Source organism: Arthrobacter sp. FX8, assembly GCF_026723805.1.
Lineage (GTDB): Bacteria > Actinomycetota > Actinomycetes > Actinomycetales > Micrococcaceae > Arthrobacter.
This window is the reverse complement of the sequence record NZ_CP113505.1, coordinates 287,548-401,085: the sequence shown is the minus strand read 5'-3', so window position 1 is coordinate 401,085 and position 113,538 is coordinate 287,548. Positions and strand designations below refer to the sequence as shown.

The following is a 113,538-nucleotide window of genomic DNA, read 5'->3' as shown; positions in this document are numbered from 1 at the left end:
AGGATGAAAGTATCAGGCGTTGTGCCCAATGGCCAGACGTTCCAGGCCCAGCCGCGGCAGCTGTGGCTCGTGACGGATTCCCAGGCCACCATCCGGGATGAGGATGCCGGAGTTCCGGGCCCACTGCCGGTCCAGGACCACCTGGCGGACTTCTGGCTTCCACAGCGTGGACTGTTCGGAGCGCAGGTGGGCGTCAGGTTCCCGTCCACCGCACAATCCGCCGGACCAGGCCCCGTCCAGGCACGGACAGGGAAGAACCAGACGGCATAACAGCCGCACGCGTGGTCCCTACTGCCGTGGCTGGCGGCTTCCTAGAATGGCAGGTGTGATGCAGTCACCGGCTGCGCCCCGGCGCAGCGAAGTCCTGGCCGCGCTGTCGCTCGCCATTGACCTGGGGCTGGGGCAGCCGATGGAGCACATGCTGCGTGCGTCCCTGCTGGCGCTGCGGATCGCCGGGGCGGCGGGCGTTGACGCCGCCGGCCAGGGCAGGATCTACTACGCCAACCAGCTGGCCTGGATCGGCTGCCACGCGGATTCCTTTGAACTCGCCGCGCTGTTCACGGACGATATCGCCTTCCGCGCCGACTATTACCGCCGCGACCAGCACGGCCTGCCCATGTACGCCGGCATGTTCAGCCACGCCGGCGCCGGCCTCCCGCCGCTGGCCCGCGTTGCCCGCTGGACGCGTTTCGCGGCGACCGGCAGCGGGGCGGTGCGGACCATGATTGCCTCGCACTGCGTCTCGGCCGGGGTGTTGGCCAGCAGTGTAGGGCTCGACGACGGCGTGGCAGGACTGCTCACCCACACCTTTGAGCGGTGGGACGGCAAGGGCCTGCCGGAGGGGGTGGCTGGGGCGGACATTCCATTGGAGATGCGGATCATGCACCTGGCGGATACGGCCGAGGTCTTCCTGCGGAGGGAAGGAGTGGCCGGCGCGGTGGCCATGGTGCGGGCCCGCCGCGGCAGCCAGTTCGATCCCGCACTGGCCGGGCTGTTCATCGACCAGGCCCAGGCACTCACCGAAGGACTCCTCGATGTCGACTGCTGGCAGGCGGCCCTTGACCTGGCTCCCACTGACGCTCCCCTGTCGGGCAGCCAGCTGGATACAGTGCTGCGCGCCATCGGCGACTTTGCAGACCTCAAGTCCCCCTACACGGCCGGACACTCCCGCGCGGTGGCGGCCTTGGCAGCGGCCGCGGGCGAGGAGCATGGGCTGCCGGCGGACGACGTCACGGAGCTCCGCCGCGCAGGCTGGGTGCACGACCTGGGCCGCCTGGGGGTATCCAACCAGGTGTGGGACAAGAAGGAGCCCCTCTCCGGGCTGGAGCTGGAACGTATCCGCATGCATCCGTATCTGGGCGAACGGATCCTCAGCCGCGTTCCCGGGCTTAAGGGCGAGGCGGCCCTCACCGGCTCACACCACGAGCGGCTGGACGGGTCCGGCTATCCACGAGGGATCGGCGGAAACGAGCTGGGGATAAAGCAGCGGATCCTGGCGGCAGCGGACTCCTACCATGCCTCCGTGGAGCCACGCCCGCACCGGCCCGCGCTCACTCCGGCTGATGCCGCTGCGAGGCTGCGGCAGGAAGTTTCGGCCGGGAGGCTCGCCGCCGGAGCCGTGGAGGCCGTGCTGGTGGCGGCCGGCCAGCAGCCCCGCCGTCCGCATGCCGCCGCGGGTGGGCTCACCCCGCGGGAAGTGGAAATCCTCGGGATGCTGTGCCGCGGCATGACTCCGGCCGAGATCGCGGACAGTCTCTTCCTTTCCCGGAAGACCGTCCGCAACCACGTGGAGCACATCTACACCAAGATCGGTGCAACCAACCGGGTGGGGGCCACGTTGTTCGCGATCAGGAACGGCCTGACCGAGTAGCCGCCCGCGCCCAACTGGGGCAGGCCGCGCAGTGCCCGCCTCGTGGGGCACATCCCTTGGTGCTAGCGGCTGACAAGCCGCCACAATGATGTGACCTCGGCCGAGCGCGCCGCGAACAGGGGATCTTTGCGGTCGGAAGCTTTCGGATGCGTTGGCTTGGTGTCCAGCCGTTCCGCCACCTTCAGCCCGGCTGCTTCGATGGCGGCCAGCAGGTCCGCCCGCGACCGCAGGCCGAGGTGCTCGGCCAGGTCGGACAGGACCAGCCAGCCCTCACCGCCCGGCTCCAGATGGCCGGGGAGTTCGCTCAGGAAGCGGAACAGCATCCTGCTCCCGGGGTCGTAGACGGCGCTGTCCAGGCTGGAATGCGGTGTGGCCGGAATCCAGGGCGGGTTGCACACGATCAGCGGTGCCCGTCCGGGCGGGAACATGTCGGTCAGGACCGCCTCCGCGCGGTCCTGGACACCGAGGTTCCGGAAATTCTCAGTGGCGCAGGCGATGGCACGCGGCTCGTTGTCGGTGGCGATCACGCGGCGGACGCCGCGGCGGGCGAGGACGGCGGCGAGCACTCCGGTGCCGGTTCCGACGTCGAACGCCAGCGTATCGGAGGGCAGTGCGGCCGCCGCCACGAGATCCACGTACTCGCTGCGGGTGGGAAAGAACGTGCCGTAATGCGGGTGGATGCGGTCCTGCAGAGCATCGACGTAGACACCATTCCGCCGCCACTCGTGGGCGCCGACGGCCCCGACGAGCTCGTGCAGGGACACCACGGAAGATTCTCCAATGCCTCCGTACGCTTCCGCCGCGGCTTCCCGGATATCCGGTGCGCGGCGCAGCGGCACCACCGGGCCCGGATCGAGGGGAATCAGCAGCAGGCCCAGAATGCGTGCCCGGTGCGAGGCGGACTGCCGGTGCCGGTAGAACTGCTCGGCAGGGGTGCCTGCGGTCTTCTTTCCGGCGCCTATCCGGCGGTCCAGGGCGTTGAGGATCTGCCGCGCGTTGTGGAAGTCGCCGTGCCAGAGCATCGCGATCCCCTGTGACGCCATGCGGTACGCATCGTCGGCCGTGAGGGAGTCGTCCACCACTTCCACGCGCCCCGGTGCCGGCCTGCCGTTCGCCGAGCGCCACCGCGCGGCCATGCCGGCGCCGGCCTCAACCCAGGTCACGTATCCATCCACCGCAGCAGCGCGCGAAGGTTTGGGGTCAGCGGGTGGGATTCCCGCGGGAGCTGGGGTGTGAATAGGGATGAAGATCCATTCCAAGATATTGGGGGCAATCGGATGCTGACGATTGCAGCGGCGGTTCGATGACGTCCAAGGCGGCGGGCCAGGATTCCAGACCGACATCCGGCAGTAAACCGGGCTTGGTCGATGGGGCGCTGAAGCCCTTGAACCTACATGTCAGGATACAGGAGCGGCACGGGTTACCTCTGGACAGAAATAGTCTGTGCATAGATAATCTTTGCATAGACCATCTGCCGAGGAGACCACCATGTGGGAATACGAGAACAGCATCGAAACCAGTGCCACGCCTGAGTCCATCTGGCGGCTGTGGTCCGACGTCGAGAACTGGGGCGTCTGGAACGGGGAGATCGAGAAGATCGAGATCAACGGCCCGTTCGCCGCGGGCTCGCAGATCGTGATGACGCCCCCGGGTGACGATCCCATCCCGCTGGTCATCGCCGAAGCTGTTGAAAACGAACGGTTCGTGGACGAGGCCCGCTTCGGCGACCTTCTCCTAAGGACCACCCACCGCATCGACCCCATCGAACCCGACCGGAACCGGGTGGTGTACCGGATGGAGATCACCGGCGACGGCGCCAACGAAGCCGGCCCGCAGATCGGGCCCGGCATCACCGCCGACTGGCCCGAGACCATGGCCGCGCTGGTCAGGATGGCTGGCGGCTGATGCCCCTCAACCCCGGCGAAAGTCCCGGATTCCTGCTCTGGCACACCACGCTGCGCTGGCAGCGGGACATCGCGGCAGCACTCGCGCCGCTCGACCTCACCCACGTGCAGTTCGTGCTGCTCGCCTGCGCCTGGTGGCTCAATAACCAAGGTGAACACCCGAACCAGCTGGCCCTGGCACGGCAGGCCGGCACCGACGTCAAGATGGCCTCCCAGGTCCTGCGCGCACTGGAAGCCAAAGGACTCATCGAACGGGAAGTCGATCCGGCGGACACCCGTGCCAAACGGCTGCGCGTCACCGACGCCGGAGCCCAGCTGGCGCCACGCGCAATCGCCGCCGTCGAACTCGCCGACGCGCAGTTCTTCCAGCCAGTACCCGTCGACGATGCTGTCTCCCTGCTCCGCCGCCTGGCCCGTCCCGAGTTTGGAGCGCCCACGACGGCGGCCAAGGAAAGCCGTCCCAAGCACACTTGATGAAGCCGCGGTTACTTCCTCTTCGTCAGGGCAGATACACGGTCAGGTCCCGCTGCAAAAATCAGGCATGCCAGGCGATTGCGTTTTGAACAAAGGCGGCAATGCGTTGTACCGAAGCATCACCGGATGGATGGCCAGCTGAATAAGTAGCAGCCGCTTCCCGGACACAGCCGTCCAGTTCCGGCCAGGAGATCCAACAGAAAACCTCCGGTAGGCGGGCCATCAGCTCGGATTCAGACGGAAGGGATACGTCGGCGACACGTTCCAGCACGGGGCCGAGGAAGCGGCCTACGGCTTCGGCTAGCTCAAGTTGCCCAAGGCCTTTGACCCGAACCGGCGGGGCTGCACCCAAAAGAAAAAGCACAGGAGCAGCGGGCCCGGTTTTGGACATTAGGGTGATGTATTCGCGCGCCAATTGTTCAGGCTGAAAACTGCCGTACCTGATGCGTTTGGCTTCAACCAATGTGTACGTGCTTGGAGTCTCAAAGATTGCGTCCGGCTGGACTGTCGATTGGGCTTTGCCGCCACCCGCACCGAAAGGGCAAAGGTGCTACTCCCGGAACTCAATTCCGGGTTGGCTTTTGACGATCCATGGCACGGGCCTTGAATTTCCCGGAGGTACCACTCGTGAGAGGCTTGGAGAAACTCACATTGGGGGACACTGTGGATATTGCCTGGATGCTATTGAATGCGGCGGTCATGGTTGTGCCTGTGGCACTTGGCGCAACTCTTTTGTATTGGATCATCCGGCTGGGCGTGAAGCATGGCCTGAGGTCGTACTACGCGCAGAGCAACCAGAAGCCGGACGCTGTCAGCCCGGCGCATCAGCCGGAGGGCTTGGGCTAGTCCAGCGCCCACACCTCGGCGCCGTCAGCCCCGCTGACCTTCCGGCGGCGGCGCAGCACCACAACAAGCAAGACGGCGCCGCCCAGGAACAAGGCGCCCGCTCCGGCGGCGACTACCGGAAGTGCCACATCGAAGGATCCCTGGGCGATGTCGGCACCTTCCGACCCAGCACCATTTGACCCGGCACCATCTGATGCGCCGCCGTCGGCTGCTGCTGCTGGCTCTCCCCGCCCGTGGTGGGCGCCGCTCCGGTGGCCGGTCCGCCGTCGAGCACGGTCAGTGACCTGCCTTTCCTGTTGACCACCACCACGGACCCGTCGCTGCGCTGCACCATCCGGGCGGGATCGTCCCCGGTGGCGATGGTATGCGCGGCAGCCGCCGCCCCGGCGGGAATGACGGAGACAGTGTCGTCCAGGCTGTTGGTCACGTACACGGTCCCGTCGGCAGCGGCCAGCACCTCCTGCGGCGCAGTGCCCACAGGAATCCGCCGCGCCACCGTTGTGCCGCCGGGCTCGATCACCGCAACATCGTTGGTGAGGATGTTGGCCACATAGACGGTCCCGTCCGGCGCTGCGGCGATCCCGTGCGGCTCGGCCCTGGCACCCACATCAATCGTGTGCGACGGCCACGGCGCACCGCCCGGAACCACGGTGACGGTGCCGGCCAGCTGGTTGGTGGCATAGGCCGTCCCGTCCTTGGCCAGTGCGACCTTCACTGGATACGGCCCGGCCTGGATGATCCGCTGCACCCACGCATCGCCCGGCTTCACCACCGACACCGAGTTCTGCTCCGAATTGACCACGTAGAGCGATCCCTCCGGCCCCACGGCCAGCCACCGCGTGCCGGCAGGAAGCTTCATCACCAGCGAGACTTCGTCCGCGCCCGGTGCCACCACGCCGATTTCTGACTGCGCACCATCGGTCTGCGCCACGTACAGCGTCCCGTCCGGCGTTACGGCCAGCGAGGTGGGGAAGTGCCCCGTGGTGATGGTGCGGGACGGCACCGTCTCCCCGGCCTGTAGACGTTGACGCTGCCCGCCCAGTTGTAGTCGCTGACGTACAGCGTGCCGTCCGGGCCGGACGCAATACCCAGCGGCTGGCCGACGGCGCCAATCACCTTCGGATCGGCCGCGGACGCGGGAGCGGCTACGACGGCGGATCCCAGCATGAGCGCGGCGCTGGCCAGCAGTGCCGTCCCGGCAGAAAGGGCCGCGCCTGCGGCACGGCGGAGCGGCAGATGCATCACGGTGTTCCCCCAAACGTATTGCCGACCCCCGCGGCAATCCTCCGATCCTACCTGCGGTCCACACCGTGGGCGCTCCGCCGGTCGCAAAAGTCTTTGGCACCGCGGAATAGCCCCACCTGCCGTGGTGCGCGTACGCGCACGCTGCCAAAAGGGCGCATAGTTAGAAGATGACAGGTCCTTACACCCGGGGTGACTCCTACAGCAGCGAGGTTTCCCGGAAACACATCAGGCAGGCGCTCGAGAACTACGGGGCAACGGACATCATCTTCAGCCAGCGGGGAAGCCTGGGCGCCGTCGCCTTCAAGGGCGACGGCAGGCAGTTCCGGATCGTCATGCAGTTGCTGCAGTCAGAAGGTGCCCTGGCCATCCGCGGGGACATCGCGGACAGCCGGCTCCACGAAGCGAACGCCAAGGTCCTGGAACGCGTCAACCGCAAATCCTGGCATGCCCTGGCGCTGGCCATCGACGCCAAACTCGGGGCGGCGGCGGCCGGCATTGCCACGCTTGAATCGGAATTCCTGGCCCATGTGGTTCTCCCCGGAAACCACACCGTGCTCGACGAACTCGAGCCCATCATCGACTCCGCCTACCGCTCCGGTCAGCGTCCCTCCTTCGGCCATCCGGCCCTGCCCTAGGCCCCACCGCCGGGTGGAACGCCCAAGCCGGCGGGCCGCCGTCGTAAATTCCCCGACGCTGGCCCACTGCCAAAGTGCAAACCCGCCTATTGTCCCGGGGCCCGGTACGACGGCGTCTTCTTGGCGGCCTCGTCCAGGTCTTCCACGGTGAGGAGCGGCTTCAGGCGGACGTTGACGTTCCCGGTCGAATTGATCAGCAGCGACAGTGCCGCGGCACTTGCATCGTCCGGCGCCTCGAACACGCCAAGGACGTCGTAGTAGCCAAACGCGTAGTAGAAGCTCTCCAGCGAGCCGCCCACGGACTTCAAGGCCTCCGCCAGGGCATCACGCCGCTTGGTACCGCCTTCCTGCATCAGCCCCTTGATCCCCTGGCCCACGTACGTTGCTTCAAACAAATACTTCGGCATGGTCTTTCCTCCCTGGCATGTGCATGCGACGGCGCCACATTCCGCGGATTACGGATGTCCGGCCCCGACAAGGCCGAAAGTATGCCTCCGGCTACAGGCAGTCAATACGCGGAGATACCTAATGGCGGGCGCCGTGACAGCACCGCGATTAGGGGTATGCGGACGCTTCCGGAAGGCCGTTAGGCCCTAGCTGGGTCCCGGCGCCGCGGCACAGGCTGGAACATGTCAATTGCAGGAGGACGGCTCCCGGGACGCAGGCGGGTGTGCCGTCTGAAACGGCCGACGGCGATGCGCGGCAGGGGGACACAGTCATGACCTACGTCAAGGACTTGGGCGACGTTGGCCGGGACGACCTCGGCACAGCCGGCGGCAAGGCGGTGGGCCTCGGCGGCCTCATCCAGGCCGGCCTGCCGGTCCCGCCCGGGTTCGTCCTCACCACCGCCGCCTACTCGGAATTCGTCACCGGGAACAACCTCGATGCGGCCATCCGGGAACTGGCCTCCCTTCCACCCGACGCCTCGCCGGAGGACTACGAACACGCCTCCGGGCAGCTACGGGCCCTGTTCGGCAAAGGCACCATGCCACCGGCCATCAGAACCGAACTCGCGGGCGCCTACCAACGCCTGGGCAGCGGGACGTCCGTGTCGGTGCGTTCCTCCGCCACCGCCGAGGACCTCCCGTCGGCCAGTTTCGCCGGGCAGCAGGAAACCTACCTGAACGTCCGCGGCCAGGACGCCCTGACCCAAGCCGTGACCGACTGCTGGGCCTCCCTCTGGACGGCCCGCGCCATGGCCTACCGCGCCCGCGAAGGTGTGCAGCCCGGGCAGGTGCGGCTCGCCGTCGTCGTCCAGCAGATGGTGGAAGCCGGCGCCGCCGGCGTCATGTTCACCGCCAACCCCGCCAACGGCCGCCGCGACCAAACGGCGATCAGCGCCGCATGGGGCCTGGGCGAGGCCGTGGTCAGCGGAACGGTCACCACCGATGACCTGCTGGTTGAGTCCGCCACCGGCAGGATCATCTCGCGGCAGACAGCCGACAAGGAGGTCATGACGGTTCCCGTGGAGAACGGAACCCGGGAGCAGCCGGTGGCGGAAGCCCGCCGTCGTGCGCCTGTCCTGGATGACGCGGCAGCTGCGGAGCTGGCCCGCTACGGCCAGCGGATCACAGACCACTTCGGGTCTCCGCAGGACGTCGAATGGGCGCGGGCCGGCGGCCGGTTCTTCCTGCTGCAGTCCCGGCCCATCACCGCCCTTCCCGAACCCGCGGCCGACGTCCCCGAGACCTGGCCCGTGCCCTATCCCAACGGGCTCTACTTCCGGGCGAGCATCGTGGAGCAGATGCCGGACCCGCTCTCCCCGCTCTTCGCCGACCTCATTGACGGCTCGGTGTCCCGCTCGCTGTCCGCCCTGATGAACCAGGCGCTGGGCATCAACTCCCTGCGCGAGGGCGAGGTGCGGTTCCCCACCATCAACGGCTACGCCTATTACTACTACCGCAACTGGGCCATGCTGCGGATGACCGGCCGGACGGTGCCGGCGATGGGGGCGCTGTTCCGCGGCACGGCGCACATGGGCATCGCCGGGTGGCGCGACTATTCGCACCCGCGCTACGAACGGGTGATCAAGGACTGGTCCGTGAAACCCCCTCGGAGCTCACCGGCGGGCAGTTGCTGGAGGGGGTGCAGGCCCTTCTGGACGCCGGAACCGTGTACTACACGGCCGTGCAGTCCATCATCCCGCTCGCCGCCATGAGCGAGATCTCGTTCCGGACGTTCTATGACAAGGCCGTCCGGCGCCGCGGCGATCCTCCCGCCCAGGCGTTCCTGCTGGGCTTCGACAGCGAACCCATCCGGGCGGAAAAGTCCCTCTACGATCTGGCGGGCTGGGCGCGCAGCGATCCGGCGCTGGCAGCGGCTTTGCTGGAGCGGCCGACGGCGGAGCTCGCCGGGTGCCAGCGCACCGGTGCCGCACCGGAAGGGGTGGACGACGTCCTGTGGCAGGAATGGCGGCTTGCCTTCAAGGAGCACCTGGACCTGTACGGGCATGCCGTCTACAACCTGGACTTCGCCACCCCGGTGCCGGCCGAGGACCCGTCCGCCCAGCTGGAGACCGTGAAGTTCTACCTGCGCGGGCAGGGCACGGACCCGCACGAGAGGCAGCGGCAGCTCACCGAACGCCGGGAGGAGCTGACCCGGGAGATGGCCGCCCGGCTGGGGCCGCGGCGCCGGGCCCTGTTCCACCGGCTGCTGAAGTGGGCCCAGGAAACGGCACCCTCACGCGAAGACGCGCTGGCCGACGTCGGGCTGGCCTGGCCGCTGATGCGGCGCATGCTGCTGGAACTCGGCCGGCGCCTGGTGGACTCCCACGTGGTCGCGGCGCCGGATGACGTGTTCTGGCTCCGGCACCAGGAGCTGCGGAGCGCCGTCGAATTCGGTCTCGCCGAGCCCGGGGCTCCGGCCGCCGTGGTGATTGCGGGAGCTGCCCGTCCCGTCCGGGCCGCCGCCGTCGAGGATCGCCGGATGCTGTGGCGGGGCCAGGCGAAGGCGAATGCACCGCAGATGCTTCCCGAGAGCAAGTGGATGGAACGGTCTTTTGGGTCGTGGATGCCGGCAGGCTCCCAGCACCAGGCCGGCGACGTGATCAAGGGCGCCGGCGCCAGTTCCGGCAAGGTCACCGCACCGGCGCGCGTCCTGCGCGGACCCGGGGATTTCGGCCAGATGCGGCCCGGCGAGGTGCTGGTGGCCCGCATTACTACTCCCGCGTGGACTCCGCTGTTCGCCATGGCGTCCGCCGTGGTGACCGACGTGGGCGGCCCGCTGAGCCACAGCTCCATCGTGGCCCGCGAGTATGGCATCCCGGCGGTCCTGGGCACCGGGGTGGCGACGCAGCGGCTCAGCAGCGGGCAGCGGATCGCCGTGGATGGCGACGCCGGTACGGTCACCATGGAACGCCCCTGACCGGACGCCGGATGGCAGCCCTGGGGGAAGCCAGAAAATGCCACGGCTTCCCGCACGTTGGAGCCCGCTATTGGGCGTACACTCAACGTACCCGGGACACCCGTGACTGGACATCCTGTCTCCGACAGTACGTCCCTTTGGGTCCCTCCGCCGGGCAGCAGCCGACACTCTCTTCGACTCGCATCCGGCAACTGCCACGAAAGGCACACCATGACAGATCTGCGCATCCGCGACCAATGGAACCAGCTTCCCTCCGCTGTAACGCAGTGGCTGATGGAAAACCCGGGGTGCATGATCCTTCCGCGGACGCTCTCCGCGGAAATCAGTGCGGCCAATGGCGAAGCGGCCAACGACGACGTCCACGGCGAGACCACGCTGTCCCAGCAGGACATGGACTTCATCCGGATGAAATCACATGAGGCAGCGAACGGACAGCCGGACACCGGTTACACGTTCTTCGACTCCGTGCAGCCGTAACCACTTCCGGCCTGTACGCACGGGCGCAGTCCTGCGGCGAACGGTCACAGAGTGGCCAGGGCACCCTTGGCGCTTTCCACCAGGACATGCGTACCTGCCTGGATATGGACCACCTCGCCGTCGATCTGGCACGGCACAGCGTTCCGCGTGGAAAAGGCATAGCTGGTGACGCTGGGCTGCTCCCCCAGGCCCAGCGTCACGGCCCGGAGCGTCATCAGCGCCATCTTCATCAGCCCGGCGTGGGGCAGGGTCACTACCTCGAACCGGCCGTCGTCCGGATAGTGCGACTCACTGACCGTTCCGTACTTCGCCATACGGGAGATGTTGGCCAGGATCAGGCTGTCGAACTTTGCCGTGGCCCCGTCGTCCCGCACCAGCTCGAACGGCCTCAGGTTCCGGAGCGTGCGGGCAACGGACACCAGTTCCAGGACTTTTCCCTTGCCGCCCTTTTCGATGCCGATGGCCATCAAGGGCGTCAGCCCGAAACCCACGTAGGAATGCGCGTACAGGACCTCCTCCCGGCCGCCGCTGCGGAACGTGACGCGCAGCAGGTCGATGGGCCGGACCGCTTTCTCCCGGATTGCCTGGCTGAGGGTCCGGGCGGGCAGGCTCCGGTAATGGTCGTTGGCGTTGCCTGCAGGAATCACGGTGCACACCGCTTTGCTGCCGGGAACGTCCATCACGCCGTTGACCACCTCGTTGTACCCGCCGTCGCCGCTGACGGACACGATGAGTGGTGCACCCCGCCCAGCCTCGGTCCGCGCAAGCACGCGGGCGTGCCCCGCATACTCCGTGGGCAGCAGCTCAACCGGCAGGCCCGGCAGGTCTGCGGCCAGGTCCTGATGCAACGCCTCGATCCGCGCGTCCATCCCGGCCCTGCCCGGATTGAAGATCACAACGGCGCGGTCAAAGAGGGCCGCGGGTGCTCCGTCATCGGCCATGGCGTCCCGCTACTCCCCCATCCCGGGGTGGACGGGAACGTAGTCGACGCTGTTGCCGGAGTTGGTCCGGCCCGCGGTGGTCCGGGAGTAGCCGCGCGCATCCAGCCCGTTTTTGGCGCGGAATTCCGCGAGCGCGGCGTCGTAGGCGTTGTTCAGGGTGCGGCCGGAGAACTCACCGGTACTGCCGTCGGTGAAAGCGATCCGGATCCGGACGCTGGCCGGGTAGTGCCGGTTCATCCGGATGAAGCCGTCTGCATCCTGCTGGAGGGTAATCAATTGGGTCTGCTTTCGTTCGTGGGAGCAGTCTCAAGTTTGCCGCAGATTCCTTGAAAATCCCTTTACGGCCGATGCCATACTGGTCCATGGCGATGGGAATGACCAGGCGCGGGGCGTGGCTGCGGTACGGACTGGTCTCGGTCCTGCTGATTTTGATCCACATGGGCGCCCTGTGGTTCTTCTCCGACGGCGTCTACCACGGCAACGCAAACGTTCCTCTCTTCAAATTTCCGGAAGAAGTGGATGTCCTGTACATCCTGACGTTCACTCCCCTTTTCATCGGACTCAAGTACCAGGTCTACGACGCCGCGGTGCGGGCCGCCACCAGGAACTACAGGCCTCGCGCGGCGGTGGTCTGTTTCGTCGCCGGCTATGTGGTGGCCCTGGCGATGGACGTGGCATGCCTCGTCGCGGCGTCCAGGCCCATCGCGGATTCAGGGCTGTCCATCCTGGGCTCTGTCTTCCAGACGCCGCTGGTCCTCCTGGTTGCCGGCGCGCTCATTGCGGGGGCCGGTATGCAAAACGGCAGGCCACCGGAAACGGGGCCCGCTCCCTTCCCCGGGCGCTAAGCCCGCGGCTACCCTTCGCAGGCCACCCCGTCGCCGTCGCCGTCCAGCCCGGCCCGGTAGCCGGCAGTGCCGGCATACAGCGGCGCGGCTCCGGCAGCCACCGCCTCGGCGCAGTTCGCGTAGTACACAACAGTCGTAGCGGCGGCCGGCGCCACAGTCGCCGGTGCGGGCTGGCCGGGGCAGCTTCCCAGGACGCCGGCCATCGCGTCGTGCTCCGCCTGCGTCACCCACAGGCTGTACCGCGCCTTCACCGACACCTGCCGTGCCACATACTCACATCGGAAGGCCTTGGCCGGCGGCAACCAGGTGGCCGCGTCGCCGTCGCCCTTTTGCTGGTTGGTGGGGCCGTCCGTTGCCTGCAGGTTCAGCGGATCATTCGCGAACGCCGTCCGCTGCTCGGTGGTCAGCTGCCGCGCGCCCTTCTGCCAGGCGTCACTGAGCGCCACCACGTGGTCGATCTGCACGGCGCTGCTGGTGGTGGTGCCGCGGACGAAGTTGATGACCGTTCCGGTGTACGGGTCCGCCAGCACTCCGGTCTTGACCGTGCAGGGGACGCTGGTGGTGTAGGTGACCTCGGTCAGGTCCCGCCGCAGGATGTCGTTCCGGGTATCGCAGCCGTTCTGGTCCACGTCCGCCCACGTTGGCCCGAACAGCGACCGCTCGTACCCCGTCTTCGGCGCCCGGCCCTTGACCGGGAGGGTCTCCAGCACATCGGCTGCATTGACGGCGACCGTGCTGCCGTCGGCAGCAACCGCCGGCAGGCCTGGAGTGAAGAGCGCCAACAACGCGGAAAGGACGACGGCGGCCGTCCAGCGCGTGCCTGGCGCGGGCATTGGTTCGGGCAAGGACGTGAAGCTGCGGCTGCTCCCTCTTCCCGCGTTTCCCCGGCCGGCAAGGCTCCGGCGCATACTGGAACAGTCGCCCCTGCTGGGCACAATCCGCGTCCCGCCACCAGGACTGCCGAAAGGTATGCGCATGCCCGCCCGCTTCCTCCCCGCCCATCCGGCCAGGCTGCACCTGGTGCTCATGCTGGTCCTCACGTTTTCCACCGGGGTGCTCGACGCCGTCGGTTATCTGGGCCTGGACCGGGTGTTCACGGCGAACATGACCGGCAACGTGGTGATCCTGGGCATGGCGCTGCTGGGCGGGGACAACCTCCCGATCCTTGGCCCCATCGTGGCGCTCACGGGATTCATGACCGGCGCCGTCATCTCCGGCCGGGCGCTGCGGCCCACCACGTCAGGGTGGAACCGCCGCACCACCGGGCTGCTGGTGGGCGTCAGCGCTGTGATGGCTGTTGTGGCCACCCTCCTCCTCAGCGGCGTGCACCCCAGGCACAATGAAGCCCTGACCGTTGCCATCACCGGCACCCTGGCGGTGACCATGGGTGTGCAGGCCGCCACCGCGCGGCACCTCAATGTCAAGGATGTCCCCACCGTGGTGGTCACTTCCACCATCACGGGCCTGGCGGCCGACTCCCGCTTTGGCGCCGGCACGCACCCGTTCTGGGGACGGCGGCTCGCGGCGATCGGGCTCATCATGGCCGGCGCAGCGGTGGGCGCGGGGTTCGTGCAGCTCCACCTGGGGCTCGGGGTCCTGCTGACCGCACTCCTCACCCTCGGCGTCGCCCTGCTGGGCCGGACAGGCGTGCACAAGTACGGCGCAGACACGGCGACGGCGGCACCCGGGCCGGGTGCCGCCGTCGAAAGCCCTCCGGAGGCGGCTACGTAGGCTTCCGCTGCATCATCATTGGCTCCCGCTCACGGACCCGCCGGCCGCACCACGATGGCCGAGCCGCACTGGTTGATGAGCGTGCCCAGGCTTGAGGATGCCGTGGCGGCCTTCGTGCCGGTGGCGGACGTATCGGTCAGCGGAAGGGCGTTGACCTCAATGGCCGCGTTCGACTTGGCCGCGATATTGGAGGTGGCATCACCCAGCTCGGTGGTCCCTGCCGGTGGCGTGAAGGACGTTGTGGCCGAGTTGGTGCCGTTCCTGACGCCGTGGGCGGTCAACAACAGCGACCCCGGTGTTACCGGCGTGATGGACGGCGCCCGGACATCCGGGTAGGCCACCCCGCTGTTGGTGTCCGTGGTGGGCGTGACGTCCAGCGGCGTTGTGGTGTTTGCGCCCTGGACGGCAACAGTGGACCAGGCATACCGGGAGGCGGGCTCAGGCACGCTTGGCGCGGTGTCGCCGGCCTGCATCACCCGGTACCAGACTGCCTGGTGCGCCGAGGCGGAGCTGGCGCTGGTGAAATCGCCCACTGCCCGCGTCCACCCCGCCGGAGCGGTGGTGTTCGCGGACCCGGACACGGTTACCTGCGAGTACAGGAATACCGTGTCGCCAGGCTGCCAGCCTGCCGGCAGGGAGGGCGTATAGGACCCGGCCGCCGTCAGTTCACCCGATCCCGTGGCCGTCGACCGGACCGAGACGGCTGCCGCCGGGGGCGTCGTCGTCGTGGGCGTCGGCGTGGGCGTTGCCGTGTCAGTTGCGGTTGGTGTCGGGGTAGGCGTTGGCGTGGCCGTGGCAGTCGCTGTCGCAGTAGCTGTAGCTGTCGGCGTCGGGCTTGGTGAAGGGGCTGGCCGGGTGACCGAGAAATTGTCGGTGAACGTCCCGCCCGAGGCGCCGACGAATGACCCGCTCAGGGTGGTGCTGGTCACCGACACCTTCAGGAAGCCATACGTTGGATTGTTGTTGCTGCCCATGAACCGCTGGAAGTACGGAGCCGTCGTCGTGTTGCTCTCACTGTTGAGCGACCTGCCGCCCGAACCAACTGTGGCCAGGATGGTCCCGGTACCGGCGGCGAACTGCCCCGTCGGATCGGTGTCGGCCACACAGTCGGGATTGAAGCTGGTGACGGGGATGGACGTGCAGCTGCCCTTGAGCGCCAGCGGGTAGCTGCGAGCGTAGGCATGGTCGTGGGCCTGCAGGTACAGATCCACCTTCTTGGACACCAGCATGTTCATCAGGTCAGGACTGGCGGCACAGGGGTAGTTCACCATCGACAGGCAGTACATGTGCATGCCAACGATGATGAAGGGGATCCCGGCAGCACGGGCCGAGTCGATGGCCGACGTCACGAATTTGTAGCCCTGCGTCCCGGACTTGTAGGACCAGTCAAGGCCGCTACCGCTGTACGTCAGCTTCGGGGACACCATGATCAGCCGGACCAGGGGGCTGGTTGCCGGATAGTCCGTGTAGAACTGCTGGGCGTAATTCCCCACCGCGCCGAGCTTGTCCGGCAGGCACGAGGCGAAGTTGGACCAGACGCCGTCGGGCCCGTCGTCCTCGTGGTTCCCGGTGATGAACTCATAGGGCATGGTCCCGGCATGCTGCTTGACGAATGAACACCAGGCAGACTCCGGGGTGATCTGGGAGTAGGACAGGTCGCCGAGGTTGAACATGGCGGAGGTCCCGGCGTTGCGTGCCGCATCGATCACCTTGCCGGTGTTCGTGTTGCCGCCGGTGTCACCGGCGAACCCCAGGCTCACGGTGGTGGCCGCGGTGGCCTGCGGGTTCCACGATGTGGCAAGGAAGGAGACATTCGCAAGGACGAGGGCAGTGCCGAGAAGGACTGCCAGCGCCAAGCGCAGTGGGTGGCGCATGCGCCTGCGGGCGTTCACTTGCAGCTCCAAACAGTAGCGCGGCGCAGCCCGTTGGCTGCGGCGGAGTACCCGGTGATAACGGTGGGGCCGGCCTGCCGTGAGGCCGACGTGGCCGCCCCGGACACTCCGGTGAACTGGCCGTCAGAGCCTGGCGGCAGGATCCGTGCGCTCTTGCCGAGCCACATCACCGCTTGGGGGCGGTCCCCGCGGAAGGACGACGAACTGCCGGTTCCCACCGCGATGCCCGGAACGCCCGATGCCGCACTCGAGGAGGGGCCGGCTGCCGCGCCTGCATCGCTGACGGAGCCGGACTTGTCCCAGGTGGCAGCGTGGGTTCCCTCATTGACGGCGCTCTGGCCGATCGCCTGCCCGGCCGAGTCGATGGCAAGGACCACACCGCCGCGCCCGCTAAGGGTTGGAAGGGACGTCGGGGTACCGGCCGGCGACCACAGGACCGGCGTGCCGCCGCTGTCGAGGGCCACCCCGCCGATCGTGCCGTCCGGACCGATCGCGAAAGCATGCCCACCTTGTGCACCGGCGGGCAGGGTGAGCGCCCGGGGTGCCGTGGTCAGCGTGGACCAGACAGCGGGACGCTCGTCGTCATCCGCGCCCGGGCCGTCCGAGTGCTCCTCGTCGTTGATCAGCGCACCGACCACGACGCCGCTGTCCGAGACCATCGACGGGAGCGCGATGTCACCCGGGTTGACGGGAAGGGTGTGATAGACACCGTTCTGCCACCACCAGCCGACCAGGACCTCATTGGCCGTGTCGTATCCCGTGCCGACGACTACTCCGTCCTTGTTTACCGAGGTGGGGACTGCGGCATCGAGTGGAATCGCCAACTGGGTGGGCTGGCCATCGCGCCAGAGCACCGGCGCGGATCCTCCGGAGGCAGTATCGGCGAGGCCTACCACCAGGCCGTTGCTGCTCGACGCCACTGCGTTGCTGCCCTGGCCGCCGATGCCCGGGAGCAGGGTGGCCGAACAGTTTGTGGCAGCGGGCAATTGCGCGCCAGCGGCTGTCGCGGCAACCGGCACCATGACCATGCCGCCCTCGGCCGCAAGCAGGAGCGCCGTCAGCACCGCCCCGGGTTTCATGTCCTTCGGCCTGTTGAGCCAGGGAGGCCTGCCTCCGCTGCCCGGTAGACCCCTGTTGAAATTCCTATGCTTTGACAATGTCGCTCCCCGGAGTAGAACCCCACGTCCCCAGCAACGTGCAGCGCAAGAGGCCTCTGCATAACCGCACTGTCTTTCGAGACTACGTTGCCACCCGCCGCCGGGCACGGGTAAGGGGGTACTCGGATCGGAGGTTAGGGGCTACTTGCTTGGAGCGAACCGCCCTTCCAAGCCGCGACGGCGGCACCCAGCCCGGGTGCCGCCGTCGTACGTCCTGCCCAAAGCCCCTATTTGAGCTTGGGGACCAGCACGGGCGTGTTCTTCTTGTACTCCTCATAGTCCGCCTGGCCGCCCCACTTCTTGTCCGCCTTCTTCTCCAGGGGCGGCACGCCGCTGCCCTTGATCAGCAGCAGGGCCACGAAAACCGGGGAGATTAGGGCCGCCCACTGCCAGCCCTGCAGGACGGGCAGGGCGATGATGGCCACGCCCACCCAGAGCGTGATCTCGCCGAAGTAGTTGGGGTGGCGGGACCTGGACCACAGTCCGGTGCTGATGAAGCGGCCCTTGTTGGCGGGGTCGTCCTTGAAGCGGGTCTTCTGGAGGTCAGCCACGGTCTCGGTGGCGATCCCTGCGGCCCATACCAGCAGGCCCACCCAGAAGAACCCGTCCAGGCCCACCTTCTGGTCGGACGTGATGGCCACCCAGGCCAGCGCCGCGGTGAGTACCACCCACAGGCCCTGGATGGTCCAGGTGTTCAGGAAACGGAAGAAGTCCGGCTTGAGCTCATCGAAGCGGTCGTCCTTGCCGTGCTTGCTGATCCGCATAAACAGGAAACTGCCCAGCCGCGCGGCCCACAGCACCACCATGGCCGCCAGCACCATGCCCCGCGCGTCCAGGAAGGGGAGGCCAGGACCAGGAACACCGTGATGGAGATGTAGGTCAGGGCGCCGGTAAGGTCGTAGAACTTTTCCGTCTGCGCCCTGTAGGACGGGATGAACACCAGCCACTGGATCACGAACGCGATGGCAACCCCCAGCGCGAACACCGGGAACCCGCCAATCCGGGAGCCGCCCTGGCTGCCGGCCAGGGCAATGAGCACCGCCACCACCACGGCAATTACGGTGCTGATGAGTGCCTTGCGGCTCTTTTCATTCACGGACGCGTTCCTTTCCCCTGGCCCGCCGCGCTCTGCTGCACGGCCGGTCCCAACGATCATGCGGCCACCTTCATTCTCCACAACGCACGGCGCCTGCCACTTGGTCTTCGGAGCGGCGGGGGGCTTGTATGGGTGGCTCGCGCGTTTGACCAGTCCATCCCTTGCCACGGCGCCGAACAGCTTCTGCAACCGTCACCGACACAAGGAGTCAAAGCATGGGCCCCCGCACCAGAAACTGGCTGATCACGTACGTTGTCAGCGCACTGATATTCGCGGTGCTGGATGTGGTGTGGATCCTGCTGGTGGCCAACCCGCTGTACCAGAGCCAGATCGGCCACTTGCTGGCGCCCAGGGCCAATCTGCCCGGCGCTGTCCTCTTCTATGTCATCTTCGTGGCGGGGATGGTGCACTACGGCGTCCGGCCCAACACCCCCGGCATCAGCCTGCGGCAGCGGGTGGGCGGCGCTGCCCTCTTTGGGTTCTTCACCTACGCCACATGGGCGCTGACCGGGTTCGCTGTGCTGAAGGAATTCACGGCCCTGGTGGCCGTGACGGACATCCTGTGGGGAGCCGCAGCCTGCAGCGTGGTCACGTGGCTGACCGCAACGGTGCTGCGCAGCCGGCTCGCCAACCCTGCCACGGCCTGACGCCTGGCGTGATGCGCGCCCAGAGTGGCCCAGTTTTCATGATGAAACCCTGAGTATCGCGGGCGGCTGCCGTCGCTTACCGACCAAAACTGGGCCACTGTGACGCACGGCCCAACGCTGGCCCAGCCCGGGCGGCTACCCGAACAGCGCCGCCACCTGGGTCAGCGTTTGGAAGACCCCAAAGGCCAGCGGGATCCCCACCAAAACCCAAGCCAGTACCAGCCTGCCGGTGGACCGGCGGACCGGCTGGTGCGCGCCGTGGTTGTGTGCTGTGCTGCTCATTTCATGCCTCCAGGGAAGATTCGTGCCGCTCGGGGCGGCGTTCGTGGAACCGTGCATCGACGGGCTTGACCAGCAGGTTGGCCACGAACCCGATGACCAGCAGGGCCACCATGGTCAGCAGCGCGGGCTGGTAGGACGCGGCATTCAGCTGCCCGGGCTTGCCCTGTGCGTCCAGGATGCTGTTGACGATCAGCGGCCCGGCCACCCCGGCCGCGGACCAGGCGGTGAGCAGCCGGCCGTGGATGGCGCCTACCTGGTACGTCCCGAAGAGGTCCCGCAGGTACGCCGGGACGGTGGCAAACCCGCCGCCGTAGAAGGAGATGATGACGAAGGCAAGCACCACGTAAAGGGCGGTGGCGGTGGATCCGGCCAACGCCAGCACCGTATACAGCACGGCACCTACGCCCAGGTACACCATGTAGATGCGCTTGCGCCCCGTGACGTCGGAGGTGGCGGACCAGGCGAAGCGGCCCGACATGTTGCCGATGGACAGCAGCCCCACAAAGCCCGCAGCAACGCTCGCACTGACCAGGGACTTTCCGTCGGACTGCCGGAAGAAGTCCTGGATCATTGGCGCCGCCTGCTCCAGGATGCCGATGCCGGCCGTGACGTTGCAGAACAGCGCCACCCATACCAGCCAGAACTGCCGGGTCTTGATGGCGTTTTTCGCCGACACGTTCTCCGTGGTGACGAGCTTGGCCGCCTTGACCTTGGCGGGGTCGAACCCTGCGGGCCGCCACCCGTCGGCGGGCACCCGGACGGTGAAGGCGCCGAACAGCATGTAGGCAAGATAGACGACGGCGAGGGTCAGGAAGAGCTTGCCCACGGCATCGCCGCTGGCCACCCAGCCCTGGGCGCCGGAGTTCGGATCGTACGCCTTGAGCAGGGCCTGGGACACGGGGCTGGCGATCAGCGCGCCGCCGCCGAAGCCCATGATCGCCATGCCGGTGGCCAGGCCGGGGCGGTCCGGGAACCACTTGATCAGCGTGGACACCGGCGAGATGTAGCCGATGCCCAGGCCGATGCCGCCCACGAAGCCGTACCCCAGGTAGACGAGCCACAGCTGGTGGGTGAAGATACCCACCGAGCCGATCAGGAAGCCGCCGGCCCAGAACATCGCGGAGGTGAACATCGCCTTGCGCGGGCCGTTGGTGTCCACCCAGGTGCCCATGACAGCGGCGGAAAGGCCCAGCATCACGATGGCGATGGAGAAGATGACGCCGATCTCGGTCAGGCTGGCCCCGAAGTGCTTGACCAGCGCCGTCTTGTAGACGCTGGTGGCGTACGCCTGGCCGATGCACAGATGGACGGCGAGCGCCGCGGGCGGGACCAGCCAGCGGTTGAAGCCCGGCGGGGCGATGGAGTGGTCACGGTCCAGGAAGCCCATGGTTGATTCCCTTTGCTTGTCGATGACGTCGATGTCTGATCGATCCAGAGGCGAAAGGCCTTGTTGAACCCGGGCCCTTTGCCTTGGGCTATCATCATGCAAATCATCAGCAAACGTACTATTGGCGCGCCGAGCGGCAGGAATTGCGCGGCGAGCGGCTTGGTTGGCTGAGGCACTCCCCTGTCAGCCCTGCACAGCCCATCGGGCACGCACACGCAGCGCCTTGCTTTCCGCCCGCCGCGGCGGATGGCAGAGTGGGACGATGAGTGAGCAACCAGCCGCGCTGGTCCTGAACCTGGAGTGCACGGTCCCGTCCCCGCCGGAGACAACGTTCCTGCTGCTGACGGAACCTGCCCGGCTTGCCGAGTGGTGGGGCCCGCACGGCTTCAGTATCCCCGAAGTGGACATCAACCTGGTGGCGGGCGGGCGCTACCGGTTCCGCATGGCCCCGCCGGAGGGCGAACCGTTCCACCTCTCAGGAGAGTTCCTGGAGATCGATCCTCCCTGGCGCCTGGTCTACACCTTCGCCTGGGAGGAACCGGCGCCGGACGACACCGGGACCGTCGTGGACCTCTCCCTCGCCAGCACCGGAACCGGAACCCGGGTGGTGCTCTCGCAGGGACCGTTCCTCACGGAGGAGCGGCTGGAACTGCACCGGAACGGGTGGAGCGATTCGTTCGAAAAGCTGGCTCGTGCCGCCGGGAGCGCCGGCCGCTCCGGTGCCGCCGGCAGCCGGGACAACACCCGGTGACAGGCCTGGACGCGGACGTCATCATCATCGGCGGTGGCCTGGCCGGGCTGGTGGCCAGCAATGAGCTGGTCCGTGCGGGCAGGCGGGTGGCCATCGTGGACCAGGAAAACCCGGCCAACCTGGGCGGGCAGGCCTTCTGGTCCCTGGGCGGGCTCTTCCTGGTGGACACCCCGATGCAGCGGCGCCTGGGCGTGAAGGATTCCTTCGACCTGGCGTGGCAGGACTGGCAGGGTTCCGCCCGGTGGGACCGGCTTTCCGGCCCGCACCCCGAGGACGAGTGGGCGCAGCAGTGGGGCCGTGCCTATGTGGAGTTCGCCGCCGGTGAGAAGCGCGCGTGGCTGCAGGAACAGGGCATCCGGTTCACCCCGCTGGTGGGCTGGGCCGAGCGCGGCGACGGCAGGGCCGGCGGCCACGGCAATTCGGTCCCCCGCTTCCACGTCCCGTGGGGAACCGGCACTGGGGTTTCGGAGCCGTTCGCGGACAAGGCGCGGGCGGCCTCCGGGGCGGGCAGCGCCAGGTTCTTCTTCCGGCACCGGGTGGACGGTTTAACGTTCGACGGCGGCACGGTCACCGGGGTGCGGGGCGCGGTGCTGGCGCCTGATGATTCCCCGCGCGGGGTGTCCTCAAACCGGGATGTTGTTGCCGATTTCGAACTCCGGGCCCAGGCCGTGGTGATCGCGTCCGGCGGAATCGGCGGCAACCACGGGCAGGTTCGGCGCTGGTGGCCTGCGCGGCTGGCGACGCCGCCGCGGAAAATGGTCACAGGCGTACCGCAGCACGTCGACGGACGGATGCTGGACATCGCAGACGCGGCCGGGGTGCGGCTGGTGAACCGTGACCGGATGTGGCACTACACCGAAGGGATCCAGAACTGGAACCCCATCTGGCCGGACCATGCCATCCGGATCCTGCCCGGCCCGTCGTCCCTCTGGTTCGACGCCCTGGGCCGGCGACTTCCCTCCCCGGCCTGCCCGGCTACGACACCCTGGGCACCCTCCGCCTGCTCCGGACAACGCCGGAGCTCCAGCAGCACGACCATTCCTGGTTCATCCTCAACCAGCGCATCATCGAAAAGGAGTTCGCCCTGTCCGGCTCCGAGCAGAACCCGGACATCACCAACCGGGACCTCAAGCTACTGCTGAAGACCCGGCTGGGCCGCGGCGCGTCCGGTCCCATCGAGGCGTTCAAGGAGCACGGCGCGGGCTTTGTGGTGGCGGACAACCTGGCGGACCTGGTCCGCGGAATGAACGGGCTGACTGACCAGCCGCTGCTGGACCATGCGCTGATAAGGCGGCAGATCGAGGAGCGGGACGCCGAGATCAGGAACCCCTTCTCCAAGGATGTCCAGGTGGCAGGTATCCGCAACAGCCGCCGGTACCTGGGCGACCGGCTCTTCCGTACCGTCAAGCCGCACCGGATCCTGGACCCCGCCGCGGGCCCACTGATCGCCGTCCGGCTGCACGTTGTCACGCGGAAGACGCTGGGCGGGATCCAGACCAACCTTGACGGCCAGGCCCTCGGACAGGACGGCTCACGCATTCCCGGGCTGTACGCCGCCGGCGAGGCAGCGGGATTCGGCGGCGGCGGAGCCCACGGCTACAACGCGCTGGAAGGCACCTTCCTGGGCGGCTGTCTCTTCACCGGCCTGACCGCCGGCCGGGCGCTCGCCCGGGCGTTATGAACTGACTCCGCACTAAGGCCCCGCGCTGCACTCAGGCGGGCGCTGCACTCAGGCCACGGGCCGCCGTCGAACACTATTGGCTGCTGCGCCGGACCAACCGGAACTCCGGCAGCCCCTCCCACTCGGGTGGCAGCGTGTTGCGCCTGCCGTCCGGCCGGAACCCCTGCTTCAGGTAGAAGGCCAGGGCGCGGGGATTGTTCTCCACCACCCAGAGGTAGGCCGGGCCGGAGCCGACGGCGGCGCTCACCAGGGCTGCCCCAAGGCCCGTTCCGTAGGTCCGCCGGAGGGTGTAGATCGAGTAGAGCTCCACGGCTTCGGGGCCGTCGTCGTCCCGGCCCGGGCCGGCGTCTGCGAAGCCCACCAGTTGGTTGTCGCCGTCCAGCGCGAGGATCCGCGGCTCGTCAGTGGCCAGGAATGGCCGCCGGCGTTCCACCCGCTCGGGGATGCTGGCCCTGCGGCGGCGGAAGAATTCCGCAGAGAGCAGATGCGGGTAGCACTCCTCATGGGCCAGAGTCTGCATGAGCACCACCGCCTCGGCGTCCTCCGGTGTGGCCTGGCGAAGTCGAAAGTCCATGGCGCCAGCCTAACCAGTGGCCCCTCGCTCCCACGCCGTGTTCCGCCGTCGAACCTCTATGCCTTGTCCGGTCCCCGGTTGGGCAGCCCGCGCACTTAAGATGAGGCATGAACTTCGAGGACGCGCTCCTGACGGCGATTGGTGCCGCGCTGATTCTGCTGATGGTCGCCGACGTCTTCCATACCCTGCTGTACCCGCACGGCTCGGGCCCGGTGGGCCGGACCATCATGCGCGGATTCTGGCTGCTGTCCAGGAGACTCAGGGGCGGGGCGTCCTCCATCGCAGCCCCGCTGGCCATGGCGGCTGTCATCGCTGCGTGGGCGGCGCTGGCTGCCGTGGGCTGGGCCCTGCTGTACCTCCCCCATTTGTCGAACGGGTTCTCCTACTCGGCCAACGTGCCACGGCAGGCTGACTTTGCGGAGGCCCTGTACATCTCGCTGGTGGCCCTCTCCACCGCTGGATTCGGTGAGATCGTGGCCACGCACCCGCTGCTGCGGCTGGTGATGGCGTTCCAGGCCGTGGCCGGTTTCGGCCTGCTGACCGCCACGGTCTCGTGGATCCTGCAGACCTACCCGGCGCTGAGCCGCCGGCGCGCACTCGCCCACCAGTTGAACCTGTTCCGGGAAGCGGCGGGTCCGTCCGGCATCGCCTCACTTGATGCACGGCATGCAGCAGGACTGCTGGAATCCATGGCGGAGAACGTGGCGTCCGTGAGCATCGACCTCCTGTCCTTCCACGAGACCTATTACTTCCATGAGGTGGAGCAACGGGGCTCCCTTCCCGCCACCATCGCCTACGCCCACCACCTGGCCTCGGACGCCCAAGGCAGCGACAACCCCGAACTCCGGTTTGCCGGGCGCATGCTCTACGCGGCGCTGGACGACCTGGCCGAAGTGCTGCGCGGGAAGTTCGGCCACGTGGGAAGCACGTCCTCCGATGTGTTCGACCACTACGAGCTCCACCACAGGCACCGGCGGCCCCCGGAACCGCGGCCATAGCCGCAGGCGCTGCCAACCGTTTGCCGGCGGGTCACCCCCGCGGACCGGAGGACTCACGGACGATAAGGTCACAATCCACGATATGTACGCCCGGAAGGGGTATGCCGTCGAGCGCTGACAGCAGGGCCTCGCCCGCCCGCCTGCCAATAGTGGAGAGGTTCAGGTCAATGCTGGACAGATGCGGTCTGTACCCATCGGTGAACGGGGACCAGTTGTCCACGCCGATCAGTGCCACGTCGTCGGGGATCGACAAGCCATGCCGCTCAAGTTCGTAGGCGGCGCCACGTGCGATCTGGTCGCTGCCGCAGAAAATCGCATCGACGTCGGAGTGGCTGGCCAACAGCGCGCGGACCCCGTTGTGGCCCCATTCCTCCGTCCAACTGCCGTACCAGACATCCCCTACCGGCTCCAGTCCCTGGTCGGCCATTGCAGCGAGGAAACCGTCCGCCCGCAGGACCGCCGACGCGTGGTTTTCCAAGCCCGTGATATGGGCAATCCGGCGTCGCCCGGTCTTAACGAGGTGGTCAACGGCACGGCGGGCACCACCCCGCTCGTCCCCCGTGACGGAGCAGTCCCCCGGGTCCTTCGACGGCGCGAACGCATAGACTACCGGCACTGGCAGGTTTTCACCGAGCGGCGGCCGCGGATCCACTTTGCGGCCCACGACGATGATTCCGTCCACCTGCCGCGCCAGCAATGTACGCACGTAGTGCTGTTCCCGGATGGGATCGTCCCTGCTGTCACAAAGGAAGCAAAGCATCTCGCCCAGGCCCAGGGCGTCCTCGACGCCGCGCAGGATGGGGATGCTGAAGCGTCCATAACTGTCGGTGGTGATAACCCCCACGGTGTAGGTCCTGCCACTGCGGATGCTCCGGGCGGCACCGTTCGGCAGCCAGCCCACCTCCTCCGCGGCGGCGCGTACCCGCAGCCGGGTCGATTCCCGCAGTTGGCCCGTCCCGTTCAGCGCCTTTGACACCGTTCCGGTCGATACTCCCGCCCGCGCGGCTACAGCCGCGATGCCGGAAGAACGGAAACTATTTTCCGTCACAAGTCCCCCTTTCACCGCCGGACCAATTCCCCATAGAGCCGAAAAGTCGCTTTTCCGCCCGCATAAAGCCTAGCAGAAGCCGTTGACAGGTGAGACGCAGGTCACTTAGGGTTGGGCTTCGGAAGACGATTTCCTGATTTTCCGTTTCCGGCTTTTCCGGATTCTGTCCTGTCTCCCTCCGATTCACACTTTGGAAGAGGTCATTGATGACATCTGTTCACCACAGTCCAGCACCGTCCGCAGGGCAGGGTACCGGCGGCGGGACCGTAGCGGGGCCCGTCGGGGCGACGACGTCCAGACACTACGCGCTGCGCCCGCTGGCCTTCGATTCCGTGCAGCTGCGCCCAGAGGGACATCTGGGCAGCTGGCAGGAGCTCAACCGGACCTCCACCATTCCGCATTGCATCGACAATCTGGAATCCAGCGGCGCCCTCGACAACTTCCGGCGGCTGGTCGGCGAGAGCGACGCGGCGTTCCGCGGATTCTGGTTCCAGGACTCGGACCTGTACAAGACGCTGGAGGCTGTGGGCTGGGAGGCCGGCAGGCAGGCGGATCCGCGGTGGGAAGAGTATGTGGCGTCCATGGGCGAGCTGCTGGCCAAGGTGCAGGAGCCGGACGGCTACCTGAACACCTGGGTCCAGGGCGTTGAGCCCGGGAAGCGCTGGGACAAGCTGCAGTGGAGCCACGAGCTGTACACCGCCGGCCACCTGCTGCAGGCGGCAGTTGCCGTGGCCCGCACCACAGGCAACGGAGCCGTCGTCGAGGTGGCCCGCCGCGTCGCCGACTGCATCGTGGAGAACTTCGGCCCCGGCGGCGCCGAAAAGATCGACGGGCACCCGGAAGTGGAAACCGCATTGGTGGAGCTCTACCGCCTGACCGGAGACAAGCGCTACCTTGAAACGGCCGTCCGGCAGCTGGAACTGCGCGGGCACGGCATCCTCCCCGACGACAGGTTCGGCCGCCAGTATTTCCAGGACCACCTTCCCATCCGCAAGGCGGCCCACGAGGCAACAGGTCACGCAGTGCGCCAGGTCTACCTCTCCACCGGAGTGGCCGATGCCTACCTCGAAAACGGGGACGCATCCCTACTGGAGGCCGCGGAATCGCTGTGGGAGAACATTTTCACCCAGAAGGCCTACCTCACCGGGGCGCTCGGATCCCGGCACCGGGACGAGGCATTCGGCGACGCCTTCGAGCTGCCGCCGGACCGCGCCTACGCCGAAACGTGTGCCTCCATCGCGAGCCTGCACTTCAGCTGGCGGCTGCTGCTGGCAACCGGCAACAGCAAATACGCCGACGAGATGGAGCGGGCCCTCTACAACGGCATCGCCGCTTCCACCTCCGTTGAAGGCAACAGCTTCTTCTACTCCAACCCGCTGCAACTGCGCACCGGCCATGACGGCTCCACCGAGGATGCGCCGTCGGAACGCCTGTCCTGGTATGCATGCGCCTGCTGCCCGCCGAACCTCGCACGCCTCGTGGCATCCCTGCACCATTACGTAGCCACGCAGGATGAGTCCGGCCTTCAGCTCCAGCTGCTGCACGACGGTGAGATCCGCGCCTCAGGTGAACCTTTCGGCGGCGAAGTAACTGTTGCCACAACCACCGAATATCCCTGGGACGAAAAGGCCAGCATCGAGGTCACGGCTCCTGCCGGCGAGTGGACGCTCTCCGTGCGCATCCCTTCGTGGTGCAAGGACCCGGAGGTGACCATCGGCGGAGAGCCCATCGAGGCAGTGACTGATGCATCCGGCTACCTCCGGCTCAGCCGCGACTGGGAAGGGAGCACCATCGTCTTGCTGACACTGCCGATGCCTGTCCAAATTGTTAGCGCTCATCCCCGCGTCGATGCTGTGCGCGGCACGGTCGCCCTGGTCCGTGGCCCCGTGGTCTACTGCCTCGAGCAGCATGACCAGGCGGACGGCGTCGTGCTGGAAGACCTTGCGGTCGACGCGGCCGCGCCGGTGGAAATTGCAGCGGCGGAGGGCATCCCCGGGGTGCGCACCGTGCTCAAAGCCGCAGGCGTCGCCCGTCCCCAGTCGGAGCAGGTGCTCTACCGCACCTCCGGAACGGAAGCCGCGGAACAGCGGCCCGTCGAACTGACTGCCATCCCGTATTTCCGCTGGGCCAACCGTGGGCCGGCCGCCATGCGGGTCTGGATCCCCCTCGCCTAGTTGCACCTCCCACCCATCCCTATGAAGAGGAAACGGCATATGAAACGCACAAAACTCGCTGCAGCACTGGCGCTGGCGGCATCCCTCACCCTCACGGCCACCGGTTGTGGCAGTTCCTCCGGCTCCGACTCCCTGCAGGCCTCCTCCGGGGAGCCGAGCGGGACCATCACGCTGTGGGCCCGCGATTCACAGAAGGGGTTCATGGATCTGCTCGCGGACGCGTACAACAAGTCCCACAAGGCGCAGGTCCAGGTCACCATCGTGCCCAGCGGAAACTTCGTGCAGAAATTCGGCACGGCAACCGCTGGCGGGTCGGGCCCGGACGTGGCTTCCATCGACCTGGTCTACCTGCCCTACTTCGCCTCCACCGGGGTCCTCCAGGACATCACCGACGACGCCTCGAAACTGCCGTACAAGGACAAGCTCAGCCCGTCGCACGCGCGCCTCTCCACGTGGGAGGACAAGACCTACGCCCTGCCCTTCACGGCCGAAGCATCCGTGCTGTTCTACAACAAGGATCTCTTCCAGAAGGCCGGCCTTGACCCTGCCAAACCGCCGGCAAACTACGAGGAGATCCTTAACGCCGCCAAGAAGATCCGCGCCCTGGGCCCCGACACCTACGGCTTCACGATGGCCGGCCAGTGCGGCGGCTGCAACATCTTCGAGTTCACCCCCAGCGTTTGGGCCAGCGGCGGCGACGTACTCTCCGACGACGGCAAGACCGCGAAACTGGACTCTCCCGAGGTCACCAAGGCGCTGACGTTCTACAAGCAGATGCACGACGCCGGCGTGATGCCGGAGGCGGCGAAGACCGACTCGGGCACCGCCCAGCCGGCCCTGTTCCAGGCTGGAAAAGTGGGCATGGTGGTGCTCGGCGCCTTCTTCACGCAGACGCTGAACACGGACAAGAAGGTTGACTACGGCATCGCCCCCATCCCGGGAGAGAACGGCGGCTCAGCTTCCTTCGCGGGCGGCGACAACATCGCGGTCACCACCGGGTCAAAGAACAAGCCTGCCGCATGGGACTTCGTAAAGTGGGCCACCGGCGACGAGGCCCAGACCCTGCTGGCGAAGAACTCCATCGTCCCGGTCAGGACTGACCTCGTAAAGAGCGTCTACGCCTCGGCAGACCCGCGCAACGAGATCTTCAGCAAGGCGCTGGAGACCGGCAAGACGCCGTACAGCGTCGTGGAAAACAAGCTGTTCAATGACAACAACGGACCATGGGCAACCATGATCAACGAGGCCGTGTTCGGCGGCGACATCCAGGCCGCGCAGCAAAAGGCGCAGCAGGCCGCCCAGCAGATCATCCAGACCGGACCCTGACATCCACGGGTGCTGCCGCGGACCCGCGGCAGCACCCGCCTCGTCCTCAAGGAGACCTACTTTGGCACACCACACCACCCTGACAACGCGCCCCGGCAAGCCCCAACGCCCAACGGCGCCCCTACGTCCGCCACGGAGCCGGCGGACCCTCACCACCTCGCGCAGCAGGCTCGGCGCGTTGGTGGTCGCCCCCGCGCTGATCCTCCTCACCGTCTTCTTCTTCCTGCCCGTGGTCCTGATGCTGTGGATGTCCCTGAACCGCTGGCCGCTGCTGGGCAAGATCAGCTTCATCGGCCTGGGCAACTACGCGACGGCGTTCCAGGACCAGGACTTCCTGCGGGCAGCCGGGTTCACCCTCCTCTACACCGTGATCATGACTCCCCTGCTGCTGGTCATCGGGATCGCGCTGGCGCTGCTGATCCGGCGTCCGGGCAAAGCTTCCAGAATCTTCCAGTCCATCTATTTCCTGCCGGTGGTGGTCGGCTTCGCCGCCGCCGGTTACCTGTGGCTCTTCATGGCCCAGCCCAACATCGGGCCCCTGCTGGACCTGCTTACCCGCGGCGGGCTGGCCTCGCACTCGGACAACTGGTTCGGAAGCTTCGCCGGAGCGCTGGGCATCGTGTGCGCCATGGTGGTCTGGAAGGTTGCCGGCATGCAGATGCTGCTGCTGAACTCGGGCTTGCAGTCCATCCCCGTGGAGCTCGAGGAAGCGGCCAGGATCGATGGTGCAAGCCGAACACAGGTGTTCCGCTACATCATCCTGCCGCTGCTGCGGCCCACCCTCGCGCTGGTGCTCGTCTTTTCGGTAGCCGGCTCACTGCTGGCCTTCGACCAGTTCTACATCATGACCAGCGGCGGCCCGGCGAACCAGACCATCACCGCGGTGTACCACATCTACCGGGTGTCCTTCCAGGGTTTCCAGCTCGGCTATGGCGCCGCGCTCTCTGCCCTGCTGATGATCGTGCTCGCGGTCGTCAGCGCCATCCAGATGCTCATCCTCCGCAACTCGGACCACAACTAGTCCAATCCATCGGAAACGGACCCCTCCATGACTTCACTGCAGTCCAGACTCCGCCCGGTGCCGCGCACGGCCTGGTGGATTATCAACCTCAGCCTCGCGGCCCTGTTCCTCTACCCGTTCTGGGTAGTTCTCTCACAGTCGATCAAGTCCCCTGCCGAGGCTGCTGCCGCGCCGCCCACGCTTTTCCCGGGTTCCTTCTCGTGGGGGAACTTCGCGAAGCTATTCGGCAACGAGAACGGCGGTGCGGGCTTCGTCCAGCAGTTAGGCAACAGCGTCCTCGTCTCAGTTGGCGCAACGCTCCTGACGATCGTATTGAGCACGCTGGCCGGCTACGGCTTCGCCAAACTGCGCTTCCGCGGCAGCAACCTGCTGTTTTTCGCTACCCTCGCCACCTTCATGATCCCTTTCCAGGCGGTCATCACTCCGCTGTACCTGGTGCTGCACCAGATCGGCCTGACCAACAACCTCCTGGGCCTCATGCTGGTGTACACCACCTTTAACCTGCCATTCGGTATCTTCCTGATGAGGAATTCCTTCGCAGCGCTGCCGGCGAGCATTGAGGAAGCTGCCCTGGTGGACGGGTGCAGCGTGCTGCGTGCCATGGTCCGGGTGCTGCTCCCCGTGGCCATTCCGGGGGTGATCAGCACCGCGCTGTTCACCTTTTTCGCCTCGTGGAACGAGTTCTTCGCCGCGCTGATCCTCATGACAGACCAGTCCAAGTACACCCTTCCGGTGGCCTTGAACGTGCTCTCCAGCGGCACTTTCGGGACCCTGGACTGGGGGGCACTGCAGGCGGGCGTCGCGGTGACGATCGTCCCGTGCATCGTTATCTATGTCCTGCTCCAGAAGTACTACGTGGGAGGCATGCTTACGGGGGCGATGAAGTAAGCCGCGTTCCCTTTCCGGCTTGCTAGGGTCTGCTTATGGCTTCCCACTCCCACTCGATGGACGACGTCATCAACGAACCTGCGCGTGTCCAGTTCGAGTTCTTCCTGGATGAGCACCGGGCCGCGCTCAACGGGTGCCTGGACGGGCTGACCGAGGAGCAGGTCCGGCGTCGGCTGGTTCCCTCCCGCACCACACTGCTGGGGCTGGTGAAGCATGCCACCTTCGTGGAGAAGGTCTGGTTCGACGAAGCCTTCACCGGCCGTCCCCGCAGCGAGATCGGCATCCCCGCCACTCCTGACGAGTCGTTCATCCTGGACGACGGTGACACCATCGACTCCGTCCGGAAAGCCCACCGGGACGCGTGCGCCGCGTCCCGGGCTGCTGCCGCCCCTCTGGGCCTCGACGACGTCGTGACCGGCAACCGGCGGGGACCGCTCCCGCTGCGCTGGTTGTACCTGCACATGCTGCGGGAACTCGCCCAGCACTGCGGCCACGCGGACATCCTGCGCGAACAGATCCTGGCCGGCAAGGGCGCGGACTGAGATGCCGCCTCGGCCTCGCAGCGCTCAGGCCGGCGCCGTCGTCGTTCTTTGTTTTGTGAGGTCCCCGCGGCGGGCAAGGGCCACGGCAGCAACCAGCAGCCACATGGTGGCCGCCTGGCCCCAGGGATAGACCTGCTGCGGAATGCCAGGTGTCAGCGGGTTGAGGATGTACTGGAACGCCGCGAGGCTGACGTGCATCAGCGCTGCCAGAAGCATGCTGCCTGTATGGTCGTAAACCCACACCATGAGCACTCGGTACGCCGTAAGCTGGCCGACGAGGACGGCCACCAGCCACAGCGACAGGAAGATTCCCAGGGGCACCCCGCCATTGGTCCCGCCCCCACCCCAATAATTCACGAAGAAGTGCCACGCACCCCACAGCACCCCCACCAGGATTCCCGTCCACAGAACACTGAAGCGCTGCCTCGCCTTGGGGATGGCGAAGCCGGTCCAACCGATTTCCTCGAGAAATCCCGCCGCCAGCCCGATGGCCAGTCCAGTGATGATGGTGCCGCCCTTATCTGTAGCCGTGGCGATCCGAGGCGCGTAATCCGGGGACGCCAGCCAGAGCACCAGCACGAACGCGGCCAAACAGACCGGCGCCACCAGCAGGGCCAAATACCAGCGCCCGCCCACACGCCATCTCAGCAGCCTCGCCCGAAGGTCCCGGTAGCCAGCCCGTCCCGACACAACTCCGGTAAGCACCAGGCTGGCCAACGCTGGTCCGAGCAGCATCGCCGGCACGGTTACGGGGATGGTGAGCTGGAACTGCTCCGGCGTAGGCGACAGGCCGCCCGTGACAGCCCACACCGCCAGCACAATGGCGCCCCACGACAAGAGGAAGGTAACAACGTAGTACCACCACAGCGGGTGCGTGCGCACCGATTCCGCCAAGGCATGCATGGGATCCTCCGGTTGCCGGCTGTACCTCCAGCTTCCAGGGCGGGCGCCCCCTGACACAGAGTCCTCGGACCCGTTAAAACAGACTGCCGGTCAGGCCACGAGCCTGGCCACCAGCTCGCCGCGGCTGCCGACGCCCACCTTTTCAAAGAGCGATTTCAAGTGGTCGTGCACCGTGTGCGGCGAGATAAACAGGTGCCGGGCGATCTCCGCCGTCGAACTTCCGGCCAGCACCTCCAGGCAGACATCCCGTTCCCGGGCGGTCACGCCGTACGCCATCAGCAGCAGGGCCACGAGGTCGTGGGTGGTTGCCGGTTCCACGGTGACCACCATCTGTTCGGGATAATCGCCGGTGATGAGGCGGCTGGCCTGCAGCACCACCCAATTGTTCCCGGCGTCGCGCATCCTGGCCCGCGCCGTCCCGGATGCCGCCGCATGCGCCTGCGCCACCACCGAATAAAGCGTCTGGCTGAAGCGCCCGGGCGCAGCGTCCTCCACCTGGGCAAGCCAGGAGGCGGCGGCCGGCGTGGCCGCGCGGAGGTCACCGTGCAGCCCGGCCAGGACAATGACAGGCCCCACGGCGGCCGGTCCCGCCGGGTGCGCCACGCGGACGGCGGCCCTGGTGGCCGACGCGAGCGTGGCAGTCACCGCGCCCAGGAATTCCACCTCCCGGTCGGTGAAGTCGCTGCCGCCTTCCCGGAAGATGCTCCCCACGCCCCAGCACAAGTCGTCCACGCGGAACGCGGCCCGCAACTCATGCTCGAAGCCCAGCGGCTTGATCAGGTCGTTGATCCGGACGCTGCGGACCACCTCACGGTGCGGCGCATCCGAAATCCTCGCGATGGGGCGGGGCCGGCGCAGCAGCTCGGCGAAGGTGTTGGGTTCCCGGCCTGTGTATTCGGACTGGGCAAAGCGGAGGAAATACTCCTCAAACTGGCGCCCACCCACCGGCCACGGCAGCCAGTTGGTAACGGAGGTCATCACCATGGAGGCGGGGTCGACGGCGGCCCAGCACCCTTGCTCGAACGGCACCTCCCGCTGCACCGCGGCCAGCGCCGAGGTATAGAGGTCAGGCAGGTCCATCCCGCCGGCGGCCATGGCGGCGATGTCCCGCCGGGCACGCTCCGCGCGTTCCTCCCACATACCTCCAGTATCCGCCCGGCAGGCAGGCCGGCAATCCCCCAAATGGGTGGTTTTCCAGGCGCCCCGAAACCCCTGGTGCGGGGATCGCGGGGGTGTGTTCCGCCGTCGTACTTTTCCTTTTACGGACGCCGCACGAAGCGGGCCGTCCGTAGAGGAAAACCGGGAACCACAATGGAGGCTGCAATGGGACAGGCACGTGACGTCATGGGCCGGCTGATGACGGCCATGGACGCAAAGGACAGGGATGCGCTGGCAGGCTGCTACGCCGAAGGCGCCGTAATCAGCACTCCGGACCAGGGAGAGATCTCCGGCCGCGAGGCGATCACCAACTATTTCCTCCACTTCTGGGAGGCCATGCCGGACGTCACGTACCAGCAGGTGGCCACTCATGAGGCCGGGGACGTTGCCATCCTGGAGGGCTTCGTGGTGGGCACGAACACCGGGCAGCTGAACTTGCCCACCGGCTGGACGCTGCCGCCGACAGGAAAGCAGGTCCGGGTGCGAAGCTGCGACATCACCAAAGTGGAGGCAGGCCTGATCACCGCGCACCACGCCTACTTCGACCAGATGGAACTTCTTGGCCAGCTGGGGCTGCTCCCCGAACCGTCCAACCAGTGAAACCGTCCAACCAGTGAAGGCGGTTCCGTCACCACCTGTAGGCAGTGGCGGAACCGCCCCTTTAATCCTCAAGCGTTTCTGGTCAGGCTGCTCCGACGGCGGCCACGGCTGCACCTTCCGAAGCGTCAGCTGAGGCCCCCGCGAGCCGAAGCCAGGTGTCCACCACGGTGTCCGGGTTCAGGGAGACGGAGTTGACGCCTTCCTGTACCAGCCACTCGGCGAAGTCGGGGTGGTCGCTGGGGCCCTGGCCGCAGATGCCGACGTACTTTTCGCGGGCCCTGCAGGCCTTGATGGCCATGCTCAGCAGCTTCTTCACGGCCGGGTCCCGCTCATCGAAGCTGTTGGCCACAATCGCCGAGTCCCGGTCCAGGCCAAGGGTCAGCTGGGTCATGTCGTTGGAGCCGATGGAGAAGCCGTCGAAGTACTCGAGGAACTCGTCGGCGAGCAGTGCGTTGGAGGGAAGTTCGCACATCATGATCACCTCGAGGCCGTTCTCGCCGCGGCGCAGCCCGTTCTCGGCGAGCAGTTCGATGACGCCCCGCGCCTCGTCCAGGGTGCGCACGAACGGGATCATGAGCTTGACGTTGGTCAGCCCCATCTCGTTTCGCACGAAAGAGAGGGCCTCGCACTCAAGGTCGAAGCAGTCCCGGAAGGACGGCTCCAGGTAGCGGGACGCGCCGCGGAAGCCGATCATCGGGTTCTCTTCATGCGGCTCGTACGCCGGGCCGCCGATGAGGTTGGCGTACTCGTTGGACTTGAAGTCGGACATCCGGACGATCACCGGTTCCGGCGCAAAGGCGGCGGCGATGGTGGCCACGCCCTCGGCCAGGCGCTTGATGTAGTACTCGCGGGGGCTGTCGTAGGCGCTGATCCGTTCCCGGATCTCGGCGGCCACATCCGCAGGCTGGCTGTCCAGGTTCAGCAGGGCCTTGGGGTGGATGCCGATCTGCCGGTTGATGATGAACTCCAGCCGGGCCAGGCCCACGCCGTGGTTGGGCAGCTGCGCGAAGGTGAACGCCTGTTCGGGGGTGCCCACGTTCATCATGACCTTCACCGGCGCCTCGGGCAGGTTGGTGATGCCGGTTTCCTCAACGCTGAAGTCCAGCAGGCCCTCGTAGATGGCCCCCGTCTCGCCGTCGGCGCAGGACACGGTGACTTCCTGGCCGTCGGACAGCGTGTCCGTGGCGTTGCCGGTGCCCACGACGGCGGGAATCCCCAGTTCGCGGGCGATGATGGCGGCATGGCAGGTGCGCCCGCCGCGGTTGGTGACGATGGCGGAGGCGCGCTTCATGATCGGTTCCCAGTCGGGGTCGGTCATGTCCGCCACCAGCACGTCGCCGGTTTGGAACGACGCCATCTGGTCGATGGCGGTAAGGATCCGGACCTTGCCGGCCCCGATCCGCTGCCCGATGGCCCGGCCTTCCACCAGCACCGGGCCGGTTGCGTTCAGGCGGAAACGGCTCATGCTGCCCGGGGCCCGGCGGGACTGTACGGTTTCCGGGCGGGCCTGAAGGATGTACAGGCCGCCGTCGGTCCCGTCCTTGCCCCACTCAATGTCCATCGGACGGCCGTAATGCTTCTCAATGGCCACGGCGTGGCGGGCAAGCTGCTCCACGTCGTCGTCCGTCAGGCTGAAGCGCGAGCGCAGCGAAGCCTCCACCGGCACGAAGTCGATGGTGCGGCCGATCTCGCTGTTGTTGGTGTACGTCATCTGCAGGGCCTTCTCCCCCAGGCCGCGCTTGAGGATCGCCGGGCGGCCGGCCGCCAGGGCGGGCTTGTACACGTAGAACTCGTCCGGGTTCACCGCACCCTGCACCACGGCTTCACCCAGCCCGTAGGAGGAGGTGACGAACACGGCGTCCTGGAAGCCGGACTCGGTGTCCATGGTGAACATGACGCCGGAAGCGCCGACGTCGGAGCGCACCATGCGCTGGATGCCGGCCGAGAGTGCCACCTCGGCGTGTTCGAACTTGTGGTGCACGCGGTAGGCGATGGCGCGGTCGTTGTAGAGCGACGCGAAGACGTCCTTGATGGCCTGCAGGATGTTCTCGATCCCGCGGACGTTCAGGAAAGTCTCCTGCTGCCCGGCGAACGAGGCATCGGGCAGGTCCTCCGCCGTGGCGCTGGACCGGACCGCCCAGGACAGGTCCGCGGAGCCGGCATGCTTGTCCACCAGCTGCTGGTACGCCTCGCGGACCTGTGCTTCGAAGTCGGGCAGGAAGGGCGTTTCCCGGACCAGGGAGCGGATTTCCTGGCCGGCGGAGGCCAGGGCCGTCACGTCATCCGTGTCCAGCCCCACCAGGCGATCGGCGATCTTCTGGTCCAGTCCGGAGTCGGACAGGAACCGGCGGTAGGCGTCTGCCGTGGTGGCGAAGCCGTCCGGAACCTGGACGCCGGCCGAGGTCAGGTTCTGCACCATCTCGCCCAGTGAGGCGTTCTTGCCGCCCACCTTGTCCAGGTCCTTGAGTCCAAGTTCAGAGAACCACAGAACGTCTGTCGTCATGATTGCTGCTCCTTTGCAGTGGGTGGCGTAAGCAATGCTGGCCGTCACGGTAGTGCCGGCCGGAAGAAAAACCCTGTCAACAGTGGCAGGTCTGCAGCGCACTTTCCACATGATGTGCGCTACGCCACGTTTGTGAAATGGCGGCTAGTGCTTGAGGTTCATCCGCTGCAGGATGGTGGCCGCCATTTCCTCCACGGAGACGGTGGCGGAGTTCAGGTACGGGATCCGGTGGGAAACGTACAGCTGCTCGGCGCTGCGCAGCTCAAAACCGCACTGCCGCAGGGATGCGTAGGGCGAGCTGGGGCGCCGTTCGGTACGGATCTGGCTCAAGCGCAGCGGGTTGGAGGACAGGCCGAAACACTTCGACACGAAAGGCCGCAGCGGCTTGGGCAGCCCGTCCCGCTGGAAGTCTTCATCCACCAGCGGGAAGTTCGCCGCGAAGATCCCGTGCTGCAGCGCCAGGTACATGGTGGTGGGCGTCTTTCCGCACCGGGACGGGGCCACCAGGATCACCTGGGCCTTCTCCAGCGCACGCAGGCTCTGCCCGTCGTCATGCTCCATGGCGTACTCGACGGCGGCCATCCGGGACTGGTAGCGCGCGGCGTTCCCCAACCCATGCGCCCGGCCCGGCTCACCGCTGGCAGGGGTGCCCAGCGCCTGCTCCAGGACCCCCACATGGGTGCCGATCAGATCCACGATCACACCGTTGCAACCGCCAAGGATCTGCCGTATTTCGCTGTTGACGGCGGTGGAAAACACGAGGGGCCGGGGCCCGGCGGCAGCCAGGCCGTCGATGGTGCGGACCACGGACCTCGCCTGGTCGGGGGTGGTGATGAAGGGAATGGTGACGCGGTCGAAATTGTCCACCGGGAACTGCGTCAGCAGTGTATTGCCCAGTGTTTCCGCGGTGATGCCGGTACTGTCCGACAGGAAGTAGACAGGCCGTAGAGCAGCAGTGGTCATGGCACGACTTTAGCGGCCGCCGCGGTTCCGCACCGAAAAGTCGGGGCATGCCGGGTGAGGTCCGCTCCTTGGCTGCGCGCGGGTCAGGCCGCCGGTCAGGCCGCCTTTACAGGTGAGGGGCCGGCCGCGGACGCCGCCTGGTTCTCGCGCGCCAGGAATGCGGAGAGTTCGCCGATGGTGCTCATCAGCGGGGCGGGGAACACCACCGTGGAGTTCTTGTCCACCGCGATTTCCACCAGGGACTGCAGGTTGCGAAGCTGCAGTGCCAGCGGGTGGGCCATCATAGTGTCGGAGGCATCGCCGAGCGCTGCCGCGGCGATGGCCTCGCCTTCGGCCGCGATGATCTTCGCTCTCTTCTCACGCTCCGCCTCGGCCTGGCGGGCCATGGCGCGCTTCATGCTTTCCGGCAGTTGGATGTCCTTGAGTTCCACCAAGGTGACTTCCACACCCCATTCAACGGTGAGCACGTCGAGGATTTCGCGGATGTCGCCGTTAATCCGTTCGGTCTCGGACAAGGTCTGGTCCAGGGTGTGGCGGCCCACCACCTTCCGCAACGTAGTCTGGGCGATCTGGTCGATGGCGGAGGCCACGTTCTCAATGGCGATGACGGACTTCACGGCGTCCACCACCCGGTAGTAGGCCACGGCGGAGACGTCCACGCTGACGTTGTCCTGGGTGATGATGCCCTGCGACTGGATGGGCATGGTCACGATCCGGAGGCTGACCAGCGGCAGCCGGTCGATGATCGGGACAATCAGCCGCAGGCCCGGATCCCGGACGCCAATGACCCTGCCAAGCCGGAACAGTACGCCCTTCTCGTATTGCCGCACGATCCGGATGGACATTCTTGCAGCGATGAGAAGCAGGACAACGAGGACGATGACAACGATAGTGGTGGCGTCCACCAGGATCCCCTCCTGGTTACTCGAGTGGGACGTGCCGACGCCTGGGTGGCGCCGTGACAGGTGCCCTGCCTTTATTGTCCCACCAAAGGCGTGAGGGAGCCCAGGGAGGAGCTACCGGTTCCGCACATGGGGCCACAGCGGTGGCTTGTTGCCTCCTTGGAGGTCCTGGTTGCCGCCACCGGTGAGCAGGGCGGCGGAGAGCACGTCAGCGCGGAGTTGCGAAAGGGCCCTGTGCTCGTCCTGGCCTTGGAGTCCCCTGGCAATGGCGGTGGTGCGGTTCCAGACCGCCGAGGCTGTGGTGGCGGGCAGATAGGCGGAGATCCAAGCCATCCCGTCACAGTCCGGCGTGTACTCCACGCGCCGGTCCGCTGCACTCCTGGCGTGGCGTCCTTCCAGGGTCTCCGGGTGGTTGCGTTCGCGCCAGATGCGGGCTTTGGCCTTGAACCGGTGGGCCGGCATCTCTCCGACCGGGCAACCCCGGGCCGGGTTGCGCGTGTCAGGATCCAGGAAGTGCGCTTCCAGGGCGGCTGCGCCTGCAGAGTCCAGGCTGGCGGTTTGGTCCACCATGGTCCGGGCATGCTGCCAAGAGATATGCCCGGAGCGCAGGGCAGCAAGAGTTAAGGGCAGCGAACTGGCCAGTGCATATGTTTAGGCCAGCAAAGCACCAGCCGCGCGATGACTGATCGCCAGTACGCACGCTACCTCCGCCGCCACCGCCATCACATCCAGGCAGCCGTCGGCCAGCATTTTGGCGGGCGGGATTGACCGGGTCAACGGGGGTCCCGCGCGTCCCGCGGGCCGGCAAACCGGAGGCTAGACTGGCCGGGTAAGGACGGATTGGGGGATCCATGGCGGCGCTGCCGCTGTTCCGCTGGTCGGTCGCAGCCAGCGGACCCAAGGATCACCGTGACCTTCTTCCAGGACTTTCCAGTACCTCCGCTCCCACCGAGGCCGAGGTCTCAACGGTACGTCCCGCCGCCATGGGCGGGCGCCCCAGTCTACGAGCTGCCGTCCGTGGTCCACATCGGCAGGTTTGTGTCCAGGACTCCGTGGAGGGTGGTGGCGGTCAAAAGTGTGGACGTGTTCTCCACCGGCTGCGTGTTCAACCTGTCCTGGCTGTTCCGCCGTGACCAGCAATCCGACGAAGACTGGGCCGACCTGCAGCACCTCTTCTTCCAGCCGGGAAGGGGCATCCGCAGTGGCCGCGGACAACAGACCGGCCTGATGTTCGGCGTCCAGTTCCCCGATGGTTCCAAAGCCAGCACCGGCACCCTGGGTCCCCACGGCTTCGTGGAGCGTGGCCAGGAACCCGAACCTCCGGCGCTGGTCCTGAACAATGGCGGCGGCGGTGGCGGAGAGGATGAGTTCCAGGGCACCGGCTCGCTCTGGCTCTGGCCGCTTCCCCTGCCGGCAGCCTCCGCCTGGTTTCCCAGTGGACCGATTTCGGCCTTGAGGAAACGTCCATCATGCTCGACGGCGGGAAGTTGCGGGATGCCGCAAAGGCAGCCCAGCAGTACTGGCCGGAGGAGGGCAGCAACCATGGGTGACTTCACAGGCTTGGTCCTGTTTGTCCTCTTCGGAGCGGTCTTCTTCTACATCCTCTACGGCGTCATCCGCGCCGCAGTCCGGGACGGAATCGTCCAGGCGGATGAGCGCCACGCGGACCGGCGTCGTACCTAAATCGAGGACACGATGCTTCCGTAGCCCTGCAGGAACATCCGGCGCCCCTGGCCTTCGTCGGTCCACACCCAAATGACCGAGTAGTCGGACGTGACGGCGTCCACCACACCCGTGCCGGCCAGGGTTCCCTCGGCGAAGCGGACCCGGTCCCCCACCGCCAGCCGCGGGTGCCTGGTCCGCTTCCTCCTGGGCCGAAGCGTGGTGGACTCCTCTGCTGTTGCGGGGTCTGGCGGGCAGGTCGTGAGCTGCTGGCGCATGGGATTCCTTGGGCTCGCGGGCGGATGGTCAGCTCATTACAACCCTGCCCGCTGCTCCCAGGTCACGCACTCCGCGCGTGGTGATGCAAGACTAGCCCGCCACCGGCGTGGCATGCACCCACCAGACGCTCCGAACGGAGTGTGACTGGTGAGGGCGCCACGCCAGCCCGGGAATCAGTCGAGTTCAGCCACCGATCCCAGCGCATCCCACGCGAAGCTGGCCAGCCAGTGCGTGGACATGAAGTCGCCGCTTTCCAGTCCGGACAGCCCGGCCTTCAGGAGCGGGTCCAGCGCGTCGGACAGCACGGCCGCGGCGGCCGCGGCTTCCGGGCCGCTGGATTGACGAAGCGTGGCGATGATCCGTGCCACCTGTCCCGCGCGGGTCAGGTTCAGTCCGTGCAGGTGCACCAGGTAGCCGTCGGTCTCATCCGTCACGCTCACCGGCTGCAGGATGCGCGATGCGGTGGACAGCTCCGGCAGGAACCCCGCGAACCACCCGGCGAACTCGTCCGCGGAAAGCACGCGGCGCATCAGGTCCGCCTCGCTCAGGCCCGCGGAGAGGAAGTCCTGGCCGCTGAGCTCCCAGTCGCCCGGCCAGCCGCGGTCATTGGCAAACCAGGTGCGCGCCGCGTCCTCGCACGCTTTGGCGGCATCAACCCTGCCCAGGGAGCGGAAGGCATCCAGCATGTACCCCACACCGAACGCGGCGTTGGTGTGCAGCCCGTGCCGGACGGGATACTGCGCCTTGGCCATCCAGGCGGCGCTGAGCTCCGCCACGGCATCCACCAGGGGTTCCAAAGCGGTGCCCCATTCGCGGATCTCCGCATCCGGGGAGGCGGAGCAGGTGGCGGCCAGCCGCATCAGCCAGGCCCAGCCGTAGGGCCGCTCCCAGGACGGGTTGGCCAGCAGGTAGTCCCGTTCCACTGCCAGCTTGGCCGGGGTCAGGTTGGCGCCCAGGGCTGCCCGGAGCGACGCCTCGGTGGCGGCATCCACCCAAGCCGCCGTGCCGCCGTCGGACGCTCCTGTCGCGGTAGTCGCAGCAAAGGGTGACCCGGGAGTGCCGCCCACCAGGCTCACCCCCAGCCAGTGCATGTGCACGCAGGAGTGCCAGTCGAAGGAGGTATAGAAGGCGGGGTGGATCTGCTCGGGGGTTGGCCGGTCGTCGGCTGACACCTGGGTGTGGTGGGCCGAGTGCGGGAAGGGCTCGGAAAGGTTGCCCAGCACCACGGCCGCGTAGTCCGGTGCCGCCTGTGCGCGAAGATCGTTGTCCATCATGCTCCTTTGAATGGCAGGGTCTGCGGAAGGGTTAGTGGAAGGCCAGGAAGTACATCAGCGCGATGTTCACCGCCAGCAGCGGGATGGCCGTGCCCACCTGTGCGGCGATGACGCCGTATTTGTTGTCCATTTCCAGCAGCGCGGACGGCACCAGGTTGAAGTTGGCTGCCATGGGCGTGCAGAGCGTGCCGCAGAAGCCGGCCAGCATGCCGATCGCGAAGACGATCGCGGGGTCACCGTGGAACGTCTCCACCAGCACGGGCCAGCCGATGGCAGCGGTCATGATGGGGAACGCAGCGAAGCCGTTGCCCATCAGCACGGTGAACAGGAACATGCCGATGCAGTAGACCAGCACGCCGGCGATCAGTGAGCCCTTGGGCAGCAGGCCGGAGGCGAGCGTGCCCACGGCGGTGCCCACGCCGGCTTTGGTGAAGAGGATGCCCAGCGTGGTGAGCATCTGGGGCAGCAGCGCGGCCCAGCCGATGGATTCGAGGATCCGGCGGCTTTCGAAGATGGGCGTGGCCGGGTTCTTGGGCTTGAGGATCACCAGGGCCACGACGACGGCAGCCACGGCGCCGATGGCCAGGGCTACCAGCGTGGTGTTCTTGGGGTCCAGCAGCGGGGTGCCGCCGATGGACAGCAGCGGGGCTGCGAGCACCAGGATGACGGTGACCAGGGGCAGCGTCAGGGCCGGGATGAAGAGCTTGTTGCCGAAGCGCTTGGCGAAGGCCTCGCGCTCGTGGCCGGTGGAGGTGCGGTGCTTGCCGTGGCCCAGCAGGCCGGTGGAGGCCAGCACCACCAGGACCAGGACGGCGATGCCCAGGATCCAGCCGGGCGCCGTGCCGGCCTGGACCCAGGTGCTGTAGAAGAAGCACAGGCCCAGCAGGCCCCAGAAGGAGGAGCTGCCCCAGCGGCGGGGGTGGTTGGTGTCGGCGGCAATGAGTGATGCCCAGGCGACGAACAGAAGGCCGATCAGCCAGTAGACGGCTTCAACGTTGATCATTTCGCTTCTCCTGCGGTTTCCTTCTGGGCGGTGAGCTCGTATTCGCGGTATTCCTTGTCCAGCTGCTTGTCCAGGCGCAGGAGCCGGAAGCCGTGGATGAGGAAGGCCGCAATGGCGGTGGGGATGGCCCAGAGGGCCAGCTGGAGCGGTTCCAGGTGCAGGTGGTACGTGGTGTCCACGAACGTGGTGATCAGCAGGATGGAGCCGACGGCGACGAACACGTCCTCGCCGAAGAACACGCCCACGTTGTCCGCGCCGGCGGAGTGGCCCTTGATCTTCTCGCTGATCTTGTCCGGGACGTGCCCGTAGCGGCGCAGCGCTGCGCCTTCGGCCATGGGGAACACCAGCGGGCGGACGGTCTGGGCGTGGCCGCCGATGCTGTTCAGGCCGACGGCGGCGGTGATCTGGCGGACGGCCAGGTAGCCGATCAGGACCCGGCCTGCCGTCAGCTTGGCGAGCCGGCCGATGAGGACTTTGGCCTGTTCCTGCAGCCCGAAGAACTCGATGATTCCCACGACGGGCAGCACGGCCACGAAGATGGTGACCGAGCGGCTGCTGGCAAAACCGGTTCCGAACGAGTCGAGGATCTGCGCGGGGTTCATGCCGCCCAGAAGTGCGGTGACGATGCCCGCAACGGTGACGACAATCAGGGGGTTCAGGCGGATGGCGAAGCCAACGATCACCAGCAGCACCCCGATGAGTACAAGCATGATTATCCCTTCCCAGGGGACCCGTGACGGGTCTGCGAAAGTGGGGGCCGGCGCGTCCGTGAGTGTGGTGGTGGGAGTGACGGCGCCGAGGGGCGGGAGCCCCGGACACGTTAGGGCTGCAGGGTTAAGTGAGCTGCAGAACAACGGTGTGATCTAAAGCATAGCTTTTTGTTCAACAATCCTGCAACCCCCTTTTTGGGGAAGGGTTGGCTAGCGGCCGACGGCGGCGAGCAGCTGCGCTTCCGCGCGGTCCAGGTAGGCGGCCAGGAAGTCCGCTGCCGCGGCCAGTTCGCCGGCTTCCAGGAGGTCCACGATCCGGGCGTTGTCCTCCACGTAGGGCTCGTGGAAGGCAGGGTTGGCCGCCATCGAGTGGAACACCAGGCGCATCTCGGCCAGCACCTGGTCCATGAGGCTGTTGAGCCGCTCGCTGCCGGAGCGGTCAACGATGGCGCGGTGGAAGTCCTGGTTGGCGCTGGCCATGCCGGGGATGTCGCCGTCGGCGGCGGCCGCCCTGGCGGCCTTGATGATTGCCGCCAGGGGCTCCAGCGGGGCATCGCCGGACCACAGGACCGCCGCGGGCTCCAGGAACCGGCGCACCCGGTAGATTTCGCGGATGTCGTCTGCCGTGGGGTGGGCCACGAACACACCACGGTTGGGGATGCGGGTCACGATGTGTTCGGCATGGAGCGCCGTGAATGCTTCCCGCAGGGTGTTGCGGGACACGCCGAGGGCCTCGCGGAGGGCTTCCTCGGCGAGCTTTGATCCGGGAGCCAGCTGGCCGGCGGCGATGCGGCTGCGCAGCTGGGCGGCCACCCAGAGGCCCGTTTCGGCGTGCTTTGTGGTCCTGGCCTGGGCTTGGAGATCGGCCAGTACCTCGTCAAACGTCATGGCACCACGATATCGGGCAGGACAGCGGTGCCCTGTCCGCACCGGACGTATTCCGCCATCATGGTGACCATGACGTGGCTTGACGGCCTCCGGTTCGACCCGATCGCCCCGCTGCTGTCCAGCGGTCACCCCGCCGTGCGCTCCTGGGCCGTCCGCGAGCTGGTCCCCGGACCGGGAGGGCTGCCGGCCACCCCGGCGGCCGATGAGGCACTCTGGGACCTTCCGGTCCCGCGCCGGATCCTGCGGCACCAGGCGGCGGACGGGTCGTGGGCCTATCCGGGAAGACGGCCCCGGGACCGCATGGATTACGACCTGCTGGAGACCTACCGGCAACTCGGGTTCCTCGTGGAGATGTTCGGGCTCACCCGCCGGCATCCGGCCATCGCCGCGGCCGCCGGTTATGTGCTTTCACACCAGTCCGAGCCAGGTGACCTTCGGGGGATTTACGGCAACCAGGTGTCTCCCAACTACACGGCGGCCCTCATCGGGCTCCTGTGCAAAGCGGGGTACGGCGACCACCCGCGCGTGGAACGCGCGTTCAGCTGGCTTGAGGCGTCGCGGCAGGACGACGGCGGCTGGGCCCTTCCCCTCCGCACCCGGGGGAGGAAGCTGGACGCGCTGGACGAGCCGCAGACCATCACCGGCGATCCGTCGCAGCCGTTCTCGCACCTGATCACCGGGGTGGTGCTCAGGGCCTACGCGGCCCATCCCGCGCACCGCGCAAGCACCTCCGCACAGAAGGCCGCGGAAATGCTGGCGGGCCGCTTCTTCGAGCCGGACGCCTATCCGGATAAGGGCCGCGTCTCCGACTGGACCGAGTTCTGCTTTCCCTTCTGGATGACGGACCTCGTTTCCGCCCTCGACGCGATCAGCATCATCCACCCCGGCCTTCGAACGGAAAAAACCGGCCAGGCGCGCGACTGGCTGGCCGCGCACCAGGAGCCGTCAGGGCTCTTCACCGGCCACCTGCTCCGGGACAGGTTCCACGACCTCCAGCTCTGGTTCAGCCTGGCGGTGTGCCGCGTGTTCGCGCGGATGCCCTCGTGAGGTGCGTTCAGGAAATGGTGGTGAGCACCTGCCCGGGCCCGACGGCGTCTCCGGCCGCGGCGTACAGCTCACCGACGGTGCCGGCGCGGTGGGCGGCCACGGCCGTCTCCATCTTCATGGCTTCGAGCACCAGCACCGCTTCGCCTTCCTCGACGCTGGCCCCGGGCTCAGCCAGCCACTTGACCACGGTGCCGGCCATGGTGGCCAGCAGGTCGCCGTCGTTCTTCTCCGCCGCAGCCTCCCCGCCGTCCTGCGGAGCCGCTGCGCGTCCCCTGCCGCCGCCGTCGAGCAGGGAATCCAGCAGCGCCTTGGGGAGTCCCAGCTCCATCCGCTTGCCGTCCACCTCGATGCCGATGGTCCGGCGGGGCTCCTCCGGCGCGGCGGGACTGAAGGCCGGATCCGCCTCAAGGGCGGTGGTGAATTCGTTTTCGATCCAGGTGGTGTAGACGCCCAGCGTGTCCGTCCGGGTGAAGTCCGGCGCGTCCACCACCGCGCGGTGGAACGGCAGCACGGTGGCCAGGCCGCCGATGCGGAACTCCCGCAGGGCGCGGCGGGCACGGCGGAGCGCCTGCTGGCGGTCCGCCCCGGTCACCACGAGTTTGGCCAGCAGGGAATCGAACTGCCCGGGGACCACCGAGCCCGAACGGACGCCGGTGTCCACCCGGATCCCGGGACCGGTGGGGGCTTCGAAGGTTTCCACGGTGCCGGGGGACGGCAGGAAGCCGCGGCCCGGGTCCTCGGCGTTGATCCGGAACTCAAAGGCGTGCCCGCGCGGCTCCGGGTCCTCGAGGATGGGAAGCTTCTCCCCCGCCGCGATGGACAGCTGGGCGGCCACCAGGTCCACCCCGGAGGTCTCCTCGGTGATGGGGTGCTCCACCTGCAGGCGGGTGTTGACCTCCAGGAAGCTCAGGAAGCCCGTGCCGTCCAGCAGGTACTCCACGGTGCCGGCACCGACGTAGCCTGCCTCGCGGCAAATGGCCTTGGCCGAGGCGTGGATGGCGGCCCGCTGCTCAGCGGTGAGGAAGGGGGCGGGGGCTTCCTCCACGAGTTTCTGGTGGCGGCGCTGCAGCGAACAGTCGCGGGTGCCCACCACCACCACGTTGCCGTGCGTGTCCGCGATGACCTGGGCCTCCACATGGCGCGGCCGGTCCAAAAACTTCTCCACGTAGCATTCGCTCCGGCCGAAGGCGGCCAGGGATTCGCGGACCGCGGAGTCGAAGCTTTCCTCGATGTCGGCCTGGTCCCGGACCACCTTGAGGCCACGCCCGCCGCCGCCGAACGCCGCCTTGATGGCCACGGGAAGGCCCACCTGTTCGGCGAAGGCGCGGACCTCCGCGGCGCTGGCCACCGGTCCGTCGCTGCCGGGTGCCAGCGGGGCGCCGGCCCGGACCGCCACCTCGCGGGCGCTGACCTTGTCGCCCAGCAGCCGGATGGTCTCCGGGGAGGGGCCGATCCAGGTCAGGCCGGCGTCGATTACGGCCTGGGCGAAGCCGGCGTTCTCGGACAGGAAGCCGTAGCCGGGGTGGACGGCGTCGGCGCCGCTTTTCGCCGCAACGGCGAGGAGCTTGTCGATGTCCAGGTAGGTTTCCTGGGGCCGGGAGCCTGACAGCGAGTAGGCCTCGGTGGCGGCGGAGACGTGCAGCGCGTCGGCGTCCGGATCGGCGTAGACGGCCACGCTTTCCAGGCCTGCATCGTCGCAGGCCCGGGCGATCCGGACGGCAATTTCGCCGCGGTTGGCAATGAGGACTTTACGCATGGGGGCTTTCCTTAGGTGTTTCGGGCAGTTCTGCCGGAGGAGCTGCGGCGGTGAACCGGACGGTTGTGCCCGGGGGAAGCTGGGCGGCCTTGTCCAGGTCGGCATGGACGACGACGGCAATCACCGGGTACCCGCCGGTCACCGGGTGGTCGGAGAGGAACAGGACGGGCTGGCCTTCCGGCGGCACCTGCACGGCGCCGCGGACGGTTCCTTCGCTGGCGAGTTCGCCGTCCCGGCTGCGGCTGAGCGGCTGGCCGTTGAGGCGCAGACCGATCCGGTTGGACTTTGGCGTGACGGTCCATTCCTGGGCCAGGAAGTCCTGCAGTGTGTCGGTGCTGAACCAGTCCTGCCGGGGTCCGGGGACCACCCGCAGCACGGTTGCCCCGTCCTGAATCGGAAGGGGGACACTTCCGGGTGGCCCACCACGCTGCCCGGTTTGGCGGCGTGCACCGGCAGGATGGTTCCCGCTTCGAGCAGCTCGGGGCCGATCCCTGACATGGTGTCCGTGGAGCGGCTGCCGAGAGCATCGGGGCCACCGAGTCCACCGCGGACGCCGATGTAGGAGCGGAGCCCTGCCGTGGGGGTGCCCACGGTCAACCTCTCCCCCGCCAACAGCGCGAAGGGGGCGTCGCACGCTGGGTGCCGCGCCGCCGTCGTCCGCTGGATGTCCTCTTTTGAGTCTGCCCCCGGTGTGATCTGCAGCGGGACGGCCGCTCCGGCGACGGCCAGGACCTGGTCGGTGAGGGCCTCGAGTTCGAGGCCGCCGAAGAGGAGTTCGATGCCGGCTGCGCCTTCGGCGTTGCCCACCAGGCGGTTGGCGCGGCGGAGGGCTCCGCGGTCCATGGCGCCGGCGCTGCTGACACCCAGCGAGGCGAAGCCCGGCCGGCCCAGGTCCTGGACGGTGGCCTGCAGCCCCGGTTTGCGGACGGCAAGGCCTGCGTTCCCCTGGTGCTCTGCCGTCCGGTTGGCGGGGACTTTGGGCCGTTCCGTCACGATGGCGTGGCTGCGGACGGCCTTGAAGCGGACGGTATCGCCGGGGCGGATGAGGGCGGGATTTTCCCGGTCCAGGTCCCACATGGCGGCTTCGGTCCGGCCGATCAACTGCCAGCCGCCCGGCGACTGCCGCGGGTAGACGGCCGAGTACGCGCCGCCCAAGGCCACAGCGCCGGCGGGCACGGCCGTGCGCGGGGATCGGCGCCGCGGGACTTCGAGGCTGGGGTTTTCGCCGCTGAGGTAGGCGAAGCCCGGTGCGAATCCGGCAAAGGCTGCGGTCCAGAGCTGGCCGGCATGCGCGGCCACCACTCCCTCACGGCCCAGTCCGGTGAGCGACGCCACCTCGTCCAGGTCCTCGCCGTCGTACACCACGTCGATGGTGACCAGCGCGCTCTCGGTGTCCGCTGGCGCCTCAAGGTCCAGCCCACGGACGTGCGCGGCCAGGCTGTGGACTGCCTGGGGCGAATCCGCGGTGACAAGGACGGTTGATGCGGCTGCGATGACGTCGATCTGGCCCGGCTGCGGGTGTGCGGTCAGCTGCGCCTGGAGGCTGAGGACGGCATCGAGGGAGGACAGCTCCACCAGGATGGCCTGGTCACCCGCGCGCCGGATCCCGGTCAGCTCCGGGCGAGGGGCAGTGGCGGTGCGCTGCTGCTGCGTGGCGGCCATGCTAGGCGAAGCTTTCGATCCGGATGCCGGCGTCCACCAGTGCGGCACGGACGGCGGCAGCCATTGCCACGGCGCCGGGGGTGTCACCGTGCAGGCAGATGCTTTCGGCGTGGACGGGAACCAGCGATCCGTCGATGGCGCGGACTACGCCGTCCCCGGCCAGGCGCAGGACGTGCTCGACGACGTCCTCCACCTTGTGCAGCACGGCGCCGGGTTCGCGCCGGGAGACCAGGGTGCCGTCCGGGTTGTAGGCACGGTCAGCGAAGGCCTCGGCCACGGTTCGCAGGCCCGCGGCTTCGGCCTGGCGCTGGATCTCGGAGTTGGGGAGCACCATAAGGGGCAGGGTGGGGTCCACTGCGAGGATGGCTGCCACAACGGCCCCAGCCTGCTTCGGGTGGGTGACGATGGTGTTGTAGAGCGCGCCGTGCGGCTTGACGTAGCGGACGGCAGTGCCGGCGGCGAGGGCCACGGCCTGGACTGCGCCGATCTGGTAGACCACATCGGCGGTCAGCTCGGCCGGGGTCATGTCCACGAAGCGCCGGCCAAAGCCGGCCAGGTCACGGTATCCGGGGTGTGCGCCCACGGTGACGCCGGCCTTCACGGCGGCCTGGCAGGTGGCCATGATGCCTACGGGATCGCCGGCGTGGAAGCCGCAGGCCACGTTGGCGCTGGACACGCTTTCAAAGATGGCCGCGTCGTCACCGAAGGACCAGTTCCCAAAGGACTCGCCGACGTCGCTGTTCAGGTCGATGCTGGGCATTGTGATCTCCGTCTCGGATTGCTGTTCATCCAAGAATGCCCTAAAAACTCGGATTGTTCAACAATCCGAAGCCCCTATTACCCTTCCTACCCGTGACGCGCCATCACATCCTGCGGGTTTTCCATGATGCGCCATCACATAATGCCCTCCCGGCCACATCGCCGGGGAACGGCATCCCTTAGAAGGTGTCCAAGGCGTCACGGAGCATCCGGAGGCCCTGTTTCTCAAACTCCAGATCACCAACCTGGTAAGCCCACGCGGCTGTGGCAACGGCTTCCCGCAACTGCATAACGCTCCAGAGCCTACTGTGCCTGGGGTCCGAACCGTAACCCGCGAAGAAGGCTGACTGCAGCTGCGGAGCCGTACGCCATTGCTGTACGGCAAGTCGACAGAAATCGCTGGCGGCCGGCCTCAACTCGTATCTGCCAAAGTCGATGACCTTTAGGACTTCTCCGTCGAGGAGCCAGTTGCGCGGCTGCCAGTCACCATGGGTCGGGACAACAATCACCGGCTTCGGCTTGTAGGCGCCCAGTATGGCCCTCGCTTTTTCCGCGGCGCGGCTGTCGATGCGGTGGGGTTTACCTAGCCAGGCCAGGGCCTTGGTGGTGGCTGCCTCCTCATAATCCGGATCGCGATGCGCGGCCTGGTCATGGAAAACACGCAGCACAGCACCGGCTTGGACGTATGTTTCAGGCGCGTATTCGGCTTCAGTGCCCTCTACCAGGCAACCTTCCAGATACTGCGTGACCAGGATATTCAGGGCGCGGTCCGCGAACCTGAGCTTCGGCGCACAGTTCCGGCGGGCCAAGACATGAACGGAGGATTGGTGGGCTGCAATCTCACGCTGTATGTGGTGGTTGGAAGGGCCTCCGGCCTTGATCACGTACCTGTGCTGACCATGCTCCACCGCGAGCACCACGGTTTCGACGATGTTCCAGGACAGGTCATCCAATAATCGGACGCCCGGGAGCCAGGCTTCCACGAGCTCTGCCTGCCCAGTATTCAGCAGGTTGCGGTGCCAGGAATCCATTCCGGCAGAATATACGGTCCGGCGGCACTGCCGTTACAGCCACTACGCGCTGATGCCTCCCTGATCAAACCGCGAGACGTGCTTAAATGTGGGAGGCCCCAACCTGGTGGTTGGGGCCTCGACCAATGTGTGTCCGGCGGTGACCTACTCTCCCACACCCTCCCGGGTGCAGTACCATCGGCGCTGTGGGTCTTAGCTTCCGGGTTCGGAATGGGACCGGGCGTTTCCCCCACGCTATGACCGCCGTAACCCTTGTACCCGCCCGCCCGGTATTTTGTTCGGGGGTGGGAAGACTCGTGGTTACAACATTGTGGTGTTGTTATTCAGTTGTGTTGGTTCCATGCCGTGACAACCCCGGTGTTGGGGGGTTGTTGGTTGGGAACCACATAGTGGACGCAAGCAGAGTTTGTATGTATCTGTGTGGTGTAAGTTGTTGGCCTATTAGTACCGGTCAGCTTCACGAGTCGTTAGTCCTCGCTTCCACATCCGGCCTATCAACCCAGTGGTCTGGCTGGGGGCCTCTCACACCCGAGGGTGTATGGAAATCTCATCTCGAAGCGAGCTTCCCGCTTAGATGCTTTCAGCGGTTATCCCATCCGAACGTAGCTAATCAGCGGTGCACTTGGCAGTACAACTGACACACCAGAGGTTCGTCCGTCCCGGTCCTCTCGTACTAAGGACAGCCCTTCTCAAATTTCCTGCGCGCGCAGCGGATAGGGACCGAACTGTCTCACGACGTTCTAAACCCAGCTCGCGTACCGCTTTAATGGGCGAACAGCCCAACCCTTGGGACCTACTCCAGCCCCAGGATGCGACGAGCCGACATCGAGGTGCCAAACCATGCCGTCGATATGGACTCTTGGGCAAGATCAGCCTGTTATCCCCGAGGTACCTTTTATCCGTTGAGCGACGGCCATTCCACAATGTACCGCCGGATCACTAGTCCCGACTTTCGTCCCTGCTCGAGATGTCTCTCTCACAGTCAAGCTCCCTTGTGCACTTACACTCGACACCTGATTGCCAACCAGGCTGAGGGAACCTTTGGGCGCCTCCGTTACTTTTTAGGAGGCAACCGCCCCAGTTAAACTACCCATCAGGCACTGTCCCTGACCCGGATTACGGGCCGAAGTTAGATGTCCAAAGTGACCAGAGTGGTATTTCAACGATGACTCCACCCGAACTGGCGTCCGGGCTTCAACGTCTCCCACCTATCCTACACAAGCCACTCCGAACACCAATACCAAACTATAGTAAAGGTCTCGGGGTCTTTCCGTCCTGCTGCGCGTAACGAGCATCTTTACTCGTACTGCAATTTCGCCGAGTTTATGGTTGAGACAGCGGGGAAGTCGTTACTCCATTCGTGCAGGTCGGAACTTACCCGACAAGGAATTTCGCTACCTTAGGATGGTTATAGTTACCACCGCCGTTTACTGGGGCTTAAATTCTCAGCTTCGCCTTGCGGCTAACCGGTCCTCTTAACCTTCCAGCACCGGGCAGGAGTCAGTCCGTATACATCGTCTTGCGACTTCGCACGGACCTGTGTTTTTAGTAAACAGTCGCTTCCCCCTGGTCTCTGCGGCCCCGATCCCCTCCACACCGCAAAGGGTGTATCAAGGTTGGGGCCCCCTTCTCCCGAAGTTACGGGGGCATTTTGCCGAGTTCCTTAACCATAATTCTCTCGATCGCCTTGGTATTCTCTACCTGATCACCTGTGTCGGTTTGGGGTACGGGCGGCTAAAACCTCGCGTCGATGCTTTTCTCGGCAGCATAGGATCACCAAATCCCCCCAAACGGGGGTCCCATCAGATCTCAGGCACCATGAGTGGCGGATTTGCCTACCACTCGCCCTACATCCTTAGACCGGGACAACCATCGCCCGGCTCGGCTACCTTCCTGCGTCACACCTGTTAATACGCTTGCCTCCCGGGATCAGGTCCTGCGCTCCACCAAAACCCTCACACCACAAGGGCGCTCGGGCAGGCTTCGGGCAGTTAGTATCCCCCGCTCAGCATGGGCGGTTTTTCGCCGGTACGGGAATATCAACCCGTTGTCCATCGACTACGCCTGTCGGCCTCGCCTTAGGTCCCGACTTACCCAGGGCAGATTAGCTTGACCCTGGAACCCTTGATCATTCGGCGGACGGGTTTCTCACCCGTCTTTCGCTACTCATGCCTGCATTCTCACTCGTGTAGGCTCCACCGCTGGTTTACACCGCGACTTCACCGCCCACACGACGCTCCCCTACCCATCCACACGCCTGAACCACAAGGGCTTAGCTAAAATGTGAATGCCACAACTTCGGCGGTGTACTTGAGCCCCGCTACATTGTCGGCGCGGAATCACTTGACCAGTGAGCTATTACGCACTCTTTTAAGGGTGGCTGCTTCTAAGCCAACCTCCTGGTTGTCTGGGCAACTCCACATCCTTTCCCACTTAGCACACGCTTAGGGGCCTTAGTTGGTGGTCTGGGCTGTTTCCCTCTCGACTATGAAGCTTATCCCCCACAGTCTCACTGCTGCGCTCTCACTTACCGGCATTCGGAGTTTGGCTGACGTCAGTAACCTTGTAGGGCCCATTAGCCATCCAGTAGCTCTACCTCCAGCAAGAAACACGCAACGCTGCACCTAAATGCATTTCGGGGAGAACCAGCTATCACGAAGTTTGATTGGCCTTTCACCCCTACCCACAGCTCATCCCCTCCATTTTCAACTGAAGTGGGTTCGGTCCTCCACGACGTCTTACCGTCGCTTCAACCTGGCCATGGGTAGATCACTTCGCTTCGGGTCTAGATCACGCCACTCACACGCCCTATTCAGACTCGCTTTCGCTACGGCTGCCCCACACGGGTTAACCTCGCGACGTAACACTAACTCGCAGGCTCATTCTTCAAAAGGCACGCCGTCACCAGAATCAGACTGGCTCCGACGGATTGTAAGCACACGGTTTCAGGTACTGTTTCACTCCCCTCCCGGGGTACTTTTCACCTTTCCCTCACGGTACTGGTCCGCTATCGGTCATTAGGGAGTATTTAGGCTTATCAGGTGGTCCTGACAGATTCGCACGGGATTTCTCGGGCCCCGTACTACTTGGGATACTCTCACAGGCGGTACAAACACATTACGGTTACGGGACTAACACCCTCTCTGGCCGGCCTTTCAAAACCGTTCACCTATGCGCGCACATCACACCCCACCAGCCCGGCAGAACTGGTATGGAAAGTCCCACAACCCCGACCATGCAACGCCCGCCGGCTATCACACATGGAACGGTTTAGCCTGATCCGCGTTCGCTCGCCACTACTAACGGAATCACTATTGTTTTCTCTTCCTGCGGGTACTGAGATGTTTCACTTCCCCGCGTTCCCCCCACGCACCCTATGTGTTCAGGTACGGGTCACCGAGTCACTCGCGCGCTCGGCGGGGTTTCCCCATTCGGACACCCTGGGATCACAGTCCGGTTATCGACTCCCCCAGGCTTATCGCAGATTCCTACGTCCTTCTTCGGCTCCTAATGCCAAGGCATCCACCGTGTGCTCTTAAAAACTTGACCACAAAGATCAAAAACATTTCTCGAGAGAACCACAGAAACCAACCACACCCCAACACCCAAAGGGCATCAACAGCGCAGCCAGATCCAGGTTCATTAATCTTGGAAATTGCTTCTTATACAAGATGCTCGCGTCCACTATGTAGTTCTCAAACAACAACCCCACACCACACACCCCACACACCCACAACAGGCGCACGGAACGTCACGGCAGGGAAACCAGAAACAAACAAACCCGAGGGAAAACCCCCGGCCCTGTTGCCTCAGGACCCAACAGTGTGCCAAACACTACCCAGCAACCCAAACCAGCCGCGTTCCAGAACACCCGCCCTCCCCCGAAGAGAAGAACAAAACATTCGTACTAACCAAACCGGTCCGTGCCACCAGGCACCTATTTGTTGATATTCCACCCATGAGCACCCGCCACGGAACAATCGTCCATGCTGCGGGCTTGCTTCCTGACAACCCCCACACCGGCATTCACCAGCACAGAAGAGTTGGAGGTGCTCCTTAGAAAGGAGGTGATCCAGCCGCACCTTCCGGTACGGCTACCTTGTTACGACTTAGTCCCAATCGCCAGTCCCACCTTCGACAGCTCCCTCCCACAAGGGGTTAGGCCACCGGCTTCGGGTGTTACCAACTTTCGTGACTTGACGGGCGGTGTGTACAAGGCCCGGGAACGTATTCACCGCAGCGTTGCTGATCTGCGATTACTAGCGACTCCGACTTCATGGGGTCGAGTTGCAGACCCCAATCCGAACTGAGACCGGCTTTTTGGGATTAGCTCCACCTCACAGTATCGCAACCCTTTGTACCGGCCATTGTAGCATGCGTGAAGCCCAAGACATAAGGGGCATGATGATTTGACGTCGTCCCCACCTTCCTCCGAGTTGACCCCGGCAGTCTCCTATGAGTCCCCACCATCACGTGCTGGCAACATAGAACGAGGGTTGCGCTCGTTGCGGGACTTAACCCAACATCTCACGACACGAGCTGACGACAACCATGCACCACCTGTAAACCAGCCCCAAAGGGGAAACCACATTTCTGCAGCGGTCCGGTTCATGTCAAGCCTTGGTAAGGTTCTTCGCGTTGCATCGAATTAATCCGCATGCTCCGCCGCTTGTGCGGGCCCCCGTCAATTCCTTTGAGTTTTAGCCTTGCGGCCGTACTCCCCAGGCGGGGCACTTAATGCGTTAGCTACGGCGCGGAAAACGTGGAATGTCCCCCACACCTAGTGCCCAACGTTTACGGCATGGACTACCAGGGTATCTAATCCTGTTCGCTCCCCATGCTTTCGCTCCTCAGCGTCAGTTAATGCCCAGAGACCTGCCTTCGCCATCGGTGTTCCTCCTGATATCTGCGCATTTCACCGCTACACCAGGAATTCCAGTCTCCCCTACATCACTCTAGTCTGCCCGTACCCACCGCAGATCCGGAGTTGAGCCCCGGACTTTCACGGCAGACGCGACAAACCGCCTACGAGCTCTTTACGCCCAATAATTCCGGATAACGCTTGCGCCCTACGTATTACCGCGGCTGCTGGCACGTAGTTAGCCGGCGCTTCTTCTGCAGGTACCGTCACTTACGCTTCTTCCCTACTGAAAGAGGTTTACAACCCGAAGGCCGTCATCCCTCACGCGGCGTCGCTGCATCAGGCTTTCGCCCATTGTGCAATATTCCCCACTGCTGCCTCCCGTAGGAGTCTGGGCCGTGTCTCAGTCCCAGTGTGGCCGGTCACCCTCTCAGGCCGGCTACCCGTCGTCGCCTTGGTAGGCCATTACCCCACCAACAAGCTGATAGGCCGCGAGTCCATCCAAAACCACAAAAGCTTTCCACCAACCACCATGCGATGGAAGGTCATATCCGGTATTAGACCCAGTTTCCCAGGCTTATCCCAGAGTCAAGGGCAGGTTACTCACGTGTTACTCACCCGTTCGCCACTAATCCACCAGCAAGCTGGCATCATCGTTCGACTTGCATGTGTTAAGCACGCCGCCAGCGTTCATCCTGAGCCAGGATCAAACTCTCCGTTGAAGTAAAACAAAAACAGACACAACCACAACCACCGGAAATAACGGCAGAAACAGCTGCACAAAATTTGAAACCAGCTAAAAACACCATGCACACCACGGGGTGGCGGCACAGCACAATCAACCAATTACATACATAATCGGTATCAACAAACTTGGCACACTATTGAGTTCTCAAACAACAGACACACCCGGCACCACCCAAACCAACGTCCAGGCTCGCTCCGGAGCAACTTTCCAAACTTACCCGGTTCCAACAAGCTTCGCAAATCAGCGTTACCGCGATCCACTCCACTCGAAAACCAGCCCCACCCGCGTCCGGCACGCCAAGAGGCGAACCATTTCCAGGCCGTTCAGTAAGGGGTTTGGCCGCTATCTTTCCGCTTCAGCGGCGGCGACTCAGAAAACAATACCCGCCCCCACACCCAACCGCAAATCGACCCCCTAGCGGGTGAAGATCCGCGGAATCCCGGGGCAGGAACGGCCGTCGGGGCACCCAAGCGGCCTCCCGCCGTCGTAATTCCCTGGTGTGTGCTGCCGCACATGCTGTCTGGCCTCCCCCATCTCCGGCCCCGACCTCAATTCCCTCGGTTGGCCCTTAAGCCACGAGCCGCGGATACCTCCGGAAAGGAGGATCCGCGGCTCGTCTTAGCACTGCCCCGCCTGGCTAACGCTCGCAGGCGACGCCGTCGCCGTCGCGGTCAAGGGAAGAGCTGTACCCCGCCTGTCCCCTGTACAAAGGCGCCGCACCCGCGGCCTTGGCTGCAGTGCAATTGGCGTAGTAGGCAGCTGCCGGAGCCTGCACGGGGGCTGGTGCGGCAGGAACTGCCACAGGAGCAGGTGCGGGAGCCTGCGCGGCCTGCTTGGCAGCTGCATCCCGCGCAGCCTGGTCGGCGGCAGCCTTCGCAGCGGCTGCCTGATCGACGGCGGCCTTGTCGGCAGCGGCTTTCTCAGCGGCCGCCTTCGCAGCAGCAGCCGCCTTCTCGGCCGCGGCCTTGTCAGCTGCCGCCTTGTCGGCCGCAGCCTTCTCCGCCGCAATATCGTCAAGGCTCTTGACGCCGAGATGCACCGTGGACCCCTTGTCAGCCTTTGCACCGTTGGCTGGGTCCTGGGTGGTCACCTGCCAGTTGCTCTTGACCATGATCGACTTGCCGTGGGCCGTGTCCTTGGCATCAACTTCAAACCCAAGGTCTTTCAGCTGGTCCGTGGCCTTGTCCAGGGCCAAACCCGTCACGGACGGAACGGTGACGGTCTCGATCGTTTGCGCAACAGCGGTTGCGGCTGCTGCAGGCTGCGTCGCCGCCTGCTTGCCGCCGCAGCCCGTCAGCATGAGGCCGGCAAGCACAGCCAGAGCCAGCGTCTTCTTCAACCTGCCGGCGGCAGGCATGGGACTTGTTTTCATGATTCCCCCTAGGAATGCGTGTGATGGTGTTGAAATCGCGTCCGAAGAGTCCGGACAAGAACGGGCCTACTCGCAGGCGATGCCGTCGGAGTCGCGGTCCAGTGCGGACCGGTAGCCGGCCTGGCCGGCGTAGAGCGGCGCAGCTCCCGCAGCCCTCGCCGCAGTGCAGTTGGCGTAGTAGACGGCGGCAGGTGCCGGTGCGGCGGGAGCAGGTGCGGGTGCAGCCGGCGCAGGTGCCGCCGGGACAACGGGCGCGGGCGCCGGAGCGACCGGTGCCGGTGCGGGGGCAACCGCCGCCGGAGCAGGAGCAGCCGCGGCAGGCGCCGGTTCAGCCACCGCCGGTGCGGGAGCCGGGGACTGTTGGCTGGTCGGAGCCAACTGTCCGGAGCAGTCACCGAGGATGCGGGCCATCGCGTCGTGCTCCGCCTGTGTCACCCACAGCCCATATGTCGCCTTCACCGAGATCTGCCGGGCCACATACTCACACCGGAAGGGCTTGTTCGGGGGCAGCCAGGTGGCCGCGTCGCCGTCGCCCTTTTGCTGGTTGGTGGGGCCGTCCGTTGCCTGGAGATTCAGCGGATCATTCGCGAACGCCGTCCGCTGCTCGGTGGTCAACTGCTGCGCGCCCTTCTGCCACGCGTCGCTCAGCGCCACCACATGGTCGATCTGCACGGCAGTGCTGGTCCCCGAGCCACGGACAAAACTGATGGTCTTGCCCGTGTAGGGATCCGCCAGGGTCCCTGTCTGGACTTTGCAGGGAACACTGTTCGTGTAAGTGATGCCGGTGAGGTCCCGCCGGAGGATGTCGTTGCGGGTATCGCAGCCATTGCGGTCCACGTCCAGCCACGCCTGGCCGAACTGCGCCCGGTCATACCCCGTTTTCGGCGCCCGGCCCTTGATGGAAAGGGTGGCCAACAGATCGACCGCCTTCGTGGCGTAGGCCGGCTGCGCGTTGGGTGCGGTGGCGGTGACGCCGGCGGCAAGGACGGCCGGGTTCTCCGGGTCCAGCGGCTCACCAGTGCTGTCAGCGGTGGGAGTGGGCGTGGACGACGGCGAAGCCGTGGCTGTGGCGGTTGGGCTCGCTTTGGCGGACGCCACCTTGGCGGCGCTCTCCGAGGAGGCTGCCTCCAGGTCTGCGCTGGCAACGTGCGGCAAGGCGACGGCCCCGCCGATGAAGAGGGCGAGGGACGCGGCGATCGCGATGGCGCCGGCCTTGCGTTGCGCCGGGAGCCAGGCCCAGGAGCGCCGCCCTGTAAGCAGGACATAAAGGCCGGTGAGTGCGGTTGAAATGCCCAGGAAAACCAGGGCTCCGCCCACTCCGCCGCTCAGCGCGCCCAAAAGCATGAACAGTGCGGTGATGCCGGCAACAATAAACGTTGAAATGCGTGGTTTCCGCGGCGGCTTCGGTGCCGCCGCAGGTGGAACAAACCCGAAAAGGGTGTCGTGGTCGGGCATTCTTTCCCCATTTTCACGGGGTCCCCATAAGGGGACCCCACATTTGGCGGGCCTGCTGCTAAGCCCGACAAACTCATCGTCATGAGCCTATGGTCCAACCGAAACCGAAAACGGGCGTCCTGCGCGTCCTCGGCCAACATTCAGCAAGTCTTGATCGGACCTTGAGGAAAGCCCGACGCAATACCGTGTGAGTGCTTCATAATTCGCGGTTTCGCGTGGCTAAACCCGTCTGTTCGGCTCCCATTCCCTTGCGTGAGCCGCAAAGATAGAGTGGCCGGATGCAGATGCGTCTTGAGGTTGTCCAGGTCCCGGTTTCCGACGTCGACAGGTCGAAAGCGTTCTATACCGAAAAACTTGGCTTCGTCCTGGACCACGACGTGGAACACATTCCGGGCATGAGGGTGGTCCAGCTGACTCCCCCGGGTTCGCCCACATCAGTAGTCATCGGCACCGGGATGACCGCCATGACGCCGGGCAGCCTGGAGGGGCTGCAACTGGTGGTTCCGGACATCACCGAGGTCCGGGCCAAACTGGTCAGGCGGGGCGCGGACATCAGCGAAATCCAGGACCTGGGCGGCGTCCTGTTCGCCTACTTCAGCGATCCCGACGGCAACCGCTGGGTGATGCAGGGCCAGACCCCTGCGGACATCCGGGACGCGCACAAACCCTAAAAGAAGCTGCTAAAAGGGAGCGGGCGTCGGAGGGTGCGGACTACTTTTTAGCCGGCGGGGCAGTGGAACCCCGGACCACCAGCTCGGTGCCGAGCTCGATCCGCTGCGGCAGTTCCTCGTCACCATCCAGATGCCGGAGCAGGGCGCGCATGGCAGTTTCGGCCATCTGCACTACCGGCTGCCGGATCGTGGTCAGCCCCGGCTCGATCCACTCGGCCGCCGGAATGTCGTCAAACCCAATGACGGACAAGTCTTCGGGAATGCGGAGCCCGGCGGAACGCGCAGCCCGGTACGCACCCAAGGCCTGGTCGTCGTTGCCGGTGAAGATCGCCGTCGGACGGTCCGGCAACTCCAGCAGCTTGCGGGTTGCAGCCTCGCCCGCTTCGATGGAAAAGTCGCCGGGAACCATCAACGCCGTGTCCAGGGCTATGCCCGCGCGGCGCAGTGCCGAGATGTAGCCATCCTCGCGGGCGCTGCTGCACTGCAGGTCCTCGCGGCCGCCGATCATGGCGATCCGCTTATGCCCCAACTGCAAAAGGTGTTCCGTGGCCGAATAGCCACCCTCCCAGTTCGCCGCCCCCACTGTCATCAGGTCCGGGCCAGGCTGGCCCACAGGATCGATCAGCACCACAGGTATCCCCAAGGACTTGATCCGCTGGATTTGCTTGGCATCCAACTGGTAGACGGCCATGAGCAGCCCATCCGATTTCCGCTCCGCGAGGTTGGCCAGCCACGGCCGGATGCGCGAGCCGTCCAGGCTCAGGCTGCTGACCACAGTCCCGTAGCCGGCGTCCTGTGCCACACGTTCTACGCCCTCGATGATCTCCAGGGCCCATTCCGAGCCCAGCCCCGGAAACACCAGGTCCACCAGGCCGGCCTTTTGCCTGCGTTTGGCAGGGCGGCGCGCATAATCGCGCCGGGCAATGATCTCCTCCACCCGGGCACGCGTCTCTGCCGCCACGTGCGCGTGCCCGTTCAGCACCTTGGACACGGTGGGAACCGAGACCCCGGCTTCACGGGCAATCTCACTGATCGTCGCGCGCCTGGTGTCCTGCTTGCTCACCACGGAAACCGCCCTCTCACCCGGGTCACGCGCCCGGTGCTAGTTATCGGAAAGTTCCCACGTCTGGATCCGGCCACACATGCCGTAGATTCTGCGGTTTTCCCGTTTTCCCATCGTAGTTCGCGCACCGGCCAGATAGATACTTTCTGCCGTGTCCAGAGAGGCCAGCTGCTGCCGGGTGACTTCCGCCTGGCGGGCAGCTCCCTCCGCCAGAACGTCTGCCCAGGCGCTGGTCCTGTCCGAGACCAGACGGGCAGCGGCAGCATGGAAGTCGGCCAGTGCTGCCGGGCCGGAAACCAGCACGGCTTGCTTAAGCGCAAAGTAACCTTCCAGGGCCAAATCACGACGGCGGCGCGCGGCGTGCTCGCCCGCGTCCGGCCCAGCGTCGGCGTCCTTGTGTTCCAGCGCCGCTGCGCTCCGGTACTTTTCCGCGTGCGCAAGGTACTCGGGCGGAAATGTCATCACGGCGTCGCCGTGTTCGGGCAGCCCGGCATTCTGCATGACTACAAGGACCTTCAGGTCACCCGAATCATTGATGGCGCGATGCACGGTGCCGGGGGTAAACCAAAGCACCACCCCAGGCGCCAACGGTGTCGAGGTGAAGCCGCGCGAGTCAAGTGTCTCCAGCCTGCCGATTCCCTGGAGCACCACGTACGCCTCCGTGGAAGCGGTGTGCACGTGCGGCGACCCGCCGGCTGCACCGTCGGCGCCCGGCCAGTCGTAGATGCTGATTTCGGAGAGCCCAGTGGCGCCCGGAAACGTGGAGGCCATCCGTTACGCCCAATCGCGAAGCGCTGCTTGCGCAGCATCCGCCAGCGCCTGGGCGCGTTCGGCGTCCACACCGCCATCGGCAATCACCACGGCGTAGCGGTAGGAAAGCGGCGCACCTTCACGGAGGGGCACCTCCTCGCTGAAGAAGGGGCTGAGCCCAGGCACGCGAACATGGACGACCTGGCAAACCACTGGTTGGGTGCACCGGGGTTATTTCCGTCCTCCACGAACGCGATGGTGGAGGCCCGGCAGGTGACGTCATGCGTACCGGTGAAGGCGATCCACGGCGAGCGGGTGCCCATGAATTCGTCCGTACCCGCATCCTCCTGGTTGCGGAACACGCCGCCTGTAAAGGACCTGGGGCCGCGCCAAAAGAGGCCACCGTATCCGGCGTTGTGCCGGCCTTCCGTAGTGGGGCTGCCGATGCGGATCTCTTCGCCGGAGATATTGCTCATCCTGGTCTCAAAGAGGATGGCGTATGCCCCCTCGGTTTCGCTGTTCTCCGTGGCAGCGTCTTCCACCAACCGGAGGCTGAACCGGCGGCTCTCCGCAATGACCGGTTCCCCTTCCTGCGAGGTCCAGGTCAGGGATTCCGACGCCGTGATGCCGGGGCCGGATTGGTCGATGCCCGTGAAGGATCCGTGGGTCATGGCACCATTGTTGTCCAGGTTGGCGTACTCCGTGGCGCGTGTGTAGGTGGCTCCGCCCCAGAAATTGTGCTTGCCCACGTTGGGCAGCGCCCAGGAAAGTCCCTTATGCCAGACGTGGTCCCACGGGCGGGAAATTGTCACCTCGTCCCCGCCCAGGGTGGTCAGCGGATGGAAGAACGGCCGCGGACTCTCGTACTGGTCGTCCGTGGGCTTGTAGGTATAGGTGGCGATAGGCCTGCCTTTGGCTGTGAAGGTGAGGGCCGCTCCATCGTCGTGGAAACTGAGTGATGCCGCGGACACAGCGGAAAGGGACGCTGCTGTGGGGGTGGTCATGGTGGTGCCTCCTTGGGTATGGGCTCAGACGCTGGTGGCTTTGAGGGCGGTCAGGTTGAAGGCTGTCTCCTCGAGGACTTTCGCGCCCAGCCCTTCGCCGTCCATGCCCCCGTAGAAGGGGTGGCCGGTGACGATCTCGCCGCGGTGCACGGATTTTCCGGTAAAGGCGGAGGCGTAGAGGGCGGCAGCGAACTCCAGAGTTTGCCGTGCGGAGTCTGCCCCGGCCGGAAGAGGGCGGCCGGCGTCGAGCGCGCCATACATGGCCAGGAACTGGGCCGCGTGTCCGCTTCCCTGATCCAAGGGCTCGCCGTTCCACGCTGTTCCTACCTGGTCCTCGTGGCCGGGCGCTGCCGTAATGGTCCAGTTGTCCGTGCTGTAGCCGTAGAGGTGGCTCAGCTCCACAGTGGCAAATTCACAGTCGATTCGGATGTCCGAGGTTTCCCGCGGCGAGAGCAGCGAGTTGATAATGGTGGCCACGGCTCCGTTACTGAACCGGACCAGGGCGGCGGACAAGTCTTCAGTGGAAGTAGGCCGTGCCTGCCGGCTGGCGATGGCGGTGATTTCCTCCCACGGACCCAGCAGGTGCAACAGCAAATCGAACTGGTGAATGCCGTGACCCATGGTGGGCCCGCCGCCCTCGGCTTCCCAGGTTCCGCGCCAGGGAAGTTCCCAGTAGCTGTCCGGCCGGTACCAGAGGGTGTCGCACCGGGCCACCAGGGGACGGCCGAAGTCACCGCCGTCAATCAGCCGGCGGGCCGCGGCTGCCGCATCCCCGAACCGGTGCTGGAAGACGCAAGAGAACTGGGCGCCGCCCTTTGCCTGGGCGGTCTCCAGCCGGTCGAAGTCAGCGAGGCTTAGCGCCGGGGGTTTTTCGGAGAGGACATGGACGCCTGCTTCGAGGCATTCGATGGCCTGGCCGATGTGGAACATGGGCGGCGTGCAGAGGTGGACAATGTCCGGTTTGGCCTCTGCCAGAAGATCGGCCAGGCTCAGGTACGTACCAGGGATGCTGTGCTTCTCCGCGAAGGCATCCAGCCGGCCCTGGTCCACGTCGCATGCCGCCACCAGCTCCGCCCTGCCGTTTGTCCGGGCCAGGTTGTCAGCATGGACCGCCGCGATCCCGCCGGTTCCCACGATGGCCACTCTGTACGTCCGCATGTTTTCTCCGTCGTTGCAGTGATGTAGGTAGCGCCCCAGGGCTTCGAAGTGGTCCGAAGTGCCTCCGGGCGCCTGGTCCCAAAGTCAATGGAAAGTTTCTATTCCATTCACGAAGTTTCGTGGGTTCCGTCGCAGACTTATCCCACGCCCATTGTCAACCGTAGGAGGATGATCTTTGAAGAGTCAATGCTTTAGGACCTAGAAAGTAAACAACAGTTTCTGATAGTTTCTTAGAAACTTCCTACGATCCCAGGAGACGCCCGTGACCAGCGGTGCCGCCGAAAAGCAAGCCATCACCTCCCCGGCCGCCGGCAACGGCTCCCGTGACGCCGTCGAACGCCTCTCCATTGATGAGCTGGTGCGGCACATGACCCTGGAAGAGAAGCTGGCCCAACTGGCAGGTGTGTGGGTTAATGCGTCCACGGACGGAGACTCCGTAGCGCCGCTGCAGAATGAGATGGCCGGCGACGCGCGCTCCTGGGAGGAGATGATTGCCTCCGGACTGGGGCAGATCACCCGCATGTACGGCACGGTGCCCTTGGAGCCTCTCGAGGGCGCCCGGCGGCTGGCCGCGGCGCAGGAACAGATCATGGCGGCCTCACGCTTCCGCATTCCGGCGCAGGTCCATGAGGAATGCCTCGCCGGCTTGGCTGCGTGGAAGGCCACGGCTTTCCCCGTCCCCCTGGCGTGGGGCGCGACCTTTAACCCTCCGCTGATCCGGCGGATGGCGGGTCTCATTGGTGGGCAGATGCGGGCACTCGGCGTCCACCAGGGGCTGGCTCCCGTGCTGGACGTTGTGCGGGACCTGCGCTGGGGCAGGGTGGAGGAGACCATCGGCGAGGACCCCTACCTGGTGGGCACGGTAGCCAGCGCCTACGTCTCCGGGCTGGAAGGGTCCGGAATCGTGGCCACGCTCAAGCACTTCGTTGGCTACTCTGCGTCCCGCGCCGGACGCAACCATGCACCGGTGTCCATGGGCCCGCGCGAGTTGGCGGACGTGATGCTGCCCCCGTTCGAAATGGCGCTTAAACACGGCGGAGCCCGCTCCGTGATGCATGCGTACACGGACACCGACGGCATTCCTGCAGCCGCCAACCGCGCACTGCTGACCTCGCTGCTGCGCGACGAGTGGGGCTTCGCCGGCACCGTGGTTGCCGACTACTTCGGCATCGCCTTCCTGCATGTCACCCACGGCGTTGCCGCCGATTCCGGCGATGCAGCCGCCTTGGCACTCAGAGCGGGCGTTGACGTGGAGTTGCCTACAGTGAACTGCTATGGCACGCCCCTGCTTGAGCGCGTGCGCTCCGGCGAGGTCCCCGAATCCCTGGTGGACACTGCCCTTCGCCGGGTGCTGCGGCAGAAGCAGGAGGCCGGGCTGCTCGCGCCGGATTTTGACCCCGCACCCCCGGTCCTCAGCGCCGGAGCCGTCGACCTGGATCCAGCCGGGAACCGGGCTTTGGCCCGCGAGATCGCCGCCCAGTCATTGGTGCTGCTGACCAACGGGATGCACGACGGCGGCGCCAGCCTCCCGCTGCCCGTTACGGCGTTGGCCTCGCTTGGCGTGGTGGGGCCCCTGGCAGAGGATCCATTCGCAATGCTGGGCTGCTACTCATTTGACGCGCATGTGGGCGCATCACACCCGGACGTTCCCATGGGTGTTTACGTTCCCACCGTGGCCTCGGCAGGCAGAAACCGTTTCGGATCGCTGCGCAGCGCTGCGACCGGCACCTGCGAGGCCATCACGGACGAACAGATCGCGGAGGCCTGCCGGACTGCCGCGTCGGTGGACACCTGCGTAATCGTGGTGGGCGACAACGCCGGCCTCTTCGGCCGCGGCACCTCCGGGGAAGGCAACGACGCAGCTGACCTTCAGTTGCCCGGGGACCAGCACCGCATGCTCGACCAGGTGCTCACCGCGGCCGAGGCCGCCGGAACGCGCACCGTCGTCGTGGTCCTCAGCGGCCGGCCTTACGCCCTGGGCGACTTCGCGGACCGGGCCGGGGCGATCGTCCAGGGCTTCTTTCCCGGCGAAGAGGGCGCGGAGGCGCTCTGGGACATCCTGACAGGGGCCGTCAACCCGTCCGGCAAACTGCCCGTTTCCGTACCCCGAACTTCCGGCGGACAACCCGGCACCTACCTGCACAGCCGCCTGGCCGGGCCGTCCGGCGTCAGCGCGCTGGACCCCTCGCCACTGTTCAGCTTTGGGCACGGCCTGTCTTACACGACCTTCGACTTTTCCTGCCACTCGGCCAGTGCGGACGCCATGTCCACCGCGGATGCCGTCACCGTGGGATGCACCGTGACCAATACCGGCCCCGTTGACGGCGCCGAAGTGGTGCAGCTGTACCTCGAGGACCCGGTGGGCGAGGTGGTGCGGCCCCTCCGCGAACTGATTGGCTACGCCCGGGTGGACCTTGCCGCCGGCGCATCGGCGAGGGTCGAGTTCACGGTGCACGCCGACCGGACGTCCTTCACAGGGGTGGATCTGAAGCGGGTGGTGACGCCGGGCCTGGTGAAGCTGCACGTGTCGACCTCCAGCAGCCGGGACACCCACAGCCACGAACTCATCCTGCAGGGCGGCCGCCGCGTCGTGGGTTTTGACCGGGACATGCTGACACCGGCAACGGTGGCGCCGGTCCGGGCGTGTACTGACCCGAGAGGTTGATTGAGGACTCACCCCCGGCCGTGCACCGGCCTGGCGTTTGCCGGGGTTCCCCAACCTCATGGATGCCATGGCCACTGCAGGCCGTCTTGGTGACGCTGGCCCGCTCGATACGCGAAACGGTGAACCACCGCATGGCGTTGCGCAGCCGGCACCACCCAACCAGGTACCACTGGCCGTTGGTGGCTGCGAACAGCACCGGCTCGACGTCGCGGGTGGTGGTGGTCCCGTCCCCGGATGTGTAGCGAAGGCGAATCACGCGCTGCTCGGCCATCGCCTCCTCCAGTACCGACTTGATGGCCCGCGACGAGGAGGGAAGGGCGTTGACCCAGACACGGTGGGCCAATGCGTCGGCTCGTGCCCGTGTTTTGGGATCGAGGACATCCATGATCTTCCGGACACCTGCTGCTGCCAGATCGGCGTAGGGGGCATCCGACGCAGCGGACACCGCTGCCATGAGCGCCACGGCCTGCGCCGGGGACAGGCTGACTGGCGGCAGGGACCCGCCTGCAGCCAACCCATAGCCACCGCCCGGACCTGGGCGGGACCATACCGGCGCACCGCTGCTCTCCAACGCATCGAGGTCCCTCTTGATGGTGCGAACAGATACCTCAAGTTCTGCAGCCAGCCGCCCGGCAGAAACCCCCTGCCTGCCGCTGCGGCGCAATATCTCGGAGAGGGCATGGAGCCGTTCGACCCGCTTCACCGTTCAAGCCCGGGCAGATTCATGACATAAATAGTGACACACCCTTGTCCAAGGCGGCTGCGAGGCTATTGGCATGACAACTACTGCAAGCCGTCCCATCATCATTCTCATCGCCGGCCACTGGCTGGGCGCCTGGGCGTGGGATGAAGTGCTGGAACACCTGGCAACCGACCAGTCCCGCGCCGTCGCGATGACGCTGCCCGGTCTCGACGGGGACGATCCCGGGCGTGCGGCAAAGACCCTCGACGACCAGGCCGCAGCGGTCCTGGACGTCATCAGCCAGCTCGGGGCCTCTGGGGACCAGCCCGCCACTCTCGTCGCCCACAGCGGGGCAAACGCCCCCGTCAGCCTCGTCCTGGACCGACACCCTGAGCTTGTCCATCGAGTGGTGTGGGTCGACTCCGGCCCTGTGGCACCGGGAAGCGCCTTCGGCCCGGGCATCCCGGAGGAGTTGGCGGAGCTTCCGCTGCCGCCCTTCGATGTCCTGGCCCAGCAGGCGAGCCTCGACGGCCTGAGCCCAGAAGTCCTCGAGCGTTTTCGGGCCCGGGCTGTCCCTGAACCCGGCCCTGTGCTTCGTCAGGCCGTCGAGCTCACGAACGATGCCCGCCACAAGGTCCGGACCACCCTGGTGTGCTGCTCGATCCCGGGCGCGCAGGTGCTGGAGCTCGCCCGCTCCGGGCATGCCATGTTTGCCGAAGTGGCGAACATTGAACACCTCGACGTCATCGACCTCCCAACGGGGCATTGGCCCATGTGGAGCCGTCCCCGCGACCTCGCCGGGGCCATCCAGTCAGCGGCTTCCCGAACCAGCTGAACTGCACCCATGACCGGTCAGGCGGCGGTGAATTTCTCCTCAACCAGCGCCAGCAGCGGCCGGGAGTTCAGGCACACCAGAAACACTACGGTGCCGGCGAGAACCGGCAGCAGGTACGCAGTGGTCACCAGCAGCAGGGTTCCCGCGACGAACAGGATCCCGGCGTTGCCCAGTGAAACCCGCTTCCGGGCACTGAAGCTGTACAGGGAGAGCCGGTAGAGGTCCCGGGTCCGGAACGAAAACCTGGACAGCAGCAGCAAAGCATTCAGGCCGGCGGTGGCCACGAGCACTGCGAGGAGCAGCATCGCCGGCCTGAGCGCGGGCGTGGCCGGGTTGCCCGGATGCAGCGAGGACAGCCCGGCCAGGTTGACCGCGATGACGGCCAGAACCAAAAGGTACGGCACCCAAACCTGCAGGGCCTGCCCCAGATTCATCCGGTACCCGCGGACGAAGTCCTGGTAAACCCCGCCCTCATGGCCGGCGGCCATTCGGTTGAATGCGTACATGCACGCCACCAGGGCCGGCCCCGCCGGAACGAGTGCCACCACAAGGGGCCAGGCCCCCGCGATGGGTGCCGCCACCAGGGCCGGCAGCAGCAGGATATTGGCCAGCCCCAGGAGGACCGAGCCCATCATCACGCCCGCAACGGTGCCGGCCGCCCTGAACAGGGGGCCGGCTCCGTACTCCGCCTTCTTCTGAACCACTGACTGCCTTTCGGTCACCGCGGAAGGCCCGCGGCCGCCGTCGTACGCCCTACTTCTTTTCGGCGTATGCCTTGTAGGCCTTGTTGGCCAACTCTACGTATTTGCCCATGCCCTTGCTGTCCAGCTCTTTGACGTAGGCGTCGAACTCCGAGAGGCTGCGCTGGCCGGTGATGAACTTCAAGGTGTTCTGCTTGACGTGGTCCTTCAGTGGCGTGAGAGTCAGGGTGGCTTGCTCCCGGTCGGTGTCGCTGAACGGCACGGGCGGGGCAACGGGCCTGGGCTTCTTGCTCTTCATGGCCTTTTGGAAGGCCAGCTCTTCCTCATTGAAGGTGGACTGGAGCAGGTCCGTGGTGCCCCCGTAGGCGAAGTTGCCGCCGGAGAAGCCGTAATCCACGCGCAGGTCTTTGGTGCCGCCCGGATTCAGGCCCTGGAAGTTGATGTCCTTGGCCAGGATGCGTTTGCCGCCTTCCTTGTTATAGGTGGTGCCCTGCACCCCCCACTTGGCGAACTCCTGGCCTTCGTCGCTGTAGAACAGCCAGTCGATGTACTGCATCAGCGCCACGAAGCTGTCCTTGTCCTTCACGGACGCGTTCAGCATGATGCCGTTTTCCAGCCGGGAACCGCCAATGACATCGCCTGCGGGGCCGCCGGGAACCGTGATCTTTCGGACGGCGAAGTTGCCCTTCCCCAGAGACTGCTCCATTGACGTGCGGTACGTGATGATGTTTTGGGAGTTGGCGCTGATCACAAACGACTTGCCCGAGGTGAACTTCTGGATGGCCGAATCATCGGTCTGCGTGAAGCTTTCCGGATCCATCAGCCCCTCCGAAACCAAGGAGTTGAAGTAGGTAACAAGATCCTTGAACTGGCCGCTGCCGGCACCGAAGGCGAACTCCTTCTTGCCTTCATCGAACGTCAGTCCGTCCACCAGGCCCCAGCCTGCCACGGTGCCAAAGGCGGTGCCGGCAATGTTCAGCACGCTGTTGCCGTTGAACCGGTCGGAAAAGGGCACCACATCGGGATGGTTCTTCTTGAGTTTGCGCAGCACCTCCCGGAACTCGTCCCAGGTCTTGGGCTCCGCGATCCCGTCCTTCTCCAGCACGTCGGTCCGGAACGCCAGCGTGTAGTCCGGCCAGAGTTCCTCGTGCAGACCGGGCAGGACGTAGTACTTGCCGTCTTCCTGGGTGAGGCCTGCAATCTCAGGCTCCAGCTTCCACTTCTTGATCTTGTCCTGGTAGTGCGGCATGAGGTCCACGTAGTCGCTGACGGGAAGGACGGCGCCGGAGGATACATACGCGCTCTCCTGCCCCGGGTAGGTCTTGGCAATTATCTCCGGAGCCTTGCCCGAACTGATCAACAGGCTGCGCTTCTGCTCGTAGTCGCTGCTGGGAACGATGGTCGGTTCCAGGGTGACGTTGTTGTCGCTGGCCATCTTGGAGAACAGGAGCCAGTCCTTCTTGTATGGATAGGTGGGCTGATCGCTGAACAGGAAGGTGAAGCTCAGCGGCGCCGTCGCCTTGAACGTGTCCCCAACCCCAAAGCTGTCCATCGCACCATTGCGGGCCTTTGAGGTATCGGCCTTGCTGCCGGAGTCAGAGTCACATCCCGCCATCACCAGGCCGAAGGCTGCGAGCGCGGACAGGCCGAGGAAATCTCGTCTGCGGATCATGGGTTTTCCTTTCATAAGGGTTATTCCTTGACGGAGCCGAGCATGACGCCCGAAAAGAAGTACTTCTGGACAAAGGGGTAGACGCAGAGGATGGGGATCACGGTCAGGACGATGGTGACGGACTGGATGTTCGCGGCAATCTGGCCCACGTTCTCCGCTGTACCGCCGGCGGAGCCTGCCGTGGTGACGCCGGCAATCATGTTGCGAAGGTAGATGGTCACCGGGAACAGATCGGGGTTGTCCAGGTACAGGAACGCCTGGAACCAGGAGTTCCAGTTGGCTACTGCGTAAAACAGGACCATGGTGGCAACGATTGCCTTGCTCAGCGGCAGGACCACCTTGAAAAGCACCCCGTACTGGGTAAGTCCGTCAATGGCGGCCGCTTCCTCCAGTTCACGCGGCATGTTCTCGAAGAACGACTTCATGATGAGCAGGTTGAAGACGCTGATGGCGTTGGGCAGCACTACGGCCCATAAGGTGTCCCGCATTCCAAGCGAGGTGATGAGCACATAGTTGGGGATCAGGCCGCCATTGAAGAACATGGTGAACACCGCGATGCCGATGAACAGGCTGCGCCCCTTCAGGTCCTTCCTCGCGATGGCATACGCGAAGCTGGTGGTCAGCACCATGGAGATAGCCGTGGCCACCACGGTGTACAGAATGGTGTTGCCGTAGTTCCGCCAAAAGACCGAGTCGGCCAGGATCAGCTGGTAAGTCTCGGTGTTGAAGCCCATGGGGAACAGGTTGACCTTGCCGGCGTTAATGAATCCTTCGCTTGAGAAGCTCTGCGCCAGGATGTTCAGGAACGGATACAAGGTCAGGAACACCACCACCAGCAGGAAGGCCAGGTTCACCACCCGGAACAGCCGCATGCTGCGTGAAACCTTCATGTCCTTGACCAGGACACCTGTGTCCTTTGGTGCTGCTTTCGCGCCGGGTTCTTTCACGGCTGTCCCTTTCACAGTTGTCCCCTTCACCACAGGCTCGTTCCGGCGAGCCGCTTGGATATGGCGTTGGCGGAGAGAATCAGCGTGAGGCCGATGACGGATTCGAACATGCCGATCGCCGCCGCGTAGCTGAAGTTCGACGATTCAAGGCCCACCCGGTACAGGTAGGTGGAGATGACATCCGAGGTCTGGTAGTTCAGCGGGTTGTAGATCAGGAGGATCTTTTCGAAGCCCACGGCCATGAACGTGCCGATGTTGAGGATCAGCAGTGTGATGATGGTGGGCCGGATGGCCGGCAGGGTCACATGCCAGGTCTGCTGCCAGCGGTTGGCGCCATCGATCCGGGCTGCCTCGTACAGCGATTCGTCCACCCGGGTCAGGGCGGCCAGGTAGAGGATGGCTCCCCACCCCATGGTCTGCCACACCTCGGAGCTGATGTACATGGGCCGGAACCACGCGGCGTCCTGGGTGAAGTTAACCGTGGTGCCGAACAGCGAGTTGGCAATTTGGTTTACGGTGCCTGTCATGGAGAAGTTCTGCAGGATCATGCCGGCGATGATCACCACGGACATGAAGTGCGGCAGGTAGGCCACGGTCTGGACGAACTTCTTGAACTTCTGCGAACGCAGTTCGTTCAGCATCAGCGCGAAGATGATGGGCATCGGGAAGCAGAACAGCAGTGTCAGCACGCCCAGGATGATGGTGTTCTGGAACGCTTGCCAAAAGCTGGGATCGTTGATGAAGAGGGTGACGTATTTCAGGCCCACCCATTTCTCGCCGAAGATGCTGCCGCCGGGCTGGAACTGCCGGAACGCGATCACGTTGCCTGCCATGGGCAGGTACCGGAAGATGGCGAAGTAGGCCAGCGGCAACAGCACCAGGGTGTAGAGCCGCCAGTCCCGCCTGAAGGCCAGCTTCCAGCCTCCGGGTTTGTTCCGCGGTTTTTCAGTTCGCGCATCGGCGTCCGTGGGGACCGCCTCGGGAGGTACTTCCAATCGCATGGCCATGACTGCCTCCTACCGGCCCGTTTCTGCGGTTGAGTCTTTAGTGGGTATTTCCTCCAGCACCAGCACGCCGTTGGCGGCGAGCTCCACCGTGCCGGTGACATTGGCTCCGGTGAGCTGGTCTGTGCCGCCCTGCCCCACGTCCACCCTGGCGGGTGCATCGTTGTGGTTCAGGACCAGCAGGTAGCTGCGTCCGTTGCCGGCACGACGGCGGACCTGCACTCCCAGCGGCGCGTCCAGTTCCGCGCGGATTCCCGCAGCGGCACGTTCAGTTGAGAGCAGTTCCGCAAGGAAGGAGCTGTCCACCCTGGCCGACAGGTACACGGCAGTGCCGGCGCCGAAGCTGTTGCGGGTGACGGCGGGCGAGCCTTCCAGCCGGCCGGAGGCATAGCTCGCAACAACGTCAGCCGTGGTGGTGTGCAGGTGCTCGGTCCAGTAATCGGCTGAGGCCGTACCGCCGTCGGCCGTTGAAAGCTTGACTGCCTCGCCCTCCCCGGCCAGCGGATGCATCTCCTCGCTCCACACTCCCAGGACGTTGCGCAGCGCGCCCGGGTAGCCGCCCAGGAGGATGGTGTTGTCCTGGTCCACGATGCCGGAGAGGTAGCTGGCCACCAGATGCCCGCCGCGGGCCACATAGTCCTCGATGTTCCCGGCGGCCTGGTCGGTGAGCAGGTACGACGCCGGCAGGACCACCATGCCGTACTGGCTGAGGTCGCTGGTGGTGTTCACGAAGTCCACGGATATGTTGGCGTCGAAGAAGGGGCGGTAGAGGCGGAGGACTTCCTGGGCGTAGTTCAGGTCCGAGCGCGGGGAGTTCCCCAGTTCCAGGGCCCACCAGCAGTCCCAGTCGAAGACCAGCGCGACCTTGGCGCTGGAGCGTGTGCCGGTGAGGCCGGCCAGGCCCTTGAGTTCCTGGCCCAGTTCACAAACTTCCCGGAAAATGCGCGTATTGGGCCCGGCGTGGTTGACCATGCCGGAGTGGAAGCGTTCGGTGCCGCCCCTGGCCTGGCGCCACTGGAAGAAGAGGATGGAATCGGCGCCCTGCGCGATGGCCTGGTAGGAGCCAAGCCTCATTTTGCCGGGCAGCTTGGAGACGTTGACGGACCACTGGCTGACGGCGCCGGTAGCCTGTTCCATCACCAGCCATGGCTGGCCGCGGCGGAGCGAGCGCATCAGGTCGAAGTTGAGCGCCGCGGCCACGTGGGCGTCTTCCTCGCGCGGGTCCGGGTAGATGTCCAGGGCCGCGGCGTCCTCCTCAGCAGCCCAGGCCCAGTAATCGTTGTTCTTGTAGAAGCGCATGAAGTTGGTGACAATCGGCAGATCTGGCGTGTACCGGCGCAGGATGTCCCGCTCGGCCTTGTAGTGCTCCAGCATGCTGTCCGAAGTGAACCGGTGGTAATCAAGGCGGCGGGACGGGTTGGACCACGTGCGCGGCTGGGCGGGTGCGTTCACCTGTGACCAGTCGGAGTAGCGCTGTCCCCATACGTCGGTGCTCCATGCCTGGTTCAGGTTCTCCAGGTCGCCGTATTTTTCTTGCAGCCATGCCCGGAAGGCGCGGCCGGCGTACGGGCCGTACGAGACCGGTCCGTACTCGTTGTTTACATGCCACATGCGCAGGGCCGGGTGGGCAGCGTAGCGCTCCCCCATCTTCTCTGCCATGGCCAGCGATTTTTCCCGGTAAGCAGGATGGGAGACGTCGAAGTGCTGTCGGGAGCCGAAGCCGAACGTAGAGCCGTCGGCCAGGACGGGCAGGATGTCCGGGTGCTGGGCGATCAACCAGGCCGGCGGGACGGCGTCCGGAGTGGCCAGGTCCACGCCGATGCCGTTCCGGTGCAGCAGGTCCATCACCTCGTCCAGCCAGCCAAAGTCGTAAAGACCGTCGGCTGTCTCGAGCCGGCTCCAGGAAAAGACGGCCAGGGTAACCAGGTTGACGCCCGCTTGCTTCATGAGCCGGACATCCTGGTCCCACACCTCGCGTGGCCACTGTTCGGGGTTGTAGTCACCCCCGTAGGCGATGCCGCCCAGACGTTCGTGCAGGCGTTTGAAGCGGTGTTCGGAGGTGCTGGTGCTGTGCTCGCGGGTCATCATCGTCCTTTTGTTGGCATCATGGCCGCGGGCTCCCACCAGTGCGACCTGCATCACAGTGAGAAACTATCGTAAAGTTTCAGCAATAACAACAGAAAAGGGAAAGTGGGAGGAGACTCCGCGTCCCCTGCAACCATCCATAAGGGCGGCAATACCCAGAGAATGGGGCAGCGGAGTGCGGACTGGCCATCCGTTATGCATGGTTGCCCGAATAGGGATCTTCCCGGGCAGGCAGGAAAGTATCGGGTGGGGAGGGGAAAGAAACCTACAGCACTGCTTCCAGCTAAGCGCCCGGTGCCGTTCCACCCGCCTGGGGTTCCAGGACATCCTGGACAACCTCATTGTGGCGCAGGAACCACGGCTTGAACGGCGGGTCGAAGCGGGCGAATCTCGGCGTCCCCACGGGAGTCAGCCCGGCCAGGGTGAGCGCAGCCTGCAGGCCGTCGTTGCGCTTCTGGAAAGCCGATGCCGAACCGCTGCCGGAGAATCCCAGCACTGCGGCAAGGGAACCTGGCACCGCGCGGATCCTGACCATGGGATCGGCAGGGACCGGAGCGCCGTCAGCTGTCACGCCGGCCGGAAGGACGAACGCCACCGAATATTCGGCAGGCTCCCCCGACCCCGGCACCGGACCGGACTGGAGTACGGGGGTGGTCATTGCCAGTTTCCGGGGCCCTGGTTCCTGGAGCACCGGAGCGGTCATGGCCAGTTTCTGCCGGGCATTATTGCTGCCGCTGATGTAGTTGAAGAGATGCCGGAAGGCGGCATTGCCGGCGCGGTCAAAATCCGCGGTGACCGTCACTTCGGCCACCACGTAGTCCGGATACCGGCGCAGCTCGAAATGCGGATAGCGCCGGATCAATTCAAAGGGCTGCTGCTCGGTCATGGTGGACCGAGCCTACGCCCGCCGAGCCGCAGCGGCCAGACCCAAGAGCCGCGACAGTCTCAGACCACATGGTTTGTGGCGGGTTTCCGGAATTTGGCACGGAGGGCCGCGGTGCCAACCCCAAGGCAGAGCAGCAGTCCCAGCCCGCCGAAGATGACGGTCAGCACAATGCCCACGCCACGGAACCACACACCGTCGCTCTCATAGCCCAGCACAACGGCCCTGGCCGGGTCATTTTCGGCATAGACCACCGTGGCTTCGCTGCCGACGACGGGATGCTGGTCGTGGTCAACGGCCGCGAACGTCCTGTGGGGCAGCCCGTCCGCCGCCGTGAATTCAACCTGCATCCTGCGCGAGGAGGCTTTGGTGACGTCCTTGAAGTGGACGATCGTTCCGGTGGCCTGTGTCCCGGTCCGCGCAAGCTCCTCGTCGGCGTTGATCATGAAACTGCCCACGCCAATCAGGATCGGGCCCAGGCAGATGACCAGGACGGCCACCGCAAGGTTCGCTTTTCCTTTCCACGACAACGCGGATTTGCGCTTTACATCAGCTCTGCCCCCAGTCACGCCTCCTATTCTGCCGGAGCATGTCACCAAACCCACACCGCAGGCTGTTGCCCATTGATAAGCAAGCAGACCATAATAGTTAGCAGAACTAATTAGCACTGCTAAGGAACGTCAGCAGGAGGCGCACCCGCATACATGTCACCCACCCAAACGAAGAACACAGCAACCGCAGACCCCACCACGCCCGATACCCTCGCCATCGAGCTCCGCACCGCCGTGATGCGTACTTCACGCCGGCTCCGCGTTGAGGCAACGGGCGACATCATCACCCCCGGGCAATACACGGTCCTGGCCCTGCTGAACGGCAGCGGCCCCAGCACGCTCCGGGCACTTGCCGAGAGTGAGCACGTCCAGGCCCCGTCCATGACCAGGATCGTCAACGCGCTCGCCGACCAGGGCTTCGTCACCAGGAGCGCAGACCCCGACGACGGGCGGCAGGTCCGCGTGGACATCACAGATGCGGGAAGGACGGTCCTCGCCGAGGCACGGAGCCAGCGGACGGCCTGGCTGGCCCAGCGCGTGGCCGGGCTCAGCGAGGACGACAGGCTTACCCTCAGCCGGGCGGCCCGCATCATGCAGGAAATGAGCGGCAAATGAGCGCGATGTTCCGGGCCCTCGAAAACCCCAACTACCGCATCTGGGCCAGCGGTGCGATCGTTTCCAACATCGGCACCTGGATGCAGCGCGTGGCCCAGGACTGGCTGGTCCTGACCGTTCTCACCGACCACTCAGGCGCCGCCGTCGGCCTCACCACGGGCCTGCAGTTCCTGCCCATGCTGCTGTTCGGCCCTTACGGCGGAGTCCTGGCTGACCGGTACCGGAAACGCATTATCCTCATGTGGACGCAGTTGGCCATGGCATCCACCGGCCTCGCCATCGGCCTCCTGGTGGTGACCGGCACCGCCCAACTGTGGCATGCGTACGTGGCGGCCTTCTGCCTGGGCGTTGCCAGTGCCGTTGACGCACCGGCGCGCCAGGCCTTCGTCTCGGAACTGGTGGGGCAGGAGAACATCTCCAATGCGGCGGCCCTGAATTCCGCCTCCTTCAACACCGCCCGGCTCACAGGCCCCGCGATCGCGGGGGTGCTCATCGCCTGGGTGGGAACGGGCCCGGTGTTCCTGCTCAACGCGGCGAGCTTCGCGGCCGTCCTGGTCTCGCTGTTCAGGATCCGCATTACCCAGCCCGCCCCGGTGGCAAAGGGCGAGCGGAACAAGCACCAGGTGGTTGAGGGCATCCGCTACGTGCGCCGAAGGCCGGACTTGATGCTGATCATGGTCCTGGTGGGCATCCTGGGCGCGTTCGGCATGAACTTTCCCGTCATCAACTCGCTGATGGCCACCACCGAATTCCGCATGGGCCCGGGTGAATTCGGGCTTCTCGGTTCCATCATGGCGGTGGGCACCCTGGCCGGCGCCCTCCTGGCGGCCCGCAGGTCCCGTCCTCGGCTGAGGTTCCTGCTGGGCGGGGCGCTGGGCCTGGGTGTCTTCACCATCCTGGGCAGCGTCGCGCCGTCTTTCTGGGCCTACGCTGCCCTCCTCATTCCCGTGGGGCTGGCGTCCATCACGTTCCTGAACAGCTGCAATACCAGCATCCAGCTGTCCGTGGAGCCACAGTTCCGCGGTCGCGTGCTGGCCCTGTACCTGGCCATCCTGCAGGGCGGCACCGCCCTGGGTTCACCGCTGGTCGGTTGGATCGGGAGCCAGTTCGGCGCCCGCTGGTCCGTGGCCGCAGGCGGGATCGTGGTGCTGCTGGCGGGTGTCGCAGCCGTCATCGCGGTCACCAGGCGGAACCGGCTCACCCTCCGCGCCGCCCTGCGGCTGGCGCTGGGGCGGCGCCAGCCCGCCGTTTGAATTGGCTGGCGGGGGAAGGAACAGACGGCTTATTTGGGCCGTGGGCCGGTCCCCCAATGTCACACGTTACCGACCCACGGCAGTCTTAGTCCCCCGAAGCGGGCGGGAGGGCCAGCCGGCGCGTGAGTTCGTCGTCGACGAGGCATCGGAGAGCGGACGCGTGGTCCGGTTCGGTGGAGGAATCTTGGCCGACGAGCGCGTGGCGCAGCAGGAGCAGGTCGGCGGCCGGGACGAGCGGCCAGCGCCGGAAGGCATGGAACACCCTGCCCTGTGAGCTGGTGCCGGGACGGATCCTCCCGGAAGGTGGCTGGTCAGCAGCGGCGTCCATCAGTGGCCCCCATGAGTAACTTGCCAGCTGACTGCTCAACCACGGGTATGCACAAGATACCCAGAACACGGCGGATAAGCCACCGGTTTTTACAACACGTGGACTTATGACGGAAGCTTGGTGACGATATCCACGGAGATTTCCACCGCCGGGACCGTCCCCCTGTTCTCCAGCCAGTGGGTGGTGTTCCGGTCCTCCGGCCAGCCCACTCCGGGCCCATAGTCCGTGGCGGCGCCGTCGCGGTGGTCGGTGATGGTTCCCTGCAGGATAAAGACGGTTCCGGGTCGCCCCACATGGTCATGGAGGGGCCCGAAGACCCCGCCGGGGTCGATCGTCACCATCCGCATCCGCAGCTGCCGGCCTTCCATCCCGTCAATCTCGCCGTCAAGGTCTACGGCCGCCAGCAACTCCACCGAGACGCCTTTTGTCTCCGGAACCATGTCTTCCGCGCCCATTCCCGTGCCTTCCTTTCAGGCCGCTTACGACGGCGGCGCCGGCCTGCCGCTGCCACGCACCCGGGTGCGGGTGCTTCGGGCGGCACGTGCCGGCGTCGTACTTATGGCTTTGCTGCCAGGTGATTGAGTATGCGCCTGTGCAAGGCGGATGGCTACGTGACGGGGATCGAGGAAATGTTCAGGATGTTGCCCTCGCTGTCGAGGAACCACGCACCCTTGCCCATGCCTTCCATCGTTGCGATGCCGTTCTCGGTCTTGAGTCCCGGCATGTCGTACTCCTCAAAGACGACGCCGCGGCCCCGCAGTTCCTCCACTTCCTTTTCGACGTCATCGACGCCCCAGGACATCTGGGTGTTCTTGGCGGAACCGGCGTTGTCCGTCTGGTAGAGCAGGAAGCCCGTTCCCTTGCCGCAGCGGTAGATAAGGTTGTCGTTTTCGACCGTCTGGACCGGCTCCAGTCCCAACTTGTCCCGGTAAAACTCCCGTGCCCGGTCAATATCCTTGGCCGGCAGCACAGCCATGATTTCCCTATCCTTGAGCATGACAATTCTCCTTGTGCATTTAGTGGCGTTGCTCTCCCCTGAAACAGTCCGGCCGTCCCGGCCGGGCCTCGTGGCCGTCCTTCCCGCCGATTGCCGGGGCGGCCACCTGGAACCCCTGGTTCCGCCGTGGCACAGGACAGCGGCGGGAGGTTCCCGAAGTCTACGAGGCCATTATGGAACCGAATTACCGGGGACGAAATAGGGGAATTTTATGGAATGCCGGGCCGCCGGCCGGCGCTTATTTCCGGGCCGAGCGCGCCGCTTTTCGGAACGCCGCGCCGGCCACAGAAACCAATGGGACAAGGCACACCAGCATGGCGATGGTGTTGGGGCGGAAGACCGCGCGCCCATTCACGGTCCGGTACACGCCCAACGGGACAACGAAACCGCCGCCCCCGCCGCCCGATGCCCCCTGGTCCGATTCCGTGCCGCCGCCAAAACCGAAGGACACCAGCGCCACCGGCACAATGTCCTCCCCGCCCACATTCACGGGAGAGCCGTACGCGCGGGCAACGCCCATGTTCTTGAAGGAGTCTGCGAGGGAGGAGAGAGTATCAGCCATGGCACCACGCTATGCACTGGCGCGGCCGGCTGGAAGGACCATAGGTCCCGCCGTCGTCTTGCGCCCTATTTCCGTATTTCCGCCATCCGCAGCCGGACGATGTCAGCGAGCACGTCGTCCGGCACTGGATGGTCCGCCGTGAAGCGGATGGTCCCCTTGGACAGGGAGTACCCCTCCAGCCGGGCGGCCACTGCCTCCACCACCGCGGAGGAGAACGGGAAAACCGAGAGGTGCTTTGCTGCGGCCACGGCCGCCACCAGCGGTTTGCCGTCCAGTTTGAGGGCGGGCATGCCGTAGCTCATGCCCTCCGTGGCGTCGGGAGCCAGGGACCGCGCAATCTCCACCACGTGCTGGAGGCAACTGCGGTCCGGTCCGTCAATCCTGTCCAGGGCTTCGTCGACGACACCCATGTGGCGGCCTCAGCTCTTTCGTGCCGCCACTGTGGCAGCCAACGCGGCCAGGCCGCGTTCGAAATCGGCGCCCACCATCTTGTCCATGTTCATGAACAGTGCGAACACCCTCCCCAGGCCCTTGTTCTCGCCGGTCATCCGCCAGGTCACTTCGGTGCCGCCCGGGGCAGGGGTGAACGTGAAGGTGGTGGGGTTCAGGGCCTTGAAGGGCTTGGTGAACTGCAGCCGGATCCGGACCAGATTCGACGGCACCGACTCCTCGATCTCCATGGTGCCGCTGCCCGCCTTGCGGTTGCCGCTCCACTCATACCCGGCCCCCGTGCCTGCTTCAGTGCCGAAGTAGCGGCGGCTCATGCGGGGGTCGATGGTCTCCCAGGGGGACCAGGCAGTCCATTCGTGGAAGTTGTTGACGAGCGGAAAGATGTCTTCGGCGGCGGCAGGGATGACGGAACTGCGGCGGACTTCAAAAGTGGACATGGGCCAAGCATAGGGGCGGGAACCGCCGCGGTTAAGGGAGGACCACGTTCACCGGGTCCTTGCCCTCCAACAGCAGCCCGATCTGCTTCCTGAGCAACCGGACCATCCGGGGGAACATGGCCGAACTGGCGCCGCCCACGTGCGGTGTGATGAGCACGCCGGGAGTGGTCCAGAGCGGATGGTCGGCGGGCAGCGGCTCCGGATCGGTGACGTCCAGCGCGGCCCGGAGCCGTCCGCTTGCGGTCTCTGCCAGCAAGGCCCCGGTATCCGCCACCGGGCCGCGGGCCACGTTGACCAGCAGGGCCCCGTCCGGCATGGCCGCCAGGAACTTCGCATCCACCAACTGCCTGGTGTCTTCGCCCAGGGGGACGCTGACCACCACAATCTCGTGCAGCGGCAGCTGCTGGTACAGCGAATCGATCCCGAGGATGGTCCCGCGCTCATCGTCGCGGGCGCGGCTGGCCATCCGGGTGACGTCAGTTTCGAACGGCAGGAGCCGGGCCTCGATGGCCTTGCCCACTCCCCCGTAACCCACCAGCAGCACGCGCCGGTCCGCCAGGCTGGGCCGCTGGCTGTTGTCCCACGTACCGGTTTCCTGGTTCCGGACAAAGTCCGGAATGCCGCGCTGGGAAGCAACCATCATCCCCACGGCGAGCTCCGCCGTCGAGGTTTCATGGACTCCCGCCGCGTTGGCGAAGGTGACGCCGGCGGGCAGCACCGAGGCGACGCCGTCGTACCCGATGGACTGGCTCTGCACCAGGCCGACGTCCACGCCCTCCAGTGCGGCGAGCGCCGCCGGTTTGCCCATGTAGCCGGGCACCAGCAGGTCCAGCCGGCCGTCCGGCGCCGGCCCGGTGAGGTCCCACAGGACAAAGTCGACGCCGTCAATCGGCGCCAGTGCGTCCAGCAGGTCCCGGGACGGCAGGCACACGCGCAGGCGGGCCGTCATGCGGCAACCATCAGCTTGACGTTGGCGGCGCGCAGGGCTGTCTCGATCTCCCGCGGCGGCGGAGCGTCCGTGACCAGGATGTCCACCGCGTCGAACGCCGCCAGCCGCGCCAGCGCGTACCGCAGCATCTTCTGGTGGGTTGCCACCACCACTACCTGTTCCGCTGAATTCATAAGGGCGATCTTAGTGGCGCGCTCCACGTCGCGCTCAATATAGAACGCCTCGTCATGGATGCCGCTGACGCCAATAAAGGCTGTCTTGGCACGGAGTCCGGAGGCGGCGCTGACGGTCATCGGTCCGTTGAACGCCTGGCTGTCCAGCAGCAGCTCCCCGCCCAGGCAGATGGTGCGCGCCGCCGTCAGCTGCAGGCAGCGCTGGATGGCGGGCGCGGAGTGCGTGATGATGGTGCCGGTGAACGACGTGGGCAGTTCCTGCGCGATCTGGTACGTCGTGGTGCCGGCATCAAGGATGATGGCATCCCGTTCGCCAATCATCGAGAGGCACACCCTGGCCACCCGAAGCTTCGCGTCCGCGTCCTCCCGGACGCGCGCGGCGAAGTTCGCGTTCTGGCCATGACCGTCCACGGCGCTGACGCCGCCGTGGACCACCCGGGCCAGTCCGCGCTTGGACAGCACCCGGGTGTCCCTCCGCACCGTCATGTCGGAGACGGCAAAGGTCTCCGCCAGATCATTTGTTGAAATGAACCCCCGGCGGCCCAGCTCATCGAGGATGGTGCGCTGGCGGGGTGTCAGCGGCGCCTCTTTATCTGCGGTGCCCATTGGCTGTTCTCCCTCCCCCGTGCGCCGGGCAGGAGCCTGGCGGGATGTTGCAATTTCAACATGTATCTTCTTATGAACGTACCCCGAGGGCGGCATTGCCAAGCTCAACGGGGCGTCCTTCCGTAATAGAGCGTTCGGCGGCCAGGCCCATGCGTACGGACTGCAGTCCGTCCGCAATGGTGACTTCCACCGGCCCCTCGCCCAGGATGGCCTTCCGGAAGCCCTGGTGCTCATAGTAGGTGGAGCCGTGGTGCGCGCCGGCCGCCAGGACAGCCTCATCCACCGGAACCTCGTGCTTTTCGGGACCCAGCGGGGACCGTGGGCTGAATTCAACCGTCGCTTCAGCGTGGTCACCGGGAATCCAGTGGTTGGCGGCCACCGGGATGAGGGTTTCAATCTTGGCAGCATCCCCAACAATGGAGATGCGTTCCTGGAACTTGGATCCCTCGGCGAACATGGACAGCTCCAGCATGGCGCGGCGGCCGCCCTTGAAATCGACGATCACATAGGCGTTGTCCAGCATGTCCGACACCCGGCCGTCGTAGACCTCATCCATGTGGTTCACGTCGTGGCCGCCGCTGGCGAAGACGCGTACGGGCTCGTCCTGCAGGATCAGGCGCATCAGGTCAAAGAAGTGGCAGCACTTTTCCACCAGCGTCCCGCCGGTCCGTTCCGCAAAGCGGTTCCACGCATCCACCTTGTGCAGGAACGGAAAGCGGTGCTCCACGATGGAGAGCATGTGGATGTTGCCCAGCTTGCCGCCATGCGCCGCCTGGATGATCTCCTGGACCGGCGGCATGTACCGGTATTCCATGGCCACCCACACCGGGGCCGGGTAGCTGCCGGCCAGCGCCTCCAGTTCGTCCGCCTGCTCCGCCGTGGTGCACACCGGCTTCTCCACGAGGACCGGAAGGTTGGTGCCGCTGGCGAAGATGTCCTTGAGGATGCCCAGGTGGGTGTCGTTGGGGCTGGCGATCACCAGCGCGTCCACCAGGCCCGAGGCCAGCAACTCCTGGTGGGAAGGGAAAGTCCGCACCTCATGGCCGATCTCCTTCACCGTCTCTTCCAGTGAAGAGGGTGTGGGATCGGAGACTGCGGTGATGCGGCTTCCCGGGATCAGGGCAAGGTTCCGGACGTGTTCGCGTGCCATATGGCCCGCTCCAATGAGGCCATACCGGATGGTCCGGACCGATTCCGCAGTAGGCAATGACATGAGCTGCTCCGTTTCTCTACGTTGAGTGGGCGGGACCGCGGCGTTGCATCCCAAACACAACTATACAGAAAGTGTTGTTTTTCCAACATGCTATGTGTATATTTCTTCAGTATCAGCCGGAACTACAACGAGGTGGAACGTGCCCCAACCGTCAACCGGAACCCTGCTCTTCGTAGGCTGCGCCACTCTTGACGCCATCGCCCTGGTGCAGGATTACCCTGCCGCGGACAGCCGCACCGTCGCCACGGACTTTGCCACGGCGGGCGGCGGACCCGCCGCCACGGCAGCCGTAGCGGCCGCCCGCGCCGGAGCCAGGACGGCCTTTGCCGGCGTCCTGGGAACCGACGAAGAAGGGGACCGCATCGTCAGCGGCCTTCAGGCAGAAGGCGTGGACACCTCCGCCGTGATCCGCGACGCCGGCGTCAAGACCGGTGCCAGCGTGATCGTGGTCAGCAGGGCCACCGAAAGCCGGGCCATCGTCACCCGTCCGGTCCCGCCGGTCAGCTTCCCCGGGGACAGCCGCTTCTCCGAACTGCTCCAGTCAGCGGCCTGGGTCCACACGGACCACCTGGGCTGGAACGCGGTGGCCAATGCCCCCGCGCGGCCGGCCGGCCTGGCCATCAGCGTGGACGCCGGCAACCCCATCCCCGCCTTCAGCCCCCGCGGCGTGGCCCTGTACGTCCCCACCATCGAAAGGCTCCGCGCAGAATACGGCGCGGACCTCTCCCCTGAGTCGCTGCTCCGGAAGGCAATTGACGACGGCGCCTCCGCCGTCGTCGCCACAGCCGGCTCCGAAGGTGCCTGGGTTTTGGAACGCGGCGCCGAACCCGTCCACGTCCCGGCCACGCCCGCCACCATCGTGTCCACCCTCGGTGCCGGCGACGTCTACCACGGCGCCCTGCTCGCCGCCGTCGCTGCCGGGCTTCCACTGGTGGAAGCCGCCGTATTCGCCGGGCGCACCGCCTCCGCCTCCTGCGGCGGACTGGACGGCCGGTCCGCCATCCCGCACCAAACCGTCAATCTTGTCCCAGCCTCCAACTGACCACCGAAAGAAGCCACCCCATGAGCCATACCGACCTCTCCCCGCTCCAGCGCCCCTCCGGCGCCTTCGCCATGCTGGCCGTGGACCAGCGCGAAGCCATGCGGAACATGTTCGCCGAACACACCGACCAGCCCGTCACGGACCAGGACCTGCGCGACTTCAAGCTTGAAGCAGCCCGGATCCTGACCCCGTACGCCTCCGGCATCCTGATCGACCGTCAGTTCGCCCTGGACCAGGCCATCGAGGCCGGCGTCGTGGACCCCAGCTGCGGGCTCATCGCCTCCGCCGACCACTTCGAATCCGCCCACGGCGAGCTCGTTGGCGAGGTCACCATCGACCGGCTGGTGGATCCGCAGAAGTACGCGGCCCTGGGCGTGAAGGCTCTCAAGCTGCTGGTCCTCTACCGCCCGGACGAGCCCGCCGAAGGCCGTGTGGCCATGGTCCGTGAATTCGTGGAAAGCTGCCGGTCCGCCGGACTGATCAGCATCATCGAGCCCGTCTCCCGCAAGCCCCTGGCCGGCGGCGACTTTGACTGGGATGCCGGCATCCTGGCCGCAGCCAAGGAACTCGGAAGCCTGGGCGCCGACCTCTACAAAGCGGAGGTCCCCTTCCACGGCCAAGCCCCCGAAGACCAGGTCCGCGCCGCCTGCGCCGAACTGACCAAGGCCATCGACGGCCCCTGGGTGGTCCTGTCCTCCGGCGTCCCCGAGGACGTCTTCCCGGATGCCGTTCGGTGGGCCTGCCTGGAAGGCGCCAGCGGCTTCCTCTCCGGACGCGCCGTCTGGGCATCCTGCATCGGTGCCCCCGACGTCGTCGAATCCCTCTCCACCGACGCCGTCCGCCGGCTGCAGCGCCTCTGCGCCGTCGTTGACGACGTCGTCTCCGCGCAGAGGACGCACGCGTAGCCATAAGTGGCGCGCACCAACGTCCTGACCGGGGCAGACCCTTTCCGCAGTAAGCAAACAAGGCACACCAAACACTCAACGAGGAGATTATTGTGAGTCAGATTTCACGCAGGCAGGCAGTCGCCCTTCTGGGAGCCATGGGCTTCGGCGCCGCTGCGGCAGCGTGCGCCGGGCCCGGCGGTTCCACCAAACCCGGCGGTGCCACCGGACCGGCGGCACCCTCCACCGGCGCCGTGACCGGCAGGGTGTCGTTCGCCCACTGGCGCGGCGAGGACAAGGCCGTGTTCGACGAACTCATCAAGCGCTTCGCCGCCCAGCACAACGGCGTGGAGGTTGCCCAGGACATCTCCACCTCCAACGACTACAACGCCCAGGCCCTCCAGAAGCTGCGCGGCGGCTCGATCGGCGACGCTTTTGCCACCTTCCGCGGCGCCCAGTTCAAGAACTTCACCGAAGCCGGCATCTACACCGAGCTCAAGGACAGCAAGGCGGTGGGCAACTACCAGAAGGGGCTGCTGTCCGCGGGCCGGAACGGCGACAGCCAACTGGGCCTGCCCTACCAGGTGGTGTTCCCCATGCCCATGGCCAACGTGGATCTCTTTGACAAGGCCGGTGCGGAGATCGCCCCCAAGAACTGGGATGCGTTCCTGGGCATGTGCGAGAAGCTGGCCTCCGCCGGTGTCATCCCCATCTCCTGGCCGGGCGGCGATGTCGGAAACGGCGGCCAGCTGTTCAACTGCATGATTGCCAACAACGCCCCCGTTGACGACATGTGCGCCCAAATCGAACAGGGCAAGCTCAAGTGCACCGACGACTGGTTCATCAAGATGCTTAACCAGTACAAGGACCTGAAGCCCTTCGTTCAGCCCAACGCCACCGGCACCGCCGTGGAACCGGCCCAGAACCTGTTCTCCCAGGGCAAGGCCGCCATGCTGGCCACCGGCTCCTACCACATCGCCGCCGTGCGGGGACTCGGCGCCAAGTTCCCCATCGACCTGGTGTTCCCCAACACCACTTCCGACGGCAACGGCAAATACGAGGGCGCCTACAACGCCACGTTCATCCTCGGCGTCAACTCGGCCAGCAAGAACCAGGCCGCCGCGGCAGCCTGGATCGATTTCCTCTCCGAGCCCGAAAACGCCGGCTACTACGCCAACCAGACCGCCCAGCACGTGTCCGTGGACAAGGTGGAGTACACCAACCCGGACCTGAAGCGGCTGAGCCCCTGGCTGCAGAAGAAGACCGCGCTCGCAGCCCGCTTCCAGTTCCAGAACCTCGACGTCCGCAATGCGGTGGAGGCCAGTGCCACGGCCGTCATCTCCGGCACCAGCCCGGAACAGGCAGCCGCCGCCGCCCAGAAGATTGTTGATGAACGGCTATGAGCATCCATCCCGGAACCGCAGCCAAGGGCAAGGTGCCGGAGAGCCAAACCTCCGCCAACGCCCCCAAGGTGCGCCGGCGCTCCCCCACCCGGGTGAATCCGGCACTGTACCTCTTCCCACTGCCCGCCGTCGCCGTCGTCGCCTTCTTCCTGGTGATGCCCACGCTGCAGGCCTTCCAGTACGCCATCACGGACTGGAACGGCTTCTCGGCGGCCTTCAACTACGTGGGCCTGGACAACTTCATCCGTGCGTTCACCAAGGACTCGCTGTTCACCAATGCCCTGACCAACAACCTGAAGTTCGTGCTGCTGGTGGTCATCGCCCAAACGGCGTTCTCGCTGGTCCTGGCACTGCTCCTCACCCGGAACTCACGCGGCAGCATCCTGCTCCGCGCCCTGTTCTTCTTCCCCACCATCCTGTCCTCGGTGTCCGTGGCCTTCATCTGGAAGTTCATCTACGACCCCAATTTCGGCCTGGCCAACTCGGTCCTCAGAACCGTGGGGGTGGACGGCGGGGCCTACCTCGGCAATGACGCCCAGGCCCTCTACTGGGTTGCTGTCACCCAGGTGTGGTTCCATTCCGGCCAGATGATGGTGGTCTATATCGCGGGGCTGCAGGCCATCCCCAGGGAACTCTACGAAGCAGCCGAAATGGACGGCGCCAACAAGTGGCAGCAGTTCAAGTCCATCACCTGGCCATTCGTGGCCCCGGCCACGTCCATTGTGGTGGCCTACACCACCGTCCAGTCGTTCAAGGCATTCGACCTGATCCTCGGTATCGCGGGCAACCCGCCCAAGGCTGCCCTGGACATCCTGTCCACCCGCATTTACAGCACCTTTGCCAACTCGGAGTTCGGCTACGCCGCCGCCCAGTCGATCATCTTCATGGCGATGATCGCCCTGGTCACCTGGCTTCAGCGCCGACTGCTCCGGCTGACCCCGAAGGGGGAATAGCAGCATGCTCGCCTCACTAAGCCGCCGCGCCATCCTGGCCATCTATGCGGTCATCATCATCGTTCCACTGACCGTGGTGGCGTTCGGCAGTTTCAAGTCCACGCAGGAACTGTTCGCCGGGCCATTCAGCCTGCCGCACTCCCTCTCCGCCGACAACTTCGCGGAAGTGGTGGGCGGCCAGAACCTGGGCTCATCCTTCATGAACAGCGCGATCGTCACGGGTATCTCCGTGCCGCTCACCCTGTTCCTTGCCAGCCTGGCCGGCTACGCAGTGTCCCGGCTGAAGGGATTTATGGCCTGGGCCATCTTCGGGTTCCTGGTCCTGGGCATGGCCATCCCGGCGCAGGCCAACATGGTGCCGCTCTATGTGCTCTTCGGCCGGCTTGGCCTGCTGGACAACCTGGCCGGCCTGGTCGTGGCCAACGTGGTCTCCACGCTGCCCATCGCCGTGTTCATCCTGGGCGGGTTCATGCGGACCCTGCCCAAGGAACTCTACGAGGCCAGCTCCATCGACGGCAGCGGACCGTGGAAGACCTACTTCTCCATCGCCCTGCCGCTCTCGGCGCCCTCCATCGCCGCAGCCGCCATCTTCCTGTTCGTCATCCACTGGAACGAGTTGCTGTACCCGCTGCTGTTCATCCAGTCCCCCGGCAACCGCACCCTGCCGCTGGCTCTGCTGAGTTTCCAGGGCGAGTTCCAAACCAACTACCCGCTGCTGTTCGCCGGCGTGATCCTGGCATCCCTGCCCGTCGTCATCGCCTACGTCTTCCTGCAGCGCTACTTTGTAGCCGGCATCACCGCCGGCGCGAGCAAGGGATAAGGAACCAGGCCCCGGACCCGGCTTTGGCGGCCGCCCGGAACTGTCGAATCTTTTCCCAGCCCTACGAAAGGCACAATCCATGAACCTCAAATCCGCCCGGCACCTCATTAACGGCACCTGGCACACCTCCGGAACCGCCAAGGACGTGATTGACCCGGGCAACGGCACCACCGTGGGAGAGGTGGCCTGGGGCACGGCCGACGATGCCACCAAGGCCGCCGGCGCCGCCGCGGAGGCCTTCAATTCCTGGTCCGGCTCCACCGTCCGCCACCGGGCAGACCTGCTCCGCAACGCCGCCGACCTCCTGGCAGAACGCCGCGACGAACTGGCCCACACCCTCGCACTCGAAGCCGGCAAACGGCTTCCCGAAGCGCAGGGGGAGGTGGACTTCTCCGTGGAGTACTTCCGCTGGTTCGCGGAGGAGGCGCGCCGGGCCACCGGCACCGTCAGCCCGCCTGAACTGCGTGGCCGCCGCCATCTGAGCCTGCGCAAACCCATCGGAGTGGCGCTCAGCCTCACCCCTGGAACTTCCCGGTCTCCATCCAGGCGCGGAAGCTCGCCGCGATGCTGGCCGCAGGCTGCACGGTGGTGGGCCGGGTGTCTGAGAAGGCGCCGCTGGCTGCCACGGGACTGTTCGAAGTCCTGCACGACGCCGGCTTCCCCGCCGGCGTGGTCAACGTGGTCCACGGCCCCTCCCGTGACATCACCGCCGCCCTGATGTCCCACCGCGCGGTCAGGGCCGTCAGTTTCACCGGATCCACCGGCGTGGGCCGGCAGATCATGGCCTCAGCCTCGGAACGCGTGGTCCGGCCACTGCTGGAGCTGGGCGGCAACGCACCCTTCATCGTGTTCGAGGACGCCGATTTGGACGCCGCCGTCGACGGTGCCGTCCTGGGCCGGCTCCGCAATACGGGCCAGTCCTGCGTTGCCGCCAACCGGTTCCTGGTCCAGGAGGGCATCGCGGAAGAGTTTGCACAGAGGCTGGGCGCCCGCTTTGATGCGATGAGCATCGGCCACGGCGTTCCCGACGGCGGCGCACCGGTTCCGGAGCTCGGTCCCGTTATCGACGCCGAAAGGGTGGCCGCGGTTCAGTCCTTGGTGGACGACGCACTCAGCCGGGGCGCCCGGCAGGTCACCCAGCGCACCGACGTCCCGGCCAAGGGGTCCTTCCTGGCACCCACCCTGCTGGCGGACGTCCCGGACGACGCACGCCTGGTGACCGAGGAAGTCTTTGGCCCGGCGGCCGGCGTCGTCACCTTCTCCTCCGAAGAGGACGCCATCAGGAAGGCGAACGCCACCGAGATGGGCCTGGCTGCCTACGTGTGGACCAGCAGCGCCAAGCGCGGCTGGGACATTCCCGAACGCCTCGAAGCCGGCATCGTGGGCGTCAACGATCCCCTGCCCTCCGTTGCTTTCGCTCCCATGGGCGGCGCCAAGCAGTCGGGCCTGGGCCGGGAAGGATCAAGCCTGGGCCTCGAAGAGTTCGAGGAGGTCCAGTACGTGGCCTGGCGGCCGTAAGTGCTGACCACCGGACTGGTGCTGGGCGCCGTCGTCATGGGCGCCGGGATGCAGCGGATCACCGGGATGGGCTTCGCCCTGGTGGCCGCGCCCTTCCTGGTCCTGCTCCTGGGCCCGGTGGAAGGAGTAGTGCTGGTGAATGTGTGTGGCGCCGTGACGGCGGGCGCCATCATCTTCCGGGTGGTGCGGGACATCGACTGGAAGCGGTACCTGATGCTCGCGGCCTCGGCGCTGCTCGGCATTGTCCCGGCCGCATTCCTGATCCGGCTGGTCCCGGCGGCGGTCCTGGAAATTTCCATCGGGGTGATCCTCGCCGCCGGACTGACCATCCTGCTGGCCCTGAAGTCCGCCACGCTGCCGGCGCGCCGGCGGTACCTGCTCACCGCCGGCAGCCTGAGCGGGTTCATGAACACAGCGGCAGGAGTGGGCGGTCCAGCCGTCAGCATGTATTCCATCGCCACCCGGTGGCAGCACAAGTCCTTCGCGGCCACGATGCAACCGTACTTCTTCACCATCGGCGTCTTCTCGCTCATCTCCAAGGCGATCACCGCGCCCCAGACGTTCCCCGTGATGCCCCTAGCGATGTGGCTCGCCGTCGCCGTCGCCTGCCTGGCCGGCCTGGTTCTCGGCGACCTCGCCGCCAAGCACGTCCCCACCCGCGCCGCGCAGATATTGCTGATCGTCCTGGCCTACCTGGGCGCGGCCGCCACCATCATCCGCGGCATATCCGATGCCGTCGCCTGATCCGACATTTTCACCTGCACCAGCACCAGAGAGAGGAATTAACATGACGTGGCTCGACAGTGCCGCCCACGCACGATGGCTTGAGGCGGAGACGGACCGGCTGGTCCGCTTTGCCGAGGCCTCCAAGGTCCCCACCGGATTCGGCTGGCTGGACAACTACGGCAAGGTGTTCGCCGACAAGCCCACCCATCTGTGGATCACCGCCCGGATGACGCACAGTTTCGCCGTCGCCGCGCTGATGGGCAGGCCGGGTGCCGCGCTCCTTGTGGACCACGGCATCGCTGCGCTCAACGGCCCCCTCCACGACGATGAGTTCGGCGGCTGGTACGCCGAGGTGGACGCGAACGGCCCCGTGAACGATACGAAGTCCGGCTACCAGCATTCCTTCGTGCTCCTCGCCGCTGCCAGTGCCGTCGCCGCAGGGCGGCCAGGGGCCCGCGAATTGCTGGACGAGGCGCTCCGGGTGGCTGACACCAAATTCTGGGACCACCAGGCCAACATGTGTTTCGACTCGTGGAACCGGGAATTCACGGAAACCGAGGCATACCGTGGCGGAAACGCGAGCATGCATTCCGTGGAGGCATACCTCATTGTGGCCGATGTGACCGGGGAGAACCGCTGGCTCGAACGGGCCCTGCACATCGCCGAAGTGCTCATCCACAACTTTGCCCGCAACAACAACTACCGGGTGTTCGAGCACTTCGACCCGGAGTGGAACCCCATGCCCGAGTACAACACCGATGACCGGGCCAGCCAGTTCCGGGCGTACGGCGGCACCCCAGGCCACTGGGTTGAGTGGGCGCGCCTGCTCCTCCACCTCCGTGCCGGGCTCGAAGCCCGCGGCCTGGACGTCCCGGCCTGGCTGCTCGACGATGCGCGCGGCCTGTTTGACGCCGCCATCCGCGACGCCTGGGAACCGGACGGCCACCCCGGCTTTGTGTACACCGTTGACTGGGAGGGCAAGCCGGTGGTCACCACCCGCATCCGCTGGGTGCCCGCCGAGGCAATCGGGGGTGCGGCAGCCCTCTATATCGCCACGGGGGACCAGAAGTACGCGGACTGGTATGAGCGGATCTGGGACCATGCCCGTGACTGGTTCATCGACTACGAGCATGGGTCCTGGAAGCAGGAACTCGACGAGAACGGCAATGTCTCCTCCACCGTATGGTCAGGCAAGGCGGACATCTACCACCTGTGGCACTGCCTGGTGGTCCCCCGCCTTCCGCTGGCCCCCGGGCTGGCACCGGCGGTCGCGGCAGGATTGCTGGACATACGCCTTAACCAAACCCTGCAGGCCAGCGAATCAGCCGGCCTCTGATTCGGCACTTCGTCCCGGGCGGCACGCCCCCGGCTTGCCCCCGGAAACAGTCCTCCTGAACAATCCCCCTAAAACGACCCCCTTCCGAAAGGACAGCGATGTCTGCCATCTCCCCCGAAGAATCACTCCTGCGCGTCGCCGCTGCGGACCATGAGCCCGTGACCCTGCACCTGGACGCCGCGCGGCCGACGGCGGTGCGCATCGAAGTGCAGGGCACCTGTACCTGCCAAGGCAGTGCGTCCGGCCGGCCGGGGTCGTACACGGACACCGATTTCGGCCGCAGGTAGGACTTCCTGACCGGAATCACGGTTCGGGGATCACGGCCGGGGACCCGGTTCGGGGAGCCTGGCAGCGGGTCCCGCACGGCAGGAGCGGGAGCACGATCCGGACAACGTGTCATGTCTGTGACAGACCCTTCGATCCGGTAAATTTAAGGGAGGAATTGTCAGGCGAGCAGCGCCGCATTCCACACCCTCCCCCTTGAATGGACGCTTCCCCCATGTCTTCCGCGATCCCTGCGCCGGAACCTGCCCGTTTTCCGTATGCCGCGATGGTGGTCCTCGCCACCATCGCTTTTACGGCCATCACCACTGAACTCCTGCCGTCCGGCCTGCTGCCCCAGATCAGCACCGGCCTGGGAGTGTCCGAGCCGGTGGCCGGCTACCTTGCCGCCGCCTACGCCGCCGTCATTGTTGTCACGGTGGTTCCGGCCGCGCGGTTGCTGGGGAAGATTCCCCGCCACGCCCTGCTGGTTGGGCTGGTCCTGACCTTCGCGCTCAGCAACGCGATGGTGGGACTCGCACCGGATTTCACCGCCGCGATGATCGCGCGTTTGGTGGGCGGGCTGGCGCATGGGCTGCTGTGGACCACCATGGCGCCGTTCGTATCCCGCGTGGTCCCGGCGGACAAGGTGGGCAAGGCCCTGGCCATCGTGTTCAGCGGCAACAGCCTGGGCCTGGCCATCGGCGCTCCGGTGGGTACGGCCCTGGGCGTATTCCTGGGCTGGCGCGCAGCGTTCCTGGTGCTCGCCGGGTTCGGCGTGGTCCTGACCGTGCTGGCGTTCTGGCTGCTTCCCCGCGTCCGGCGCATTACCGATTCGGTCCGGCCGTCACTGCGCAGGGCCATCGGCCAGCCCGGCGTGAAGCCGGTGGCCACCGCCTGGCCGCTGCTGGTCCTGGCCCACTTCGCGCTGTTCACCTATATCGCGCCGTTCATCCGCGAGGCGGCCCTGCCGGACTACGCCATCAGCCTCTCGCTCACGGTACTGGGCGGGTCCGGACTGCTGGGTATTTGGATCGCTGGACTCACCGTGGACTCGCGTCCCCGCCGCTCGCTGCTCATCACGACGGCGGCCATCGCAGCATCGATGTTCCTCCTGCCCCTCGCCGTGGGGAACCTGCCCGCCGCCCTGGTGCTGATGACCATTTGGGGAGCCGGCCTGGGCGCGATCGGCATTTACAACCAGTCGGCGATCCTCCGGGCCGGCGGCGAATACAGTGAGGCCGCGAACGGGCTCACCGTCCTGACCATCCAGCTGGGCATCACCGTCGGGGCACTTTACGGCTCCGCGGCCCTGGTGGTTGGCGGCCCGCTGCTGGTCCCGGCGGCGGCGGCGATTCCTGTGGTTGCCGCCCTGGTGATCACCCTTGCCGGTAAGCGCTACGCCTACCCACCAGGCCCCCGTGAACGCATCTGGCTGGAGCCCCGGCCGGTGAAGGACACCGTCAAGGACCCGGCCTGACCCTGGGTCAGTCCCGGTGCTTGGCCACCGTGAACAGGAAGGTGGAGTCCTCCTCGGCGTGAAGGCTGTGCAGACCGGGCGGGACGATCAGCAGGTCGCCGGACTTGCCCTGCCAGGATTCCCCGCCGGCGCGGAGGCTGACGCAGCCCCGGATCACGAACACCGTGGCGTCGCCCGGATTCTGGTGCTCACTCAGCTGCGTTCCCGCGGTCATCGCCATGACCGACTGCCGGAGGATCTTTTCGTGGCCCCCGTACACCGTGTCCGCAGCCCTTCCGTTCGGGGAGCCGATGGCTGCTTCGAGCTGCTGCCGGGCCAGCGCGTCAATCGATATCTTCTGCATGGGCCCAAGGCTACCCACGTGGTGGGGAGATGAACACGTGCCAAACGGCCTTCCGGTGCGAGCGCGGGCGCCAGCGTCGGCGTGGGCGTCCAAGATCCCCCAATCCGGGGATGGAGCAGCCCGCAGGCGCAGCCCTACGCTGCCAGCATGAACACCGCAGCGCAGGTCTTCGCGGTACTCGCCGCAGCCATCTACATCGTCGTGTTTCCAGTGGAGAGCTTCCTCCTCCGCCGTCACCGGTGGGCTCAGAAGTTCCTGAGTACGCCGCCGGAAAATGTGCGTGCAGTGATGATGTGGGCCATCCCCACCGGTTACAGGAACCTGGTGATTGCGCTGGGGGTGATCGCCGGAGTGGTTGCCGCCAACTCCGAGCAGCTCGTGGTGGGCTACACACTGGTGGTCTACTGCTGCGCCAACATGGTCCTCACCGCCCCCACCATGCTGCTCGCCGACATCCAGGGCCACTACCCAAGTAAATGGGAGAGTGTGCCGGGAACCCTCGCGGCCACCGTCCCGGCACTCGTTGCCTTGCTCCTGCTGCCGCTGGGGCCATAAGCGGGGCACGCCAAGGCGCCGGCGCGATTTCGGTCCTGCCGCCGAAGTTGGTAGTGGTTAACGGATGCCAGACCTACTTAACCGTGCCATGCCCTTCCTTGCCGTCGCCGTGGCGGTGGCCGCCGGACTGGTCCTGTCCTGGCTGCTCCGCAAGGTGGTCCTCCATCTGAACCGGAACCGGCCCGAGCTGCAGGCAACCTCCCGGGTGGCCCGCCAGCCCTTGCGTCTGGCACTGTGCCTGGTGGGCGTCCGTGCTGCCCTCAGGCTCACGGCCAACAACGAAAGCTGGCACGCCGGCGTCGACCATCTCCTGCTGATCGCCCTCATCGGCGCGGTCGCCTGGCTCGCCGTCGCGGTGCTGCTCATCGTGGAAGCCGTGGTGCTGAACCGGCACAGCGTGGACGTGGCGGACAACCGGCGGGCACGGCGCCTGCGCACGCAGATGATCCTGGCACGGCGCATTGCCGTGGCACTGGTGGTGGTGCTCGCCGTCGGCACCGCGATGCTGACCTTCCCCGCCATCCAGGCGCTGGGCGCGGGGCTGCTGGCGTCCGCCGGGGTGATTTCCATCGTTGCGGGCCTCGCCGCGCAGACGTCGCTGGTGAACGTCTTTGCCGGCATGCAGCTGGCGTTCACCGATGCCATCCGCGTGGACGACGTGGTGGTGGTGCAGAAGGAATGGGGCCGGATCGAGGAGATCACCCTCACCTACGTGGTGGTGCACCTCTGGGACGACCGGCGGCTCATCCTGCCGTCCACCTACTTCACCACCACGCCCTTCGAGAACTGGACCCGCCGCCAGTCCGAGGTCATGGGCACCGTGGAGTTCGACCTGGACTGGCGCGCCCCCGTGGAGGACATGCGCACCGAACTGCGCCGCGTCCTGGCGGATTCCGAGCTCTGGGACGAGCGCGTGGGCGTCCTGCAGATCACCGACGCCACCGGCGGCTTTGTCCGCGTCCGGATCCTGGTCAGCGCGGCGGACAGTGCCGCGCTCTTCGACTTGCGCTGCCTGGTCCGGGAAACCATGGTCATGTTCCTGCAGCAGAACCATCCGGAGGCCCTGCCGCACCAGCGCTGGGAGCAGGCAGCGGACGACGGCGGCACGGCCGCACGGCGCAGGGCACCACTGCGCGGGCTGGGTTCGCCTCCGGCCGCCGGTGCCCGTCCCCCGGCGGACCCGCACGAATCGCAGCTGTTCACCGGCTCCATCGAGGCAGTGGAGAGGTCGCGCGCGTTCACCGGGCCCGGCGATGAGGTGTTCGAGGAGCGGGACCGGAACCTTGCCTCCCGCAACTGAGGCAGGCAAGACCCCTTGATAGGTGACCATTAGGTCACATATCATTGCTGTCATGGACGACGTGTTCAAGGCACTCTCCGACCCCACCCGCCGGGACCTGCTCGATGAGCTCAACCGCGAGGACGGCCAAACCCTGAGCGCCCTTGAAGCCCGGTTCAGCATGAGCCGGTTCGGGATCGCCAAGCACCTCCGCATCCTGGAGGACGCAGGCCTGGTGGTGACCCGCCGTCGGGGGCGGGAAAAGCTGCACTTCCTCAATCCTGTCCCCATCCGCCTGGTCCACGACCGCTGGGTCAGCAAATACGCAGAACCATGGGCCGCTGCCCTCAGCGACCTCAAATCCAGATTGGAAAGTCCCATGGAAAAAATCTTCGAGATCTACATCAAGACCACGCCCGAACGGCTCTGGGAAGCCATCACGGACAGCGACATCCGCAGCAAGTACCAGTTCGGCAACACCATCGAGTCCGATTGGTCACCGGGCGGACGCTTCGTGATGGGCAACCCGAAGGCCGGGGAGGCCCTCGGCGAAGGCGAAAACCTGGAGGTGGACCCGCCGCGCCGCCTGGTCCAGACCATGCGCGCCCTGTGGGGCGAGGACGTCAAGGCCGAGGGCACGTCCACCATCACCTGGGAGATCGAACCGGTGGGCGATTCCTGCCACCTCACCGTCACCCACAGCGACCTGCGCGAGGGCGCCAACGAACAGCTTTACGGCGGCTGGCCGATGATCCTCTCCGGTCTCAAGACATGGCTGGAAACCGGCGAAAAGCTCACTACGCCCGGCTCGCTGATGTACACCTAAGCCATTGATTTTGAGGTAACGCACGACGGCGGCGGGTGCTGCCCGCCGCCGTCGATGCACTTCCGGGACTATGCCTTGGGGACGCGGACGATGGCCGGCCCGGTTCGGTCAGGCGACAGGGTGACATTGAGTCCATCCACGGTGGCCTCGACCGTTCCGCCGTCACCCTCCGCTGACGCTTGTGACAATGAGAACCTGTCCGCGTCCAGCTTCAAGGCGGCTTCCGTTCCCCCGCCTAGCAAGTCAACGAAGGCCACGGCTTCCGTTCCGCGGTCAACCCAGCGGATCCAGGGGTCGTCGCTGCTTGCCACGGTTCCATCCTGAAGCGGACGGGCACCCACGAGGTACTGCTTGGCGGAAGCCATCCAGTGGCCAAGATCGGTCAAGGCCTGGCGCTGGATCTCAGGAATGGTGCCGTCCGCCCGCGGTCCCACGTTCAGCAGGAAGTGGCCACCGCGGGAGACCACGTCCGTGAGCTGGCGGGCCAACTGCTGGCCGGTCAGCGACTGCTCCGGTCCTTCCACCTGGTTGTAGCCGAAGGAGAATCCGATGCCCCTGCAGTTCTCCCACTCGGATTCGGACTCGTTCTCCCTGGCCGCTTCGTACTCGCTGGTGGCATAGTCCTTGTGGGTGGCGCCCCACCGGTCGTTCACCACGCCTTGCGGACTGATCGAGTAGAAGTGCTCGAACAGCCTGCCGAGCCCGTACTCGCCAAAGTGCTTGCCGGCGTCGGGCCATTCGATGTCGTTCCACAGGACGTCTGGACGATACTTGTCCACCAGGTCCACCACGTGGTTGTAGGCGTATTCGGCGTAGCCGGCGTCCTTGGGGCGGGAAGTGTCGTGGACGCTTTCGCTGGTGACGTGCGGCGGGAAGGGGCGTACATGCCAATCCAGTCCGCCGGAATAGTACAGCCCCAGCTTCAGGCCCTTGTCACCCACGGCCCGGGCGATTTCGCCGATCAGGTCCCTGCGCGGTCCGCGGTGGACCGTGTTCCGTTCGCCTGTTCCCGGAGCGTCCCAGAGCGCGATGCCGTCATGGTGCTTCGTGGTGGGCACCACGTAATCGGCACCGGCGAATTTGAACAGCTCCACCCAGTCCCCCGGGTCGAACTGTTCTGCTTTCCACTGGTCCAGGAAGGCGTCGTAGTCCTCGCCTCCGAACACGTCCCGGTGGTGCTGTTGGGCAGGACTGTCGTCAATGCGGATGGTGTTGTAGTACCACTCCGCATAAGGGTTGTGGGTAAACCACTCGCGGTCCTCGATGGTGCCCAGGGCGCCGATGGGTTCGGCCCAGGCGGGAACGGAGTAGGCGCCCCAGTGGATGAAGATGCCGAACGGCGCGTTCTGGAACCACTCCGGCACGGGCCTGGCCAATTTGTTCCAGTCTTCAGGCATAGCTGTGCTGTCAGTCATAATGCACTCCAATTTCCAGATGGTTGATTTTGGGAATTCCAGGGGTCAGGGCGGTGCTCAGCGGCCGCCGAAGCCGCCCATGCTGACGCCTTTCACGAGCTGGCGCTGCAGGAGGATGACGACGAGCAGGCTGGGAATCACCGCCAAAGTAGCGGCCGCCATGAGCGGTCCCCAGTCCGTTCCGCGTTCACCGGAGAACATGGAGAGCCCCAGTGGAATGGTTGCCTGCGAGACGTCGTTGATGACGATCAGCGGCCACAGGAAACTGCTCCAGTAATCGATGAAACTGAAGACAGCCACCACGGCCAGCGGCGCACGGACAAGCGGAAGGATCACGCTCCACAGGATCCTGATCGAACCTGCTCCGTCGATACGGGCTGCCTCTTCAAACTCAACGGGCAGGGACAGCAGGAACTGTCGGATCAGGAAGGCACCGAAGGCACCAAAAGCAAAAGGGACGATGAGCGCCGGCAGGGAGTTAATCATGTCCAGCTTTGCCATCATGATGTAGAGCGGAATTACCAGGACTTCCTGAGGCAGCACCAGCGTGCCAAGGAAAACGAGGAACAACTTCTCCCGGTGCCTGAACTGCAGCCGGGCAAAAGCGTAGGCGGACAGCAATGACACGACCGTTGTCAGCACCGCTCCGGAGACGGCCACCAAGAAGCTGTTGAGGATGACCCGTCCGAAGGGAATAGCGGTCCACACTGTTTGGTAGTTCGACCACTCCACGCGGGAGGCAAGGAAGCTGGCACCGGTGGAGAATATTTCGGAGGTGGGCTTCAGCGATGTGGCGAACATCCAGAGGAACGGGAAGAAGAAGGCAGCACCGACCAGGACAACGCCGATGCGGCTGACGAGGCGGCCGGCCCGCCTCTTCTTCCGCGACGCTGTTGCGTGCCGACGGTGCGCGAGGCCCTTGTCGATTTCCGGTTGGGCGAGAGTTTCAGTTGTCATAGTTGACCAGCCTCTTTTGCTGCGAGAACTGCAGTGCGGTGATGAGCATGACGATGACGAACAACGCCCAAGCGAGTGCCGACGCGTAGCCGAGCTTGTCAAAGGAGAAACCGTTGCGGTAGAGGTACAGAACGATCGTGTTCGTGGAATCGCCCGGCCCGCCGAGTGTCAGCAGGTAAGGCTGGGTAAATACCTTGAAAGAGCCGATGATGGTCATGACCGTGCAGAAGAAGAGCGACGGCGACAGCATCGGCAGCACCACCCGGAAAAACCGCTGCCAGGCTCCTGCCCCATCGATGCGGGCGGCCTCAAGCAAATTCGGCGAGATGCCGCTGAGCCCTGCGCCGAGAACGATGATGTTGTAGCCGATCCCCTGCCAGACAGACATTGCGATCAACGACCCCATGGCGAGCTGGCTGTCACTGAGCCAGGAAGGCCCGTGAATGCCAAAGTTGGCCAGAAAGCTGTTGATGACGCCGTCATCGGTGAGCATCAGGCGCCAAACCAACGCGTTGGCGACCATGGGGGTCACCACCGGAATGAAGAACAGCACCCGGAAGAACGGGCCCCAACTGCCCAGGTTGTGAAGCCAGATGGCAACAGCCAGGGCAGCGATCAGGTTGACCACGGTGTAGGAGACGGCAAAAAAGAGGGTGTTGCCCAGAACCGTCCAGAACACCGGGTCACCAGTGAGCAGCCGAACGTAGTTGTCCAGCCCCACGAATTTTGGTGCCCCGAACAAGGGCCAGTCGAACAGGCTGATGACCAGCGAAGCCACCAGCGGAAGCACGATAAAAATCAGGAACCCGAGCATCCCGGGAGCGAGGTAAGCCGCTGCGAGCCGGCCCTGCCCGCCCCTGGCGGGGGTCCTTTTCACGTCTTTGACAGCAAGTGTGGGTAAAGCAGTCATCGTTGACCTGTTCCATGAAGGGGACAGGCTCCAGTGCGGGAGCCTGCCCCCGGGGAGTTTACTTGGCTGAATTCATGATGGTGGAGAGGAGTTCCTGCGCGGTCTTGCTGCCGCGGAAGCCTTCTCCGGAGTACTGCGTGAAGTTGGTCTCCACCTGGTTCCAGCTAGGGGTGGTAACCAGCGGACGCCCGCTCTTCAGAAGGGCTTGGACAACTGCCACGTCAGCCGCCGGCTTGGTCCCGGCCCAGTCCTTCACCGCGGACTCAACAGATGGAACGGTTCCACGGGCGGCCCCAACAGCGCCGATGACCTCAGGGGTGGTGATCTTCATGATGTTCTTGAAGGCAGCTTCTTTGTCCTTACAGGACGCTGCGATGGCAAACGCGGACCCCTGGATCATGCCGATGCTCTCTCCCGAGGTGGAAGGGACGACGGCGATGCCCACCTTGCCCTGCGTTTTGGTGGTCAGGGTGTCGTACATCCAGGGACCGTCGATGATCATCGCCGCCTTGCCGCTCATGAACTGCTGCTCCGGCACATCGGTCCCGTCCGACGCCTGCGGCGGGTTCGCGACTTGCGCCTTTGCCACAAGGTCGAAGGCAAACTGCTGGTCGTTGACGAGGCCCTGGTTGGTGAGGTCAAGCTTTCCATCCTTGACCGGTTCATTGCCGTTGGCGAATGCCATGGGAAGCCCCGGGCCCGAGCCGAATCCCGGCGGCACTGCGAGGCCCATCACGCCGCCTTTTGTCAGCGCCTTAAGGTCGGCCGCGAACTGGCTGGTGGTGTATTTGGTGGTAGGCGGCGCCACGCCGGCCGCGGCCAGGAGATCCTTGTTGTAGTAAAGAACCACCGGTTCGGCGTCATAAGGTATCCCCCGCAGCGAGCCATCAACGGTCAGGCCGTCGATCATTGCCTTGTTGTACATGGACACGTCAATGTTGTTGCTCTTAACCATGTCGTCCAGCGGCACCGTAAGGTCCTTAAGCTCCTGGGCACGAGCCGCCTGCGTTGTGATGATGCACGGCGCTCCGGAACTGGAGAGGCGGGTCTTGACCTTGGTCCAGTAATCGTTGAAGCTCGGACCCTCCAAAGTGAGGTTGAATGCAGGGTCCTTTTTCTTGGCTGCGTCCACAAAGGCCTGCCACTGGGCCCTGTCGTTTTCATTGGTGATCCAGGTGTACATGGCGGAGGCTTCCTTGCTCTCCCCCGATGATGAACTCCCGCTTGAGGAACCACATGCGGTAAGGCTTCCGACGGCCAGGGCTGCAACCGCTGCAGCTGTCAGCAGCTTGCCGGTAACACGGTTAGTCGACACAACGAACGTCCTTTCAATAGCTGGGGACAAAGGCTGCCCGGCGACGTCCTCGTGGCCTGCCCGCTGTAATTCCCGCAACCCTTGTCCCCAACAGCATGACCCGCCCCAGTTTGGAAAGTCAAGGAATCATCTGATCTTTTTGACTCCAAAATTCCTGGATCGACCCTAAACAGGCCATTTGTCGGAAATAGTCAATACAAGGTCTGACGAATCCTACGTCTGTTCCTCAAGCTCGGGAGCGGGAATGGTTGTCACGTAGTCCTCCACCGCGTACAGGTGGTTCGCCATGCGGGTTCTGGCCCTGTCCACGTCATTCCGCCTGAGCGCCTCCAGGATTCCCAAGTGCTCCCGATGCGTGGCCAGCAGGCCTTCATTGTCATGAATGGACCGCCACATCCGGCCGCGGATGGTGTTGGTGGAGACGGTTTCGATCAGCGCTGACAGCACGTGATTCCTTGAGGCATGGGCGATGAGCCGATGGAATTCGATGTCACACTGCATGGCGCCGGCATGGTCTATGGGCGATGCTTGAATGGCCGCGTTCGCCCGCTCCAATATGCTTTCGGCCTCGTCGAGTTGCGAGCTTTCGATACAAACCGCTGCCCCGGCAGCAGCCTCTGTCTCAAGGGCCCGCCGCACAGTGTGCACCTGGTTTGCCCGCTCTCCATCCTGCAGGCCCACCCAGAATTCCATCGCGGAGAGCAAAGCCGACGGCTCCAGCCTGGTCACGAAGGTGCCGGCGCCCTGCCTCGTCTCCAGAATGCCCATAGTGGACAATGCCCGCACGCCCTCCCGAAGGGAACCCCGGGAAACCTGCAGCTCTGCTGCCAGGTCCTTCTCAATGGGCAGCCGGTCGCCGGGCCGAAGCCTGCGGGACGACAGCATCTGCTTCACGCCCGAAATAACGACGTCGGTTTGGGACATCGACCCAGTGGAGTTGCTGTTGGTCATCGCAGCCACCTTTCCCAGTGCTTCGTCTAGTGACGCTGAACGCACAATTCGCTTTCATCAGATGTATCCCTTGGAATGGGATGCTTCTTCCGATATTCTCATCAAATACTTCCACATACATCAGATGACGCTCGCGATGTTGCTGGAGCGCCGTCTTCACGGCCTGAACCTGGAGGGCTCACCTTGCCACAAATCACCGGTTTCGATATTTTCGACGTGCGGTTTCCCACGTCGCTTTCCGCAGACGGTTCAGATGCCATGAATCATGACGCAGACTACTCCGCTGCGTACATCGTGCTGAAAACGGACGACCCAGACCTTTATGGCTGCGGCTTCACCTTTACCATCGGCAGGGGCAATGAGGTGTGCTCCGCCGCGATGGAACTGCGCGCCAGGCCCCTCATAGGCCAAGACTTGGATGTCCTTTGCGGCAACCTTGGCGAGGCGTACCGAAGCTTGAAACGTGATTCCCAGCTTCGCTGGCTGGGGCCCGATAAAGGCGTGGAGCACCTTGCCCTCGGAGCCGTGATGAACGCCGTCTGGGATCTTGCCGCCCGCCGCTCGGGAAAGCCCCTGTGGCGTTACCTGGTGGACATGACCGCCGAACAGATCGTGGACGCGGCCGACCTCAGCTACCTTTCAGACGCCCTCACCCGGGAGGAAGCCCTGGCGCTTCTGGAACGACTCGACCCCACCCGGGATCAGCGCATCCACCAGCTGGCCCGGGACGGCTACCCGTGCTACACCACCTCGGCCGGTTGGCTGGGCTACTCGGACGAGAAGCTACGGCGGCTCTGCCAGGAGGCCGTGGACCAGGGCTACCGCCACATCAAACTCAAGGTTGGCGCATCCCTCGAGGACGACATTCGCCGCCTCAGGATCGCCCGCGAAGTCATCGGGCCAGAGGGCAACCTCATGATCGACGCAAACCAGGTATGGGATGTTCCGCAGGCCATCGACTGGATCAAGCAGCTGGCTGAATTCAATCCGCTGTGGATCGAGGAACCCACCAGCCCGGATGACGTCCTGGGCCACGCCGAGATCCGAAGGGCCGTGCAACCGATCGGGGTGGCCACCGGCGAGCACGGCATGAACCGCGTCCTTTTCAAACAGCTCTTCCAGGCCGGGGCGATCGACTATTGCCAGTTGGATGCCTGCCGGCTCGCCAGCGTCAACGAAGTGCTGGCCGTCCAGTTGATGGCCGCCAAGTTCGGTGTCCCGGTGTGCCCACATGCCGGCGGGGTAGGTCTGTGCGAACTCGTCCAGCACCTGTCCATCTTCGACTTCATTGCCGTCTCCGGAGACCTGGCCGGCAGGGTCACCGAATTCGTGGATCACTTGCACGAACACTTTGTGGATCCGTGCATCATCCGGGACGGCGCCTACATCATGCCGGCGAACCCTGGGTACTCGTCGGAACTGAAGGAGCAGACGTTGCAGGCGTATTCCTTTCCCCGGGGCAGTTATTGGGCCGGCACCGACGCCGGCCAAGCCGAACAGGCATGGGAATCGGCCCGCGCTGAGCGCGGTGTCGCCTTCGCTCGGGCAGGGACCGGGGAAAGGGTAGGGGAACAGGCATGATCAACTACACACTTACCCACCCGGGCCTGCTCGCAGCCCTCGCTGAATCCGGCCACGGCTCGCAGATCCTCCTGGCGGACGCAAACTACCCGCACAACACCGGCGCCCCTGCAGCCGCGAGGCGGATAGCCCTGAATCTGCGGCCCGGCCTGCTGACCATTGACCAGGTACTGGAGGTGCTGATCGACGCCGTTCCGATCGAAGCCGCCGCGGTAATGACGCCTCCGGACGGAAACTGGACGGAGGCAGTCAAAGGCTACGAACGAGCGCTGGGCACCGCAATTCCCATCACTTCGCACCAGCGCTTCGACTTCTACGATGCCGCGCGGTCGCCGAACGTCGCCGTCGTCATCGCCAGTGGGGACACCCGGCACTACGCGAACCTGCTCCTGACCATCGGCGTTCGGCCCGACGGACAGGCATGAGGGCTGACAGTTGCTTCAGGTAATAGACTCACACGTCCACGTCTGGGACCCTTCCGTGCTCAGTTATGACTGGTTGAACCGTGCCCCTTCCCTGAACCGGCCCTTCCTTCCACGGGAACTTCCACACGCGCCCGGGACGCAGGCTGTCTTTGTGCAGGCCGATTGCCGTGATGACCAGGCGCTGAAGGAAGTTGACTGGGTGGCGAGCCTCCGGGCCACCTGGCCGGAGCTGGCGGCGATTGTGGCCTATGCCCCCATCAACCGCGGGGACGGCGTGTCCGAAGACCTTGCGGAGCTGTGTCAGCGGCCCCTGGTCCGCGGGGTGCGCCAGCTGTTCCAGGACAGGGAGGCCGGTTTCATGCTGACGGCGGAAACACTGGCCGGAGGCCGCCATGTAGGGAGGGCCGGGTTTGCCTTCGACGCCTGCGTCCGCTCGTGGCAGCTTTCGGAACTTGCAGCTTTTGCTGCCCGGATACCGGAACTGCGCATAGTGCTGGACCACATGGGCAAACCACCCATTGCAGCCGGCAGCCTCAGCGAATGGAGCACAGCGATGCGTCGATTGGCCAGGCTGCCCAACGTCGTCGTGAAGATTTCAGGGGCGGGCGCGGAAGCTGACCCCACGCGCCCACTTGGGCCGCAGGCGCTGCCCTTCATCCTGGAAGCCCTAAACGTTTTTGGGGCCGATCGGTGCATGATCGGCAGTGACTGGCCGGTCTCTCTGACGGAGCCGGCCGCGTACCAGGACTGGATTCTCACTGTGGAGCAGGCGATGTCCGACGCCTCCTCTTACGAACGCGAAAACGTCGCCCATGGAACCGCAGTTCGCGCTTACGGACTCAAGGCAGTCCGGGGTCCGGCACACCCGAAAGAGGAGAAAGACTAACCATGCAAACAGAAACCCGCACCATCCCCGGCACCGCAATCCAACTGCCCGTCCTCGGGTTCGGGGGCGCCCCCATCGGCAACCTGTACCGGCAGGTGCAGGAGCAGGAGGCGATCGACGCCGTTGAAGCAGCCTGGGAGGGTGGCGTCCGGTACTTCGACACAGCCCCACACTACGGGCTGGGACTTTCGGAGCGCCGCCTTGGAAAAGCACTCGCCGGCCAGGACCGCAACAGCTACGTGCTCAGCACCAAAGTGGGGCGCCTACTGCGACCCAACCCATCCCCGAACGGTAAGGACACCGAGGGGTTCGACGTGCCCGATGATCTGGTCCGGGTCCGCGACTACTCACGCGAGGGGGTGTTGCGCTCCATCGAGGAAAGCCTCCAGCGGCTCGGAACTGACCGGATCGACATCGTCTTCATCCACGACCCGGACGACTACTGGAGCGAGGCTGTCGACGGTGCCGCACCCACCCTGTCCGCCTTGAGGGATGAGGGCGTCATCGGTGCCTGGGGCACAGGCATGAACCAGTCCGAAATGCTCGCCCGCTTCGTCACCGAAACGGACATCGATGTGATCATGCTGGCGGGCCGGTACACGCTGCTGGAGCAGGGAGCAGCAGCGGATCTGCTGCCGGCGTGCCTTGAGCGGAAAGTGGGAGTAGTGAACGTCGGAGTCTTCAACTCCGGCCTGCTCTCCAAAGACCGTCCGGCGCGCGACGCCACCTACAACTACCAACCCGCGCCCCCGCAGCTTTTAGACCGGGCAAACCTGCTGGCCGACATCTGCGAGTCGCATGGAACCACCCTCCCTGCCGCCGCCTTGAGGTACCCGTACCAGCACCCCGCCGTGACAAGCGTGGTCCTGGGCATGCGGACGCCCGAACAGGTGAAGCAAAACCTCGATCTGGCATCGCAGGCAGTCCCGGACCAGCTATGGGCCGAGCTGCGCAACCGCGGCCTCATCACGTAGTTCCCCCAACCCAACAGCATCAATTAGCGAAAGAAGGACCATGCAATTCGCACGAATTGGCGAGCCAGGCAAGGAAGTACCAGCCGTCCTGCACCACCAGAAGTACTACTCCCTCGAACAGGTGGCGGCGGACATCGATGCCGGCTTCTGGGAATCCGACGGACCGGTGCGCACAGCGGCAGCCCTAGCCGCCGGGGAACTGGCAGAGATCGCAGTTGATGGTGCCCGGATCGGCGCCCCGATCGCCCGGCCGTCATCGGTCATATGCGTGGGCATGAACTATGCGGCCCATGCGGCCGAGTCAGGGGCCGCTCCTCCGTCGGTGCCCATCATTTTCCATAAGGCCCCAAACACGGTGGCAGGCCCGTTCGATGCTGTGGCGATTCCCCGCGGGTCCACCAAGACCGACTGGGAGGTCGAGCTGGGAGTGGTCATCGGGCGGCAGGCTTCCTATCTGCAGTCCCCCGAACAGGCTCGCGACCACATCGCCGGCTACGTCACCGTCAATGACCTGTCCGAGCGCACATTCCAACTGGAGGTGTCCGGCGGCCAGTGGTCCAAGGGAAAGAGCTGCGCCGGATTCTGCCCCACCGGCCCGTACCTGGTTACCCCGGATGAAGTGGACGCCGGCGACCTGCAGTTACGGAGCTGGGTCAACGGTGAAATCCGCCAGGACTCCTCCACCCGTGACCTGATCTTTGGGGTGGAGCAGGTGATCTACGATCTCAGCCAATTCCTGGTCCTTGAGCCAGGGGACCTGATCTGCACCGGCACTCCGGAGGGGGTCGCCCTGTCCGGGCGCTTTCCTTACCTGAAAGCCGGGGACGTCGTCGAAATTGAAGTAGCGGGACTCGGCCGCCAGCGCCAGGAATTCTTCCAGGGCTAGGTAGCCCGACCACGAAAGGACCAGACAATGGAGTTTGCGGGACTCAAGGCAATCGTCACCGGCGGAGCCTCCGGAATAGGGGCCGCAACGGCCCAATTGCTGCAGGAGCGCGGCGCAGCAGTGGCGGTTTTGGACCTCCGCCCCGAGCAGGCGCCGAAAGGGGTCACAGCAATTCAGTGCGACGTCTCGGATGACAGCTCTGTCCGGCGGGCCGTACGGCAGGCAGCAGAGCAGCTGGGCGGGATCGACATCCTGGCCAACAACGCCGGAGTGGGCGCACAGGGCACCATTGAATCCAACGACGACGACGAGTGGCACCGTGTGTTTGATATCAATGTGATGGGTATAGTCCGCGTTTCAAGGGCCGCCCTTCCGTACTTGCGCCGGTCCTCCCACGCGGCGATCGTCAATACTTGCTCCGTCGCGGCTACCGCAGGCCTGCCCCAACGCGCCCTCTACAGCGCAACGAAGGGTGCTGTGCTGTCACTCACCCTGGCCATGGCTGCCGACCACCTTCAGGAAGGGATCAGGGTCAACTGCGTAAACCCGGGTACCGCTGACACTCCGTGGATCGCTCGCCTGCTGTCCACAGCGGCAGACCCCGAGGCCGAGCGGGCCGCCCTTGAGGCCCGTCAGCCGCACGGCCGGCTCGTCTGCCCGGAAGAGGTCGCTGCAGCCGTCACATACCTGGCCAGCCCCCTCGCCGGGTCCACCACGGGAGTGGACCTGGCTGTTGACGGCGGTATGCAGGCACTCCGGCTTCGGCCCCGCCCCGCGGCGTCCTGACTTCGACACGAAGGCAGGCGCCGGCGGGTCCGCGGCTGGGTAAGGTCGTGTCATGGACAGCGGCACCCTGGTTAATATCGCTTTGGTTCTCGGTTTCGTGCTGCTGGGCGGGGTGTTCGCGGCGGCGGAAATCGCACTGGTCTCCCTGCGCGAAAGCCAGGTGCGCCGCATCGAGAAATCCGGGGACACCGGCGCCCGGACTGCCGCCCTTGCCCGCAACCCCAACCGTTTCCTCTCCACGGTCCAGATCGGCGTGACCCTGTCCGGATTCTTCTCGGCGGCGTATGGGGCCTCGGCGATCGCTCCCGCCGTCGTACCCCTCCTTGAAGCCCTCGGACTTGGTGCGGCTGCCGGGCCCGTGTCCTTCATCGGCATGACCCTGCTGGTGGCTTTTCTTTCCCTGGTCCTGGGCGAACTCGCCCCCAAGAGGCTGGCGCTGCAAAGCCCTGTTGCCTTCACCCGCATCCTGGCCCCGCCGCTGATTGCCCTGTCGCATGCCATGCGGCCGGTCATCTGGCTCCTGTCGGTCTCGACGGACGCCGTGGTCAGGCTCTTTGGCGGCGACCCGCGCGTCAAGCGGGAAAGCATCAGTTCCGAAGAGCTCTGGGACATGGTGGCCGAGAACGAACTCCTCGAAGAGAGCAGCCGCCACATCCTGGCCGACGTGTTCGGCGCCGGGGACCGGACGCTGCAGGAGGTGATGCGCCCGCGCACGGAAGTGACGTTCATTGACGGCGCCATGACGGTGGCGGACGCCCGCCGGATGGTCAGGGACGGCCCGTACTCACGGTTTCCGGTGATCGGGCGCAGCCCGGATGACGTCCTGGGCTTCGTCCACATCCGCGACCTGATGCCCCGCGACGAGGTGCAGGACCATTCGCCCGTGCGGGACATCGCCCGGGAGATCCTGCCCCTGCCCGGCACCAACCGCGTGCTCCCCTCCCTCTCACGGATGCGCAAGACCAACCAGCACATCGCTTTGGTGGTGGATGAGTACGGGGGCACCGACGGCGTGGTCACGCTCGAAGACCTGGTGGAGGAACTGGTGGGCGAGATCTACGACGAATACGACACCGGCGCCGAGCACGAGGACCGGGTCAACGTGGCCAACGGAACCATCGACGTGGACGGCGGCCTGATCCTGCAGGAGTTCAAGGCCGCCGCCGGAATCGAACTCCCGGAGGGGCACTACGAAACGGTGGCCGGGTTCGTGATGGACCGCCTGGGCCGCCTCCCAAAGGCAGGCGACCGGGTGCAGATACCGGGGTACGTGTTGACGGTCCTCAGCATGGACCGGTTACGGATTGCCCGGATCCGGGTCACGCCGGTGGCACGCACTTAGCCCCTGGCTGCTCACCCCAGCCTGATCCTGCGCCAAGGGCCGGCATCGGGGACCAATGGCCCTAGGGGGCGGATGGGGCGGCGGCCAGAATTGGAGCTCTCCATACCCCCGGCAGGCAGGACGAATAAGGATGTTCACGAAACGCACCGCCCTTATTGGCACCGCAGTGGCGCTGGCCGCTGCGGCTTTTGCGGGACCGGCACAGGCAGCAAGCAGCGATGGCGCGCAAGTCAGCAAGCCCGGCGAATGCGGCACCTACAGCGATCCCCGGTTCTGCCATTCAGGTGTCACAGTCAGCACTGACGTCTCCACACCCAGCGGCCTGGAATCGTCGTCGTACAACTCCTCCAGCACCTATCCGGACGATCAGTCAGCCGGTTCCACCGTCCGGACCCGGATCAATACCCATAGCCTCGATCGGAATGGGGAGTCCATCGAAGTGGGCCAGCACTACGCGCAGACCACCGGGCGGTGCACCGACCGGGAAGACAGCCAACAGGTCAGGGACCGGCTCCTGTACAACCGTGAGGTGTATTACTGCAGGTGAGCGCAGGCTGGACACACCTTTCCGGGGGCACCCGCGCAAGGCACCTAGGCCTTCTGCTGCCGCCAGAACACGGAGATCCCGAACGTCACGGCACAGAGCACCAGCATGGCCAGCACCATCCGCATCCAGCTGTCCTGGTGCACCCCGCCTGATGCGAACACGCCGATCATCACGGTGGCGGTGATCGCGCCCACGTAGCGGCAGGTCTGGTAGATCCCGGCCGCCACCCCGCGGTCCTGCGGCCGGGTGGACACGAACATGCCCTGGTTGGAGGCGATGCTGACCGTGCCGTACGGGATGCCCATCAGCGCGGTCAGTACCACCACAACGGGGATGGCCAGCGTGCCGGTCAGCAGCCACATGAGCGCCGCCACCACGGTCAAAAGGACGACGCCGGCAAGCAGCACCCGCCGGACACCGAACCTTCCCATGGCGGAGACTGCCCACGGGGTGGCTACCACGGACATGCCGGCCAGGGGCAGCATCAGCAGCCCCACCACGCCGGGGTCGTAACCGCCGGCTTCCTGCAGCAGCTGCGGGAGGCCGAAAAAGACGAAGTAGTACACGCTGCTGAAGACGGCGAACGCCAGGTACACGAGCATCAGCGGCCGGTTCCGGCCCAGCAGCCGCAGGTTCAGGAAGGGTTTGGCGAAGCGCAGCTCCCGCCAGGCAAACAGCCCCGCGACCACGGTTCCGGCGGCCAGCATCCACCACCGGTAGTCCGGCGCGACGTTCAGCGCAGCCATCATGACCAGGAGAAGGGCGGCGATGAACCCGGCAATCCCCGGGACGTCGGAGTCCCGCACCAGTTCCGCCACGCTGCCGCGCTCCCGGACCTGGTCCGGCGGTGCGGCCTTCCGCACGGTCAGCAACGCCGCGAGTGCCAGCGGGACGTTGACCAGGAACAGCGACTCCCAGCCCACGAAGCCCACCAGCAGGCCACCGACCACCGGGCCCACCGCGGCTGCGGACGTGTTGGCCATCTGCAGCCGGCCCAGCGGGCGGGCCGAGTCCACCTTGGCCCGGTGCGCCAGAGCGCCCACCATCACCACGGCACTGGGATATGCGGTGGCAGTTCCCAGAGCCATGACCGCCCGTGCCACGCACAGCAGCGCGAAGTTCGGGGCCAGCGGGGCCAGCGCGCAGGTGACGGCGACCAGCCCCATGCCCAGCATGAACATCCGCCGCGGGCCGAACCGGTCGGCGAGCCGGCCCATCACCGGCTGCCCGGCTGCGGAGGCCAGGTAGAACGAGGTGACCACCCAGGTGACGGCAGCAACGTCGAGCCCGAAGTCGGCGCGCAGCACCACCAGGGCCACGGCGATCATGGAGGAGTTCAGTGGGTTCAGTGCCGTGCCCAGGCTGAGTCCGGCGACGGCCAGGGCAGTCCGGGGGTTGTTGCTCACGGTAACAGTCTGGCCTAAAGCTTCCACCGCGGGCGACTCGGCGGGCTCCTGGCCGGTGTGGCGTGCGCTATTTTCCTGCCACTCCCACCGGGAAGAGTGCGTCCTCCACCGCCCTGGTCAGGTCCCGGATCACCTCGGCCTGGCCCTCATCCGCCCCGCCGGCGGGGTTCTCCGTATAGATGACCAGGGCGAAGGTCGAACCGCGGTAGCTCAGGAGCGCGGCGTCGTGCAGTTCCCCGGACACTTCCCCGTACTTGTGGTAGACGTCCACTCCGGACCGTGATCCCGCCGGGATGAGGTCCTCGTTGTTGGTGTCCTGCATGTAGCTGAGCAGCTGCGCCGTGTTGTCCTTGTCCAGGAGTTCGCCTGCATAGAGCTTCTTCAGGATCAGGGCCATGTCCGCCGCGGTCAGCAGGTTTTCTTCGGGGTCGTAGGTGACGCCGATGGAGCCCGCGTAGGCGATCAACTGCGGGTACCCCACGGCATCCATCAGCAACAGCCAGGAGTCGTTGTTGCTGTCGTTGACCATGGCTTTGAGTTGGAACGCGGCGTCGTAGTCGCCCATGGGATCCTCCAGGCCCGCCTGCCCGTTTTCCACCAGGTGATAGTAGGCGGCGGCAGTGAGGATCTTGGCCGTGCTGGCCGCGGTGAACGTGTCCTGGTCGCCGAACGTCCGTTCCGCACCTCCGGACACATCGGCGAGCGCCAGCCCAATCCGGTATTCGGCCGCGTCACTGAGGATGTCGTCCACGCTGTCCTGCAACGACGGCGGAGCTGCCGCCACCGGCGCTGCGGGTACGGCCGGCTGGGTGGGGACCACGGCACCGGTGGGTGGCTCGGACCGGACCACGGCCAGGGTGATGGTCCCGACGATGACCAGTACTACCGCAAGGGCCAGCCACAGCAGCCTTCTGTGGCCCCGGTTCCTGCCCGGAGCTGGCTTGCCGTTTGATGGCCTGCCCGGCGGTTGCAGCGGAGCACCGCGGCCTGGTGTGGGCACCATGGGGTGCACGGACATACAAGGGCTCCTGTCCCGCCTCGGCAATCAAAAACAACACCAGCGCGGCGGTGAGCCGCGCTGACAGATGCTGATTAAATCACCGGCGGTTGGGAGCTTCCTGAAGGCTTGCGGGGTGTTCCGCCGGCTGTAATAGGGATGCGCTAGCCGCGGGCGCGGGCGGACAGCGCGCTGTCCAGGAATTCCAGGTGCGCCGGCGCCACAGGCACCACGTTGGCCGAGTATTCCGGGTGCTTTGCAAGGAACTTCTTGATGAACGGGCATACCGGGATGATGCTGCTCCCGGCCTGGACCGTGCTGTCCAGGGCAGCCGTGGCCAGCCGCCCGGCAAGGCCCTGCCCGCCGTATTCCTCGTTGATCACCGTATGGTAGAAAATCCGCTGCGGCGACTCCCCGCCGTCGTACTCCTTGTACACCGCCTTGCCGATCACGTTGCCGGCGTCGAGGATCTCGAAGCGTTCGCGCCCGGGATTGTGGCGGACGGTCATGTCACTCAAGGGAAACTCCTTCGTTTGCGGTTTGTGTTGCCCGTGCAAAGCCTAACCCGGCCCGGGCAACAGTTATTTCCGCAAGCAAAGGGCCCTTGGTGGCATCCCCGCCCGCCGCCGCGTCAGCTTAAGTAGCCGTTGGGATTGAGGACGTACTTGGTGGCTGCGCCGGCGTCGAACTCCGCGTAGCCCTTCGGTGCCTCCTCCAGCGGGATGGCCTTGGCGTTGACGTTCTTGGCGATGTTGACCCTGTCATTCAGGATGGCCATCATCAGTTGCCGGTTGTACTTCATCACCGGGCACTGGCCAGTGGTGAAGCTCAGCGATTTTGCCCAGCCGGTGCCGAGGCTCAGTGACAGTGCGCCCTTCTTGGCGGCCTCGTCGATGCCGCCCGGATCGCCCGTGACGTACAGGCCGGGGATACCAAGGGCTCCACCAGCGGCCGTGAGCTCCATCAGGGAGTTCAGGACCGTCGCCGGCGCCTCCTTGGCATCGTGGCCGTGGCCCTTCGCTTCAAATCCCACGGCGTCGACGCCGCAGTCCACCTCAGGGACGCCCAGGATCTGCTCGATCTGGTCCTTCGGATCGCCCTTGGTCAGATCCACTGTTTCGCAGCCGAAGCTGCGCGCCCGTGCCAGCC

At 65.6% G+C, this 113,538-nt stretch carries 107 protein-coding genes, 3 rRNA genes and 6 pseudogenes (2 of these 116 cut by a window edge); 49 read left to right on the top strand and 67 right to left on the bottom strand.

What is annotated here, in order from left to right; genetic code table 11:
• Together OUO20_RS01835 and OUO20_RS01830 are read left to right on the top strand one after the other, a co-directional pair.
• Positions 1–270 carry the final stretch of a hypothetical protein gene (locus OUO20_RS01835; protein ID WP_268002710.1) on the top strand. Its footprint begins 486 nt before the window's first position, so 270 of the gene's 756 nt are visible here — the last part of the coding sequence; its start codon lies off the left edge, out of view; the stop codon is at positions 268–270.
• 58 nt (positions 271–328) lie between these two features.
• A complete protein-coding gene (locus OUO20_RS01830) occupies positions 329–1,870 on the top strand; it encodes an HD domain-containing phosphohydrolase (protein ID WP_268003361.1) in 1,542 nt (513 codons plus the stop codon).
• A 62-nt stretch (positions 1,871–1,932) separates the two neighbouring features.
• On the opposite strand, the gene OUO20_RS01825 is transcribed toward OUO20_RS01830, so the two are convergent.
• Positions 1,933–3,006, bottom strand: a complete 1,074-nt coding sequence (locus OUO20_RS01825) for a N5-glutamine methyltransferase family protein (RefSeq protein WP_268003360.1) — start codon at positions 3,004–3,006, stop codon at positions 1,933–1,935.
• Between the two features lie 352 nt (positions 3,007–3,358).
• Between OUO20_RS01825 and OUO20_RS01820 the strand changes: the two genes are divergently transcribed.
• Both OUO20_RS01820 and OUO20_RS01815 read left to right on the top strand, forming a co-directional pair.
• Entirely contained in the window at positions 3,359–3,775 is a 417-nt protein-coding gene (locus tag OUO20_RS01820) for a polyketide cyclase (protein ID WP_268002709.1), read from the top strand.
• Positions 3,775–4,248, top strand: coding sequence for a MarR family winged helix-turn-helix transcriptional regulator (locus tag OUO20_RS01815; protein ID WP_268002708.1), 474 nt, complete (start codon positions 3,775–3,777; stop codon positions 4,246–4,248). The genes OUO20_RS01820 and OUO20_RS01815 overlap by 1 nt, the downstream gene beginning before the upstream one ends.
• 61 nt (positions 4,249–4,309) lie before the next feature.
• Here OUO20_RS01815 and OUO20_RS01810 read toward each other — a convergent pair whose 3' ends face one another.
• The 4 genes from OUO20_RS01810 to OUO20_RS01795 all read right to left on the bottom strand — a co-directional run bounded on the left by OUO20_RS01810 (position 4,310) and on the right by OUO20_RS01795 (position 6,336).
• Positions 4,310–4,711, bottom strand: coding sequence for a hypothetical protein (locus OUO20_RS01810; protein WP_268002707.1), 402 nt, complete (start codon positions 4,709–4,711; stop codon positions 4,310–4,312).
• Positions 4,712–5,090: 379 nt separating this feature from the next.
• Positions 5,091–5,222: a hypothetical protein gene (locus OUO20_RS01805; protein WP_268002706.1), complete on the bottom strand. Its 132-nt coding sequence runs from the start codon at positions 5,220–5,222 to the stop codon at positions 5,091–5,093.
• Complete coding sequence (locus tag OUO20_RS01800; protein ID WP_268002705.1) at positions 5,207–6,097, bottom strand: YncE family protein; 891 nt, start codon at positions 6,095–6,097, stop codon at positions 5,207–5,209. Before OUO20_RS01800 ends, OUO20_RS01805 begins: the two co-directional genes overlap by 16 nt.
• Positions 6,046–6,336 carry a hypothetical protein gene (locus OUO20_RS01795; protein ID WP_268002704.1) on the bottom strand — a complete coding sequence of 97 codons (291 nt, stop codon included), beginning with the start codon at positions 6,334–6,336 and terminating at the stop codon, positions 6,046–6,048. Before OUO20_RS01795 ends, OUO20_RS01800 begins: the two co-directional genes overlap by 52 nt.
• A gap of 170 nt (positions 6,337–6,506) precedes the next feature.
• Here OUO20_RS01795 and OUO20_RS01790 point away from each other — a divergent pair, with 170 nt between their 5' ends.
• A complete protein-coding gene (locus OUO20_RS01790; protein WP_018770521.1) occupies positions 6,507–6,974 on the top strand; it encodes a hypothetical protein in 468 nt (155 codons plus the stop codon).
• Positions 6,975–7,060: 86 nt separating this feature from the next.
• On the opposite strand, the gene OUO20_RS01785 is transcribed toward OUO20_RS01790, so the two are convergent.
• Entirely contained in the window at positions 7,061–7,381 is a 321-nt protein-coding gene (locus OUO20_RS01785) for a GYD domain-containing protein (protein WP_018770522.1), read from the bottom strand.
• Between the two features lie 263 nt (positions 7,382–7,644).
• Here OUO20_RS01785 and OUO20_RS01780 point away from each other — a divergent pair, with 263 nt between their 5' ends.
• From OUO20_RS01780 to OUO20_RS01770, 3 genes are all read left to right on the top strand, one after another.
• Positions 7,645–9,132: a PEP/pyruvate-binding domain-containing protein gene (locus tag OUO20_RS01780; protein WP_268002703.1), complete on the top strand. Its 1,488-nt coding sequence runs from the start codon at positions 7,645–7,647 to the stop codon at positions 9,130–9,132.
• Entirely contained in the window at positions 9,060–10,337 is a 1,278-nt protein-coding gene (locus tag OUO20_RS01775) for a PEP-utilizing enzyme (protein WP_268002702.1), read from the top strand. Before OUO20_RS01780 ends, OUO20_RS01775 begins: the two co-directional genes overlap by 73 nt.
• A gap of 210 nt (positions 10,338–10,547) precedes the next feature.
• Positions 10,548–10,814 carry a hypothetical protein gene (locus OUO20_RS01770; protein ID WP_144601518.1) on the top strand — a complete coding sequence of 89 codons (267 nt, stop codon included), beginning with the start codon at positions 10,548–10,550 and terminating at the stop codon, positions 10,812–10,814.
• Between the two features lie 44 nt (positions 10,815–10,858).
• On the opposite strand, the gene OUO20_RS01765 is transcribed toward OUO20_RS01770, so the two are convergent.
• Positions 10,859–11,755, bottom strand: a complete 897-nt coding sequence (locus OUO20_RS01765; protein WP_134165539.1) for a diacylglycerol/lipid kinase family protein — start codon at positions 11,753–11,755, stop codon at positions 10,859–10,861.
• A gap of 9 nt (positions 11,756–11,764) precedes the next feature.
• A complete protein-coding gene (locus OUO20_RS01760) occupies positions 11,765–12,031 on the bottom strand; it encodes a hypothetical protein (RefSeq protein ID WP_268002701.1) in 267 nt (88 codons plus the stop codon).
• A 98-nt stretch (positions 12,032–12,129) separates the two neighbouring features.
• On the opposite strand from OUO20_RS01760, the gene OUO20_RS01755 reads away from it, so the two are divergent.
• The gene (locus tag OUO20_RS01755) at positions 12,130–12,600 is read left to right on the top strand and encodes a hypothetical protein (protein ID WP_268002700.1); all 471 of its coding nucleotides are present in this window, start codon (positions 12,130–12,132) and stop codon (positions 12,598–12,600) included.
• Between the two features lie 8 nt (positions 12,601–12,608).
• Here the strand turns inward: OUO20_RS01755 and OUO20_RS01750 are convergent, their stop codons facing one another.
• The gene (locus OUO20_RS01750; protein ID WP_268002699.1) at positions 12,609–13,445 is read right to left on the bottom strand and encodes a GmrSD restriction endonuclease domain-containing protein; all 837 of its coding nucleotides are present in this window, start codon (positions 13,443–13,445) and stop codon (positions 12,609–12,611) included.
• Positions 13,446–13,575: 130 nt separating this feature from the next.
• On the opposite strand from OUO20_RS01750, the gene OUO20_RS01745 reads away from it, so the two are divergent.
• Positions 13,576–14,331, top strand: coding sequence for a YoaK family protein (locus OUO20_RS01745; RefSeq protein WP_144601514.1), 756 nt, complete (start codon positions 13,576–13,578; stop codon positions 14,329–14,331).
• Between the two features lie 29 nt (positions 14,332–14,360).
• Here the strand turns inward: OUO20_RS01745 and OUO20_RS01740 are convergent, their stop codons facing one another.
• The 3 genes and pseudogenes from OUO20_RS01740 to OUO20_RS01730 all read right to left on the bottom strand — a co-directional run bounded on the left by OUO20_RS01740 (position 14,361) and on the right by OUO20_RS01730 (position 18,476).
• Entirely contained in the window at positions 14,361–16,223 is a 1,863-nt protein-coding gene (locus OUO20_RS01740) for a metallophosphoesterase (protein WP_268002698.1), read from the bottom strand.
• Positions 16,220–17,302, bottom strand: a complete 1,083-nt coding sequence (locus tag OUO20_RS01735) for a hypothetical protein (protein WP_268002697.1) — start codon at positions 17,300–17,302, stop codon at positions 16,220–16,222. The genes OUO20_RS01740 and OUO20_RS01735 overlap by 4 nt, the downstream gene beginning before the upstream one ends.
• A gap of 305 nt (positions 17,303–17,607) precedes the next feature.
• A pseudogene (locus OUO20_RS01730) lies at positions 17,608–18,476 on the bottom strand (DUF1295 domain-containing protein).
• A gap of 215 nt (positions 18,477–18,691) precedes the next feature.
• Here OUO20_RS01730 and OUO20_RS01725 point away from each other — a divergent pair.
• A complete protein-coding gene (locus tag OUO20_RS01725; RefSeq protein ID WP_268002696.1) occupies positions 18,692–19,123 on the top strand; it encodes a DUF2177 family protein in 432 nt (143 codons plus the stop codon).
• 135 nt (positions 19,124–19,258) lie between these two features.
• Here OUO20_RS01725 and OUO20_RS01720 read toward each other — a convergent pair whose 3' ends face one another.
• Positions 19,259–19,405, bottom strand: a complete 147-nt coding sequence (locus tag OUO20_RS01720) for an MFS transporter small subunit (RefSeq protein ID WP_018770535.1) — start codon at positions 19,403–19,405, stop codon at positions 19,259–19,261.
• Position 19,406: 1 nt separating this feature from the next.
• Entirely contained in the window at positions 19,407–20,792 is a 1,386-nt protein-coding gene (locus tag OUO20_RS01715) for an OFA family MFS transporter (RefSeq protein WP_018770536.1), read from the bottom strand.
• Positions 20,793–21,054: 262 nt separating this feature from the next.
• On the opposite strand from OUO20_RS01715, the gene OUO20_RS01710 reads away from it, so the two are divergent.
• Both OUO20_RS01710 and OUO20_RS01705 read left to right on the top strand, forming a co-directional pair.
• Positions 21,055–21,543, top strand: coding sequence for an SRPBCC family protein (locus OUO20_RS01710; protein WP_268002695.1), 489 nt, complete (start codon positions 21,055–21,057; stop codon positions 21,541–21,543).
• A gap of 5 nt (positions 21,544–21,548) precedes the next feature.
• Positions 21,549–23,224 (top strand): annotated as a pseudogene (locus tag OUO20_RS01705) (FAD-binding dehydrogenase).
• Positions 23,225–23,297: 73 nt separating this feature from the next.
• Here OUO20_RS01705 and OUO20_RS01700 read toward each other — a convergent pair.
• Entirely contained in the window at positions 23,298–23,798 is a 501-nt protein-coding gene (locus OUO20_RS01700; RefSeq protein WP_268002694.1) for a GNAT family N-acetyltransferase, read from the bottom strand.
• Between the two features lie 107 nt (positions 23,799–23,905).
• On the opposite strand from OUO20_RS01700, the gene OUO20_RS01695 reads away from it, so the two are divergent.
• Positions 23,906–24,796 (top strand): potassium channel family protein, encoded by an 891-nt coding sequence (locus OUO20_RS01695; protein ID WP_268002693.1) that lies wholly within the window; start codon positions 23,906–23,908, stop codon positions 24,794–24,796.
• 31 nt (positions 24,797–24,827) lie between these two features.
• On the opposite strand, the gene OUO20_RS01690 is transcribed toward OUO20_RS01695, so the two are convergent.
• Positions 24,828–25,844, bottom strand: coding sequence for a LacI family DNA-binding transcriptional regulator (locus OUO20_RS01690; RefSeq protein WP_026265967.1), 1,017 nt, complete (start codon positions 25,842–25,844; stop codon positions 24,828–24,830).
• Between the two features lie 206 nt (positions 25,845–26,050).
• Here OUO20_RS01690 and OUO20_RS01685 point away from each other — a divergent pair, with 206 nt between their 5' ends.
• The 5 genes from OUO20_RS01685 (at position 26,051) to OUO20_RS01665 (ending at position 31,795) form a co-directional block, all read left to right on the top strand.
• Positions 26,051–28,018 carry a glycoside hydrolase family 127 protein gene (locus tag OUO20_RS01685; protein WP_268003359.1) on the top strand — a complete coding sequence of 656 codons (1,968 nt, stop codon included), beginning with the start codon at positions 26,051–26,053 and terminating at the stop codon, positions 28,016–28,018.
• A 39-nt stretch (positions 28,019–28,057) separates the two neighbouring features.
• On the top strand, positions 28,058–29,344 hold the full coding sequence (locus OUO20_RS01680) for an ABC transporter substrate-binding protein (RefSeq protein WP_056393237.1): 1,287 nt from the start codon (positions 28,058–28,060) through the stop codon (positions 29,342–29,344).
• Positions 29,345–29,405: 61 nt separating this feature from the next.
• Positions 29,406–30,365 carry a carbohydrate ABC transporter permease gene (locus tag OUO20_RS01675; RefSeq protein ID WP_223994064.1) on the top strand — a complete coding sequence of 320 codons (960 nt, stop codon included), beginning with the start codon at positions 29,406–29,408 and terminating at the stop codon, positions 30,363–30,365.
• A 27-nt stretch (positions 30,366–30,392) separates the two neighbouring features.
• Positions 30,393–31,253, top strand: coding sequence for a carbohydrate ABC transporter permease (locus OUO20_RS01670; protein ID WP_056393234.1), 861 nt, complete (start codon positions 30,393–30,395; stop codon positions 31,251–31,253).
• 35 nt (positions 31,254–31,288) lie between these two features.
• Positions 31,289–31,795: a DinB family protein gene (locus tag OUO20_RS01665; RefSeq protein ID WP_268002692.1), complete on the top strand. Its 507-nt coding sequence runs from the start codon at positions 31,289–31,291 to the stop codon at positions 31,793–31,795.
• A gap of 24 nt (positions 31,796–31,819) precedes the next feature.
• Here OUO20_RS01665 and OUO20_RS01660 read toward each other — a convergent pair whose 3' ends face one another.
• On the bottom strand, positions 31,820–32,698 hold the full coding sequence (locus tag OUO20_RS01660; protein ID WP_134165531.1) for a CPBP family intramembrane glutamic endopeptidase: 879 nt from the start codon (positions 32,696–32,698) through the stop codon (positions 31,820–31,822).
• Positions 32,699–32,788: 90 nt separating this feature from the next.
• Positions 32,789–33,838, bottom strand: a complete 1,050-nt coding sequence (locus OUO20_RS01655) for a helix-turn-helix transcriptional regulator (RefSeq protein WP_268002691.1) — start codon at positions 33,836–33,838, stop codon at positions 32,789–32,791.
• A gap of 183 nt (positions 33,839–34,021) precedes the next feature.
• Between OUO20_RS01655 and OUO20_RS01650 the strand changes: the two genes are divergently transcribed.
• Positions 34,022–34,456: a nuclear transport factor 2 family protein gene (locus tag OUO20_RS01650; protein ID WP_268002690.1), complete on the top strand. Its 435-nt coding sequence runs from the start codon at positions 34,022–34,024 to the stop codon at positions 34,454–34,456.
• A gap of 82 nt (positions 34,457–34,538) precedes the next feature.
• Here OUO20_RS01650 and ppsA read toward each other — a convergent pair whose 3' ends face one another.
• From ppsA to OUO20_RS01630, 4 genes are all read right to left on the bottom strand, one after another.
• The gene (ppsA, locus tag OUO20_RS01645) at positions 34,539–36,959 is read right to left on the bottom strand and encodes a phosphoenolpyruvate synthase (RefSeq protein ID WP_268002689.1); all 2,421 of its coding nucleotides are present in this window, start codon (positions 36,957–36,959) and stop codon (positions 34,539–34,541) included.
• 144 nt (positions 36,960–37,103) lie between these two features.
• Positions 37,104–37,922 (bottom strand): pyruvate, water dikinase regulatory protein, encoded by an 819-nt coding sequence (locus tag OUO20_RS01640; RefSeq protein ID WP_018770551.1) that lies wholly within the window; start codon positions 37,920–37,922, stop codon positions 37,104–37,106.
• Between the two features lie 95 nt (positions 37,923–38,017).
• Positions 38,018–38,827: a slipin family protein gene (locus OUO20_RS01635; RefSeq protein WP_018770552.1), complete on the bottom strand. Its 810-nt coding sequence runs from the start codon at positions 38,825–38,827 to the stop codon at positions 38,018–38,020.
• A 111-nt stretch (positions 38,828–38,938) separates the two neighbouring features.
• Entirely contained in the window at positions 38,939–39,454 is a 516-nt protein-coding gene (locus OUO20_RS01630; RefSeq protein WP_395858370.1) for a DUF222 domain-containing protein, read from the bottom strand.
• Positions 39,455–39,886: 432 nt separating this feature from the next.
• On the opposite strand from OUO20_RS01630, the gene OUO20_RS01625 reads away from it, so the two are divergent.
• Entirely contained in the window at positions 39,887–40,507 is a 621-nt protein-coding gene (locus OUO20_RS01625) for a hypothetical protein (RefSeq protein WP_268002688.1), read from the top strand.
• Here OUO20_RS01625 and OUO20_RS01620 read toward each other — a convergent pair.
• The 5 genes from OUO20_RS01620 to OUO20_RS01600 form a co-directional block, all read right to left on the bottom strand.
• Positions 40,504–40,764: a hypothetical protein gene (locus OUO20_RS01620; protein ID WP_223994044.1), complete on the bottom strand. Its 261-nt coding sequence runs from the start codon at positions 40,762–40,764 to the stop codon at positions 40,504–40,506. The genes OUO20_RS01625 and OUO20_RS01620 overlap by 4 nt on opposite strands.
• A gap of 174 nt (positions 40,765–40,938) precedes the next feature.
• The gene (locus OUO20_RS01615; protein WP_268002687.1) at positions 40,939–42,039 is read right to left on the bottom strand and encodes a DUF2891 family protein; all 1,101 of its coding nucleotides are present in this window, start codon (positions 42,037–42,039) and stop codon (positions 40,939–40,941) included.
• Between the two features lie 31 nt (positions 42,040–42,070).
• A complete protein-coding gene (locus OUO20_RS01610) occupies positions 42,071–43,042 on the bottom strand; it encodes a DUF979 domain-containing protein (protein WP_018770558.1) in 972 nt (323 codons plus the stop codon).
• Positions 43,039–43,752: a DUF969 domain-containing protein gene (locus OUO20_RS01605; RefSeq protein WP_018770559.1), complete on the bottom strand. Its 714-nt coding sequence runs from the start codon at positions 43,750–43,752 to the stop codon at positions 43,039–43,041. Before OUO20_RS01605 ends, OUO20_RS01610 begins: the two co-directional genes overlap by 4 nt.
• A 210-nt stretch (positions 43,753–43,962) precedes the next feature.
• The gene (locus OUO20_RS01600; protein ID WP_056393210.1) at positions 43,963–44,640 is read right to left on the bottom strand and encodes a GntR family transcriptional regulator; all 678 of its coding nucleotides are present in this window, start codon (positions 44,638–44,640) and stop codon (positions 43,963–43,965) included.
• A gap of 69 nt (positions 44,641–44,709) precedes the next feature.
• Between OUO20_RS01600 and OUO20_RS01595 the strand changes: the two genes are divergently transcribed.
• Entirely contained in the window at positions 44,710–45,687 is a 978-nt protein-coding gene (locus OUO20_RS01595; protein WP_235509864.1) for a prenyltransferase/squalene oxidase repeat-containing protein, read from the top strand.
• A gap of 7 nt (positions 45,688–45,694) precedes the next feature.
• Here OUO20_RS01595 and OUO20_RS01590 read toward each other — a convergent pair whose 3' ends face one another.
• The 9 genes and pseudogenes from OUO20_RS01590 to OUO20_RS01550 form a co-directional block, all read right to left on the bottom strand.
• Complete coding sequence (locus OUO20_RS01590) at positions 45,695–47,443, bottom strand: acetyl/propionyl/methylcrotonyl-CoA carboxylase subunit alpha (protein ID WP_056393207.1); 1,749 nt, start codon at positions 47,441–47,443, stop codon at positions 45,695–45,697.
• Positions 47,436–49,105 (bottom strand): annotated as a pseudogene (locus OUO20_RS01585) (5-oxoprolinase/urea amidolyase family protein). Before OUO20_RS01585 ends, OUO20_RS01590 begins: the two are co-directional and overlap by 8 nt.
• Position 49,106: 1 nt before the next feature.
• Positions 49,107–49,865 carry a LamB/YcsF family protein gene (locus OUO20_RS01580; RefSeq protein ID WP_018770564.1) on the bottom strand — a complete coding sequence of 253 codons (759 nt, stop codon included), beginning with the start codon at positions 49,863–49,865 and terminating at the stop codon, positions 49,107–49,109.
• Positions 49,866–50,043: 178 nt separating this feature from the next.
• Positions 50,044–50,895 carry a phosphotransferase gene (locus OUO20_RS01575; protein WP_268002686.1) on the bottom strand — a complete coding sequence of 284 codons (852 nt, stop codon included), beginning with the start codon at positions 50,893–50,895 and terminating at the stop codon, positions 50,044–50,046.
• Positions 50,896–51,026: 131 nt separating this feature from the next.
• A 5S ribosomal RNA gene (gene rrf / locus OUO20_RS01570) occupies positions 51,027–51,143 on the bottom strand.
• Positions 51,144–51,315: 172 nt separating this feature from the next.
• Positions 51,316–54,444, bottom strand: a 23S ribosomal RNA gene (locus tag OUO20_RS01565).
• Between the two features lie 511 nt (positions 54,445–54,955).
• Positions 54,956–56,478: ribosomal RNA gene (locus OUO20_RS01560) — 16S ribosomal RNA — on the bottom strand.
• The 16S, 23S and 5S rRNA genes sit together here, the layout of an rRNA operon.
• A gap of 663 nt (positions 56,479–57,141) precedes the next feature.
• Positions 57,142–57,876: an excalibur calcium-binding domain-containing protein gene (locus OUO20_RS01555; protein WP_268002685.1), complete on the bottom strand. Its 735-nt coding sequence runs from the start codon at positions 57,874–57,876 to the stop codon at positions 57,142–57,144.
• Between the two features lie 66 nt (positions 57,877–57,942).
• A complete protein-coding gene (locus tag OUO20_RS01550) occupies positions 57,943–59,331 on the bottom strand; it encodes a GmrSD restriction endonuclease domain-containing protein (protein WP_056389444.1) in 1,389 nt (462 codons plus the stop codon).
• Positions 59,332–59,609: 278 nt separating this feature from the next.
• On the opposite strand from OUO20_RS01550, the gene OUO20_RS01545 reads away from it, so the two are divergent.
• Positions 59,610–60,002 (top strand): VOC family protein, encoded by a 393-nt coding sequence (locus OUO20_RS01545; RefSeq protein WP_018771322.1) that lies wholly within the window; start codon positions 59,610–59,612, stop codon positions 60,000–60,002.
• A gap of 40 nt (positions 60,003–60,042) precedes the next feature.
• On the opposite strand, the gene OUO20_RS01540 is transcribed toward OUO20_RS01545, so the two are convergent.
• From OUO20_RS01540 to OUO20_RS01525, 4 genes and pseudogenes are all read right to left on the bottom strand, one after another.
• The gene (locus tag OUO20_RS01540) at positions 60,043–61,068 is read right to left on the bottom strand and encodes a LacI family DNA-binding transcriptional regulator (RefSeq protein ID WP_142068363.1); all 1,026 of its coding nucleotides are present in this window, start codon (positions 61,066–61,068) and stop codon (positions 60,043–60,045) included.
• 36 nt (positions 61,069–61,104) lie between these two features.
• On the bottom strand, positions 61,105–61,836 hold the full coding sequence (locus tag OUO20_RS01535) for a cupin domain-containing protein (RefSeq protein WP_268002684.1): 732 nt from the start codon (positions 61,834–61,836) through the stop codon (positions 61,105–61,107).
• A 3-nt stretch (positions 61,837–61,839) separates the two neighbouring features.
• A pseudogene (locus tag OUO20_RS01530) lies at positions 61,840–62,819 on the bottom strand (PmoA family protein).
• A 24-nt stretch (positions 62,820–62,843) separates the two neighbouring features.
• Positions 62,844–63,977, bottom strand: coding sequence for a Gfo/Idh/MocA family protein (locus OUO20_RS01525; protein ID WP_268002682.1), 1,134 nt, complete (start codon positions 63,975–63,977; stop codon positions 62,844–62,846).
• Between the two features lie 262 nt (positions 63,978–64,239).
• Here OUO20_RS01525 and OUO20_RS01520 point away from each other — a divergent pair, with 262 nt between their 5' ends.
• On the top strand, positions 64,240–66,642 hold the full coding sequence (locus OUO20_RS01520; RefSeq protein ID WP_268002681.1) for a glycoside hydrolase family 3 N-terminal domain-containing protein: 2,403 nt from the start codon (positions 64,240–64,242) through the stop codon (positions 66,640–66,642).
• 8 nt (positions 66,643–66,650) lie between these two features.
• Here OUO20_RS01520 and OUO20_RS01515 read toward each other — a convergent pair.
• Positions 66,651–67,345: pseudogene (locus tag OUO20_RS01515) on the bottom strand (helix-turn-helix transcriptional regulator).
• A gap of 73 nt (positions 67,346–67,418) precedes the next feature.
• On the opposite strand from OUO20_RS01515, the gene OUO20_RS01510 reads away from it, so the two are divergent.
• Positions 67,419–68,159, top strand: a complete 741-nt coding sequence (locus tag OUO20_RS01510; RefSeq protein WP_268002680.1) for an alpha/beta fold hydrolase — start codon at positions 67,419–67,421, stop codon at positions 68,157–68,159.
• A gap of 17 nt (positions 68,160–68,176) precedes the next feature.
• Here OUO20_RS01510 and OUO20_RS01505 read toward each other — a convergent pair whose 3' ends face one another.
• The 7 genes from OUO20_RS01505 to OUO20_RS01475 form a co-directional block, all read right to left on the bottom strand.
• On the bottom strand, positions 68,177–68,863 hold the full coding sequence (locus tag OUO20_RS01505; protein WP_134165941.1) for a DUF624 domain-containing protein: 687 nt from the start codon (positions 68,861–68,863) through the stop codon (positions 68,177–68,179).
• Between the two features lie 49 nt (positions 68,864–68,912).
• A complete protein-coding gene (locus tag OUO20_RS01500; protein ID WP_056389425.1) occupies positions 68,913–70,547 on the bottom strand; it encodes an ABC transporter substrate-binding protein in 1,635 nt (544 codons plus the stop codon).
• A 5-nt stretch (positions 70,548–70,552) separates the two neighbouring features.
• Positions 70,553–71,422, bottom strand: coding sequence for a carbohydrate ABC transporter permease (locus OUO20_RS01495; protein WP_026266084.1), 870 nt, complete (start codon positions 71,420–71,422; stop codon positions 70,553–70,555).
• 83 nt (positions 71,423–71,505) lie between these two features.
• Positions 71,506–72,486: an ABC transporter permease gene (locus OUO20_RS01490; RefSeq protein ID WP_018771333.1), complete on the bottom strand. Its 981-nt coding sequence runs from the start codon at positions 72,484–72,486 to the stop codon at positions 71,506–71,508.
• Positions 72,487–72,495: 9 nt separating this feature from the next.
• Positions 72,496–74,622: a beta-galactosidase gene (locus OUO20_RS01485; RefSeq protein ID WP_268003358.1), complete on the bottom strand. Its 2,127-nt coding sequence runs from the start codon at positions 74,620–74,622 to the stop codon at positions 72,496–72,498.
• 229 nt (positions 74,623–74,851) lie between these two features.
• The gene (locus OUO20_RS01480; RefSeq protein WP_018771335.1) at positions 74,852–75,454 is read right to left on the bottom strand and encodes an SOUL family heme-binding protein; all 603 of its coding nucleotides are present in this window, start codon (positions 75,452–75,454) and stop codon (positions 74,852–74,854) included.
• Between the two features lie 59 nt (positions 75,455–75,513).
• Entirely contained in the window at positions 75,514–76,020 is a 507-nt protein-coding gene (locus tag OUO20_RS01475) for a DUF3592 domain-containing protein (protein WP_043425439.1), read from the bottom strand.
• A 135-nt stretch (positions 76,021–76,155) separates the two neighbouring features.
• Here OUO20_RS01475 and OUO20_RS01470 point away from each other — a divergent pair, with 135 nt between their 5' ends.
• Together OUO20_RS01470 and OUO20_RS01465 are read left to right on the top strand one after the other, a co-directional pair.
• Positions 76,156–76,617 (top strand): MarR family winged helix-turn-helix transcriptional regulator, encoded by a 462-nt coding sequence (locus OUO20_RS01470; protein WP_018771337.1) that lies wholly within the window; start codon positions 76,156–76,158, stop codon positions 76,615–76,617.
• The gene (locus OUO20_RS01465; protein ID WP_268002679.1) at positions 76,614–77,870 is read left to right on the top strand and encodes an MFS transporter; all 1,257 of its coding nucleotides are present in this window, start codon (positions 76,614–76,616) and stop codon (positions 77,868–77,870) included. Before OUO20_RS01470 ends, OUO20_RS01465 begins: the two co-directional genes overlap by 4 nt.
• Positions 77,871–77,955: 85 nt before the next feature.
• Here OUO20_RS01465 and OUO20_RS01460 read toward each other — a convergent pair whose 3' ends face one another.
• The 9 genes from OUO20_RS01460 to OUO20_RS01420 form a co-directional block, all read right to left on the bottom strand.
• Positions 77,956–78,198 carry a hypothetical protein gene (locus OUO20_RS01460; protein ID WP_018771339.1) on the bottom strand — a complete coding sequence of 81 codons (243 nt, stop codon included), beginning with the start codon at positions 78,196–78,198 and terminating at the stop codon, positions 77,956–77,958.
• Between the two features lie 104 nt (positions 78,199–78,302).
• The gene (locus OUO20_RS01455; protein WP_223993993.1) at positions 78,303–78,653 is read right to left on the bottom strand and encodes a cupin domain-containing protein; all 351 of its coding nucleotides are present in this window, start codon (positions 78,651–78,653) and stop codon (positions 78,303–78,305) included.
• 152 nt (positions 78,654–78,805) lie between these two features.
• Positions 78,806–79,195: a VOC family protein gene (locus OUO20_RS01450; RefSeq protein ID WP_018771341.1), complete on the bottom strand. Its 390-nt coding sequence runs from the start codon at positions 79,193–79,195 to the stop codon at positions 78,806–78,808.
• Positions 79,196–79,433: 238 nt separating this feature from the next.
• The gene (locus OUO20_RS01445) at positions 79,434–79,757 is read right to left on the bottom strand and encodes a hypothetical protein (RefSeq protein WP_026266086.1); all 324 of its coding nucleotides are present in this window, start codon (positions 79,755–79,757) and stop codon (positions 79,434–79,436) included.
• A 65-nt stretch (positions 79,758–79,822) separates the two neighbouring features.
• Complete coding sequence (locus OUO20_RS01440; RefSeq protein WP_268002678.1) at positions 79,823–80,167, bottom strand: iron chaperone; 345 nt, start codon at positions 80,165–80,167, stop codon at positions 79,823–79,825.
• Between the two features lie 9 nt (positions 80,168–80,176).
• Positions 80,177–80,644, bottom strand: a complete 468-nt coding sequence (locus tag OUO20_RS01435; RefSeq protein WP_018771344.1) for an SRPBCC family protein — start codon at positions 80,642–80,644, stop codon at positions 80,177–80,179.
• Positions 80,645–80,675: 31 nt separating this feature from the next.
• Positions 80,676–81,593 (bottom strand): 2-hydroxyacid dehydrogenase, encoded by a 918-nt coding sequence (locus tag OUO20_RS01430; protein ID WP_268002677.1) that lies wholly within the window; start codon positions 81,591–81,593, stop codon positions 80,676–80,678.
• A complete protein-coding gene (locus OUO20_RS01425) occupies positions 81,590–82,372 on the bottom strand; it encodes a DeoR/GlpR family DNA-binding transcription regulator (protein WP_018771346.1) in 783 nt (260 codons plus the stop codon). The genes OUO20_RS01430 and OUO20_RS01425 overlap by 4 nt, the downstream gene beginning before the upstream one ends.
• A gap of 70 nt (positions 82,373–82,442) precedes the next feature.
• Positions 82,443–83,585 carry a Gfo/Idh/MocA family protein gene (locus OUO20_RS01420; protein WP_026266087.1) on the bottom strand — a complete coding sequence of 381 codons (1,143 nt, stop codon included), beginning with the start codon at positions 83,583–83,585 and terminating at the stop codon, positions 82,443–82,445.
• 139 nt (positions 83,586–83,724) lie between these two features.
• Here OUO20_RS01420 and OUO20_RS01415 point away from each other — a divergent pair, with 139 nt between their 5' ends.
• From OUO20_RS01415 to OUO20_RS01365, 10 genes and pseudogenes are all read left to right on the top strand, one after another.
• The gene (locus OUO20_RS01415) at positions 83,725–84,627 is read left to right on the top strand and encodes a PfkB family carbohydrate kinase (RefSeq protein ID WP_268002676.1); all 903 of its coding nucleotides are present in this window, start codon (positions 83,725–83,727) and stop codon (positions 84,625–84,627) included.
• 20 nt (positions 84,628–84,647) lie between these two features.
• On the top strand, positions 84,648–85,532 hold the full coding sequence (locus OUO20_RS01410; RefSeq protein WP_144601327.1) for an aldolase: 885 nt from the start codon (positions 84,648–84,650) through the stop codon (positions 85,530–85,532).
• Between the two features lie 92 nt (positions 85,533–85,624).
• On the top strand, positions 85,625–86,914 hold the full coding sequence (locus OUO20_RS01405; protein WP_134165929.1) for an ABC transporter substrate-binding protein: 1,290 nt from the start codon (positions 85,625–85,627) through the stop codon (positions 86,912–86,914).
• Positions 86,911–87,867, top strand: coding sequence for a carbohydrate ABC transporter permease (locus tag OUO20_RS01400; protein WP_268002675.1), 957 nt, complete (start codon positions 86,911–86,913; stop codon positions 87,865–87,867). Before OUO20_RS01405 ends, OUO20_RS01400 begins: the two co-directional genes overlap by 4 nt.
• Positions 87,868–87,871: 4 nt before the next feature.
• The gene (locus OUO20_RS01395; RefSeq protein ID WP_018771352.1) at positions 87,872–88,687 is read left to right on the top strand and encodes a carbohydrate ABC transporter permease; all 816 of its coding nucleotides are present in this window, start codon (positions 87,872–87,874) and stop codon (positions 88,685–88,687) included.
• A gap of 79 nt (positions 88,688–88,766) precedes the next feature.
• Positions 88,767–90,205, top strand: a pseudogene (locus tag OUO20_RS01385) (NAD-dependent succinate-semialdehyde dehydrogenase).
• Positions 90,206–90,949, top strand: a complete 744-nt coding sequence (locus OUO20_RS01380) for a sulfite exporter TauE/SafE family protein (protein ID WP_018771354.1) — start codon at positions 90,206–90,208, stop codon at positions 90,947–90,949. It begins immediately after the preceding pseudogene.
• Positions 90,950–90,992: 43 nt separating this feature from the next.
• A complete protein-coding gene (locus OUO20_RS01375; RefSeq protein ID WP_223993989.1) occupies positions 90,993–92,267 on the top strand; it encodes an AGE family epimerase/isomerase in 1,275 nt (424 codons plus the stop codon).
• Between the two features lie 98 nt (positions 92,268–92,365).
• Entirely contained in the window at positions 92,366–92,554 is a 189-nt protein-coding gene (locus tag OUO20_RS01370) for a hypothetical protein (RefSeq protein ID WP_018771356.1), read from the top strand.
• 212 nt (positions 92,555–92,766) lie between these two features.
• Positions 92,767–94,008 (top strand): MFS transporter, encoded by a 1,242-nt coding sequence (locus OUO20_RS01365; RefSeq protein WP_268002673.1) that lies wholly within the window; start codon positions 92,767–92,769, stop codon positions 94,006–94,008.
• Positions 94,009–94,015: 7 nt separating this feature from the next.
• Here OUO20_RS01365 and OUO20_RS01360 read toward each other — a convergent pair whose 3' ends face one another.
• Positions 94,016–94,351 (bottom strand): cupin domain-containing protein, encoded by a 336-nt coding sequence (locus tag OUO20_RS01360; RefSeq protein WP_268002672.1) that lies wholly within the window; start codon positions 94,349–94,351, stop codon positions 94,016–94,018.
• 147 nt (positions 94,352–94,498) lie between these two features.
• On the opposite strand from OUO20_RS01360, the gene OUO20_RS01355 reads away from it, so the two are divergent.
• From OUO20_RS01355 to OUO20_RS01345, 3 genes are all read left to right on the top strand, one after another.
• Positions 94,499–94,906: a DUF1304 family protein gene (locus tag OUO20_RS01355; RefSeq protein WP_268002671.1), complete on the top strand. Its 408-nt coding sequence runs from the start codon at positions 94,499–94,501 to the stop codon at positions 94,904–94,906.
• Between the two features lie 88 nt (positions 94,907–94,994).
• A complete protein-coding gene (locus tag OUO20_RS01350; RefSeq protein ID WP_442781123.1) occupies positions 94,995–96,206 on the top strand; it encodes a mechanosensitive ion channel family protein in 1,212 nt (403 codons plus the stop codon).
• Positions 96,207–96,258: 52 nt separating this feature from the next.
• A complete protein-coding gene (locus tag OUO20_RS01345; RefSeq protein WP_268002669.1) occupies positions 96,259–97,011 on the top strand; it encodes an ArsR/SmtB family transcription factor in 753 nt (250 codons plus the stop codon).
• 68 nt (positions 97,012–97,079) lie between these two features.
• Here OUO20_RS01345 and OUO20_RS01340 read toward each other — a convergent pair whose 3' ends face one another.
• The 5 genes from OUO20_RS01340 to OUO20_RS01320 all read right to left on the bottom strand — a co-directional run bounded on the left by OUO20_RS01340 (position 97,080) and on the right by OUO20_RS01320 (position 102,559).
• Positions 97,080–98,426, bottom strand: a complete 1,347-nt coding sequence (locus OUO20_RS01340) for an alpha-L-fucosidase (RefSeq protein WP_268002668.1) — start codon at positions 98,424–98,426, stop codon at positions 97,080–97,082.
• A 57-nt stretch (positions 98,427–98,483) separates the two neighbouring features.
• On the bottom strand, positions 98,484–99,383 hold the full coding sequence (locus OUO20_RS01335; protein WP_268002667.1) for a carbohydrate ABC transporter permease: 900 nt from the start codon (positions 99,381–99,383) through the stop codon (positions 98,484–98,486).
• Positions 99,373–100,197 (bottom strand): carbohydrate ABC transporter permease, encoded by an 825-nt coding sequence (locus OUO20_RS01330; protein ID WP_144601343.1) that lies wholly within the window; start codon positions 100,195–100,197, stop codon positions 99,373–99,375. Before OUO20_RS01330 ends, OUO20_RS01335 begins: the two co-directional genes overlap by 11 nt.
• 154 nt (positions 100,198–100,351) lie before the next feature.
• Positions 100,352–101,608 (bottom strand): ABC transporter substrate-binding protein, encoded by a 1,257-nt coding sequence (locus OUO20_RS01325; protein ID WP_051081442.1) that lies wholly within the window; start codon positions 101,606–101,608, stop codon positions 100,352–100,354.
• Positions 101,609–101,821: 213 nt separating this feature from the next.
• Positions 101,822–102,559 carry a FadR/GntR family transcriptional regulator gene (locus OUO20_RS01320; RefSeq protein WP_268002666.1) on the bottom strand — a complete coding sequence of 246 codons (738 nt, stop codon included), beginning with the start codon at positions 102,557–102,559 and terminating at the stop codon, positions 101,822–101,824.
• On the opposite strand from OUO20_RS01320, the gene OUO20_RS01315 reads away from it, so the two are divergent.
• From OUO20_RS01315 to OUO20_RS01275, 9 genes are all read left to right on the top strand, one after another.
• On the top strand, positions 102,552–102,821 hold the full coding sequence (locus OUO20_RS01315; protein WP_268003488.1) for a hypothetical protein: 270 nt from the start codon (positions 102,552–102,554) through the stop codon (positions 102,819–102,821). The genes OUO20_RS01320 and OUO20_RS01315 overlap by 8 nt on opposite strands.
• A complete protein-coding gene (locus OUO20_RS01310; RefSeq protein WP_018771367.1) occupies positions 102,743–104,140 on the top strand; it encodes an L-fuconate dehydratase in 1,398 nt (465 codons plus the stop codon). The genes OUO20_RS01315 and OUO20_RS01310 overlap by 79 nt, the downstream gene beginning before the upstream one ends.
• Positions 104,137–104,565: an RbsD/FucU family protein gene (locus OUO20_RS01305; protein ID WP_268002665.1), complete on the top strand. Its 429-nt coding sequence runs from the start codon at positions 104,137–104,139 to the stop codon at positions 104,563–104,565. The genes OUO20_RS01310 and OUO20_RS01305 overlap by 4 nt, the downstream gene beginning before the upstream one ends.
• A 10-nt stretch (positions 104,566–104,575) precedes the next feature.
• Positions 104,576–105,451: an amidohydrolase family protein gene (locus OUO20_RS01300; protein WP_442781107.1), complete on the top strand. Its 876-nt coding sequence runs from the start codon at positions 104,576–104,578 to the stop codon at positions 105,449–105,451.
• Positions 105,452–105,453: 2 nt separating this feature from the next.
• A complete protein-coding gene (locus OUO20_RS01295) occupies positions 105,454–106,425 on the top strand; it encodes an aldo/keto reductase (protein ID WP_268002663.1) in 972 nt (323 codons plus the stop codon).
• A 40-nt stretch (positions 106,426–106,465) separates the two neighbouring features.
• Positions 106,466–107,311, top strand: coding sequence for a fumarylacetoacetate hydrolase family protein (locus OUO20_RS01290; RefSeq protein WP_018771371.1), 846 nt, complete (start codon positions 106,466–106,468; stop codon positions 107,309–107,311).
• A gap of 27 nt (positions 107,312–107,338) precedes the next feature.
• Positions 107,339–108,097, top strand: a complete 759-nt coding sequence (locus OUO20_RS01285; protein ID WP_018771372.1) for an SDR family NAD(P)-dependent oxidoreductase — start codon at positions 107,339–107,341, stop codon at positions 108,095–108,097.
• Positions 108,098–108,149: 52 nt separating this feature from the next.
• The gene (locus OUO20_RS01280; RefSeq protein WP_268002662.1) at positions 108,150–109,439 is read left to right on the top strand and encodes a hemolysin family protein; all 1,290 of its coding nucleotides are present in this window, start codon (positions 108,150–108,152) and stop codon (positions 109,437–109,439) included.
• A gap of 130 nt (positions 109,440–109,569) precedes the next feature.
• Entirely contained in the window at positions 109,570–109,986 is a 417-nt protein-coding gene (locus tag OUO20_RS01275; RefSeq protein WP_056389367.1) for a hypothetical protein, read from the top strand.
• Between the two features lie 44 nt (positions 109,987–110,030).
• Here the strand turns inward: OUO20_RS01275 and OUO20_RS01270 are convergent, their stop codons facing one another.
• The 4 genes from OUO20_RS01270 to fdhA all read right to left on the bottom strand — a co-directional run.
• Complete coding sequence (locus OUO20_RS01270) at positions 110,031–111,392, bottom strand: MFS transporter (protein ID WP_056389364.1); 1,362 nt, start codon at positions 111,390–111,392, stop codon at positions 110,031–110,033.
• 67 nt (positions 111,393–111,459) lie between these two features.
• Positions 111,460–112,410: a serine hydrolase gene (locus OUO20_RS01265; RefSeq protein ID WP_144601322.1), complete on the bottom strand. Its 951-nt coding sequence runs from the start codon at positions 112,408–112,410 to the stop codon at positions 111,460–111,462.
• A 143-nt stretch (positions 112,411–112,553) separates the two neighbouring features.
• Positions 112,554–112,907 carry a GNAT family N-acetyltransferase gene (locus OUO20_RS01260; RefSeq protein WP_268002661.1) on the bottom strand — a complete coding sequence of 118 codons (354 nt, stop codon included), beginning with the start codon at positions 112,905–112,907 and terminating at the stop codon, positions 112,554–112,556.
• A gap of 113 nt (positions 112,908–113,020) precedes the next feature.
• A protein-coding gene (gene fdhA, locus OUO20_RS01255; protein ID WP_018771377.1) for a formaldehyde dehydrogenase, glutathione-independent crosses the window boundary here: on the bottom strand, positions 113,021–113,538 show its end. It continues 694 nt past the right edge of the window; 518 of the gene's 1,212 nt are visible here — the last part of the coding sequence; its start codon lies off the right edge, out of view — the gene reads right to left on this strand; the stop codon is at positions 113,021–113,023.

Coding starts and splice junctions, on each gene's coding strand:
- OUO20_RS01275 (WP_056389367.1), top strand. CDS start 109,570: ATGTTCACGAAACGCACCGCCCTTATTGGCACCGCAGTGGCGCTGGCC.
- OUO20_RS01770 (WP_144601518.1), top strand. CDS start 10,548: ATGACAGATCTGCGCATCCGCGACCAATGGAACCAGCTTCCCTCCGCT.
- OUO20_RS01335 (WP_268002667.1), bottom strand. CDS start 99,383: ATGACAACTGAAACTCTCGCCCAACCGGAAATCGACAAGGGCCTCGCG.
- OUO20_RS01350 (WP_442781123.1), top strand. CDS start 94,995: ATGCCCTTCCTTGCCGTCGCCGTGGCGGTGGCCGCCGGACTGGTCCTG.
- OUO20_RS01785 (WP_018770522.1), bottom strand. CDS start 7,381: ATGCCGAAGTATTTGTTTGAAGCAACGTACGTGGGCCAGGGGATCAAG.
- OUO20_RS01605 (WP_018770559.1), bottom strand. CDS start 43,752: ATGCTTGTACTCATCGGGGTGCTGCTGGTGATCGTTGGCTTCGCCATC.
- OUO20_RS01420 (WP_026266087.1), bottom strand. CDS start 83,585: ATGTCATTGCCTACTGCGGAATCGGTCCGGACCATCCGGTATGGCCTC.
- OUO20_RS01305 (WP_268002665.1), top strand. CDS start 104,137: ATGATCAACTACACACTTACCCACCCGGGCCTGCTCGCAGCCCTCGCT.
- OUO20_RS01375 (WP_223993989.1), top strand. CDS start 90,993: ATGACGTGGCTCGACAGTGCCGCCCACGCACGATGGCTTGAGGCGGAG.
- OUO20_RS01660 (WP_134165531.1), bottom strand. CDS start 32,698: ATGCATGCCTTGGCGGAATCGGTGCGCACGCACCCGCTGTGGTGGTAC.
- OUO20_RS01320 (WP_268002666.1), bottom strand. CDS start 102,559: ATGACCAACAGCAACTCCACTGGGTCGATGTCCCAAACCGACGTCGTT.
- OUO20_RS01345 (WP_268002669.1), top strand. CDS start 96,259: ATGGACGACGTGTTCAAGGCACTCTCCGACCCCACCCGCCGGGACCTG.
- OUO20_RS01265 (WP_144601322.1), bottom strand. CDS start 112,410: ATGTCCGTGCACCCCATGGTGCCCACACCAGGCCGCGGTGCTCCGCTG.
- OUO20_RS01485 (WP_268003358.1), bottom strand. CDS start 74,622: ATGCAGGTCGCACTGGTGGGAGCCCGCGGCCATGATGCCAACAAAAGG.
- OUO20_RS01820 (WP_268002709.1), top strand. CDS start 3,359: ATGTGGGAATACGAGAACAGCATCGAAACCAGTGCCACGCCTGAGTCC.
- OUO20_RS01460 (WP_018771339.1), bottom strand. CDS start 78,198: ATGGACGCCGCTGCTGACCAGCCACCTTCCGGGAGGATCCGTCCCGGC.
- OUO20_RS01500 (WP_056389425.1), bottom strand. CDS start 70,547: ATGAAAGGAAAACCCATGATCCGCAGACGAGATTTCCTCGGCCTGTCC.
- OUO20_RS01700 (WP_268002694.1), bottom strand. CDS start 23,798: ATGGACTTTCGACTTCGCCAGGCCACACCGGAGGACGCCGAGGCGGTG.
- OUO20_RS01455 (WP_223993993.1), bottom strand. CDS start 78,653: ATGGGCGCGGAAGACATGGTTCCGGAGACAAAAGGCGTCTCGGTGGAG.
- OUO20_RS01595 (WP_235509864.1), top strand. CDS start 44,710: ATGACGTGGCTTGACGGCCTCCGGTTCGACCCGATCGCCCCGCTGCTG.
- OUO20_RS01285 (WP_018771372.1), top strand. CDS start 107,339: ATGGAGTTTGCGGGACTCAAGGCAATCGTCACCGGCGGAGCCTCCGGA.
- OUO20_RS01575 (WP_268002686.1), bottom strand. CDS start 50,895: ATGGATTCCTGGCACCGCAACCTGCTGAATACTGGGCAGGCAGAGCTC.
- OUO20_RS01545 (WP_018771322.1), top strand. CDS start 59,610: ATGCAGATGCGTCTTGAGGTTGTCCAGGTCCCGGTTTCCGACGTCGAC.
- OUO20_RS01465 (WP_268002679.1), top strand. CDS start 76,614: ATGAGCGCGATGTTCCGGGCCCTCGAAAACCCCAACTACCGCATCTGG.
- OUO20_RS01470 (WP_018771337.1), top strand. CDS start 76,156: ATGTCACCCACCCAAACGAAGAACACAGCAACCGCAGACCCCACCACG.
- OUO20_RS01510 (WP_268002680.1), top strand. CDS start 67,419: ATGACAACTACTGCAAGCCGTCCCATCATCATTCTCATCGCCGGCCAC.
- OUO20_RS01825 (WP_268003360.1), bottom strand. CDS start 3,006: ATGGCCGCGCGGTGGCGCTCGGCGAACGGCAGGCCGGCACCGGGGCGC.
- OUO20_RS01480 (WP_018771335.1), bottom strand. CDS start 75,454: ATGACCGAGCAGCAGCCCTTTGAATTGATCCGGCGCTATCCGCATTTC.
- OUO20_RS01725 (WP_268002696.1), top strand. CDS start 18,692: ATGGGCCCCCGCACCAGAAACTGGCTGATCACGTACGTTGTCAGCGCA.
- OUO20_RS01640 (WP_018770551.1), bottom strand. CDS start 37,922: ATGACCACTGCTGCTCTACGGCCTGTCTACTTCCTGTCGGACAGTACC.
- ppsA (WP_268002689.1), bottom strand. CDS start 36,959: ATGACGACAGACGTTCTGTGGTTCTCTGAACTTGGACTCAAGGACCTG.
- OUO20_RS01670 (WP_056393234.1), top strand. CDS start 30,393: ATGACTTCACTGCAGTCCAGACTCCGCCCGGTGCCGCGCACGGCCTGG.
- OUO20_RS01525 (WP_268002682.1), bottom strand. CDS start 63,977: ATGCGGACGTACAGAGTGGCCATCGTGGGAACCGGCGGGATCGCGGCG.
- OUO20_RS01450 (WP_018771341.1), bottom strand. CDS start 79,195: ATGCTCAAGGATAGGGAAATCATGGCTGTGCTGCCGGCCAAGGATATT.
- OUO20_RS01290 (WP_018771371.1), top strand. CDS start 106,466: ATGCAATTCGCACGAATTGGCGAGCCAGGCAAGGAAGTACCAGCCGTC.
- OUO20_RS01360 (WP_268002672.1), bottom strand. CDS start 94,351: ATGCAGAAGATATCGATTGACGCGCTGGCCCGGCAGCAGCTCGAAGCA.
- OUO20_RS01340 (WP_268002668.1), bottom strand. CDS start 98,426: ATGACTGACAGCACAGCTATGCCTGAAGACTGGAACAAATTGGCCAGG.
- OUO20_RS01280 (WP_268002662.1), top strand. CDS start 108,150: ATGGACAGCGGCACCCTGGTTAATATCGCTTTGGTTCTCGGTTTCGTG.
- OUO20_RS01715 (WP_018770536.1), bottom strand. CDS start 20,792: ATGGGCTTCCTGGACCGTGACCACTCCATCGCCCCGCCGGGCTTCAAC.
- OUO20_RS01435 (WP_018771344.1), bottom strand. CDS start 80,644: ATGTCCACTTTTGAAGTCCGCCGCAGTTCCGTCATCCCTGCCGCCGCC.
- OUO20_RS01590 (WP_056393207.1), bottom strand. CDS start 47,443: ATGCGTAAAGTCCTCATTGCCAACCGCGGCGAAATTGCCGTCCGGATC.
- OUO20_RS01445 (WP_026266086.1), bottom strand. CDS start 79,757: ATGGCTGATACTCTCTCCTCCCTCGCAGACTCCTTCAAGAACATGGGC.
- OUO20_RS01655 (WP_268002691.1), bottom strand. CDS start 33,838: ATGTGGGAGGAACGCGCGGAGCGTGCCCGGCGGGACATCGCCGCCATG.
- OUO20_RS01665 (WP_268002692.1), top strand. CDS start 31,289: ATGGCTTCCCACTCCCACTCGATGGACGACGTCATCAACGAACCTGCG.
- OUO20_RS01765 (WP_134165539.1), bottom strand. CDS start 11,755: ATGGCCGATGACGGAGCACCCGCGGCCCTCTTTGACCGCGCCGTTGTG.
- OUO20_RS01610 (WP_018770558.1), bottom strand. CDS start 43,042: ATGATCAACGTTGAAGCCGTCTACTGGCTGATCGGCCTTCTGTTCGTC.
- OUO20_RS01680 (WP_056393237.1), top strand. CDS start 28,058: ATGAAACGCACAAAACTCGCTGCAGCACTGGCGCTGGCGGCATCCCTC.
- OUO20_RS01330 (WP_144601343.1), bottom strand. CDS start 100,197: ATGCTCGGGTTCCTGATTTTTATCGTGCTTCCGCTGGTGGCTTCGCTG.
- OUO20_RS01795 (WP_268002704.1), bottom strand. CDS start 6,336: ATGCATCTGCCGCTCCGCCGTGCCGCAGGCGCGGCCCTTTCTGCCGGG.
- OUO20_RS01370 (WP_018771356.1), top strand. CDS start 92,366: ATGTCTGCCATCTCCCCCGAAGAATCACTCCTGCGCGTCGCCGCTGCG.
- OUO20_RS01600 (WP_056393210.1), bottom strand. CDS start 44,640: ATGACGTTTGACGAGGTACTGGCCGATCTCCAAGCCCAGGCCAGGACC.
- OUO20_RS01720 (WP_018770535.1), bottom strand. CDS start 19,405: ATGAGCAGCACAGCACACAACCACGGCGCGCACCAGCCGGTCCGCCGG.
- OUO20_RS01745 (WP_144601514.1), top strand. CDS start 13,576: ATGCCCGCCCGCTTCCTCCCCGCCCATCCGGCCAGGCTGCACCTGGTG.
- OUO20_RS01695 (WP_268002693.1), top strand. CDS start 23,906: ATGAACTTCGAGGACGCGCTCCTGACGGCGATTGGTGCCGCGCTGATT.
- OUO20_RS01425 (WP_018771346.1), bottom strand. CDS start 82,372: ATGGGCACCGCAGATAAAGAGGCGCCGCTGACACCCCGCCAGCGCACC.
- OUO20_RS01395 (WP_018771352.1), top strand. CDS start 87,872: ATGCTCGCCTCACTAAGCCGCCGCGCCATCCTGGCCATCTATGCGGTC.
- OUO20_RS01735 (WP_268002697.1), bottom strand. CDS start 17,302: ATGAAACCCGGGGCGGTGCTGACGGCGCTCCTGCTTGCGGCCGAGGGC.
- OUO20_RS01615 (WP_268002687.1), bottom strand. CDS start 42,039: ATGATGGACAACGATCTTCGCGCACAGGCGGCACCGGACTACGCGGCC.
- OUO20_RS01755 (WP_268002700.1), top strand. CDS start 12,130: ATGACCAGGCGCGGGGCGTGGCTGCGGTACGGACTGGTCTCGGTCCTG.
- OUO20_RS01495 (WP_026266084.1), bottom strand. CDS start 71,422: ATGAAGGTTTCACGCAGCATGCGGCTGTTCCGGGTGGTGAACCTGGCC.
- OUO20_RS01555 (WP_268002685.1), bottom strand. CDS start 57,876: ATGAAAACAAGTCCCATGCCTGCCGCCGGCAGGTTGAAGAAGACGCTG.
- OUO20_RS01535 (WP_268002684.1), bottom strand. CDS start 61,836: ATGGCCTCCACGTTTCCGGGCGCCACTGGGCTCTCCGAAATCAGCATC.
- OUO20_RS01685 (WP_268003359.1), top strand. CDS start 26,051: ATGACATCTGTTCACCACAGTCCAGCACCGTCCGCAGGGCAGGGTACC.
- OUO20_RS01295 (WP_268002663.1), top strand. CDS start 105,454: ATGCAAACAGAAACCCGCACCATCCCCGGCACCGCAATCCAACTGCCC.
- OUO20_RS01710 (WP_268002695.1), top strand. CDS start 21,055: ATGAGTGAGCAACCAGCCGCGCTGGTCCTGAACCTGGAGTGCACGGTC.
- OUO20_RS01790 (WP_018770521.1), top strand. CDS start 6,507: ATGACAGGTCCTTACACCCGGGGTGACTCCTACAGCAGCGAGGTTTCC.
- OUO20_RS01650 (WP_268002690.1), top strand. CDS start 34,022: ATGGGACAGGCACGTGACGTCATGGGCCGGCTGATGACGGCCATGGAC.
- OUO20_RS01365 (WP_268002673.1), top strand. CDS start 92,767: ATGTCTTCCGCGATCCCTGCGCCGGAACCTGCCCGTTTTCCGTATGCC.
- OUO20_RS01400 (WP_268002675.1), top strand. CDS start 86,911: ATGAGCATCCATCCCGGAACCGCAGCCAAGGGCAAGGTGCCGGAGAGC.
- OUO20_RS01440 (WP_268002678.1), bottom strand. CDS start 80,167: ATGGGTGTCGTCGACGAAGCCCTGGACAGGATTGACGGACCGGACCGC.
- OUO20_RS01490 (WP_018771333.1), bottom strand. CDS start 72,486: ATGGCCATGCGATTGGAAGTACCTCCCGAGGCGGTCCCCACGGACGCC.
- OUO20_RS01430 (WP_268002677.1), bottom strand. CDS start 81,593: ATGACGGCCCGCCTGCGCGTGTGCCTGCCGTCCCGGGACCTGCTGGAC.
- OUO20_RS01830 (WP_268003361.1), top strand. CDS start 329: ATGCAGTCACCGGCTGCGCCCCGGCGCAGCGAAGTCCTGGCCGCGCTG.
- OUO20_RS01620 (WP_223994044.1), bottom strand. CDS start 40,764: ATGCGCCAGCAGCTCACGACCTGCCCGCCAGACCCCGCAACAGCAGAG.
- OUO20_RS01580 (WP_018770564.1), bottom strand. CDS start 49,865: ATGCCCAGCATCGACCTGAACAGCGACGTCGGCGAGTCCTTTGGGAAC.
- OUO20_RS01355 (WP_268002671.1), top strand. CDS start 94,499: ATGAACACCGCAGCGCAGGTCTTCGCGGTACTCGCCGCAGCCATCTAC.
- OUO20_RS01815 (WP_268002708.1), top strand. CDS start 3,775: ATGCCCCTCAACCCCGGCGAAAGTCCCGGATTCCTGCTCTGGCACACC.
- OUO20_RS01410 (WP_144601327.1), top strand. CDS start 84,648: ATGAGCCATACCGACCTCTCCCCGCTCCAGCGCCCCTCCGGCGCCTTC.
- OUO20_RS01550 (WP_056389444.1), bottom strand. CDS start 59,331: ATGCCCGACCACGACACCCTTTTCGGGTTTGTTCCACCTGCGGCGGCA.